Consider the following 115,343-nt stretch of genomic DNA (forward strand, 5'->3'; position numbering starts at 1 on the left):
AACTCGTGATCCACAAAAGCATCAGCTTCTGCCAGCAGTGTGGCCTTTTCTGTCCAACGGATAAGTTGGATGGTTCCGTCGTGCTGTTCGAGCAGAGCGGTGCAGTTTTCAATCCAGTCTCCGTCGTTGAAATAAAAGGTACCTTCCAACTGCTTGATGTCTGGGTGATGAATATGTCCACATACAATGGCGTCTGCGCCACGGCGTCTTGCGAATTGCACGGCTGCATTTTCAAATCGCTGAATTGCCACGTTGGCGGAGTTCACTTTTGATTTGATGTAAGACGCGAGAGACCAATACTGGAATCCGGCCTTACGGCGAAGCCTTGCCCACCATCTGTTAAGGAACAACAGAAAGTCATAACCAACGTAACCCGCGATTTCCGTCAGTTTGCTGTGGCAAACTGCGTTATCGAATTCATCTCCATGCACAGCCACAATGCGTTTTCCTGTGACAGTCTCATGTTCGAATCTTGCGCGTACTTCGATGCGTCCAAAATCAAACTTGAGGTAATCACGTACAGCAGCATCATGGTTTCCGGGGATGTATATAAGGCGGGTACCATCGTGGGCACGCTTGAGCAGAAGTGATAAGACCTGACTGTGTGATTCAGGCCAATGGTGACTCGATTTCATTGAATAGAAGTCGACAATGTCACCAACAAGAACGATGGTTTCGGCGGTGTGTCGGTTTAAAAAATCGAGCAGGTATTGCGCTTTACAATCCTTGTTTCCCAGATGCAGATCTGAAATCCACACGGTACGCACTGAGATTTTGTTCATAGGCATCCATCTGATGATCAAAACAAATCAACCTTCGACGTTAAATTTAATTCGCTTAGATGAAGGGGAGTTGTCAGATGGGTGACATAGTGGTGTCAGACTGTTTTCAAACTGATGACAAAGTAAGCAGCATTCTTTCCAATTCGTTGATCGTATTGAATTTCATTTAATTACTGTTGCCGCATGCGAACAAGGATCTCTAAAGGAACGGTTCTCGTTAAAATGAGAACGCGGGCATGTTATGCTTTCGCTGATTTTTGCATTTATACGGATTTTCTTATGGCTTTGAAGTACGAAATCGTTCCTGTTACGGGGTTTCAGCAAAACTGTTCCATCATCTGGTGTGATAAAACCAACGAAGCGGCGCTGGTTGACCCAGGTGGTGACGTGTCCAAACTGGTGGCAAAGGTTAACGAGCTCGGTGTGAACGTAGTTAAAGTGCTTCTGACCCATGGCCATCTGGATCATGTTGGTGGAACTGAACAGGTCCGTGCTGCTTACAATGTACCTGTGATTGGCCCAGAAAAGCAGGACGCGTTCTGGCTGCAGGCGTTACCTGCTCAAAGCGAAATGTTTGGCTTTGCCCGTACCGAGGCGTTTGACCCAGACCAATGGCTGGAAGACGGCGATGAAGTCACACTGGGTGAAAGTGTTCTGAAAGTGATTCATACACCGGGGCATACGCCAGGTCACGTTGTGCTTTTTAGTGAAGAAGATCGTATGGCTTGGGTGGGGGATGTATTGTTCAACGGCAGTATTGGTCGTACAGACTTCCCGAAAGGTGACCATGCAACCCTGATTAGCTCAATCAAAGAGAAACTGTTCCCATTGGGCAATGACATCACTTTCGTGCCGGGTCATGGACCGACGTCGACTTTCGGCATTGAGCGTCAGCAAAACCCATATGTGGCGGACAATATGCCGATCTGGTAAGAAATTACTCTTCTGCGGGTGTTCTGCCCGCAGAAGCTAAATACTGCCGTGTTAACCCAACAAAATCCTCTAATGGCCTATCCAAGAGATCTTCACTGACAAACACGTCATAACCCAGCAACTCCCGAGTGTACTTCATTCTGTTCGCAAGCATGGCGACTAGTCCTTTGTAGACTTTGCCACTTTCTGATGTATAGGGTGTGTCGTCGAACATCATGTCCTCAAGTTTGCTATTCATTGGCTCTTCTGCGCGTCGGTAAGCGCTAAGCAAAAGCCCTCGCTGCTCCATGATGATTTGACCTGCTAGACGGTAACTGATGCCTTCCAGGAAAGGTTCGTAGTCTTTCAGCCTGACGCCAAACCAAGGTAGGGATTGATGCCAACCCTCCTGCGAAACGGAAGGAATGCCAATCTGATAGATGTTTCGCCACTTCAGGCTCCAGCCACCCTTCGGCGTGTGGTGCTGTATGTGCATGTCTGTGAGAGAAAAGGAGAGACGTTGTTGGTCAATAACAAAGCCAATATACACACCCAGTGAGCCCAGAAGGCATAAACCAATCAAGGCTGGGATAGGTTTGACCTGAGGGTTCAGCAAGATAAACGTCACCACCACCATCGCCAGGATCAACACAGCGACGCGGAAGTATTTACCTACTTGTTGGTGGGGAGGGTAAATCAGCAAACGTTTACTCACTTGGTGGTTGTTTCCTTATCTTACCTTTTTAAAGCTTAGTTCGATCACTAAAGCTTTGTTGCTTGACTGAATACTATCGGTCGAATTCCAAACAAAATAAAGTGTAGTTTCCGACACTTGGCTCAACTTTCATTCTCAGTCGTCGTTAGTGCTACAAAACGCGGGGGATTTTTGGTATAAAACGCGCTTTGTTTTTAACTCTGCTTGATACCGAAGTGGTGATAAAAGGCTGGTTTAGGGAAGTAAAACAACGCTTTTGCCTTCCCAAACGGGCTTTTGGAACGAGTATTCGCTTTCGAAGACTGTCGGTAATTTTCAATGCAGTACGTCGGAGTAGGACGATTTAATGAAGATCTCTCACAAACGTAAAGTTCAACTTAAGCTTCAGAAACACATTAAAGCAGCAAAATCTGCATCAGCAGTTGTTGCGAAGAAAGAAGCGCCAGTAAAAGCGGTTAAAGCGGAAAAACCGGCAGTTGAGCAAAAAGTGGAAGCACCAGCCAAAGTGGTTGCGGAAGTTTCGCTGACCCCTAAACAACAGCAAGTGTTGGATATCGTTCGCGAGAACGCGGAAGGTATCAACCCGAAAGGTATCGGTCTGGCAGCAGGTCAGGAAGATTCTAAAGCGGCATCTTGGGCGACAGGCGCGCTGAAGAAACTTGCTGAAGAAGGTGTTGTAGAGCGTATCCAATCTGGTAACAAAGTACTGTATAAAGCACTTTAATCGTACACAGATCTAAGCTTGAAGAACCAGCCTACGGGCTGGTTTTTTTGTAGCCTTTTATCGGCGCTCTTTAACTGTGTGTTAAAGCCCTGTAGAGAACATTGGTGGGTTTTCTGGACAGAGAAAGTTATTCGCTGATCAAGCCCAAACTTCTTGTTTATTTGCGAGATTAATCTCGAAAAACACATATAGTGGATGATAAGTTGAACATTAACCAAGCAGGCTTTCGATAACGTCTCAGGCTTCGACATTCTATTTTTTGCTTGCCAGTTTGGAGCTAAGAAACACTAAGAGCCGAAACAGAAAAAGCCGCTTGGAATATCTCTAGAATGATAAAAGCAACAGGATTTGCTATGACGGGATATTTAGACAGTACAGATAAGCAAAACCATCATGTCGTGAGCTTTGATTACACGCAGTTCCTGTGTGAATCCAGTCGCCAACACTGGACGTTTTTTGAAGCACTCACGGCTCAGCTCAGCCGATTCAAGCGTCGGCAGGTTGAAAGTTACGAAGGCTTCTTTCCTAGCGAAGCGTTTACGCTTTCGGTCTCACATTCTCTCTCATCACTTTATAGCGATGTGTCTAATGTTGTCACGCTGGTGGAAGAGGCCAAGAGGCAGCATATTGAAGCATTGAATGTATTTCTTCCCTACGCTCTGGATGCAGTAGAGCTGGATAAGATCCGACGGAAAACCGGTGCTTTGATTACCCAACATGAAGGAGACCGGGACTTCCTTCAGGTTAACCTATAACGAAAACACCGCCTGGTACGCGGTGTTTTCTTTTCTAGAGCTTCACCCCTTCAGCAACTAAGTAAACGCCATAGACACTGGCGAAGATAATCACACCCAATAGAATCTTATTTCTCATATTAAAACCGGGCTTTCCAGATTCCTGCATTGCATTAATGTAAAAAGCCAAGCCCGGCAGATAAAGCAGCGTCGCCAGCAAAAGATGGTGAATGCCGGATGCGTAAAGCAGCCAGATGCCGTAAACGGTCGCCAAAAATGCAATGGCTTTTACTTTGAATGTATCGAGTTCAGAGAAAGACAGCTTCATTAGATAAGCAGCCACGAGCAGGTAAGGCACCAGAATCATTTCCGACGCGATGGTCAGCAAGTCGTCATACCCGCCACCGATCATGAACATCAGAATAAGGCAAAGCTGCACTGCGCAGCTGGTTAGCCAGAGAGAATAAGTTGGTGTACCGTTTTGATTTGTTTCTGCAAATATTTTGGGAAACATGCCTATCTTTGCTGCAGTGTATGGGGTTTCTGTCGCCAGCAATGTCCAGCTTAAATACGCACCGGAAACTGAGATGATAAGACCTATGCCGATAATGGCTGCGCCGATTTCTCCTATCAGGGTTTCGAGGATCTTTGCCGCTGAAGGGTTTTGCAGTTTGGCAAGCTCAGGCGTTGAAACTACTCCCATAGAAAGTAAGGTGACGGACACGTACAGGAACAGGCAAATCAACAAGCCAAGAATGGTTGCGCGTCCGACATCTTTGGTGTTCTTTGCCCGGCTAGATACGACGACAGCTCCTTCTATACCAATAAACACCCATACAGTGATCAGCATAGTTTGTTTGATCTGGTCAAACAGACTTGGCTCGTTAGCGATGTTCACTCCGGTGAAATCAAAGGTGAACGTGTCCCATTTGAAGGCAATAAACGTAGCGATGATAAAGACGATAATCGGGATGAGCTTGGCGATGGTAGTAACGTAATTGACGATAGCGGCGGTTTGTACACCTCTCAAAACCAATGTGTGAACCAACCAAATAAGCACTGAAGACAATGCAACTGAGAGAAGAGTATTTCCATCTCCAAACAGTTTGAAAGTAGGGGTATCAAAGAAAAGCCCGAGTGTACTGAACACAATCACAAGATAGGAAACGTTCGCTACCGCAGCACTAAGCCAGTATCCCCATGATGAGAAGAATCCACACAAGTCGCCAAAACCAGCTTGCGCGTAGCCAAAGACTCCACCCTGAACTTCAGGTTTACTTAAAGTGAGTTCTTGAAAGGTCAGAGCCAGACATATCATGCCAAATCCGGTGATCAGCCAGCCAAGGGTCACCGCCGCAGGGCTCGCAACTGCCGCCATATTTTGAGGAAGGCTGAACACACCTGCACCGATCATGGATCCTATGACCAAGGCGGTCAGTGCTTTTAAATCCAATTTATTGCTCAAAACCAAGTATTCCTCGATCGCACTTCGTGAAGGCTGAGTATAGGCAACGACTTAGCGCGACAATCTGTTCAGAAATGGGAAATTATGGCTTGCTGATGCTGTTGAAACCGCAATATTTATCTAGCTTCTGAAAAGGTTTCGCGGCACTTAGATCGATAATGACTCCAAGCGCCGCGAGGCAGTGTTCGATATTGTTTTGAGGTGCAGATCAGTGAAGTTGCTCCGGGATACCAGAAATCACGAAACCCGGTGTGTGGATTTCCGATTCTGACACAGACTCTGCAAATTGACTGAGCTCACCGAAGCCAATGACAGCGGCTGAGGTGTCAGATGCCAGTGCTTTATTCATTAGCGCCTGTGCATCGTGGGTTGCAGTTGGGCGCGCAATACGGATTTGTGATTGTTGAATGCCAGCCTTTGTAAAAAGCGAAAGAGAAAAATTAGATGGTGGCGCAATCAGGGTGATCCACTTGTGGCTCTCTGCGAGGCTTTTCAACAATCTCAGCAGGTAAGCCAGCTCGCTCATATTGTTCTGATAGATATTCACAGAGACCAAATCACAGGAAACGGAATCACCAGATAGTAAGGCGTCATTGCTTTGAAAGCGATGAGCTTGGTGAAAGCTACGTGCACCAGCGGCTAGACGTGCGTAATGCTCGCGAACGGCAGAACGGGTCATATTGGTATGGTGAACGGATTGGTTGATCGCAAACGACTGTTTCATCATGTTTTCCTGTACGAATATCCAATACTGTATGTGTATACAGTAGTTATAAATTAATCAAAAAACAATAGAAAAGTGGAAAACATCGCGAAGTTGATCACGAATATGATCCTTTTCGCCTTGGATAAATGGTTTTTTCCGGCTGAGTGACACTGTTAAGATGTCGCCCTTATGTGGAAAGCAACAACGAGAAAAACAACATGGATCAGGAATTCTGGCACAGCCGATGGGCAGAAAATCGCATCGGTTTTCATCTCTCCGACACCAATCCGCTTCTGGTGAAGTACTGGCCTTTGCTCAATCCAAAACGTGAGGATGCGGTTTTCGTTCCCATGTGTGGAAAGTCGATCGACCTGAGCTGGTTGGCGACCAAGCACAACGAAGTCGTCGGTGTTGAACTGAGTGAAATTGCTGTTCGTGCGTTTTTTTCAGAGCATCTTTATACGCCGACGGTCACGTCGATGAGCCCGACGATGAAGCTGTATCAATTCGATGAGCTGTCTATCTATGCCGGTGATTATTTCACTGCGCCGTTAGAAACGTATCCTCTGATTTATGATCGCGCTGCGCTGATCGCCATGCCGGAATCCCTGCGCCAACAGTATGCTGAAAGGCTGTTGTCGCTTCTTAAACCGGGCGGACGCATCTTGTTGGTGACGCTTCATTATCCCCAAGAGCAAATGGATGGTCCTCCATTCAGTGTGGAGGGTGACGAAGTACGCCGATTGTTTAATGGCTATAAGATCACCCATCTAAACCGAGATGAGCAGGCGGATAGACCCCCTAAAGGTAAAACCGCGGATTTCTTTGCAGAAGAAGTCTGGTTGATAGAGTCGTAATAAATGTAATGGAAACAAAAACGCCACCTGGTAAGGTGGCGTTTTTTATGCGCGATTGTCGGGGTTTAGAAATCCACCTGAATAGATGAAGCGACGCTCACGGCTTTGCTGACGGCAGAATCGGTATTGCTATCAGTAGCCAGTGCAACGCCTAAACGACGACGGCCGTTAATGTCTGGCTTACCAAACAAGCGAACCTGGGTATCGCTGTAACGTAATGCTTCAGTGAGTCCCTGAAAACTCAGGTTGTCTGACTTACCTTCTGCAAGGATAACAGCAGAAGCTGACGGTCCAAACTGACGAACCGAGTTTACAGGCAGGCCAAGGAAGGCGCGAACATGGAGGGCGAATTCAGAGAGATCCTGAGAGATCAGTGTCACCATGCCAGTGTCATGTGGGCGAGGGGAGACTTCACTAAACATTACATCATCGCCTTTGATGAAAAGTTCCACACCAAACAGACCATAACCACCCAACGCAGTGACCACTTTGCGCGCAACATCTTCAGCAGCTTTGAGTGCTTTTTCACTCATTGCCTGTGGCTGCCATGATTCGCGGTAATCGCCGTCTTCCTGACGGTGGCCGATGGGTGCACAGAAATGAATGCCATCGATAGCGCTAACGGTCAGCAGAGTAATTTCATAATCGAACTCAACGAACCCTTCGACGATAACTTTACCTCGGCCAGCTCGACCGCCTTCTTGCGCGTAGTCCCAGGCGTATTGAATGTCAGAAGCAGATTTCACGACGCTCTGCCCCTTCCCAGAGGAGCTCATCACTGGTTTAACAACACATGGAAAACCGACTTGCTCAATGGCTTTTTCGAAGACTTCCTGAGTATCAGCAAACGCGTAAGGAGAAGTAGGAACCTGGAGTTCTTCGGCAGCAAGTCGGCGAATACCTTCACGGTTCATCGTGAGTTGTGTCGCTCGCGCGGTTGGAACCACGTTGAGTCCTGATTTTTCCAGCTCAACCAGACGATCGGTAGCAATGGCTTCAATCTCTGGCACAACATAGTCAGGTTGTTCCTCAGAAATTACGGCAGCAAGTGCATCACCATCCAACATGTCGATCACATGACTGCGATGGGCAACTTGCATCGCTGGCGCATCAGCGTAGCGATCGCAAGCGATGACTTCCAAGCCAAGTCGTTGGCATTCAATCGCCACTTCTTTACCAAGTTCACCAGAGCCTAAAAGGAGGACGCGGGTCGCGCCTGGACGGGTAGCAGTACCAATCATGATTTTCTTCCATTCATTCAAATGTCTGGCCGCAATTCTACCTTAAGCAAACGTTTGCGCAAACGTTTGTTTCTTCCTGGAGACACTTGAAAATCTTTTGTTCTGGAAAAGCTCAGAAGGGGTGAATAACAAAAGCCGCTCGATTTGAGCGGCTTAGGGGGTGTTTACGGTTAAAAGTCTTGGTGCTATCAGCGATTGGCCGGTTTTCGCGTTTCCCAATGGGTAATAAAGAACACCGCAGCAACAATGATCGCGGCGCCAAGCCAGAGTCTCCCCGGCGGTACCCAACCAAATACCAGAAAGCCGAATAGAACATTCAGTGGCAGTTTTGCATGGTCAAATGGTTGTACGAAAGAAGCATCCGCCACGGCGTAAGCCTTGGCAATTGCCCACTGAGCCAGTGCGGTCAACAAGCCAGCCCCCAAGAGCATCAACCAAACAGTTTGACCGCTTGGCATCGTCCAATCAGGCGCTGCCAACAGAATGTTGAATGGCGTAATCAGCAATAGAAGATAAACAACCATGGTGGTTGGTGAATCGTCGTGCGACAGCTTTTTCACCATCAGTGAATAAGTGGCCCAGAAGAAGGCTGCACCCACTGGCAGGAGTGTTGCCCAGTTAAAATCGTCAGCCCACGGCTCCAGTATGATCATGGCACCAACAAAACCGCTTAAGGTTGCAAACCAACGGGCAGGACCCACTTTCTCACCGAGGAAAAGACCTGAGCCAATGGTGGCAAACAGCGGTGAAGTCATCAGAAGCGCAATGCCTTGCCAGATTGGGACAGGATAAGCTAGTGCCCACAGCCAGAGTTGGATACCGATGACCGAGAAAAAGACACGCAGGCAATGCATGCCAAGGTGATCGGTTTTCAATGCCTGACGGATTCCCATGGTTTTCAGCCAAGGGAGCATGACAATCAGTGCGATGAAATACTGGACAAATGCCACTGTGGTAGAAGGCAGCTGCATTTTGAAGCTCACATACTGCGCGAGGCTGTTAACCATTGCGAAGCATAGTCCGGCGGTAAGCATCCATGTGGCGCCAAGAATAGGATTGTGTTGTTGGCTCATGTGCGTGTAGGAAATAGAAAAAGTGTTCCGATACTAGCGAAAAAAACGTGCTTGGGAAGGGGTAAACGTAAAAACGCCGGGATTATCCGGCGTTTTTTGATTTAAGTGCTTCGGCCGTACATTAAATCGCGAGGTAACCCAAAGGAATATCTGGGTTTAACGCTTCAAGCATTGCCTGAGTGTCTTGAAGGTGGCTGTTGTTGGCATTGGCTGTTTCAACCAGAACTACGTCCTGAATATCAGCCAGAGGCGTATTTGCCAGGTTCATTAAATTCAGTGCGACCTGAAGCGGAGGTAAACTCGGATTAAATGCGGCATTTTCCGCATACATGCCTGTGTAGACATTTCCTTTGGTATCGCGAATCGCAATACCACTCAGGTTGCGGGTGTACGGTGCATGGCTTCGGTTGGTCGCATCTACTGCAGCTTGGATGAGCTCATCGTCTTCCTGCGCTGTGAGGCCATGATTAACCGGAGCGAGCAACGGCTGATCAATACCAAGGTCTGACGGACCAAATGCTTCTGGCAGGTAGCTGTGCAGTAGTTTGGCGTCACGCTCAGGTAATTGAACTTCTAGCGACTCCGCTCCTTTCAATTCGTTCATGAACTGACGGCAGTGGCCGCAAGGGCTGTAGTTGATGGTAATGTCAGTGAGTTGAGTTTCGCCTTTCAGCCAAGCATGGCTGATAGCCGATTGCTCTGCATGAACAGATTGATTGAGCTGAACACCTTCGTATTCCATGTTAGCACCAAGATATAGGCGGCCAGTTTGGCCACGCACAATCGCGCCAACATAGAACTTTGAAATTGGGGCAACAGAATAAGCAGCGGCAATTGGCAACAATGCAACGCGCGCTTCGGCATCTGAAAGGCCAGTTTCTTCAAGCAGCGCTGCAAAGTCCTGAGCGCTGATTGTGGCATCAAATTCGGGTGCAGAGACAATCTTAGTCACTGCTTCTTTGAACGGAGTAGGTAAAGCTGCAATTGCTTCCTGAACGCTAGCTCGCATGTTCGCTCCAATGCTCGTGTTATGGGAGAGTATTCTAAAGCTAACTAGGGCTAAATTGATGTGATCATGATCACTTAAAAAGTGCAATGGATTCTGTCATTGCACAAATTAGGGTGAACTCACATGATTTCGATTTCATTTGAGATAGGTCAAAATCCCGTGTAATTAACAATATAAACAATAACCGGATAGATGAAGGGCGCGAGAATGGTCGTGATGATGCCGCAAATGACCAAGGCCAGAGAACTCATTGCGCCTTCCTGATAATTGCTCTCAGCGGCCTTCGCGGTCCCAATAGCATGCGAGACTGCGCCAATGGATAATCCTCTCGCCAGTGACGACTTAACTTTCAGCGCATTTAAAAGTGGATATCCAATCAATGCTCCGAAAAGTCCAGCAATCACAACCAGAGCTGCTGTAACGGCTGGTATACCGTCGATATGGTCAGCGGTGCTCAATGCAAAGGGTGTTGAAACCGACTTGGGTAAAACGGATGCCGCAATTTGCAGATCGCCACCTAACCAAACTGCAATCAACGAGCCCAAAACCATAGAAGCAATACTTGCAAGGGTGCAGGTAATCAAAATGGTTCGCCAGTGCCGATGGATGACATGCATCTGTTCATAAAGCGGGTATGCCAGTGCAATCACTGCGGGTCCCAGCATAAAGTTAATGACTTTGTTCTGGTCAAAGTAGATTTGATATGTGTCGCCGCTGTAAATCACCATTGGCATTAATACCATCAGGCTCAGTAGCAATGGATTAAATACTGGGTGACGCAGTTTCAGCGCGATCTGTCTGGCGATGGCGTAGACGATCAATGTTGCGATGATCCACATTGTTCAGTTTTCTTCCCTTTCTCTATCCAACCATTTTGCCATGACTACTAATACAACCAGTGAACTTAAAATCGTTGCGCCTAATAGGGGCAGCGAGTCAGATATCAGCAGCGTAAAATGATCCATTAGCCCCATGCTGGCTGGAATAAAGAACAATGGCATGACCATGATGAGCAAGGTACAGGCACCTTTGACCCATCGACCGGGAACGATACCTGTGGTCAGACTGACGAAGAGCAGCAGCATGCTGACGATACTGCTGGGAAAAGGCAGATGTAGAACTTCAGTGATGAGGCTGCCAATCGCGTAATAAAATGCTATCAGCGCGAATCCAATTAAGTAGTTCACGTTTTAGGCTCGACTGGTTAGAAATATCGACATTCTAATACGAGTCGGGATATGAAACCTTGTCCAATTCGAGGAAGATCACACTGAAAACAAAAAACGGTAGCTTAAGCCACCGTTTGTTTTTGATCAGTCAGTTCAGATGAAGTAAACGACGCTGGCCGCAACAGCCACCATCACTGCGACTGTGGCGATGAAAATATGGGCGTTTCTGGGATTTGGTTGTGGTTCGGCAATAGCTTCATCAATGTTGATGTCGAGTTCGTCTGGCTCGGAAGGGTCGGGTGGGAGCTCATCCTGTTTTTGATATGTTTTCTGAGGAAGAGCAATTCGATAACCATGGTCGCCGACAACATCCAACGGAAGCACTTTCTCACCTTGTCGGTAAGATTTAGCGAGCAAAGCGCAAATACTGTTTTGATGCTGAGAGAAGGATGAATCTGGCAGTGAAGTCGCTGTGTAGAGCACTCTTGCCGAAAGTACTTCGCCCGCATGGTAGCAGAGCATCTCTAGCAATCGACATTCTTCATAGGTCAGTGTCGTGACAGTCCTGTCACGCCAATACAGGGAACGGCTCTCGGGTTCGAAATCCACATCTGAAAATCGGTAGCAGCGACTGTTGACCTTTGTGACCATCTCATTTTCCACACGGCAATCTCTTATAAGAAAAGTGTGGACTCAAATCACAGAAATTCAAATGAAACGCACCTGAAAATACAGGTGCGTAAAACGAACGTCACACGGTAAACGCTTGATCTATCGCGAGAGCCTAGGAAACCAGCGATTCGACGTAGTGATAAACCGATTTAAGAATCTTAAATTTTTTATCATCACTTTGGTTTGCTTCAGCTAGCGCTTCGAGATTTGCCATATAAGCAGGCAGTTCTGCCTCAAAATAATCACGGCGATGCATGTGCCATTTTTTCTGTTCGCTGTCACTCAATGTGGATGGGTAATTACGCGCACGGAAGCGGAACAGAAGTGGTTTGATGCGATCATCAGAAACCTGAATATCTAATGCTGCCAGATTCTCTGGTTTGGTCTGGCGAATGATGTCCATTGTCGAACGATCGGACGGGGAGAAGAAGCCGTCATACAGAGCCGCATCAACATTGCCGGAAGACTGGTAATCCGGCTTTTCCGCATAAAGCGCGACAAGCTTTTCTCGCACTTCAGGGTTTGCCTGAAGCTTTTTCAGGTTATCCAGACACTGTTGGCGATCAATACCTAATCGCGCAGCGTCTTCAGGGCGAAGGGTTTTTGCTTCAGCCAATACCGGGCACTTGTTGATATGGATGAGTTTGATAGGCGCTGGCAATTCATCTGGTGCTAGGTCTGAGTGTTTGGTGTACAAACGTTCACGAAGCGCATCGGTGTCCAAATCAAACAATGGCGATGGGTCTCGCGCTAAGTCAACCGCAATCACGGCGTTCTTGTTCTCAGGGTGCCATGCGACTGGAACAATCCAGCTTGTGTTACCACGCTCAGTGCCAAACATACCTGAAACATGCACCAGCGGCTTCATGGAAACCACATCAATCAGAGGTGTCAGCTTGTTTTTGTTGCGATAGGTGTAGAGATAATCAAACAGACGTGGCTGGGCAGTTTTCAGTTTCTTTGCCATTTCTATGGTGGCGTGAACATCTGCCATCGCATCATGCGCATTGCTGTGTTCGATGCCATTCGCCACAGAAAGATGCTCCAACTTAAAACTGATACTGCCTTCACTGTTTTCCGGCCATTCAATCCCTTCAGGACGGAGCGCATAAGCTGCGCGCATGGTATCCAGTAAGTCCCAACGCGAGTTACCGTTCTGCCAGCTCCAGCCGTAAGGGTCAAAGAAGTTGCGGTATAGCGTGTAGCGCGTTACTTCATCATCAAAGCGGATGTTGTTATAACCCACAGCACATGTACCTGGCACTGAAAGCTGCGCGTGAATTTTGGCAATAAACTCAGGTTCTGGCAGACCTCGACTGATCGCGGTTTGGGGCGTAATGCCTGTAATCAGGCAAGCTTCTGGTTGTGGCAGATAATCATTTGGCGGCTGACAATAAATGACCAACGGTTCTCCAATGATGTTGAATTCTTTGTCTGTTCTGACGCCCGCAAATTGGCAAGGGCGATCGAGGGCAGGGCTGGTTCCAAAGGTTTCATAATCAAAGAAGAAAAAGGTGGGTTCGCTGGCTTGTGTCACGGTGTTATCCAAGGGTTTGATAGACGGGAGGATGTTACCGCAATTTGTCGGAGAAATCTTGTCTCTCTAACTTAGTTTGGTCTTGATGGTAGAAAGCATTACTTGGGCATAATGCTATCTCTACTTTTTCACCAGGATATAAAAGGCCTAAATTTTTGGTTCCGGAATTGTAAGAATTCCATTTTATGGGAAGAAAATACTGTAGATGAGCCTAAATTCAATCTCTTATTCCAGTAACTGAGATTGACAGTTGCATGTTATTAATCTTCTCCTTTGAGTCATATTTTTTCTGACTGTAATTTGGTGGTTTTTATATATATTCCCAGATGGTTTCATGATTAATACAATTGGATTTCGAATTATACCTATAACTTTAAATGGGATAATTCAGGAGTTCTATTCATGAAATCAGAAAAATTAGAATTGAAAATGATTTCACTTTCACGTCCTCTAGTTATGTTAGTCATAACTTTGTTTTTAAGTGCGTGTACAAGTGGAACAGTAACCCGCTCATTTGATGAAATTACCTCAGATTTTGATAATGAAGGCTTGTTTTCTCAAATGTTTGGTTGGCCATTTCAGAGCAAAGTTTTATCTGTTTCTGGGATGCTTCCGGTTCCAGATTTAGGAGAAACTTGCAATACATCAGGTCGACGAGGTGCGTTTACTATCTTTTGTTACAATCCGCACAAGCCTACTTATTCTGCGACCTTCAATTACTTGGGCTCTGATGTTGGTACTCAAGAGTCTCATCGTTATTTGAACAAACTGAAATCATTGGAAGCAGAAATCGGTGCTTATCAGAATCTTGTTGTGCAAAGAGCATTGATAGATGTTCAATCCGAAGACAAAAAATGTTCGAGAAAGCCAGAAGACGCAACGAAACAATCGGCTGACTGCACTCAACTGAATTCAAAGTACACAGACTTGGATGAGAAGATTGAAGCACTGGCCGAGAGTATCAATCAGATGCAAGTAGATAATGGTGTCATCGCTTATACGTGGGAGGCAAAAAGCAGTGGAGGAGGAAGTGCAACTGCTTCCGAAAATAATAAAGGAGTCGTGGATCTATCCAAAGGGATTTCAGGATACGCATTATTACATGGAATTAGGATTAAAACCCTTGTCATTGGGAATGATTTTAATGATATGTACTCAGAAATGTCTGGGGGTTGGTATCCGAAGCAATTGAAGATGCCAACAACCATTATTCAGGCGCGTCATATTGTCTATGGCAGTGTAGAAAATGTTAATGCAATAATTGAGGCTGCAGTTAAAGCATCAGATGTAAAAGGCGTGAAGATCAAGGATATTGAGGCGAAAGTTAACCTAGCATTACGTCGTGTTTTATCCAACCGAGGAGCACTTTCCCTAATTTCATATGAAAGGAAGCGATTAAATAGATATGGTGAGGGTGAACTCAATGGAACTAGTGGCCAGGAGTTACCTTTTCTCACTACCTATGCTGTTTTCACTAATTTGACAGATCTTTTTGATTCCGCACCATCGAAAATGTTTTAGACGATGTAAAACAGGCCTCGATAGAGGCCTGTGAGATAAGAGTTATACCGGCATTGGTTTATGCACCAGATAGCCCTGTAGATAGTCGATACCTAAACGTTTAAGGTAATCGGCTTCCTCTTCGGTCTCTACGCACTCCGCCACAATGGTGATTTTCAATGTGTCAGCAATCGAGCGCAGATCTTCAATGATCGTGCGCTTCACAGGATCGGTAATACAGTTGCGAACCAGAGAACCATCAATTTTTACGGTATCAACAGGCATGGTCAGCAGCTGATTATATGTCGCGTGACCAGCACCAAAGTCATCCAGAGCGAGCCTGAATCCTCTTTCTTTCAGTCTATTGAGGTTTTCCTGTAATAACTCAGGGTTGTCGATAGAGCCTGATTCAACCACCTCGATGTTGACCTTGTTAGGTTGAATAGGATGAGAATCTACCCATTCAATTAGCTCAGATACCGCCACACCATCACTTAAATATTCTGGAGTAAGATTCACAGAGCCGTATTCAAAACTGTCCTGATCCAACTGACTGAGGTAGACAAGCTGACGCATGACGATTTTGTGCTCTAACTGTTCGAGATAACCTAGCTTCTGGGCACAATGAAAAACAATACCCGTATTGAGCACTTTACCGTCGAAGAAGAAACGGCTGAGTAACTCGAAACACACTTTATCCGGGTTGGCAATGTTCAGGTAATTCTGGCGTAGGATCTGAACGTTGCTGACATCCAGCTCTTCAAGCATGGCAATGTAGTCATCCAAGCCTGTGTCATCGCAATCAACCACATGACCTGGCGTTCCTTTGTCGCCAAGACGCATGTTGACGTTGAGTCGATTAACAGCCTGTTTAATGCGGATCCCCTTACGGCAACGGCAGTAATGGATCTTTTCTGGATAGAAATTTATCTGACGTTGCTCAAGGTAGTCATCCAGTTTGGCTGGAATGGCTTCCAGTTCGGCAATAGCGTGCTCAGAGTTGCTGGTAAGTATGATTAGCGCTGATACGTCATAGAGCATATAGCACTGTTCATACAGGGCAGTGTGTCCCTCAAAGAAGCGGGAAACTTGACGCAATATGCTGTCACGCTTTTCAAGGGGGTACTTGAATACTGGCCGCAGGTCGAGTGCCGCCACAACAAAGTCTTCTTTCGCGGCTGAATCTGCATCTAAACGCTGGTAAGAGCCAAAATTACTCTGCTTATCGAAGTACAAACTTTTGAGGTTTCCTTCAATCTCTACGCGTAATGATCTTTTGTACTCAAGCATAATGTAAATGATCAGTGAAAACATGAAGAACAGGGATAAACGTGTATTCAGCGTGTGGATGTCATCGTAGGCTTCAGAATGAAAAATCATACCAAAACCAATGATCATCATTAATGTCTGAGCCAATTCGGAAAAGTTGAACACGGCGAGCGTCACCAGCGGCGCCAAGAGTAAATATGTCAGGTAAGGTGCTGTTGAATTCGTGTCGGTGTAGTTAAGCACCAGCAAAATGCCGACGATCAAGAAACCTTTGCACAACCAATCACTTTTGGAAATCTTGAGCATGGATGTGAAATAGTCTTTCACGGCATTTGGGTTTTTCACACCATATAATGCCAGCGCGATGATCGGGGCGGTGATCAAAATCGCGATAGAGTCGGTCAGGTAAAGGTTCAGAGCGGCATCAAGGCCGTATTTGTTTGGCGCTAACAGTGCCAGTATTAAAGCGCCAACACTGGGTGCGACAAATACGTAAAAGCAGAATGCAACGCGGACTGCATGAGGATGTCTACGCATGCGTTCGAACGCGACGACTGAAACGTACAGCGTAAACGTCATGAATAAGGTGTACATATAACCCACACCACTAGGGATAGGGTTAATGAAGGTGTAAAAAGTCATTAGAGCGAAAAACTGCCCCACAACACCGGCTTTGCCGTACATGTAACACACAGCCACCATAGCCCCTGTGGTCACTGAGAAGAGCTGTGCATTAACCCAGCCACCCATTGGGTACCAACCCAACTGGGTGCAAAGCAGGACCAATGCAAACGAAAATAGACCAAAGAACGCGTCGTTGTTCAAAGAGCTTTTCGGAAAAGAGAGAGAGTATTTCACGCCAGGGTTACCTTATTGCGACCGCGATGTTTTGACTGATACAAAGCAGCGTCAGCCGCCTTATATGCTTCCGAAAATGTTGTGTTTTTCGCTATGTAACCACCGATAGAAACTGTGACGGATAAACCGAGAATTTCTTTGCTGGCAATAGCTTGTCTTATTTGTTCTGCTTTATCGAAAAGAGCACTGTGTTGGATGCCTTTGAACATCACAACAAATTCCTCTCCACCCCAACGAACGGCGATGTCTTCAGCGCGTATTTGCGTTGCGAGGATTCTGGCGCAGGTTTTAATGACTTCATCGCCTTTCTGGTGGCCATATTCATCGTTGATCTGTTTGAAGTGGTCTATATCCATCACCAACATGGCAAAGCTGTTCATGCGGTTGAACTTGGGCTCGTAGTAATCACGCCTGAATAAGCCAGTCATTTCGTCACGCTTGATAGAACGGTCGCGGCGACGGAATGAGTGGAAAGCCAGATGGAAAAGAGCAGCGAGCAATATCGATGGCCCAAAAGTCGTTCTCAAAATATCCAGATAGTGGAATCCGGCTTGATACGGACCATCATTTGCGCAAGGCAGTTCTCCACTCTCAGAGTAAATATTGTTCGGCCCATTAATGTTGAGCACGGTGTGATGGTCAGCATTGTATTGGTTGATAATGTCCTGAGTCCGACTTTCCTTGATGTCCACTGCGATGATGGCGTTTAAAGCCTGATCGTTGTGTATCGGGAAATAAATGGTACGAATACGTTCCTGAGTTTCACTTTCTATGTAGGCCTCAGTCATACGCGTGATGCAACCATAGAACTCGCGATAGGTATTACTCAGGCGTTCGCGCTCAACCATTGCGTTGACGCGTTCGCTGGGAATATAGGTAGAAAATGATTCAAGATAACCTGGGCGCAATGGATAGAACACACCGTAGCGGCTTGGGACTTCAAGCACGACGATAGACCACACTGATTCTGGAGCGCATTGCTCTAACTTGTTGTTAAGCATGTCCAAACCATCGGACAAGTTTTTAACTGGGGTCTCGTCTTCGCGCACCACTACGCTGATGTCGCCAAAATTGTGCACGCCATTGTGCATGGTGACAGACTGCGAGTTGTTATAAAAAGGTCCAAAACGACGAATAGTCGTGTACAAGCGACGATAATCATCGTCGATCTTCTCGATGAGCTGCTTTGTGTGTGCCATGTTGTAAAGCTGATAGCTGGTGGAAATCACCAACAACATCAGTAAGCACAGCTTTAGAAATGACAGGAGATGTAACTGTTTAACAGAACAGTCAATTTTCTTTGCCATTACATGTCTTGTCATCTCGAATTAGGCCGCTTGTAAATGTGATCTGAGTTGGGTTTTTGCGGCGAGTGTAAACTTTTTATCCGTTTGATCAACGAGGAAATTTTATCGTTATCATGAGTGAATTTGATTGTTGTGCTTGTGTAAATTGAAATGGTTTCTGATCGATATAATTTGGTATGAAATCAAAAGGGTGTAGAAAAGGTCATACTACTGGCTAGACCTAAATACATGAGATGCTGTTAGGTAAGCCATGACAGCTTTGTTGCGGCATACTGTCAGGAAAATTAGCGCTCGCTTAAGAACAAAGGATGGTAAAACAGTGGAAGTAATACCTTGTAATACAACGATTGGTGCCGTGATTTCCGGCGTTGACCTTGCTCGTTGTGACGCCCAAACTTTTGAGGGCGTTTACCAAGCTTTTTTAAAGCACAAAGTGGTTTTCTTCCGCGACCAGTTTCTTTCCCCCGAATCCCAACTTAGACTTGCCGCCAGATTTGGGGAGCTGGAAGCCCCACATCCATTTTTCCCACACGTCTTTGCTTACCCGCAAGTCAGCGAGATAGAAACTACACTCGGTAACCCGCCAGGGAAAAGCTATTGGCACACTGATATGACCTGGCAATCAGCACCGCCAAAATGTTCGGTACTTTGCGCCCAACACCTTCCAGATGAAGGAGGGGATACCATTTGGGTGAATATGGAAGCGGTATACGCTTCGCTTTCGGAAAAACTGAAACAAAGGTTGGACGGGAAAACCGCGATGCATGCCGTTCACGGCTTTGCAGGTAGCCGGTTTGATGACGTGGGCAGTGGAGGGGAAAGCCTTGTGGACAACATTTCAAAAGATATGAAAGCGGTTCATCATCCGATTGTTGTCAAACATCCCGAAACCGGGAATCCAACCCTATACCTGAATGAGCAATTCACGCGATCGCTTGATGATAAATATTTGGAAGATGAAGGCGTAACGCTCACAGATCTTTTTGCCAGAAGTCACGCGGCTGATTTTCAAGTGCGCTTCCAATGGCAAGAGGGCAGTGTAGCTATTTGGGACAACCGCTGTACCCAGCATTTCGCAGTGACTGACTATGGTGACAAGCCAAGAAAGTTGCATAGAGTGGTTGTAAAAGGAACAGAGCCGAAAGCCTACCTGCTCAATCACGTCTGAAAGACAGAATCATAAACTGTGATAGATGGATTCCTCATATATGTTTGTCTGAGTGGTTCCATTAACAATTCACTCAATACAACTGACTGTCTAATGTAGATTAGGTAGTCAGATATTTCATATTGAATCCCATTCAAAGAACTTGATCAGAAAGCAAGAACCTCCCTTATTCCCTCAAATAAAGCTTAACTATTCCTCTGCCCAACGGCCCGGAAATGGCGGTCAAGACAGGTCGATACTGCATTAAAACTGGGTGTTTAAATGCTTATAACCAAGCTTTAATCACATCAAAACCACAGTCTCATGAATGAGAATGAATTTGTGGGCAGAATGTCTGGGTAAATATTCATAATTGTTTCCAATCTCGTCCCAGTAACTGTCTGATTTGAATAATTTAAAAATGTTAAAAATAGTGAATTGCGACCTACATTCATATTTATGTCAGTGACAGGTTCCTTTTGGATGAATTGTAGGCAGTATGGTGTCGACATCATATGAAACATATGTTTAACATTACGGGAATATGCGCCATTTTTCTCTGCATCTTGTTTATTTGGGGCTGACAACACCAACTGGTTTGCGCATAAGTTGTCGCGTAATGGATTTGCCCCGTTTGGTTACAAAGGAACTGATAATATGAAAAAAACGATCCTCGCTATGGCGATGGCAGCGCCACTGGCACTTTCTGCAGCATCTGCAAACGCCGAAACTCTGAAGATAGGCATGTCTCAGTACCCTGAAGGCCTGCACCCAACCTTGGTTTCAAATGTTGCCGCTTCTTATATCTTGAGCACGTCCTACCGCAACAGTGTTATCTACGGAAAAGACTGGTTACTGCAGTGTAATACCTGTGTTGAAGTCCCAACTTTTGAAAACGGTCTTGCCGAGCGCATCGCACTGGACGATGGTCGTGAAGGCATCAAGATGACTGTGGCTATCAAAGATGACCTGTTCTGGGGCGATGGTACGCCTGTGACAACCAAAGATATCCTCCTTGGTTACAACATTTCTGTCGATGAAAGAGTAGGTAACCCTGGACTGCAAGAAGCCAAGACAGTCGAGAAAGTCGTGGCTTTGGATGATAAAAATTTTGAAGTTTACTTGAACAAAGTGACGTTCAAGTACAACACTTTTGTGCCAGACGCATTACCGGCGCATATCGACGGTCCTTTGTATGAAAAAGACCCTGCCAGCTATCAAAAAACGACCAAGTACTCTACAGACCCAACTAACCCGGGTTTATACTTTGGCCCTTATGTCTTGTCGAAAGTAAACGCCGGTAGTTTTATTACTGCAACGCCGAATCCTCACTGGAAAGGTAAAGCTCCTTCGTTTGATGAACTGATTTTCAAAACGGTTGGAAATACAGCGGCACTAGAAGCACACCTGATGTCAGGTTCGGTTGATTACTTGCCAGGTGAACTGGGACTTTCACTTGATCAGGTTCAGCAACTCGAAAAACGCCATGGTGGCAAATTCAATGTTCATTACGAACCAGGTCTTCTGTATGAACATTTAGATACCACCATGGATAACCCACACCTTGCCAAGAAAGAAGTCCGTCAGGCACTGCTTTATGGAGCGAACCGTCAACAGTTGGTTGACAAGTTGTTCGGTGGTAAGCAACCGGTGGCAAACACCAACGTCAGCCCAAGAGACAAAACGTACTACGCAGATGTTAAGAGCTACGAATACAACCCAGAGAAAGCGAAAGAGCTTCTGAAGCAAGCAGGTTACACACTGAAGAAAGGTGTGATGGTTGATGGTGAAGGAAACGAGCTTCATCTGGAACTGATGACTACCGCGGGAAATAAAACCCGTGAACTGGTTCAGCAGGTGCTGCAGTCTCAGTGGAAACAAATCGGCGTGAAAGTGTCTATCGTAAACCAGCCTGCGCGTGTTTATTTCGGTGAAACACTGAACCAACGTAAGCACAAAGGCCTCGCGATGTTTGCATGGTACTCATCACCAGAGAGCCCACCACGTACCACACTGCTGTCTACCAACATTCCTACTGAAGAAAATGGTTGGTCTGGCCAAAACTACATCGGCTACAAAAACCCAGCGATGGATGAACTGCTGAACAAAGTAGAGAAAGAGCTCGATACCGAGAAACGTAATAAGATTTTCCATGAAATCCAGAAAATCTATGCCGAAGATCTCCCAGCTCTTCCGCTGTACTTCCGTTCAGACAGCTTTGTTAAGCCAAAATGGCTGGAAGGCGTGACGCCAACAGGTCACATGTTCCCTTCTAGTAACTGGGTTGAAGAGTGGTACAGCACCAAGAAGTAGGAGCTTTTATGGATCAGACGATACTGGATGTTCGTCAACTGCGGGTAGCCTTTAAAGGCTACCCAGCTGTGAACGATATCAGCTTCCACATTAAGAAAGGCGAGATACTTGGTGTCGTCGGTGAATCAGGGTGCGGCAAGAGTCTTGCCGCCCTTACTCTGATGGGCCTGCAACCGAAGGTGATGAAAGCCAGTGGCCAGGTGGTATTTAATGGCGAAAACTTACTAGCAAACAAAGAAGCAGATTGGCAGCAGGTCCGTGGTGAAGGTATTGCCATGATTTTCCAGGAGCCAATGACTGCATTGAACCCGGTTGTGACTGTCGGTGATCAGATCGCTGAAATGTTCGAGTTGCACCGTGGTAGTAACAAGGTTGAAGCGCAAGAGCGCGCAATTGAAATGCTGGAAAAGGTACATATTCCTGATCCGGTTCGACGTGCAAAAGCCTACCCACATGAACTCTCCGGTGGGATGCGACAGCGCGTAATGATTGCCATGGCACTAGCATGTGAGCCGGAACTGATTATTGCTGACGAGCCAACAACCGCGCTCGACGTAACAGTTCAGGCTCAGGTTCTGGATTTGCTTGAAGAGCTTCGTGATACCACGGGGACTGCGGTTCAATTTATCAGTCACAACTTGGGTGTGGTTTCGCAACTGGCTGAACGCGTTATCGTGATGTACGCCGGGCGTATTGTAGAGCAGGCAACGGCAGAAGAGCTCTTTGCTAACCCTCAACACCCTTACACTCAGGGACTTTTGGCAACGCTGCCAAGAATCGGCGGCGCACGTGACGTTCTACCTGCCATTCCAGGCGCTGTACCACCACTTGATCAACGTGGACAGGGTTGTCCTTTCGCAGACCGTTGCGGAAAAGCAACGCCAACCTGTGTAGCAACCATGCCGGAAGAGGTGGAGCTGAACGCAGTACATACTGTGGCCTGCCACCATATCTAAGGACGGACCTATGACATTATTAAAACTAGACAACGTCTGTCAGCGCTATCCCATTGGCAAGAAAGGCTGGCTTGGGAAACCTGCGCAAGAATTGCGAGCGGTAAACAAAATTTCACTTTCCCTGAATAAAGGGGAGACGCTCGCCATTGTAGGTGAATCAGGGTGCGGCAAATCAACACTCGGCAGAATGGTCGCTCTGCTGGAATCACCGGTTGAAGGTGGCGTTGAAATTGATGGCATCCAAACGGCCGGATTAAAAGGGCAAGCGCTTAAAGACCTTCGAAGAAAACTGGGACTGGTTTTCCAGGACCCATATTCCGCACTTAACCCAAGATTGCCTATCTCTGAGCTGGTAGGCGAACCACTTGACGTCTACAACGTAGGCGACAAAGCATCGCGCAAAGCCAAAGTGATTGAGGCTTTGAAAGCCGTTGGCCTGAGCGAAGATGCACTTGATCGTTACCCACATGAATTCTCAGGTGGTCAGCGTCAACGTATCTGTATCGCCCGTGCTCTGGTGCTCGATCCCAAACTGATCATTGCGGATGAACCTCTGTCTGCGCTCGATGTGTCTGTGCAAAGTCAGGTATTGAACCTGTTTGCCGAGCTTCAGCGCGAACGTAACCTTTCTTTCTTTTTCATCAGTCATGACATGGCGGTGGTTGATTATCTTGCCGACACCATTGTGGTGATGTACCTCGGTCAGGTGGTTGAACAAGCGCCACGTGATGCATTCTTCTCTAAACCGGCTCATCCATACAGCCAGGCTCTACTTGCAGCAGTTCCTGAAGTAGGCAAGGGCAAACGTAAACGTGGTCTGGCGCTTCAGGGTGATGTGCCGAGTCCTATCGATCCTCCAAATGGTTGTACTTTCCATCCTCGTTGCGCAAAAGCAACAGAGAAGTGTAAGACGGAAATTCCGGTTGCTTCAGCCTATCAAGACGACAGCAAACACATTGTTGCCTGTCACTATCCGGGAGAAGTGATCGACGTAAAAAAGATGGAGTCTGAGGAGGCCACGGTATGACGCAATTTTTGATAAGCCGGGTGCTGCAGAGTCTGTTTGTTCTGCTCCTCGTTTCGTTCGTTTCTTATGCCTTGATTGGCCTGATGCCAGGTGACCCGATCGATTTGATGGCGACATCCGATCCAAACATGACTGCAGAAGACATTGCGCGTCTGAAAGCGCTACAGGGTTTAGATAAACCGCTGATCGAACGTTATGGCAACTGGCTGATAGCGGCGTTACAGGGCGACTTCGGTTATTCACGCTTGTACTACAAGCCTGCGGAAGATGTGTTGATTCCTGCGGTTTGGAACACCGTCAAGCTGGTGGGAATAGCAACCCTGTTGTCATTGCTGATTGCTATTCCTGTTGGTGTGATTGCTGCGTTGAAACACCGTTCTTGGGCTGACTATGTGATTAGCTTTGGTGCTTTTGTGGGCTTCTCTACGCCAGCGTTCTGGTTGGCGCTGATGCTGATTCTGGTGTTCTCCGTGACATTGGGTTGGTTACCTGCTGGTGGTACGGGTGAAGCGGAAGGCGGTGGTTTTTGGATTCAAGCCAAACACCTGATTCTGCCAGTGATTTCACTAACGGTACTGAATGTCGCGAGCCATTCCCGTTATGTGCGCGGCACCATGCTGGAAGTGATGCGTCAGGATTATATTCGTACAGCGATTGCCAAAGGCGCATCGAAAACCCGCGTTATCTGGAAGCACGCTTTGCGTAACGCCATGATCCCGTTGGTGACCATTATTGCTTTGGATATCGGCTTCCTGCTTTCAGGTGCACTGATCACGGAAACCGTGTTTGCATGGCCAGGCATGGGTAAATTGATTTTCGACGCCATCATGGGTAACGACTACAACCTGGCACTGCTCGGTTTGATGGTGATTACCTTCACAGCGCTGCTTGGCAACCTGTTGGCAGATATTGCCTACGCCAAGCTTGACCCACGCATCAGTCTGACCAAAGGAGCATAAGCATGACACAACAAGTGACTAACGCTGCTCCTGCAGCACCAAAGCGTAAGGCATCATCGCCATGGGTATTGGTATGGCAACGATTCTGTAAGCACAAAGCAGGATTGGTGAGCGCGGTATTCATCGTTCTGCTGACTATCTTGTGTTTCAGTGCGCCATTACTGGCGGCATGGTTTGGGCATGACCCGTTCGAAGTGGACTTCTTTGCCCGCTTTGAACCTGCCAGCAGCACGCACTGGTTAGGGGCTGACGAACTGGGTCGTGACGTATTCCTGCGCTTACTGTATGGCGGTCAGGTTTCGTTGGCAGTCGGTGCAGTCGCTGCGCTGGCGACAGCGATACTTGGCACCTTGATTGGGGTATTTGCTGGCTACTTCGGCGGAAAATTGGACTCGATACTGATGCGTATTGCAGACTTCACGCTGTCTTTGCCAACACTGCCACTGATGATCGTTTTGGCAGCGGTAGACCTGAGTAAACTGGGACTGCCTGATAGTTGGGCTCAAGGTGAAAATGCCAGCTTTATTCGCATTATCATTATCGTGGCGTTGTTTGGTTGGCCTACCACTGCACGTCTGGTGCGTTCGGGTACCTTATCTGTGCGTGAGCGTGACTACGTAAAAGCTGCGATTGGCTACGGAGCATCACCTTGGCGCATCATTCGCCGCCACGTACTGCCGAATGTGTTATCACCAGTAATCATCGCCACCACAATGGCACTGGGTGGGGTTATCTTGCTGGAAAGTGCGCTGTCATTCCTAGGCTTGGGTATTCAACCGCCAATGCCTTCATGGGGTAACATGCTGCAGAATGCGCAGGAAGTGATTTGGCAGTCGCCAGGTCTGGCTATCTATCCTGGTGTTGCCATCTTGATTACCGTTATGGCGTTTAACTTCCTCGGGGATGCATTGCAAGATGCGTTGGATCCGAAATCGGGAAGCTAATTTAGCCCGAACACCTATTCAAAGCCGGCAATCGCCGGCTTTTTCTTTTCCTTAAAGTACTGATATTCGGATACTAAACAGGTTGACTTTCCTACATTCCTTTAAGGTGTATAATAAATGCAACTTAAAGGGTTCGGAGAGATGATTCCATGATGATTAACATTGTCGACAAGGCAAAGGAAGACCGCATTCCTCCCATTTTACGACTGGGCTTTAGGCCGTTTTTCCTGTTGGCATCCATTTATGCTGTGTTTACTGTGAGCGTCTGGAGTTGGATGTTCTCCACTGGCTCATCGACGTCACTCAGTGTCCCACCTCTCTGGTGGCATGCTCATGAAATGTTATTTGGATTTGCTATAGCAGTGGTGGCAGGTTTTCTTCTAACTGCGGTTCAGACATGGACAGGCGTGAAGGGAACATCCGGGTGGAAACTTGCAATCATTGTGATGCTTTGGTTGTTACCGCGGGTTCTATTTTGGACCGACACACCACTGGCGGTAATTGCAGTGATTGATGGTGCATTTTTATTGGCGGTTGGCTGGGAAGTAGGAATGAGGGTGGTGAAAACAAAACGTTGGCGGAATTTGTTTTTCATTCCAATGCTTACCGTTGCACTTATCGCTAACTTCGCCAGCTATGCCACGGTGAAGGGAATGCCGCCGTTTTCCTCCAATGTACTGTGGCAGGCGATGATTTGGTGGTTCATGCTGCTTATATCCATCATGGGCGGCAGAGTGATCCCATTCTTCACCGCAAAACGTTTTCAGTTTGAAGCACCAAAAGCCTTACTGTGGCTTGATGTCGCGGCGAATCTCCCGCTGGTCTTATTGGCGATTCTGAGTTTCTTTCCTTTGGTGAGCTCGACAGTAACCCTTGCTTTGCTGCTGGTGGCGGGCAGTGCACAACTGATTCGTCTCTTTCGCTGGGGCGGCTTTAAGTCAATGAGTGAGCCTCTGGTATGGTCATTGCACGTGTTTTACTTTGCTTTGCCGTTGGGACTGTTTGCCAAAGCATTGGCCATCAGCAGCCCTTGGGTATCTCATACTTTGATCCACCTACTGGCAATGGGTACCTTAGCCGGCGTCATTCTAGCGATGATTACCAGAGTAACGATGGGACATACGGGCCGAGCAATCTATCAAGGTCCGAAGTTTGCCTTTGCCTTTCTTTCCCTAGTAATCGCTAGCTTTATCCGTGTAATGGGACCTACGATTTGGCCTGAATATTTGAGTACATGGGTAGTAGCTGCAGCGGTGGGATGGGTAATATCATTTGTTGCCTTTGCTGTTATTTTCGGCCCTATGTTGATGAAAGCGAGGGTAGACGGTCACCCTGGTTGATTTAACCGCCCAACATAAAAATGAGCTGTCTGGCACGGCAATTTCCCATGACTCATTCATACTTAAAAAGTCTGAAGTAATAGGAGGTTGCTGTGTGTAGGTGGTTAGCGTATCAGGGAAAGCCGTGTTATCTGGATGAAATGCTGCATCAACCAAATCATTCGTTGGTGTCGCAGAGTATGGATGCAACCAAAGCGGTGACTGCCGTCAATGCGGATGGTTTTGGCATCGCGTGGTATGGTGAAAAGCCAACGCCAGCGCTTTATCGTGAAGTCCTACCTGCATGGTCTGATGCCAATCTAAAATCGCTTGCAGAACACACGCGATCACATCGTTTTATGGCGCATGTCCGTGCGTCGACTGGTACAAATACCTCCCGAGAAAACTGTCATCCATTCAATGTCGATAGCTGGCTGTTCATGCATAACGGGCAAATCCCTGAGTTTGAACAGACGCGCTACAGCCTTGAGCGACATTTGGAGGAGTCTTTCTACCTCAAGCGAAAAGGTTCGACAGACAGTGAGCTCATATTCCTTCTTCTGTTGCAGTACAACATGGAGGCGTCGCCCAAAGAAGCGCTTAAAAAGGTCATCGCTAGGGTAGAAGCTGAGATGCGCGCCAAAGAGGTAGAAGATCCGTTCAAAGCATCAATTTGTGTCAGTAACGGTAAACAATTTTGGGGATTAAGATATGCCACTCATGGTGTACCACCGACGTTGTTCTACAAGCATCTAGACAGTGGTGTGGTGTTGGCGTCAGAGCCATATGATACAGACAGAGAAGGATGGAAGAGTGTGCCAGCACAGAGCTTCATTGCACTGGAAGGCGAGCAAGTAGAGATTACGCAATTCGAGATGAGATAGGGCGGAGAACCGCCCTACAATTTTGCTGGGTTATACCGCCATGCTGTATGGCTGATATTGCGCCCAGGCCATTTGGTACATCTTTCGGGATTGTTGGTGAAGCTGAGCAATCTTGGTGACTTCAAACACCGTTAAGTCACGATTCACTGCATCACGTTCAATGCGCTGAATTTGCTCGTAGATACCATGCTCAGGGCCATTTTTGATTTTAGAGATGGCATTAAGGTGCAGTTGTACTTCTGCCACCAATTGGCTTTCTGGCAGTATCACCAGTACTTTCAAATCACGATAGCCTGAGGGGCGAGGCGCCTGAAAGCGGTTAATCACCTCGAGTGTCTGTGTACTTGCGGCAAGCTTTTCATATGCTTGGTTTAAAGAGTCAATCGAGTCAGATTCAATGGTGATTCTCACGATATCAGTGAGCCTAGACACATCACCATTCAGTTCTTTATCCACTTTTACAGCCGCGCGATCCTGTCCCTTCATGCCAGCACTCAATACCTTAGCGTTTACAGAATCGGCAATGCCTGTTGCTAGTGTTTCCAACTCCTGTTGTGCGGCTGGGGCGCGCTTATAAAGAGTATCTAAATCGTTGACGGGTTGATTCACTTGATGAGCTCGAAACGAAGGAATAGCGAGTAAATCAGACAGCGCTTGTTGAGGCTGAATTTGCTCATATGCTGGGCTAGGGTGTTCAGGGAGGGGCTTAATGTCAGGTTGATTGGCATATGCTGGAACACGAATCACCAGAATTGGTACGATAATCAGCGCCTTAATCATTCTTCCCATTTACTTACCTCTTGGTTGTCCTTGGGCATCCACAAATCTATTTTATCCATGGAGTATGAATGTTAGCTGAATGAAAGAGTTAGGTTCGCGTTCAACCTCTCAAAGTGGATTTGAGCAATTTGGTACAGATCAAATATTGCAAAATATTCCTCTGCTTATTTTGTCTTATGTAAATTATCTGTGCGTATTTGACATTTAACATGATTTTATAATCTATAAAAGTTTGTCAAACTTGCTGCATTGTCGTTAACTTTATGTGATGACTGTGGTCAGGAAACTCTTACCCAGAGTGCCTGATTGAGGACCAATATGGAGGACGTAACATGTACCATCCAGATTACCTTATGCAGCTTTGTCATATCAGCGACCAGGCTGTCAAAGAACTTGAACCTATGTTTGATGATCTGCCCACTACCCCTTATGCAGATGGTCAGTATCGGTTAAGACGCTATTCTATTGTGCACTGCCACGATGGCGCGCTCCGGCAAATGGAGCATCACACCTTTGTACAATCTCAAGCTATCAACCAGCACCAAGGCGGTGTAGTGAGGAACTTTGAAGAACTCACTCCTGCAGTGCTTCACTCTGAGGGTTTGTTTGAACTTTGTCGCTTGTTTAAAGACAACAATGAGTTGGATGACGAGCAAGATATCGAAATTCACCAAATGAGGGTGATCACCCTTAATGACATCACACCAGTATCTCCTGAGGGGATTCACCAAGACGGTTTTGACCATATCGCGATTGCTGCAATAGACAGAAAGAATGTGCAAGGTGGCGAAATTCTGGTTTACAAAGATAGGAGTGATCAGCCGTTCTTTTCTCTGGCAATGAATAATGGAGACGTTGCTTTGCTGGATGATCACGCGGTCTGGCATAACGCGAACCCAATCAGGCCGCTTAACCCTTCAGAGCATGGTCATATGGATCTCTTTGTTTTGACAGCAAGAGAGCATTAACACCAAAAGCAAAGCGCTAAAACCATAGACACTGGTGGCCAAATTGGCCGCCAGTCCTTTTTCATACGATCTTAACTGACTGATTTCATGCATTAATCCGAAACACTTTCCATTGAATACGTTACACTTACTTCACTTGAATTAATGCATAGAAGATGAATGAAAAATCAGTTTCCCTTAATGCTGGCTGCTGCGTCCCTTTGTTTTACTGGAGTATCACACGCGACCAGCGAGCCTGAACCTGCGGAAAAATCAGAGTCTGTAGAGACGTTGCGTTTAAAGCGGAGTGAGAACTGGGGCTTGGCGGCGACAATTCGTTCTGCCGGTATTCCTTTTTCTGACAGCGGAAGTGATATTGTCTCCAGCTTTGTGCCGATGATGTTCTATGAAGACGAAGCATTTTTCATCGACGGTACCGAAGGCGGTCTGAGACTTTGGGAAGAAGATGAGTGGCGATTGAATACCATTCTTCGTATGCGTTTTATCGACCTTCCAACAGCAGTACAAAATGACATTGGTGGAGACACCGGTGATTTTGGTTTCCAGTTGAAGCGCCAACTGGGTGATGGCTGGTATGCGGATTTAGACCTACTTTCTGACAAAAGCAGCCGCTTCCATGGCATCGCGACCTTAGGTAAAAAGCTTGAAGGTGAAAGCTTTGACCTAAACGCGACAGTCTCTGTGCGGTACAAAGATGCAGACTTCAACAGCTTCTATTACGGCCTTTCTGAATACAGAAATGACGGAGTGGAACTGGGCGCAGGAATGGACTTTAAAGCGGGCGTAAAAGGACGCTACCACGTTTATTCTAATCTTTACTTGGTTGGCGCGGCCTACGCGACCTACTTTGATGAGAATGTGCGTAATGCGCCAACCATCAGCAACGACTGGCAAGGTGAAGTTTACGCCGGCTTTGGATTCTTTAACGATAATCGCCGCCATGGCGAGCGGGAAATTTCTACCCGTCCTTACTGGCGTTTAGCGCACGGTTGGGCCACACCTTCCAATATCGGTGATATCCTTGCCGGTGACACTGAAAAAGACCCGTTCAACAACCAACTGACTTCCGTCTTTTATGGTCATCCACTCAGTGATGAGTTGTTTGGTATTCCGATGGATTTGTACCTGACACCAGGTATTGTTTGGCACTGGAACTCAGACGTTCAGGCTTCTTCAGCCGAAATTGTGATGGCAATTAAAGCCTATTACACCATCGATTGGCCAACAAAATGGCGACTTGGTGTGGCAGAAGGCCTTTCGTACGTGAACAACATTACTTACATAGAACAGACAGAAATGGATGAGAAAGGCTATGAGCCTAGTAATTTGCTCAACTTCATCGACCTATCTCTTGATGTGAATCTGGGGGATCTGTTTGGTAAGTCAGAATGGAACCGTGCCTGGCTGGGCTATTCTATTCATCATCGCTCAGCCATCTTTGAGAAAGCCAGTCAGTTCGGCCGAATTAAAGGTGGCAGTAACTACAACACGATTTACTTACAGATCGAGTTCTAGGTGGTTTTAGGGCAGAGAGAATTGTAGAGCGGGATAAGGCGAGCGCCGGGACATTTGGGAGAGAAAGGATATGATGCTTTCAATTTCCCGACGCTCTAATTCTTAGGTTTTATTTTGTGTAAGGCAGGTAGCCGGTGAAACCGACAATCTTCCAACCCGCAGGTGTTTTCTTCAGATAGTAAAGTGTTTGCCAGTTCAGCACTTCTGGCTCTTTGCCTACAACTTGAATCGTGCCATCAAACTGCTTTCTCGCAATCGCCTTACCGTCTTTCACTTCAATTTGTTCCAGTGTTGTCAGCTTGTGAACAGCGTCTTCCAGAGGCTCTGCATATTCGGTATTCAAACTTGCGCGAGCAGCTTCCAGCCATGAATCGCGGTAGCTTTCAAAGCGCGAGAAGGCGAGATTCCATTTACCTGGGTCGCTGTCGAAACCCGCATTGACGGCAAAGAACTCGTCCTCAAGGAAATCATCTTCTACCAACGACCAATCTGCTTGGGTATAAGCGCGAATATCTTTTGCGACCAACATGTCCCAAATTTCAGCACGTTCTTCGTCATTTCCTAAAAATGGATTTGCTTTAATCACTTAGGGCTCCAGCAGGGCAAACCAAAGGCCACATAAGAACGGATTATTTACCAAATGAAAATGCCGAAAAGGCGATGCTGAGAGAAAGATCCAACAAAAAAAGGGTGTCTACACAGACACCCAAAATGAAAAAGGAAATTTAAGTTAGCAGTAAACGGAAATCTGAATTAGGAAACCAGAGCCAAGAGATCTTTGGCAGCCAGTTCCATAGAAGCCTGTGCCGGGTCATCACCCATTGCCAATGCCTCTGCGTATACAAACTGCACTTCGGTAATACCGATAAAGCCCAGCACAGTTTTCAGGTAACCCGTGATGTGTTCACTTGGTTGGCCCAAATGCCTTCCACCGCGGGTGGTGACCACAATGGCTTTCTTACCAGTGAGCAATCCCTTTGGACCATTCTCGGTGTAAGAGAACGTCACGCCAGCGCGGGCGATAAAATCAATCCAGTTCTTCAACTGGGTTGGAATGTTAAAGTTGTACATTGGCGCTGCGATAACCAAGGTGTCGCTTGCTTTGATCTCGTCAATCAGTTGGTCAGATTGAATCAGTGCTTCTTGCTGACGTGGCGTAGGGTTATCTGCGCCACGTAATCCCATTGCCAGCTCACCATCCAATACCGGAATTGGGTGAGCTGCTAAGTCACGTTCAATGACAAAAGTGTCTTCACCAAACTGTGAAACCAACTGGTCAATCAATTTTGTTGAAGAAGAGTATTCGCCCAGAATGCTTGACTTTAAAACCAGTACATTAGCCATTATTCGCTCCAATTAAGTGTCTTTTTCACGTGTTTTGTCGTGTTGAGACTAACTATAGGTGGCTGGCATCAGGGGAAAAAGCGGAAAAATTTGGATTGGTTGTTCGAATTAATTGAACATGGTTAAAAGAGTGCAATGAGATAGAAAAAAGGCTTCCCGAGGGAAGCCCTTTAAATGTGGGTATTTAGTGCATTAACCGCACTTAGAGTCGCCACAGTTCAGACAGGTCTGACAACCGTCTTTCACAATAACGGCTTTGTTGTGGCACTTGTAGCAAAGGGTTGCGCTAGGCGGAAAACCCGTGCTTACCGGTTCTTCCTCTTTCACTTCTTCTTTTGACGCATTCTCAGCACGTTTGGCTTCCAGAAATGCCTTCTGGTGTTCGTCCATCTCTGGGTTTTTCAGCATGCCGATTTCCATCAGGTGCTGTTCAATCACATTGCCGATTTCAGCAATCAGAGAAGGCACGTATTTGCCTTTGTTCCAGTAACCGCCTTTAGGATCGAATACGGAACGCAGTTCTTCCACCAGGAAAGTCACGTCGCCACCTTTGCGGAATACCGCAGAGATGATGCGAGTCAACGCCACGATCCACTGGTAGTGCTCCAGGCTCTTGCTGTTAATGAAGATTTCAAAAGGACGACGCACTTCGTGGTCAGTTCCTTCGTTCAGCACAACATCGTTGATGGTAATAAACAGAGAATGCTCAGAAACGTGTTCTGGCGTCTTCAGCTTATACGTCGAACCCAGCAGTTTTTCTGGACGTGGCATTTCTTCATGCATGGTTTCAAATGTCGGTACTTCGACAACAGGAGCAACAGGCGCTTCCTGAGCGGCGTCTTTGCTTTTTACTTTGTACGCAACAATTTTGCTTTCAATTTTACGTGTCATAACGAATTACTTCTTTCTCACAAAGGGCAGCGAAATCGCCACCCCTTTATTTATCTGTCTGCGGTTAGAACTTACCGTAGTAGCCTTCTTTCAGGGCGTCGTAGAGGTTAGCAGCGGTGTGTTCTTCACCGTCATACTCAATCTTCTCGTTGCCCTTGGCTTCAAAGGTAGTGCCGTCTTCCAGCGTGAATACGTAAGTGGTGTTTTCCAGATCTTCTTCTTTCACCAGAACACCCTGGAACACTTCTGGGTTGAAGCGGAAGGTGGTGCAACCTTTCAGACCTTTGTCATACGCATCCATATAGATGTCTTTAAAGCTCTCAAACGGAAAGTCAGTCGGTACGTTTGCTGTCTTCGAAATTGAAGAGTCAATCCAACGCTGAGCAGCCGCTTGTACTTCTACGTGCTGGCTTGGCGTGATGTCATCGGCAGTGATGAAGTACTCTGGCAGTTGCTCGTCTTCCTTCGTGCTGTATGGCATTGCTTTCTGGTTAATCAGTTCGCGGTAAGCCAACAGCTCAAAGCTGAACACATCGACGCTTTCTTTCGACTTCTTACCTGGCTTGATCACGTTACGGGTGTAGTGGTGAGCAAAGCTTGGTTCGATACCGTTACTTGCGTTGTTTGCCAGTGACAGAGAGATGGTACCGGTTGGCGCGATAGAACTGTGGTGCGTAAAGCGGCCACCGTTCGCTGCCAGTTTCTCAATCAGATCTGGACGAACTTCGCCAATTTGCTGCATATACCGGCTGTATTTCGCGTGCAGGACCTTACCTTTTACCTTGTCACCGACTTTGATACCGTCTTTCGCCATTTCAGGGCGCAGACGCATCATTTTAGGGGTAACGTCGAATTCTTTGTCCATCACTGGTGCTGCGCCTTTCTCTGCAGCAAGCTCGATCGCTTGTTCCCAACCAGTGATTGCCATTTCCTGAGAAACTTGCTCTGTGAAAGCGATAGATGCTGCGCTGCCGTATTTGTGGCGAAGCATCGTCAGGGTAGAGCCCAGACCCAAGAAGCCCATGCCATGACGGCGTTTGGTTTCGATTTCTTCACGTTGTTTCTCAAGCGGCAGCTGGTTGATTTCAACCACGTTGTCCAGCATGCGGGTGAAGATCGCCACGACCTTGCGGTACATGTCCCAGTCGAAGTAGGCATTTTCAGTGAATGGATCGCGAACGAACTTGGTCAGATTCACTGAACCCAGCAGACATGCGCCGTAAGGAGGCAGCGGTTGTTCACCACATGGGTTGGTTGCACGAATGTCTTCGCAGAACCAGTTGTTGTTCATTTGGTTAACTTTGTCGATCAGGATAAAGCCCGGTTCTGCGTAATCGTAAGTCGACGACATGATCACGTTCCACAAGTTACGCGCTGGCATGGTGCGGTAGATTTTGCACGCCACACGGCCTTTATCATCTTCAACCAGACCATCTTTGCTCGGCCAGTCTGCCCATACGATGGTTTCATCATTCTGCAGATCGGTGCCGTCTTGACGTGCTTCTTTCGCGGTCACAGGGAAGATCAACTGCCATTCGCCATCGTTCTTAACGGCTTCGATAAACTCTTCGGTGATCAACAGAGACAGGTTGAACTGACGCAGACGGCCATCTTCACGTTTCGCACGGATGAACTCCATCACGTCTGGATGACGGATATCCATGGTGCCCATTTGCGCACCGCGACGACCACCTGCTGAAGAAACGGTGAAGCACATCTTGTCGTAGATATCCATGAACGACAGTGGGCCAGAGGTGTATGCACCTGCGCCGGAAACAAACGCACCGCGTGGACGCAGGGTAGAGAAGTCGTAGCCGATACCACAGCCCGCTTTCAGGGTCAGACCAGCTTCATGGACTTTACCAAGAATGTCGTCCATTGAATCTTCAATGGTGCCACTCACCGTACAGTTGATGGTTGAGGTAGCAGGCTTGTGTTCGAAAGCGCCAGCATTAGACGTAATGCGGCCTGCTGGGATAGCACCGTGACGAAGTGCCCACAGAAATTCGTTGTACCACTTTTCGCGTACTGATTTTTCTTCGAGATCGGCAAGTGCACGAGCTACGCGCTTGAAAGTGTCATCCAGTGTCGCGTCGATTGCGTCACCGTGTTTGCTTTTCAGGCGGTATTTGCTGTCCCAAATTTCCATCGACGTATCTTGGTAAGGAATAGCGAGTACGCCAGTGGATTCGATATCAGAAGCTGACTTGGTTTTAGCCATTATGAATTGCACCTCGAAAGTAATGCCGTCTTGTTGAGCGAAGCTTGGCCAGAAACACTATATTGTGCCCCTGATCGACAAGGGCGCAGATCAAACCACTATATCCTGTGATCTTCAAGTCTTGACAAACACTCTTTTCGGAAGAAATTTTACTTCTTCTTACAGGATAGTGTGTTGTGCCTCTAAAGCCTCTCACGTTGAGAGTAATGAATGTTGCCAAGCTGAATTTTTACTCGAAGTGATCAAATCAGAAACACACAGATGGAAAGGTGAAAAAAACCGTTGCGTTGCGCGTTGGGGACTCTATAATTCCGTCCCGTAGCCAGAGACACTCTCTGATACTGAAAGGCGCGTTGGCAGAGTGGCTATGCAGCGGATTGCAAATCCGTGGACCTCGGTTCGACTCCGGGACGCGCCTCCATTCTTTCCCTTTTGTTTTTCTCTTATCCACACCCCACCATTGTGTAAAACTGCGCGTTTTGATCGCAGCGGCTTTTCTGTGCGTAACTCTCTTAAATCACAATAAGAGGGAATACCGATGTCTAACGCAGAAGCAATCATTGTAAGCTGTGGCGATACCAGCAAATACCTCATTGGCACCAGTGCTGGCAAAGGAACCGTGACGTATCAGCGGAGCAGAGACGGGGATTTGATGTTCTTCGAATGCCTCAACACAGCAAAAGAAGCGCTCACACAGCAGGGTTTTACATCAGCGACATTGGTGATGGACAACCCTTACGACGAAATGATTGGTGAAGAAGCCAGCGAAACCAGCAGTCACGTTATTTCGCTTTAACATCGGGTAGATGTCGGCGTCGCTCCACATCACATATTCCTTGAAAGTGATGGTTACAAATTGTTAGTAGCCATCACTTTGTCACATTTCTTTTCTAGCGTATGCGCCAACCTTGATGTGCGTCTACTATCTGTAATTATCAGTAAAGATTGTTGCTCAGACGTTGCATTTGTAAATACAATGTTCGGCTTGCGCGGAATGGGGTAACGGCCACGCGCAAATTCAAATCAGCCTTGAGGGTTGTTTCTGTATCCTAGATTTGAGGAAAGGCGTTAATGAACCTGTTTATGTTGGATGTCGATGGGACGTTGATCGACAGCTACGATTTTGATTCTGATTGCTTTCGTTCTGCAGTAGAAGAAGTGGTTGGTATCGAACTCACCGATGATTGGGGGGCGTTTACCAACGTGACCGATGTCGGCATTTTGGAAGAACTGATTGAACAGCAGGGAATGCGTCAGGAAAGAATGCGTATTTTGCGTGAAGTGAAAGCGCTTTTTCTACAAAAACTGCGAGAGTATATTTCTTCGAACAAAAACGATTTGACTGCGACGCCAGGTGCTATTGAGTTCGTGAATGACATGAAAGCACACCCCAATGTGGTGTTGGCTATCGCGACTGGTGGTTGGGAAGAATCTGCCAAAATGAAGCTGAGTGCTGCAGGTTTTGATGTCACCGGTGTGAGCTTTGCGTCTTGCTCTGATGCAATGACACGCAGCGAAATCATGGCGCTGGCTGCTTTTCGCGCCAAGCAAGACACAGGTGCAGTATTTACGCGCCGTGTTTACTTTGGCGATGGAGAGTGGGACAAAATGGCAACCAGCACACTCGGGTATGAGTTTGTTGCCGTTGGTACTAAAGTCCAGCATCACACCCGAATCCCGAACTTCGTCCATTATGATGCTATTTTCGGTAAATTGGGTTTGAGTAACATGTTAAATGCGAAAACCGCATAGCCTTTTCGGTAAACAAAAACAGCGCCAATTGGCGCTGTTTTTGTTTCTATCGAGTCAGCAACTCAGGCTTTAGCGGCTTTAGAATCAGACGATGAGCTAACCGCATTTTTCAATGCTTCAAAGTAGACACGGGTTTCTTCCGCGACCACATGGCGCAGGAGAATGAGGCCAATCAAGTTTGGCACTGCCATCAGACCGTTCACAATGTCAGCAATCAGCCAAATCATATCCAGCTTGATGAAAGCACCAGACAGGATGAGTGCGACAAACACGAGCTTGTACATTAGCACTGCGCGTTGACCAAACAGGTACACCACACAACGCTCGCCATAGTAGTTCCAGCCCAGGATTGTCGTGAAGGCAAAGAACATCAGACCAATAGCAACAATCATTGGGCCAAAACCTTCGTTCAGGCCCAGTGAGAATGCCTCCGTCGTCATACGTGCACCTTCAATATCCATCGACCAAACGCCTGTTAGCACCAGTGCAAGACCAGTCATTGAGCAGATGACGATGGTGTCCAGGAAAGTACCGACCATGGAAATCAAACCTTGTCGTACACAAGAGTTGGTCTGTGCTGAAGCCGCTGCCATTGGGGCGCTTCCCAAACCTGATTCGTTTGAGAAAACGCCACGGGCAACACCCGCTTGAATGGCAATCATGATAGAGGCACCTACAAAACCGCCAGTTGCTGCTTGACCGGTAAAGGCAGACTCCACAATCAGGCTAATCGCAGAAGGAATCGCACCTGCATTGTTCACCAGAATGCCGACACAAGCGGTGACGTAAACCACTGTCATTGTCGGAATGATCTTGCTCGCCAGGCCTGCAATGGATTTGATACCACCAATAGTCACTGCGGCAACCAGCACGGTCAGCACAATCGCAGTGATTTCATGTGGGATATTGAACGCGATATGGCTGGCATCCACGATCGCATTCACCTGCGGAAAAGTACCAATACCAAAGCAAGCTACGCCAATGGTAAAGAAAGCAAACAGGCGCGCGAGCCACTTTTTGCCTGCACCTTTCTCCAGGTAAAGCATAGGTCCACCCAACATGTTGCCTTGGGCATCTTTTTCACGGTATTTCACCGCAAGTAGACACTCAGCATATTTGGTTGCCATGCCGAAAAGTGCTGCCATCCACATCCAGAACAGAGCGCCCGGGCCACCCAGTTTCAAGGCGGTAGCAACACCAACGATGTTACCGGTTCCTATCGTGGCAGAAAGGGCAGTACAAAGCGCAGCGAAGCTTGAAACATCGCCTTTGCCAGTAACACCTTCTTCTTTTTTGAAAACGTAAGATAGCGCTAAAGGCAATTTAAAAAACTGGATCGCGCCAAGTCGGAAAGTGAAATAGATACCAGTGCCGACAAGCAGCAGCAGAAGTGGTGGGCCCCATACGAGGTTGTCTATGATTTGTAGAAAGTCGTAAAGCGAATGGTTCATTTATCCCCCTTTAGATTAAAAGGAGGAGAGTAGCCGCAGAAAAATAGCAGTATATATACCCAAATGGTCAGAATATGCTCGCTGAATCGTGTATCTTCAGGTCATTTGGGTATAACGCAAGTTAATGCGGTTATCTCCTCTGTCCTTTTGCCTGAGAGTTTCACTCGAATCCATCAATTAAGTTGGGCGAGCTTGCTCCTTCGGCGGGTAAGTCTGGCTTACCTCTCTCCAGAGTTCCCTCCCGCTACTGTCCTTACTCAAACTCCAAATTCAGTGTTAATGAGTGCCTGAAAGATTTACTTCTTCGGCGGATGGCCAATGCCATCTCTCTCCAGCAGCGTTCACCGGGTCTTCAAATTTTCGTGAGTATCATAGATCACAAAAATGTGAATGCAATTGAAAATAGTGTGTTTGGTATAAAATTGAACGCAAAGGCTTAAAAAGATAATTCTATGTTAATGAAACGTTTCCTTTGTTGGTTGGGAAAAGGAGAGATTGCACAAACCTTAAGCAATTGCTCTCTCAGTTTGTCGGGCTTTGAGCTATCTTAATTTTGAGACGCTCTCTGGCTCAAGAAAATCCCTGCGAGGCCGATACAACTTCATCTGAACTGTAATTAAATCTGTCAATGACCACGTTTAACGAAATCCTTGGTACCAAATCGGGTGATCCTGAATCCACTGTTAAGCAGCGTTACAAATTGCTGTCTGTTCGCGTGCACCCAGACAAAGGTGGTTCCAAGGCATTGATGCACCTTGTCCGCCATTCCTACGACAACATCATCAAAGGGAAAGGCGAACATCCCCTCGCGATTCCATCTGTTTCTTCTGGCGGCAATACCACGGCGCTGGCACGTGAATTAGCTGCGGTGAAAAAGGAAAGGGATGAATTCTCCGCGCTTAATCAGCTGCTCAAGGTTCAACTTAACCAGTCCAGAAAGGGAAATACTGGCGGTAGTGGCATCGACTACTCGCGTAAGATCGCACAGCTAGAAGGTGAAATGGTACTTCTCAAAGAAGAACGCAATCGTCTTCAAAGCCAGAAAGATGCTGCCATTGTCGAACAGGGCAAATTAGCGGGTGAGTTGCGCCGAGCGCTGTCTGAAAACGAAATGTTGGAAACTGAGCTTGAGCGAAACTCAGGCGTGAAAATGCCGGGGGCTGTTCAGTGGGCACAGAAGTTTTGGTTACCTGCAATGGCGATGTCGTCATTGATTGTGGTTTTGTTCCTTGGGGCGAGCATGGTGAATTGGTCAGCAATGACAACCTGGTTTGATAGCGAAGAGCCAGAAGTGACTCCGCCAACTGTCCGAGTGGTTCATGCCGAACCGAAAAACCAAACCATCGCTGACAATGAACCCACCATTGAAGAAATAGTCCCGACGATGGAAGAAACTTTGCGGCTGCCATTTTTGAAGCTGACAAGCAAAACAGGGGTGTGGTCCTTGGCATCTTATACAGAGTCGAACAGGCCTTATATTTCTATCAGGAGCGCAAACGGGTCTTACATCGTGAATGACTGTAGTGGCGAGTTCAGGCTTTACCTGAATGAACCTCTTAAGCCTTTGCGAGTGGCTGCGAACTTGATCTATTTGCACCAAAACCAACATTTCCACGTATATAGAATTCCATATGGGCAAGGTTCAAGTGCGGATAGCTGGTTACAAAGCCGCAAGTTAGAGATCAACGACGAACTGTTTACGAGTGAATCATTCAGAGATAGTCGCGATGCACTGCTCAAAAAGTGTACTGGTGCTTAGGTCTGATTATGCAGTCTCACGTTTTTCGTTCTAAGTTTATGAATATGAAAATAAAACAATGGAAATGTGATGGTTGAAGATAACTTTCTCATTAGCAGTTTTAAGCCGGAACGACAGGATATCGCGACTGGCGTATTAAAACGCCAGACGCTTGTAGTGAGTGATTGTGTCGGTGTCAGGGGCGTTGTAACAGGGATTGGCGTGCCTGAATGGAGCGATAATCACGAACCCGCTAAAAATGACGCGCATGTCGTTTCTACGCTGATGCACTCTGGTTGTACACTGATTGGCAAAGCTCAGATAGATGACTTTGGCACCAGTATTAGCGGACAAAACCCTTTCCGGGCCAAATTATCTAACCCAGTATCTCCTGATGTTCGCATTGGCGGGTCATCTTCTGGTATCGCAGTGGCCGTGGCTCGGGGGCGAGCGTCTATTGGTATCGGCAATGACTGCTGTGGTGGCGTGTTGATACCTGCTTCGTTCTGCAACCTTATTGGGTACAGGCCCTCTCAAGGGATGATCGATCTTCGTGGTGTCACTTCTTTTTCGCCATCATTTGATGCCGTTGGAATTGTGACCAAGCAATTGCCAATAATGTATCAAATCGCGGAGAAGTGTTGGACAAAAGCGCCAAGAACTGTCCGCCTCAAATCCATTAAATACGCGAAATCCCTTTTCCATGAGTTGTTGCCTATTGAAGCAATGCTTGAGTGGGAAGTGACTCTCTCTGAATCAAACTGGCGGTTGAATGAAGTTCCTAGTCTTAGCAAACTCACTCTCACCCAAGCGCATAACATCCACACTGTGATGCTTGGCCGAGAAATAGATTTACAGTACGGGCAATGGTTAGATGCTGCTAGTCCGAAGATGACTGATGAAACGCTGGATTATCTGAAGCTCATTCGTGGAAAAAGCTTCAAAGAGTTTGTCGAAACGAAAAAGAAACGAGAGTTTTTCAGCGACAGCCTACAGGGATTTTTTGGTAGCGGCGAAGTGATGATGATCCCCACGTCACCAGGACAAGCCCCAAACGAGATGTTTGTCGACGACACCTTTCTGATTAATCAACGCAGGCTCTATGCCATTGCAGAGGTGGCAGGATTAGCACAAATTACGCTACCAATGCTAACCGTTGAAGGAGTACCGATGGGTGTTTCTCTGCTTGCGCACCCCGGAGAAGACAGACTTCTTTTTGAAGCGGCTGGTCGCTTACTCAAATAAACTGGATTACGGCTGCAAGGTTAAACAAGCACTTTCATTTCATTACCATTTTCGCACTCCAGCCTAGTTGTCAACAGGCTGTCTCATTTTGTCTCACTGTTTCGACCCACATGTAACATGGTGATGTGCAAACGGTTTGTTCGTCATCTAACGAACTATTTTTACCGAACTCCGACCACTCATATCGACCTCATCTTTAGACATTAGGTCAAGAAAAATTTATTTTTTCTTTAATTTCATGGTAACCATCAGATATTAAAGGAAAAAAAGGCCATTGGCTCATGGTGAACCTATCAACAGAATCTGTGGATAACTAGGTGAATTAGTTGGGCGATGAAAAATCTAACTGGATGAAATATAATATGAAAAAATTAACTTTAGGTCGATTTCATTTTCGCTATTCAGCTGTGAATGAGGTTTGTTACAGTCTTATTAACCCCTGAGGTTAAAATTGTTTTAAAACTAACCGAAATTTTCTTCTGTTCACCTTTGTCGGACGGACAGATTTCTTGCTAGAAAATCCAAGCCAGACTGATGTGTCTCAGTCTGGCTTGGTGGTATTACAGCGCTTCAATCAGGTCATCAACGCCGTTGCCGTTCGCATCTAACCCGCCAAACTCATCAAACTCGCTCAGCTTTCCGTCGCCGTTGGTGTCGAAGTTGCTGAAGCTGGTTTCGGCAATATCATAGTCGGTGCCGTTGTTGCCGGGGTTATTGCTTTCCAAGTCAATAAAGTCCGGAATGCCGTCGTTGTCTGAATCGGGAAGGGTTGCGACAGACGCACCGATATTGACGTCATCCACCATGAAGTTGTTATCTATATCTTCAAAGCCAGCTTCGATAATGTCTGGCTTGGCATCGTTATCACTGTCCAAGTCCAAATCATTAGGAATGCCATCACCATCCGAGTCAGCAACAAACTGAGTGCCCGGCAGAGGAGAAAGCAAGAAACGGCTGATTTCAATGGCGCCACTGTAGAAGCTGGAGTCGATATAGAAATCTGGTGTTTCACCCTCATAGAGAGAAGTACGCAGCAGTTCGTTATTGCGGAAATAGGCAATCACACGGTCAGCAACTTGAATGGAGAGCGTATCACCAATCGCAATGCTACCGAACGAGCCTTTTGAAGACCCACTTTCATAGATGTATAGCGTGCTCCCTACAACATAGAAGGCGTAGTCGATGTCGCCATAGCTGGCGGAGGTTTCTTCCTTGCCTAAGCCAATCATGTTGTAGGTGCCAAGGCTATTAAGGATGAAACTCAACTGATAATGGGACCGGAAACCGTATTCAGAGAAACGCTCAGAGTTTGCCTGGGACTGCCAGTAACCACCGTTCCCGGTGAGAGAGCCATTATTGAAACTTGCATTGCCAGTGAGAACTAGCCAGTCGGACACACTGGCATTGATATTGGATTCGAGTTCGTTGGAAATGCCATCGTTGTCTCTGTCCATATCACTGTTATCACCTAAGCCATCACCGTCGGTATCTTTGGTTTCTGATGCATCTGTCGGGAAGGCATCAGCATTGTCACCTACACCGTCACCATCCGAATCTGTATTCTCGTTAGGATCGAAGGGGAATGCATCGTAGATGTCCAAGGTACCATCGTTATCGTCATCTTCGTCGTTAGGATTAGCGAGCCCATCGCCGTCGGAATCTTCAGCGCGGTCATCTACGCCGTTGCCGTTTTGGTCAGTACCGCCTTCACCGTCCTGAGCATCCAGCATGCCGTCGCTATTGGTATCAAAGGCTGCAAACTGATATCCATGCATATCGAAGGCGGTGCCATCGTTTACTGGATTGTGGCTCTCCAGGTCGAGGTAATCGGGAATACCGTCACCGTCTGAGTCTGGAGCAGGATCCACTGAACCCTGAAGGTTAGTGGTATCGACTTTGAGATTACCATCAGCGTCAGTTAGCCCGGCCTCAACAACGTCTGGGATAGTGTCGTTGTCGGAATCGAGGTCAATATCGTTGTTGATGCCATCACCGTCTTTATCGATAGCAAAGCCAGCGCCGGAAAGCGGTGAGAGCTCAATACCTGACAGGCGGATAGCGCCACTGTAGAAGCTGGTATCAAGGTAGAAATCAGGCGTATCGCCACTGTAGTTGACTGAACGGACAAGTTCGCCGTTACGGTAGTAAACAATGGTGCCGTCATTCACCTCCAGCGTTAGGTCATCACCGACGGCGACAGAGCCAAAGCTTCCTCGGTAGGCACCGCTTTCGTAGATATAAAGCGTGGTGCCAGCGATGTAGAAGGCGTAATCGATATCGGTATAGCTTGCTGAACCCTCAACCTTGCCTAAGCCGAACATGTTGTAAGTGCCAAGGGCATCGACATGGAAGCTCAGTTTGTATTGGTCTGTGAAACCATAGCTGGAGAAGCGGTTTGAGTTGGCTTGATAACCCCAGCTTCCTCCGTTGGCGGTGAGTACTCCGTCAGTGAAAGCGGCATTGCCAGTGAGAACAGGCCAATCAACGACAGGTGCGCTGGTGCGGGCTTCCAGCCCATCGGAAAGGCCATCATTGTCTTTGTCGATATCACTGTTATCGCCTACACCATCGCCATCAGAATCTGTGGTTTCAGAGGCATCGTTAGGGAAGGCATCGGCATTATCGCCCACGCCATCGCCGTCGGTGTCTGTGGTCTCAGATGCATCTTGTGGGAAGGCATCCGAATTATCGCCGACGCCATCTCCATCCGTATCTTTGGTTTCAGTGGCATCTGTTGGGAAGGCATCGGCATTATCGCCCACGCCATCACCATCAGAATCGGTGTCTTCGTTTGGATCGAATGGGAAGGCGTCGTTAACGTCTAAGGTGCCGTCGTTATCGTCGTCATCGTCATTCGGGTTGGAAATCCCATCCCCGTCTGCATCTTCGGCACGATCATCGACACCATTGCCGTTCACATCGTTGCCGCCGAGCTCATCATTGCCATCAAGTTTACCGTCGCCATTAGAATCGAATGCAGCAAAGTCATAGCCGTGCATGTCGAAGGCGGTGCCATCGTTTTCTGGGTTCTGGCTTTCCAAATCGAGGTAATCAGGAATACCGTCACCGTCTGAATCCGGAGCAGGGTCGACAGTGCCTTGCAGATTGACTGAGTCAACTTTCAGGTTGCCGTCAGCATCGGCTAATCCGGCTTCAATGACATCTGGGATGGTGTCGTTGTCGGAATCGAGGTCAACATCGTTGTTGACGCCATCCTGATCGGCGTCAGCGGATACACCGCTACCGGACATTGGCGTGAGGCTAATATTGCTCAGGCGAATTGCGCCATTGTAGAAGCTTGAATCAACGTAGAAGTCCGGTGTTTCTCCGCTGTAGCTTACTGCGCGGATTTCCTCGCCGTTACGGAGATAACGGATAGTGCCGTTGTTCACTTCCAGCGAGAGGGTATCGCCGGTAGCGACACTGTTCGCGCCAAAGTTGCCGCGATATGAACCACTCTCGTAGACATAGAGCGTGGTGTTCACAATATAGAAGGCGTAATCAATATCAGGGTAATTTGCGCTGCTTTCAGCATTACCCAATCCAAACATATTGTTACTGCCCAGCGATTCAACCGTGAAATTCAGACGATAGTTATCGCGGTAGCCGTACTCTGAGAAACGTACTGAGTTCGCCTGATAGCGCCATGTGCCGCCATTGGCAGAGAGTTCACCATTGGAGAAGCTCGCTCCATAAAGCACGGGCCAGTCAACAATGTCAGCTTTGGTGCGTAGTTCCAGCTCGTCCGCAAGACCGTCGTTGTCACGATCGATATCCGAATTATCACCTACACCATCGCCATCAGAATCTGTGGTTTCAGACGCATCGTTGGGGAAGGCATCGGCATTATCGCCCACGCCATCACCGTCAGTATCTGTGGTCTCAGACGCGTCGTCAGGGAAGGCATCCGCGTTATCGCCCACGCCGTCGCCATCAGTGTCTTTGGTTTCGGTGGCATCTGTTGGGAAGGCATCTGCGTTATCGCCGATACCATCACCATCAGAATCGGTGTCTTCGTTTGGATCGAATGGGAAGGCGTCGTTAACGTCTAAGGTGCCGTCGTTATCGTCGTCATCGTCATTCGGGTTGGAAATCCCATCCCCGTCTGCGTCTTCCGCACGATCATCGACACCATTGCCATTTACATCGTTACCGCCGAGCTCATCATTGCCATCAAGTTTACCGTCGCCATTAGAATCAAACGCAGCAAAGTCGTAGCCATGCATGTCGAAGGCCGTGCCATCGTTTTCTGCGTTTTGGCTTTCCAAATCGAGGTAATCAGGAATGCCATCGCCGTCTGAATCTGGGGCAGGGTCGACAGTGCCTTGCAGATTGACTGAGTCAACTTTCAGGTTGCCGTCAGCATCGGCTAATCCGGCTTCAATGACGTCTGGGATGGTGTCGTTGTCGGAATCGAGGTCAACATCGTTGTTGACGCCATCCTGATCGGCGTCAGCGGATACACCGCTACCGGACATTGGCGTGAGGCTAATGTCGCCCAGGCGAATCGCGCCATTGTAGAAGCTTGAATCAACGTAGAAGTCCGGTGTTTCTCCGCTGTAGCTTACTGTGCGGATTTCCTCGCCGTTACGGAGATAACGGAGAGTGCCGTTGTTCACTTCCAGCGAGAGGGTATCGCCGGTAGCAACACTGTTCGCGCCAAAGTTGCCGCGGTATGAGCCGCTCTCGTAGATATAGAGCGTGGTGTTCACGATGTAGAAGGCGTAATCAATGTCGGGGTAATTTGCGCTGCTTTCAGCATTACCCAAGCCAAACATATTGTTGGTGCCCAGTGACTCAACCGTGAAATTCAGGCGGTAGTTATCGCGGTAGCCGTACTCAGAGAAACGCACCGAGTTGGCCTGATAGCGCCAAGTACCGCCATTGGCAGAGAGTTCACCATTGGAAAAGCTCGCCCCATAAAGCACGGGCCAATCAACAATGTCAGCTTTAGTGCGCAGCTCTAACTCGTCCGCAAGACCGTCGTTGTCACGATCGATATCCGAATTATCACCCACACCATCGCCGTCAGAGTCTGTGGTTTCAGAGGCATCGTTGGGGAAGGCATCGGCATTGTCGCCGACGCCATCACCGTCAGTGTCTGTGGTCTCAGACGCGTCGTCAGGGAAGGCATCCGCGTTATCGCCCACGCCGTCGCCATCAGTGTCTTTGGTTTCGGTGGCATCTGTTGGGAAGGCATCTGCGTTATCGCCGACACCATCACCATCAGAATCGGTGTCTTCGTTTGGATCGAATGGGAAGGCGTCGTTAACGTCTAAGGTGCCGTCGTTATCGTCGTCATCGTCATTCGGGTTGGAAATTCCATCACCGTCTGCATCTTCCGCACGATCATCGACACCGTTGCCGTTCACATCGTTGCCGCCGAGCTCATCATTGCCATCAAGTTTACCGTCGCCATTAGAATCGAATGCAGCAAAGTCATAGCCATGCATGTCGTAGGCCGTACCATCATTGGCGGCATTCTGGCTCTCCAGGTCGAGGTAATCAGGAATACCGTCACCGTCTGAATCCGGAGCAGGGTCGATGGAGCCTTGGAGATCGACTGAATCGACTTTCAGGTCGCCATCAGTGTCGGTCAATCCGGCTTCAATCACATCTGGAATCGTGTCGTTGTCGGAATCGAGGTCAATATCGTTATTGATGCCATCACCGTCTTTATCGATATCAAAGCCAGCGCCGGAAAGCGGTGAGAGCTCAATACCTGACAGGCGGATAGCGCCACTGTAGAAGCTGGTATCAAGGTAGAAATCAGGCGTATCGCCACTGTAGTTGACTGAACGGACAAGTTCGCCGTTACGGTAGTAAACAATGGTGCCGTCATTCACCTCCAGCGTTAGGTCATCACCGACGGCGACAGAGCCAAAGCTTCCTCGGTAGGCACCGCTTTCGTAGATATAAAGCGTGGTGCCAGCGATGTAGAAGGCGTAATCGATATCGGTATAGCTTGCTGAACCCTCAACCTTGCCTAAGCCGAACATGTTGTAAGTGCCAAGGGCATCGACATGGAAGCTCAGTTTGTATTGGTCTGTGAAACCATAGCTGGAGAAGCGGTTTGAGTTGGCTTGATAACCCCAGCTTCCTCCGTTGGCGGTGAGTACTCCGTCAGTGAAAGCGGCATTGCCAGTCAGAACAGGCCAATCAACGACAGGCGCGCTGGTGCGGGCTTCTAGCTCATCGGAAAGGCCATCATTGTCTTTGTCGATATCACTGTTATCGCCCACGCCGTCGCCATCAGAGTCTGTGGTTTCAGAGGCATCGTTAGGGAAGGCATCGGCGTTATCACCCACACCGTCGCCATCAGAGTCGCTGGTTTCAGACGCGTCGTCAGGGAAGGCATCCGAATTATCGCCGACGCCATCACCATCCGTATCTTTGGTTTCAGTGGCATCTGTTGGGAAGGCATCACTGTTGTCACCCACACCATCACCATCAGAATCGGTGTCTTCGTTCGGGTCGAATGGGAAGGCGTCGTTAACGTCTAAGGTGCCGTCGTTATCGTCGTCATCGTCATTCGGGTTGGAAATCCCATCCCCGTCTGCGTCTTCCGCACGATCATCGACACCGTTGCCGTTCACATCGTTACCGCCGAGCTCATCGTTAGCATCGAGTTTACCGTCACCGTTAGAATCGAATGCCGCAAAGTCATAGCCGTGCATATCGAAGGCGGTGCCATCGTTTTCTGGGTTCTGGCTTTCCAAATCGAGAAAGTCTGGAATGCCATCATTATCAGTGTCTGGGGCAGGGTCGACTGAGCCTTGTAGATTGATAGCATCTACGGTGAGGTTGCCGTCCGCATCGGCAAGTCCAGCTTCAATGACATCTGGAATCGTGTCGTTGTCAGAGTCGAGATCAACATCGTTGTTAATGCCATCATTGTCGGCATCGACAGAGAACCCGGAACCAGAAAGTGGCGACAACGAGATGTTTGAAAGCTGAATCGCGCCGCTGTAGAAACTTGAATCGACATAGAAATCCGGTGTATCACCGTTGTAGCTGGTGGAGCGGACGAGAGTGTCATTTCGATAGTAGGCGATAGCGCCTTCGTTAACCTGAATTGAGAGAGTATCTCCAACAGCAACGGAACCAAAGGTACCACGCGAACTGCCGCTTTCGTAAATGTATAGCGTGCTGCCAACAACGTAGAAGGCGTAATCAATGTCGGTGTAGCTTGCTGAACTTTCGACATTGCCCAAGCCAAACATATTGTATGTGCCTAGTGAGTCTACGGTGAAGTTCAGTGCGTAGCGGTCGTTGAAACCATAGCTAGAGAAACGGTTAGAGTTCGCCTGACTATTCCAGTAGCCGCCGTTTCCAGAGAGCACACCGTCGCTAAACCCTGCGTTTCCGGTGAGTACGGGCCAATTGGTGATGTCGGCTGAGGTGCGTGACTCTAAGTCGTCAGATAAACCATCATTATCTCGGTCTATGTCGCCATTGTCGCCAACGCCATCACCATCGGAATCTGACCACTCATTCTGGTCATTAGGGAATACGTCACTGTTGTCACCAACGCCATCGCCATCTGTATCTGTGGTTTCATTAGCGTCGAGTGGGAAGGCATCATTTACATCTAGAACGCCGTCATTGTCGTCATCGTCGTCCTGACTGTTGCCTATGCCATCGCCATCGGTATCGTATTGCTCATTGGGGTCGAGTGGACGCCAATCTTCGTCGTCATTAACACCGTCGCCATCGTCATCGTTGTCAGCGTTATTGCCGATACCGTCACCGTCAGTATCGACGGTTTCTGTGGCATCTTTCGGGAAAGCATCCTCTTCGTCTGGAACACCATCGTTGTCGTCATCGGGATCCTCATCGTCAAGAATGCCATCGCCGTCGGTATCAACAATGACAGACTCTACGAGGGTTTTCATATCCAGAATACCTTCGGATACCGTAAGGCCGCGCCAAGCTCCCACAGGACGCGCAGTGTTCATCACCAGCGCCTTTATTTCGCGAAAGGTCATGCTTGGATCCATTGCCCAAGCTAATGCAACGGCACCAGTGACGACAGGCGTCGCTTGTGAGGTACCGCTGAAGCCTGAATAACCGCCAGAGGAATTTGCTGTAGTGAACTCTGTCGGTGCGGCGATATCCACGCTGACTGCGCCATAGTTGGAATAGCTGATACGACCTTCGCCCTGGTTGGAGGCTGCAATACTCAGAATGTTGTCGTTATCGTAGGAGGCGGGGTAGACGGGACTGTTATCAATGTTGCTGTTAAAGTTGTGCGAAGCAATCACCATCAGGTGATCATCGCTTTCAATATCAGTAATCAAGTCTTTGAAAGCCTGACTGTAGTCGCCGCTTATGCCCCAACTGTGGTTTGAAATGCGAGAACCTTTGTCCGTGGCATAGCGAAGAGAAGCCATCGCGTCAGATACGGCAGCAGAAAAGCTCAGTGGACCACCTGTATCCATCAATTGACACTTCCAGGCACTACCGACATAACCAATGCCGTTGTTGCCTTCACCACAAATGGTGCCGGCTACTGGGGTGCCATGACCACCGAAGACTTGATTGGTGCGACCGTTGATATCATCAACGATACCGTTACCGTCATCATCGACGCCATTGCCGGCAATTTCGTCCGGGTTAACCCAGAAGTTATTACGAAGATCTTCGTGGCTGCGCAAAACCCCCTGATCGTAAACGGCAACAGGACCAATAGCAGAGGCGTCGGTCGTGGTTTCCCACGCTTCATAAGCGCGCAGTTGATTGAGCCACCAGGCAGTACCATTGCTGATCCCTGCATTTGATTCGTTGGGTGCCAGAGCCCACTCAATCAGGTAATCAGGCTCGGCAAAAGCCACGTTAGCGTGAGCATTCGATGCTTCGAGTGCTTGGGCAAACGTCAGCTCTTTAGGGATCTCGTATACATGAACCGCCGTGGATGGGTTAGCTGGATCAATACTGCGTAGATGGGAAAAACCTATATCTTCCAGCGCGGTTAAAGGCTCCGCACTCTCAGTAATTCGAACGGTCAGCACATCGGGTACATGCCTTGACTCAGCCATTCGCGCAAAAGTCGGCAACAAAATGGGGTTACGCCCCTGGCTGACATGATAGCTTTCAAATTTTACCCAACCTGGCGTTCTGGGTTGTGCTAGGTGAATCGCAATCTGATTGCGCCAATATTCACTGTCTGGGTAGTTTCGTAGTGCTTCCTGAAACCAAGGTCTTTCAGCATCAATCGGATACTCTACACCGTTCCCAGCCAGACTCTGTTCAAACGGAATTCTGGGTGTTTGATGCTCGGCATTGGCAGCTGAAATAGGCGAAACAGAAGGTCGTACGATTGCATGTTTTCCGCCTTCCAGATACACCTCACCATTATAAGTCGGTGTTCGAAGATCGTTGACGGCAATTGCAGTGAGCGTACAAAAAGCGATAGCTGCTACGGAGACAATGGTTTTTCTTAAAGCAGTACTGACAGGCGAGCGAGCTTTCTGGTCAGCATCTGTATGGTTTTTATTTTTTGCCACGATAAATACCTTTGCGATTGCAAGCTAATAGATAGGTGCGGTTCACATTTATTTTTATGGCCTGTTCTTCTGCTTTTTAATTGCTTGGAAAGCACGAAGGAAAGTAGGCGCTGAAATTATCGTAGTGCGGCAAGTGATGTTTATTGTGTAACAGTTTTACGACGAAACATGTTTCGCATTTAAATTAGAAAACACTTGTTTGCTAATGATAACGATTAACAGCTTTTTGAAAGCAAATAATGATGTCGATTCGTCTGGTTGGCATCGCTACCATCAGGTCTCCGGGTCTTTGCATAGCATAGATACATTAGCGAGATTAATAGCGTACGGAGTTCGGAAAAGTAGATTGCATTGTCCATCCAAATCGAAAATTCGGTGTATTACCACCTTCACACTCATCTCGTTGTTTCTCAGAATGTAGCGGTTTGTGCCAGTTTTTTTGAATAGGTACCTAAATTGCTGACTGTCATAGTTGAATTTAACATCGTCCACATCATAGTAAGTTACTAAAATATTTAGCTCTTTTCCGAATTGATTGAGAGTGACAGTTTTGCTGTTATCTGGCGTTTTGACATGACCATAGTAATGGTTTCTCTGCATTTGTGTGGCGATAAAAATACACACATTAAATGTGAATAGCGTACACAACAGTATTGTTTTTTTATGGGCAATATAGAGTCTGCGTGCCTTTTTCATAACTGCACTCCACACCATCAATAGTTACAATAAGCTCGTTTGTAAAATCACCCTCACGAACCTCGGAATAACGCTCCGCATTAAACATTGAATCAAACTCTTTCCTGGTCGAAAACGAATCGTAAAAGGTAAATAGATTTATGAATGTCATTGCGATTAACAGGGATAAAGCCACATCAACGAACGACCATTCGAAACTCTTCTCTGATGTGGGGTTATAAAATTCGGACTCGAAAATATCATGCTGTTTTTCTTTTTTCTCTATTTCCGTGTCAGTTGATAGTTCCTGAATGACGACGTTAAGGGAATAACCGATACCAGGATGGTTCTCTATGATGCGTTTTTCTTCATCGCCCAGAATGGCTCTCGTACGATTGATAAGTTGGGGGAGGCTTTCTGGTGAAATATGTTGATTTCCCCATACCGTTGAAATGATCTTTTCTCTGGATAACGGCTTCGCCTCTTCATTGAGTAGGCATAGCAAGAGAGCTTGTTGCTTTTTGGTGAGCCTCTTTCCTTCATCAATAAGGTCTTCGCCATCACCTGACTGTGGAAAGAGGAATTGGGTCGCCACATCCCATCGGAACTCTCCCAGGATGAAGCGGGCATTTTTTGATTTGATGTCTTCGTATTGCAAAGAATTTATCCTTCATCCAGGAATGTAAATGATGAAGAATTTTAGTCACTGGACGGAATGAGCGTTGTCTGCCAAATAGGAAAATTCAGTCTTCGAGCAAACGAGTTCTGCTGCATATCGAGCTTGAAAAGATACCAGTCACGAACGTCGTCTCATTCTGTTCAGTAAACGCAAGACAAAGACATGCTGGAGAGCGTCAACTTGTCCGGGTTAAAAAAAACTAACGTGCAGCGTTCATCAAGCGCATAAAAGCGATGAAGACGGGTTTTAACTGGCGAAGCTTCACTAAAAAGTAGGTTTGCATTAGGTGGTTGAAGCTCAAATTTGTAGTCAAAACAACGGCCATTACAGGCCTCTATCTCGAAATCTTGAAGATAGTCGGTCGTTCTAATTTGTACTGTATTCTGCGACTGCAAAAAGCGTGTTAAACGCGATTTGTCCTCCATCACTATCGTTCCAACCCATCGAGAAACCTGCATTTCAGCACCGATAAAGATGAGCGTATTGGCAACAACAATTCCAGCAACAAACAGTGCAAACTTATGGGCAGTTAATGATTTCAACGTCTTTTTCATAAATACACTTTTTACCTTCGACCGTCACTATCAGCTTGTTTTCGTCTTCTGTCTTCTCGATATGAGGGTACGGAACGGCAAGACGTGTTTCGATAAATCCCTTTTTGAATTGATAGGCTTCTACAAAATGCTTGATATTGATGGCGCTGATGACGGCTAACACTGCCACTATGGCCAACCTAACCCAAGCGGTGTTATTTGTTGTTTGGTCTTCGACTGCGGGAGTTTCATCAATGACTCCAGCTAACTCACGCATTTGTTGATGTGTTTCTTCTGCTTGAACAGCAAATGTTTCGCAGGCTAGTGAGTAACCCATCCCGGGCACATTGCTAATCAAGGTCTTGTCCGAGTCTTCCAGAACCTGTCTGGTACGGTTGATTAATTGTGGGAGGCTTTCCTGAGAAATATGTTCAGATCCCCACACATAGCGTGTGATGTCGTCTCGGGTCACTTTTTTTGGCGCAGCATTATAAAGACACTCAATGAGGGCCTGTTGCTTGTTAGTCAGTCTTTTAGCTTCATCAATGACATCATTACCATCCTGGTCTTGCGAATAGAGATACTGGGTTTTTCGATCCCAGCGGAATCGACCAAGAATGATGCGTTCTGATTCGTTCATGACATGCGCCAAGGAAAAAGGGGAGCGAATTATAGAGCTGTATTTTTAAGCAGGCAAGCGTCAGATATATCGAAAATATGGTTTGTTGCCTATATGGATCTCAATGGTTATCAATGGGATTTGGCTGTTAATATTTGGGGGCGAAACATGGCAAAGTTTTATTTTATATACATTTTATTATCTTGGGCGGTATTAACCATTTAAGACTGTAAAGCTTTAGACAACAAATGAATGCGGATTAAACGTTGATGATTAAAAGTACTACTGCGATGGAATGAGAGAAGGATGAGAGCACTTGGATAGGTACTAAGTCTGCCCGCCTTTGGTTAAAAGTATGAAACATAGATGAATTTATTGTTTTATGGTTAGGGTGGATTGTAAAAATGGTAATAACCATCTGGATTGTAAATGAGATTTTAAATGAAGATGATGGGAAAAATCATAAATTTTTAATATGGATTATCAGTCGAAACATAGCCACACTAATTTCACAACTAAATAATAAGTTCAGTAACTGGCTGGACAATAAAGAAAAGTGGTAAGAAATGAGTGCAGAATATTCAGCATTGAGTGGGTTTCTCATCCCGATCATTATGTCGATGAAGAAGTTTGAATTTGACGTTGAACCTACTCTGTCCCGATTCGGTATTTTGGAAAGCGAGGCAAACAACCCGGAGGGGCGAGTGTCCGTTGATCGCTTGGGTGATCTTTTCGCTTTCTGCAACAAGGAAGTCGGAGGAAGAGCATTCGGGCTTGATGTTGCCCAAAACTTTCGACTCTCCACGTTACATATCTTTGGTTATGCGATTCAATCGTCTTACAGCTTGAAAGACGCCCTTGAGCAATTCGCGAAGTATCGCCGGATGCTATCAAACAGCGTACAAATCCACACCCGGGTAGAAAATGCCAAACTCTTCGTTGAGTTTGACGTAGAGCGCTACAAAGACAGTGGCCGCCTCGCGTTAACCCCTCAGATCATCGAAGCATTGAGCATTGGTGTGATAAGCCAGTCTCGCGAGATGATGAGCGGGTATATTGGTCCGATTGATATAAAGTTCTCGTTCGATCCTTTTTCTGAACCATGCCCAGAAGTAGCAAGCTATCTCTTAGAAAAAGATTGTACGGTTGAATATCAATGCGAGAAAAATGCAATTGTGTTTGATCTTCAACTTGCCAGCCTGCAATCGCCAGGCAGCAATCCATTGATGAACATGGTGCATACTAAACTGCTAAACACCTTTATGGAGCGCTTTGATCGTTCCAACATCACCTACCTTGTCGAAAATAAAATCGCGGAAGAGTTACGTTATGGCAATCCTTCGCAATCTAAAATTGCGGAAGAACTCGGCTACAGCCTTCGTAATTTGCAGCGACGTTTGAGAGAGCAGGGCACCAGCTTTAAAGACATTCTTGAGGAAACAAGAAAAAATCTTGCGACAACGTATATCAGGCAGCCTCAGTACACGATCAGCGAAGTCGGGCATATGGTAGGCTTTTCCAATGTCGCTAATTTCAACCGCGCTTTCCGAAGATGGGAAGACTGCTCGCCAGGTGAATACCGCGAGCGTTATCTGTCTAAGGGACGTTTAACCGCCTGATATTAAAAAATTAGCGTTATATGTTTTCGCTGGTATAGACAAAAAACGGGAGTACAGTCATTTTCTTTTGCTGTGCTTCCTGTTGTTTAAGGCTAACGAACATCTCCACGGCTTTTTCTGCCACTTGGTCAAAATCGGCCGACAGCACCATATCTACACCACCTTGAAGCAACTCAGTTTTCGCTTGAGCGGTGAGCTCGGTTGAAACGAAAAACGGGCGTCTGTCTCCGCCGTATTCAATGATGGCGCGTCGAATACCACTTGCGCCACCACCTGCACTGAAAATTCCTACTAAATCAGGCGTTTCGCAGACCAACTTTTTAGCTGCTTCATAGGCTTGGCTATCGTCGTCAGAGCTGACAACGGATTCCAGTATTCTGAATGCGGGGGCTTTTTCACGGAAATAGCTGCGAAAGCTGATTTCGCGGTCTTGCTGACTCAGGTATCGGTGGCTACCAATGATGACACCAACAGTTCCACGGTCGCGGCAGAATCTGTCCATCGCCCATGCCGCGGTTCTCCCACGCATCCGGTTATTGGTACCGACAAACCCAGCCAGATTTGTGGCTGAGAGATCAGAGAGAATAGCCACCACAGGGACATCTCTTTCTGCGAGCTTATCGATCGCTTCAGCGACAAAAGGATGATCGATAGCGGTGATGGCCAGAACGTCCACTTTCTTTCCGAGCTTCATCATTCTCTCAGCGATTTTCTCTGGCTCCAGACTATCGAAAGTCTCGATACTCAGCGTCGAAAGTGCGTTTTCAAGCTTCGCTGCCTGTGCTTCAAAGGCTTCCCGCAGAAGATGAGAAATATTGCTTTGCAACAGAATACCGCAGCGAATAGATGGGGATTGAGCCGGACTGTTAACATCACTGAATGCCGCCGGTGGACGCCAGCCCAATTCTTTAGCGGCAGTAATAATACGGTTTGCCGTTGCACTTTTGACAGGCGCGCGTTGGTTGATAACACGATCAACCGTGGCAACACTGACTTTCGCATACTCGGCGATTTGCTTTATCGTGACTCGCTTTGCCAATCGCGCCCCCTTGTGATGGGCGGGATTACCCCGCCACAGTTTTCATTATTGGCAATTTACCCAAGTACCGCCTGAAGTATTTGATTCAACAGACGCTTCAATGAATCTTACACCCTTTGCACCGTCTTCCACTGTCGGATAACTGAGCCAACTTTCAGGAACGGACACGCCATCTTTTTTTGCTGCTACTGCCATCGCAAACTCGGTGTAGAGGTTTGCCCAGGCTTCTATCAAGCCTTCTGGGAAACCACGGCCCGTGCGGACGAAGCGTTCAACAGCAGGGTAGATACCATGTCCCTGACCACGGCTTAACACGCGATCAGGCTCGCCATATTTGTTGTATTTGAGCTGCTCGGCATTCTCCATATCCCATTCGATGCCGCCTTCACTGCCAAAAACACGCAGACGTAAGCCGCCGCGGTTACCCGAAGCGATACGCGTTGCCATCAAGGTTCCCGGTACATTGCCTTCGTAGCGGGTCATCATAAAGACAGTGTCTTCCAAGGGCTTTGGAGCGCCGCAGACATGCATTTCAGCGCGGAGGTCAGTCATATCCAGCCCTGACACGAAAGTGGCAAGTTGGGCTGCGTGAGTGCCAATATCGCCGGTACAGCTGGTGGAGCCGGACTTCTTAGGGTCTAAGCGCCATTTAACGTGCGCCGCCTCGCCAACATCATCAGGGATCATCCAATCTTGCATAAACTCAACGTGGATTTGCACTACCTTACCAATCGAGCCGTCTTTCACCATTTCTCGTGCCTGACGAATCATGGGGAAGCAGGACATGGCATAACACACACCAAACACTTGTCCCGTAGATTCTGTAAGTTTGACGAGATCTGCAGCTTCTGAATACACATTGGTGAGTGGTTTATCGCAGAGCACATCAATGCCGACGTTCAGGAAGGCTTCTGCTGCTTCAAAGTGAACATGGTTCGGTGTGGTGATCATTACTGCATCAATACCATCCTCGCGCTGGGATTCTTTTTCTGCCATCTCCTGATACGACGAATAACACCTGTCTTCCGGCAAGAACCATTGTGCACCTCGCGCTTTGGCTTGCTCAGGGTTGGAAGAAAGTGCGCCCGCTGCAATTTCCCATCGATCGCTCAGTCTAGCCGCCATCGCCTGTGTGACGGCGATACGGCCTCCGCCCACAATACCAATTCTCAAACGACGGGAAAGGATGGGGAAAGCACCCTCAAAATCAATGTTTTCTGGTAGTAATCGTGTTGCCATTTCGAATCCTTTTTCTGGGCTTAACGTCGGGTTTATCTTGGGATGGGGTTGCCAGACGTTAGAATTTCAATCGCCATAAAAATCCCTGGCGTAATGGTTTCATACTGGTGCCACGGGTAGTTCAGTTCCGCATCAAACATGGGCTTGTGCGTGCAACCCGGCGCCATGGTTTCTTCGAGAAATAGGGTTGATATGTCTTTCTCGCGGCATTGCTGCATCTTGCCGAATCCAACGATTTGCGTGTGCACCTCCTGAGGCTCTTCACCGCCCAAGTGCACATGGTTTTTATGAAGCCCCACATTCAAAGGCACTGTAGACGCGTGATACATACTGAACTGGATATTGCCGACAGCGCTTTTAGGCGACATATAGTGCTCAACGCCTTTCAATCGTTCTTCTCGGCGAATCTCATAGGCCAGCGGCCAGGTGCCGCGAACTTTTTCCAGCAGCATGTTTTCATCTTCGAAATCATCAAAACGCTCCACGAGAACACACTTGTCGACATTGAATAATGTGATATCTGTGGCGATGATCGACTGAAAAGGTGCAAGCCACATACCTGCTGCATAAAGCGGGGATTCAGCGAGATTCAGAACGATGGTTTTATCGGTAATGACGATCTCAGGTTCATCAACGATGTACTTCACGGTGAAAAACGGTTCTGCAAAATCCAATGTTTCTAGGCTCATGATTATCAGGCTCCGTTTGGGAAATTTTCGGGCAAGGCTTCAGGCAACTCGCAACGGCTCTTTATCTCGACAAACTGTCGGGTTTTGGCCGACTCAAGAATGCCAAACATCACTTCACAAACATGCTGTGCAAGCTCACCATTGGCGCGGGCTGGGCGCTGATTTTTCACCGCATAAGCCAGGTCAAGCAGGCCAAGGCCACGGGCTTCTTGGTTAAAACCGTGTGTGTTTTCAGCCACTGACCAAAATTCAAGGTTAGGCGTGCGAGGACGGTAAACCCAACGGGCTGTTTCACGTGTTTTATAGAGCACCTGACCGCCAAAGATGTTGAAGCCGTCGGTAGGGTCAGGGTCATTGATGCAAATCGTGCCGTTTTCGCCGTATATTTCCATGCGCGGCGTTTGGGAATCCCACACATCAAAACTGGCCATTAATGACCCCTGAACGCCGGATTCAAACTCAAGTAAGGCATTGATATGCGTATCAACATTCACAGGGATTTTCTCACCGGCGCGGGGCTGTGATTCAATCAAACGCTCATCCAGCGTCTTTTTAGCCAACCCGCAAACGCGGGTGATAGGACCAAGAAGAGCAACCATGGCTGTCAGATAATAAGGCCCCAGATCCAGTAGAGGACCCCCACCATTTTGGTAATAAAAGTCCGGGTTAGGGTGGTGGCGCTCGACACCTCGGGTCGGTACGAATGCCATTACTCCAGTCGGTAAACCAATCACACCTTGGTCCATCAGTTTCTTACAAGTCTGGAGTCTTCCACCAAGGAAGGTGTCTGGTGCATTGCCCACATAAAGGCCTTTTGCCTTAGCAAGGGCGAGAATTTCTTCTCCATCTGCTAGATCAGTCACGAACGGCTTTTCAGAATAAACGTGTTTTCCAGCGTTCAATGCTGCAATAGAGATCTGTGCATGAGCGGCGGGAATCGTAAGATTCAATACACAGTCAATAGAAGGGTCATTAATGATTTCATCGGGCGTGCATACACGCGGGATGTTATAGATTTCGGCTTTTTGTTTTGATTCTTCGATGTTCAGGCTTGCACAAGCGACAATGTCGATAAAGTCAAATGCTTGGCATGTTGTCAGGTACTTATCGCTGATGACACCACATCCGATTAAGCCGATTCGAAACTTTTCCATCTTCGTTCTCGTTGCTGTCTTAGGATTTAGTTTTATGCTCTTCACCATCCTCAGGATGCACGAACCCAAAGCGCACAAATGGCACTTGTTTCATTGCTCTAAGAGGGGGGAGAAAAGGCACCGCAGCAATACTGCTACCACGATGCCCGGTTTACACTTTCAGGCTGTTAGAATTACAGCGCGTTGATCTTCTCCAGCAGACCTTCTGGCCACTGTTCTGAGTAATCAGAGTTCAGGTATGCGCCTTGAACGGTATCCTGGAACGCTTTCAGGTTTGGTTCGTAAACTTTCAGGCCTTGATCTTTGAAGAACTGAACCAGTTCTGCTTCAAGTGCAAGTTGTTTTTCGCGAGCAGATTCTGCCGCATCATCAGATGCTTTTTGCAGAGTTGCTTGTTGCTCAGGCGTGAACTTGTCCCACACTTTCTTAGAGATAGCGATGTAGTTCAGGTCAACGAGGTGACCGGTCAGAACGATTTGCTTGGTCACTTCGTAGAACTTCGCATCTTTGTCGGTTGGCAGTGGGTTGTCTTGACCGTCAACCGCGCCGGTTTGCAGTGCGGTATAGACTTCAGCAAAAGCCATTGGTGTTGGGTTTGCGCCCAGCGCTTTGCCTAGGAACTGCCATGCGTCAGTGCCTGGCATGCGCAGTTTCACGCCTTTTAGATCGGCTGGTGTTTTGACTTCAAAATCTTCGCGAAGGTTAACGTGGCGACGGCCGAGGTACATCACGCTCAGCAGTTTCACGTTGAGCAGGTCTTCAGCTTCTTCTTTCAGATCATCCATAAAGTCAGCGGCGAATACGCGCTTCTGGTGCTCTGCGTCACGGTGAACGTAACCTGCCGAGAAAATGGAGAATGCAGGAATGAACTCGGCAAGCTCCTGTGCGGAAGTGATGGTCATATCCAGATTGCCACGCGCAATAGCCTCCAGATCAGTACCTTGTTTGAACAGTGAGCTGTTCCAGTGCCCTTCGAACTCAGCAAAGTCGGAAACGGCTGGACCGAACACTTCGGTCATCGCAACTGCGCGTTGGTCAGTCGCTGACGCTGATGCAGACATTCTCAGTTTGGTGTCTGCTGCGTGAGCGAAAGATGTTGCGCCCATTGCAACGACCATCGCTGCTGCTGTAAATACTTGCTTCAGTTTTGGTCGTGCCAATAGTGCTGTCGATTTCATGCTTAATACCCCTGCATTTATGTTGTTGGTTTGCATTCCATTCCGTTTCATTATTGGTCTTGTTAAATTTGGTTAGCAAGATGTTAACAGTATTTTAAATGAGACAAATCAAGCATTATGGATGATAGAAAACTATCATTTAGAGGGAGGGGAATGTCAGGTTAGTTAGCGTTGATAGAGGTTTAATATGTTGATTTGTAGGAATATTGTGGCAAATGTTGTCATGTCTTAACTGTATGAAAAAATAGCAAATTAAGTCGTGAAAGTTTGATGGATTTTTCTCTTAGTATCATTCCAACCCATTAATTTTGACTCTGCTTTTCTATCACACGGGTTTTAAACTGCTTTGGCGCCTGTCCGGTATGTCGTTGAAAGAAACGAGAGAAATAACCGGGATCTTTAAACCCAAGCTGATAACCAATCTCCTTTGCTGACAGCTGTGTAAAAATGAGCAACCGTTTCGCTTCATCCAAAAGATGTTGGTGCACGATCGCTAATGCCTGCTGTCCGGCAACGCGCTGACAAACGCGGTTCAACTGCCCTTGGCTGAGGCCTAATGCTTCTGAATATTGGCTAACTTGCCAATGCTCGGTCGCATGGACATCAATCAAATTGATAAATCTTTCGAATACGGCCGTTTTTCCTTCTGATGTTTCCTGATGTTCATTGTGCTGCTGGTTGCGCGCTAATAGCACAAAGATGATTTTCAAAAACGCACCAATGATAGAAGCTTGACCACTTTGCGGGTTGTGGAACTCGGTGAGAAGATTTTCGCCCATACGGGTGATTTCACCTTTGTCCCGCTCCTCACTGAGCGGAATGACGAGAGGTTCTCTAAAAAGCTGCGCAAGTCCTTGGCGTTCGGCATCGTTGAACAAACTCATCATAAACGGGTGGGAGACTGAGAGAATAAAACCTGTCACACCGGGCTGGTGAGCAAAGCCATGCACCTCTTTGGCGGGAATAGAGAGTACACAGCGACCGGAAAATTCCGCGCTTTTTTCCCTGATTTGTGCATGCATCGACCCAGATTCAAGGATCATTAACTGGTGAAGGTTGTCGTGACGATGTGGGTGAATTTCCCAATTATGCTTGGGCAGAGATTGCTCCAAGCGCGCAATGTGCATGTAGTCGGGGGCGGTATCTGGGAGCTCTTCACCATACAGAAAGTAATGAGGTATTTCGGACATCAAGGAAAGTCTCTCGAAACATAGATGTTAAAAATGTACAACAAAATGTAAAAAAGTTGAATTTATTGCGATCGACATCATCTCTATGCTGTTTCTTATCGAACATAAGGAAGGTGAGAGATGCTGGCAGTTCCCTACATGCAAATGCGAGGAGGAAGCTCAAAAGGGCTTTATTTCCTTGCTTCTGATTTGCCAAGAAACGAAGCGCTGCGCGATCAGGTCATTCTCGACGCGGTTGGCCGCGATGCTCGTCAGATAGACGGGTTGGGGGGAGGAAATCCTCTAACCAGTAAGGTCGCTGTCGTTTCCAAGTCTTCTCTACCCGAATGCGATATCGACTATCTCTTTGTGCAGGTGGTGGTGGGAGAGAATCGTGTCGATACCTCACCGAACTGCGGCAATATTCTCGCCGGTGTTGGTGCTTTTGCTATCGAAAACGGACTGGTAGATGCGCAAGACGGAATCACTATTGTCCGAGTGAATATGGTAAACAGCGGAAACCGCTGTGACCTCGACGTGCAGACCCCCAATCAAAAAGTGCAATACGAAGGTGACGCTGCGATAGATGGCGTGCCTGGCACTGCAGCGCCCGTTATCTGCAACTACAAAGACATCGCAGGCTCGATTACTGGGATCCTACTTCCTACTGGAAATATCAAAGATACCTTCGATGGCGTAGAGGTCACCTGTATCGACAACGGTATGCCCGTTGTCTTGATGCGCGCTTCAGACCTCGGCGTGTCGGGCTATGAATCGGCTGACGAACTTAACGCCAACGAAACATTAAAAGCCAAAATTGAATCAATTCGCTTACAGGCGGGTGAGGCAATGAATCTGGGTGATGTGACTGACAAAGTTGTCCCCAAGATGAGCCTAATTGCACGACCTGTAGACGGTGGGCATATCTGCTCACGCACCTTTATCCCAAGAGTCTGCCACACCGCAATAGGTGTTCTCGGTGCTGTGTCAGTAGCAACGGCTGCTGCCATGCCTGGAAACGTGGCTGAAGGCATTGCTGAAGTCCCGGAAGGAGATGTGAAGACAATTTCTGTCGAGCACCCATCCGGGGAGTTCTCAATGACACTAACGTTTGATCAGCAAAATAATGTCACAAAGGCTGGGCTGCTGAGAACGGCAAGATTACTCGCCAGAGGCGAGCTCTTTGTCCCCATTAATAAATAAGAATCAGGAGTCATGGAATGACTAAGCCAAGCTGTATGCCGCCAGATAACAACACGCGAACACCGCGCTTTGTAGCGCCGCCAAACTCGTGTGATGCCCACTGCCATGTGTTCGGCCCGCACGCTCAGTTTCCTTATGCGGAAACAGCGACCTACTGGCCGCCTGATGCAGGTAAAGATGCGCTGAAACGCGTTCACGACAAATTAGGTATCGAGCGTGCAGTGCTGGTTCAGGCTAGCTGCCATGGCCGCGACAACCGCGCCATGATGGATGCGATTGCATCAAGCAACGGCGCTTACCGCGGCGTTTGTATGGCGGATGACACCTTCACCGACAACGATTTTCAGGATCTGCATGAAGGCGGTGTTCGCGGCATTCGGTGTAACTTTGTGACTCATTTGGGCGGTGCGCCAAACCTGGAAATGATGGCGCGGGTGCTGGAACGCGTTAAGCAATACGGCTGGCACCTCGTCATTCACGTAAACGCGGAAGACATCATCAAGTATGAAGACTTTTTCAACCGTATCGACATGACCATTGTGGTTGACCATATGGGACGCGTACCGACTTCCGAAGGTGTAGGCCAGCAGGCGTATCAAATCCTGCTTGAGTTTATGCGCCGCAAAAGCTGGTGGGTAAAAGTGTGTGGTTCTGAACGAATTGCAATGGCTCCGCCGTTTTATGACGCCGTGCCATATGCGCAAGGCTTGGTTGAATTGGCGCCAGACCGCGTGCTTTGGGGTACAGACTATCCGCACCCTAACATCAAAAAACACATGCCTAACGATGCGGATTTGCTGGATCTCGTGCCTTTGATTGCGCGCGATGAAGCGACCCAGAAAAAGATTCTGGTGGATAACCCAGCAAGACTTTACGGATTCGACGACTGATTGGCTTTGCCAGTCAAGCATGCAAGGAAGGACAGAAGTATGTCTATGAGAACCATTCAAGGCGTAGCGGTTAAACACATAGAGCGCGCCGATGCCAACGTCATTGAAGGCTTGGCGGCTTGTGGCAGTGCGACTGCACATGAAGCGCAGCAACGCACAGGTAACTTAAACCATGAACTGCGTCCGATTTACAAAGGCGCGCAAATTGCGGGTAGTGCAGTCACCGTGCTGGCGCAACCGGGTGATAACTGGATGGTGCATGTTGCTATCGAGCTTTGTCAGCCAGGAGATGTCCTGGTGATCGCTACCACGTCACCATGCACCGATGGCTATTTTGGTGACTTACTGGCGACCTCAGCGCAAGCCAGAGGCGTGCAGGGGCTGATCATTGATGCAGGCGTGCGTGATACCAAAGACCTGACGGAAATGAACTTCCCAGTGTGGTCAAAAGCGGTCTCCATTAAAGGTACAGTGAAAGCCACATTAGGCTCGGTCAATGTCCCTGTGATTTGCGGTGATCAACCGATTTACGCCGGAGATGTCATCGTTGCTGATGACGATGGCGTTTGTGTTGTGCCACGCGCAACAGCAGAAGCAGTATTGGAATCCGCGCAGGCGCGGATGGAAAACGAAGAAACAAAAAGAGGCATGCTGGCACAAGGCATTCTTGGTCTGGACATGTACAACATGCGCCCAAAATTAGAACAGGCGGGATTTCGCTACGTGGATAAGCTGGAGGATTTGGAATGAGCAAGGCACCGTTAATCATTGATTGTCACGGTCACTACACCACCGCACCGGATGAATTGGGCGAGTACCGTGAACAGCAAAAGAAAGAGCTCGCAATTGATCCTCTGTTTGACCACGTTAAAGGGATTGTGAACATCTCTGATGACCAGATCCGTGACAGTCTCGAAGGGGCTCAGCTGAAACTGCAAAACGATCGCGGCACGGATGTCACCATCTTCTCTCCGCGTGCAAGCTGGATGGGGCACCACATTGGTAACCAAACCACCAGTAAGTATTGGACGGAACATTGTAACGAGCTTATCTATCGTATTACGGAGCTTTATCCGCAAAACTTCATTGGTGCTGCACAATTGCCTCAGTCACCAAACGCGGACATGACAGCCAGTGCTGCGGAGCTGGAACGCACCGTCAAAGAGTTTGGCTTTGTCGGCTGTAACTTGAGCCCTGACCCTTCCGGTGGCTACTGGACTGCACCGCCATTGGACGACAAGTTTTATTACCCAATCTACGAAAAAATGTGTGAGTTGGAAGTACCAGCGATGATCCACGTGAGTGGCTGTTGTCACCGCTGTTTCCACACCACCGGCTCACATTATCTGGGTGCAGATACCACGGCGTTCCAGCAGCTGATGATGTCGAAAACCCTGTTTAAAGACTTCCCGGATCTGAAGTTCATCATTCCACATGGTGGTGGTGCAGTGCCTTACCACTGGGGTCGATTCCGAGGTCTGTGTGACATGATGAATCTGCCTTCACTGACAGAAATCATCGAGAACAACATTTACTTTGACACCTGTGTTTACCATCAGGAAGGCATTGATTTGCTGTTGGAAGTGGTGCCAATCGAAAACATTCTGTTTGCATCAGAAATGATAGGTGCGGTGCGTGGTATTGACCCGATGACTGGGCATTACTTCGACGATACCAAACGTTACATCGATGGTTCTAAGCTTAACGATGAAGACAAAGCGAAAGTCTTCAATGGCAACACTCGTGATGTGTTTGCCCGCATGGACGCCAGATTAAAAGAAGTTGGATTGATCTGAGAAGGAAGCAGTAATGCGTGAACACAGAGACTACGACGACATTCCAGGTACCTATGTTTTTGACGGTGAGAAATCGAGAGCAGGGTATCACCTCAACATGTTTTGCATGTCGCTGAACAAAGGTGAAAACCGCGACCAGTTCCGCGAGAGCGAAGAAGCGTATATCGATAAGTTTCCGATGACTGGTGAGCAGCGTGAAGCTGTATTAAAGCGCGATTGGCTGGGCATGCTGCGTCTTGGCGGCAACATTTACTACACCTTCAAAATTGCGATTTTTGATGGCATGACCATGCAACATGCCGGCGCGGCGATGTCCGGCAATGGCATGACCTTCGAAGACTTCAAGCAGATGATGCTGAATGGCGGTCGTCCGATTGAAGGCAACCGCAGCAAAGCGGAATGGGCGGAGTATTACGCCAAGCCTGAGAACAAGGAGCAGTACGATGGGTAAGATTGTTGGCGGCATAGGGACTTCGCATATCCCATCGATAGGCGCAGCCATGGATAACGGCACTATGGTCGGCGAATACTGGCAGCGTTTCGTGAACGGCATTCAGCCAGTGCGTGATTGGATGGAAGAGGTAAAGCCAGACGTCTGCCTGATTGTTTACAACGATCACGCGTCAGCATTTTCGCTGGAATCTATTGCGACTTTCTCCATCGGCGTTGCACCACAGTTTAACCCTGCGGATGAAGGCTATGGTCCGCGTCAGGTACCGGTGTGTGAAGGTAACAGCGAGTTGGCTTGGCACATTGCCGAATCACTGATTTTGGATGAGTTCGACATGACCATTGTGAATGAAATGGATGTCGATCACGGCCTCACTGTTCCACTTTCTGTGGTTTACGGACGACCAAAAGCCTGGCCTTGTCAGGTGATTCCGCTGGCAGTCAACGTGGTTCAATATCCACAGCCAACAGGAAACCGTTGTTACAACCTCGGCAAAGCTATTCGCAAAGCGGTGGAAAGCTTCCCGGCAGAGACCAAAGTCGCCATCTTCGGCACAGGTGGATTGTCTCACCAATTACAGGGCGAGCGTGCTGGTTTGATCAACGTCGAATACGACTGTAACTGGCTTGATCTGATGGTGAATGAACCGGAAGCAGCGAAGAAAGTTTCCCACACTGAATACCTGCGCGAAACAGGCTCAGAAGGCATTGAAGCAATTATGTGGCTGGTAATGCGTGGCGCGCTCGATGACAAGGTGGATGAAGTTTACCGATTCACCCATGCCCCAGTGTCAAACTCGCATTATGGTTTGACGATTTTAGAGAATGCGAGTGACAGGGTCACGGAAGGCGCTATGTCAAAAGAGCCAAACATTTAAGGAATAGACAATGAAAATCATTATGGTGGGTGAAGGTGCTTTCGGTCACAAGCATCTGGATGCGCTAAAGAACATTGACGATGTGGAGGTCGTGTCGATTGCCGGTGGTGTAGAAGAAAGCACCAAGGCAACGGCCGACAAATATGGGATCGCGCACTGGACACTCGACTTACAGGAAGCGCTGGCTCAACCGGGCGTTGAAGCGGCAATTATTACGTCGCCGACACCTATTCACGCCAGACAAGCCATCGAAGTGATGAAAGCGGGCAAACACGTCATGGTAGAAATCCCGATGGCGGATTCTCTGGCTGATGCCCAAGCCGTGTGCGATGTTCAGAAAGAAACTGGATTGGTTGCTATGGCAGGTCACACGCGCCGTTTCAACCCAAGCCACCAATACCTGAACAAGAAGTTCCGTGCGGGTGAACTGAACATTCAACAAATGGATGTGCAGACCTACTTCTTCCGTCGTAAGAACCTGAATGCTTTGGGTCAGCCGCGCAGCTGGACCGATCATCTGCTCTGGCACCACGCTTGTCACACGGTTGACTTGTTCGCTTATCAAACGGGCGAAGAGATTGTGGATGTGATGGCCATGCAAGGACCAAAACACCCAGAACTCGGTATCGCCATGGACATGAGCATCGGCATGAAAACCACCTCTGGCGCGATTTGTACTCTGTCGCTGTCGTTTAATAACGATGGCCCATTGGGTACTTTCTTCCGCTATATCTGTGACAACGGCACTTATATTGCTCGATATGATGACCTGGTAGACGGTAAAGAGAACCCGATTGATGTCAGCAAAGTGGATGTATCCATGAACGGCATCGAATTACAGGATCGCGAGTTTATCGCTGCTATCCGCGAAGGCCGTGAGCCTAATGCCAGTGTGAGTCAGGCATTGATTGCCATGAAGGTGCTGGATCGCATCGAAAAAGCATTGGGTGAGTAACTCAAGCGATTACGCAAAGAATAAAAAGAATAAGAAGTAGAAGGAATGACACCTATGGAAAAGCGCAACATTGGCTCACTGGCGGTATCGCCGGTTGGACTTGGCTGTATGAGCATGTCTCACGGCTATGGCCCAAGCGACGAGCCGACCTCCATCCAGTTACTCAATGAAGCGCTCGACGCAGGTTATGATTTCCTCGATACCGCCACCATGTACGGCGGCGGCAAAAATGAAGAACTGATCGCTAAGGCAGTGAAACATCGTCGCAGCGAATACGTTCTTGCTAGCAAATGCGCGCTTTTTAAGAAAGACGGAAAACCCACCATTGATGGCAGACCGGAAACCATTCGCTCTCAGTGTGAGTCCAGCCTAAAGCGATTGGAAACCGATGTTATTGACCTGTACTACCTGCATCGACTCGATCCGAAAGTGCCCATAGAAGAGAGTGTCGGTGCCTTGGCAGAGCTGGTCAGGGAAGGGAAGATCCGCGAAATCGGGCTGTCTGAAGTATCCAGCGATACATTACGACGCGCACATTCGATCCACCCCATTGCGGCCGTGCAGTCGGAATATTCGCTTTGGACAAGATTGCCTGAACTTAAAATGCTCGATGTTTGTGAAAAACTCGGCACCACTTTTGTGCCATTCTCGCCGCTCGGTCGTCAATTCCTGACGGGGAAAGCCCAAGAAGCCTCGTTACTGACCGAGGGCGATATTCGTACTAATAATGCAAGGCCAAGGTTTGATGCTGAGGCCTTTGCGAAAAACAGCGAACTGTTGAAACCGCTGGCAGAGATCGCCAAAGAACTTAACTGTTCTTTAGCTCAGCTTGCACTGGCGTGGGTGATTCATCAGTCTGACAGCCAAGGTAAGAAAACGTTAGTCCCGATTCCTGGTACCAAACACATCGAATACATGCAGGAGAATATTGGCGCCCTCAACGTCAATATGACACCTGATGTTGTCTCGCATCTCTCGACCTTGATCCACGATGACCTTGTCATTGGGGAGCGTTATAGCGAAGGTCAGATGAAGGTGATGGATTCGGAGCGGGATCGCGTTTAACTATTTTGGCTGCGTTATGGTTGGTAGCGCATGATGCAGCCAGTTTTTAATCTCTTGTTTCATAGATGCTATGTTGCTCTCCCACAACTTCATTTCAGTCGCATAAGCCTTTGCGGTTAATGCGCGAATTTCACTTTCAGATTCCTTGTTTAGTGCAGTCAAGGTGTAAGTGATCGCGACCTGCGAGCCCTGTCCGTCACCAGTAATGATGAGATCAATCGTTCCCACCGTTTTTTGTGGTTCCAAGCGGGTATAAGAAATCTGGCCTTGTTCAACATCAAACTGCGTAACGACAAAAACAGTGTTGTTTGAAGCGGCATTGATGAAAACATCATTGGGCTGGAATCCGTTACCTTTGATAAAGGTGGGATGCCAGTTGGGTGTCCAAAGCACTTCCCCTAGACCAGTAAATAGAAATGCCGATTGTTCAGGAGGGAAAGGAACAGACACAGTGTGACTGTGAGAGACGTTTGCAAATAGTGCCATTTTGAATGTGTTTTTCTTAAACAGGGACTCGTCTGGAAGCGAGCCTAGTAGCGAAGCGGTTTGATTGGCGAGGAAGTTATTCATGTTATCTCTCCGGTAGGGTTGAATAGCTACCGTAAAGACTGATCCTGTAGTCGGGTCAATACAGTTAGAGATAGAATGTATTATTTGCGCTACGCTAATTGTTAAACATAACAACAAGGAAAAGCCGTTTATGGGAAGCGCAGCCACAGTGCCAGAAGAGATGAAGTTGAACGTGATTTGCCGTTTGGAACCTGGCTGCTTAGGGCCACAAGGTGCGAGCAAAATCGACGATTTCTGCCAATACATTCTGGATGAGATGAATGCTTTGAATACAGGATTTATCTCCCTTGCCGTGGTACCAAGAAACGACAAGTCCTTACCGGAAATGCAGTTCAATATGTCAGGAAGAAAACTGACCCGCGATCAGGCTGGTAAGTATCTGCAAAAGTTCGACAAGAGCCTGGATGATTTCGAAGGCGAACTCGAAGGGAAGTTGGAGGTTTTGATTGATAAGTTTATGGGCTATTAAAGCGCATCAACAAACAAACTGGCGTTGAACGGAAGGCCGCTGATGCGGCCTGTTTTATTTTCTTTCTAATTCGGCCTGATAGCACTGAGCACTGTCGTCGTAAACAAAAGTCAGTGTGTTTTTGATGCTTTCCAGCTCATCATCCTGATAGTGCGAAACGTACAAAAGTTGACTTAGATTCTCTCGCGCTATCAACTCCAACGTATTCTTCATTAAGCGTCGTCCTAAATATTCTAAGCCTTGATAGGGCTCATCCAGAATCAGCAGAGTGGGTTGCTTCACAATTGCGCGAGCAATCAGCAACAGGCGTTGTTGTCCGTATTCCAGTTTTCGGAAAGGTGTTTTGGCATATTGGCTCATGTGCAGAATGTCGAGCCACTCACGGGCGATGATGCGCTCCTGAATGTTAGGTTGGGAATACAAGCCAATGGAGTCATAAAAGCCGGAAAGAATAACATCCAATGCCGAGCAGCTAACGCGATATTGTAGGTGAAGGGCAGAAGAAACCATGCCGATATGCTTTTTAATTTCCCACACCGTTTCGCCTGAGCCACGCTTTTTGCCGAAGATGTGAATGTCGTTGCTGTAGCATTGCGGATGATCGCCAAAGATCATACCCAGAATGGTGCTTTTTCCGCAGCCATTTGGGCCTTTAACTTGCCAATGCTCACCTTTATCAATACGCCAGTTCACGCCGGTGAAAATGGTTTTCTCTGTGTATTCGACCGTGCCATCTATTAATTCGAAAATCGGGTTTTCAAATTGAGTGGCGTGCTGATAACGACGGATAAGCGTCATCATCTCTTCACTTTGTTGTTCAGACTGTGCGGTGATTTGCTGGATGATGGGGTGGTTATCCCATCCTGCTTTGTCTATCAGTTCAACCAACTTTCCACGCTCAAACATGGCGACATGGTCAACCCAATCGGGCAGGTCTTCTTCCCGCGCAAATATCACCATCATCTGAACTGATTCAGAGAGCTTCTCTAAATAGTCAGCAAGTGATTGACGGTGAGCAATGTCCAAGCCTGCAAAAGGGTTGTCCAGCACCACAAAGTCAGGCTTTTCTGCCAATGCGCGCGCCAACATCACCCGACGGGTTTCGCCAGTGGAAAGCACACGAAAGCCACTCTCTTTGAGATGAACGAGATCGAGATCTTCAATCAATTGATGGGTCAGGGTCACGTCTTCGCACTGTTCGAAAATCAGGTCATAGACGCTGGTGCCATTATCTATGCGGTCAAGAAAGTCAGTGTCATCTTTGGCGCGTTCTTCCTCTAGCAGTTTTTGCTGTTCAACTAACGAGACCTGCGCAATTTTCCCATCTCCGATTTTCAGCTCGCCATCGAATTCGATGGTGTCGCACAACACGCCACCCAGAAGAGAGCCAATGTCACCTTCCGTGCTGAAAACCGCCCAAGATTCGTTGTTGGCAATCGTCCAGTTCTCGATTTGAAGCGCAGATGTTGAGCTTTGTGAGATGAGCTGCTTGAAGTTGATATCCATATCGTTTTGTTTGTGGTTGTTTTGTCAGCAAGTAGGGGAGTTATAGCAAGTTTATAAATCACTGTAAGTATTTAATGTTTTGAATGTAATAAATTAGTTCTTCGTGTTTCCTCTAAATGGGGCACTGGTGAGGCACGAGCTAAATTTCATATTCAACTATTCAACCTGATTTTAGGAAGTTTAGGGCGTGAACTTGCCGTAGACTTCCAGCACCATGTTCAGCGTAAATGGCGTAAGGTTCAGCTACTCAGACTTGATAGTTACACCTGCCTTTAATAACACCGCATCACACGGTGGGCCAATCAGAGAGGGTAAATACGTACGAATATCCTACATTGGCAATGACATTATAAAGCTGGAGCTAAGGCAGTAACTTAGCGGGCAGGGCAGCAATTGAAAACGTTCTTTAAGTACCTATTATCCGTCTTCTTTTTCCTCATGGCGGTTGTCGTCAGTGTCATGGTTGATAGTCACCTAAGAAAGAACCCAGATGCCACCTACGAGCTGAGAGGTCGGTACATATCATCGCCCGATGGAAAGACATATCTTGTGATAGAAGATGACAACGGAGGCATGTGTGGTCCTCTAATCGTCAACGGGAAGGAATGGCCCCACGGACCTTATCAAAAAGCGGAAGTTATACCTGGTGACGTGACCATTGAATGTGGTTCTTGGATTGCCGTTAACGTTCAAAAGGGAACGACGTATTACTTTGACTACTGGGGTCCTTGAAAAAAGAGCAGCACTATATGGTTCCTAAATTCGGTCAATCCTCTTATCCTGCAACTACCTAATTTCTTTGAACAAAATCTCCCCACTTAACGCCTCGTGCGATCAAAATCAAGTCTCGATTTATGCACTTTGTGGTACATTCCCGCCAATAGTTTTAGACAGTGATGGCGTGTGCGTGCCGAGAAGCGGAGGGTGGTAGCGTAAGTAGCTTTTGCCCCATTTCGTGCTAGCGAAAGCTTACGGAACCCATCTTATCCCGAGAATTTTCTATAGATTTTCTAATGCTAATCGTGAGCTGAATAGAAATACCCCATTTTGTCGTATTTTCTCGTTCGTGATTTTGGGATGCATGATGATACTTTATTAAAAACATGCGTTTATGCTAAGTCTAAGTGTCCGGTGGATGCGCAAAGAATCCTAAAGTGAGGTGTTTAAATACCCACTTTGGGATCTAATAAATTGTTAGAGTAACTAGGAGATATCGTGGAACTATCTGAGTTAGTACCATTAGCAAACACAGTGATTTTAGTGTTTATATTTTTCTACCAGAAATTTAAAAATGCCGTTCTTCTTGACCGGATTGGTCAGCAAGAGAGATTGCTATCCGAAACAAGAGGACTGGTTGAAAAGCAAGCGACAGCAATCGATGGTCAAGCCAAAGTAGTTGATACAGCATTGAAATATACTGAGTCATTTTCTGCTGACAAGCTTGAAACAATCATAAAAAGAGAAGTTGAGTCAGAATTTAAGCAGAAGATTAGCGATATAGAGCAAAACCATCAACAAGAAAAAGAAGAGCTATTGCTAAAAAGCTCCGCTTTTTCTGAGCTGGCAGAGGAGTCGATTACCTATTCAAATGAGATGTTAGAACGACATTATAAACCTTTAATGAACTCGGTGATTTGGTATCTTTTATCCTTAGAAATAGATGCGAGAAACCACTTTATTGAGACAATGAAAGACTCGGAAGCAAAGAAAATTATCATTGCTGTTATTGAGGAAGTCGATGAAAAGTATGCAGGTCAAAAAGTTACTCTAACAAAAGCATGAATGGGACGATTACTCGTGGCGCATCTTTCATAGAAACAATGTGATTTAGGTGTTTCAATCATTTCGGGCCAGCAAACGCCCATTTTGCTATACGTTAGTTGCTATCGGATTAAATTAGACTTGAGGGATTATGGAACACATTACTAATCAACTTCGTGATCCATTAAATGAAACAACGAGAAAAGTAAGGCGTAACCTTTTAGCTGCTAGCCTTGTTGGTCTCGTTACAACTAAAGTAGGGCTTATTCCGACCCAAATAACAGCATTTGGTATAGCGTTTTCAACCTCAAATTTGGAAGAGTTAATGCTGTTAATTACGGCTATTACTGTCTTTTACTTGGTCAGTTTTTCCATCTACATTGCATCTGAGCTTCAGGGATGGTCTCTTTTGACTAAATCAAAGCATTTGGATTTGGTGTTCGAGCGCGCGACGCAAGCTGCACCGAGCGTGAAAAAGCTATATGGAGAACAGGTTGCTGGCATACAGTTAGATTTAATGAAAAGGAATAAACTCACAAAACCAATCTTTATCTGTCGGTTGGTTGTTGAAGTTCTACTGCCCATTTTAATTTCTGCTTATTCAATAACTCAAACTTTAAGTATTGATATAGTAGCGTTGTATATGCCTTGAGTATGCAACTAACACATATGAGCCCTTCTCCGGTCAATAGGCAATAGCATTCTTTCGGCTGCATTAGCAGATAATGCTCTCGAACATTTTTTTTCCAACCTGAAGTTATCCGAATTGACTGCTTTAGAGCATAAGGTCCAACTGATTCTTGTCCATACTTATGTCAAAGTATAGTGCTGGCTCGTTTATGTCCCTACTCGTGTCAAGTCAAGCAGTGCTGGTATGTTTATGCCCTATTGTGAGTTGTTTTTTTAAATTTTTAAATTTAAAAAGTTAGCGATGAAATATAGTCACATAGAGAATCAAGTCATTTAAATTTAAAAAATGAATAACTTGATTCTAATGGCTATTTTATTGATTTATAGTGATCTATCGCCAATACGATTCTATTTAAAATTACATCAAATCCAGAGAAGTCGATGCTTCTCTTATTTGCGTGAATTATATGATTCGCAAATGAATCTTTACTTAAGTCAGTGTCAGGATTACGTTTAGTCACGGTATTGAAACATTTTCCTTGGTATTGCCTTAGCCGGTCAGGGTCTTTAAAGAAATACTCTATATCTGTATCTTGTCCATTACTTCCCTTTGGTGTCATAACTAAATACAGGTTATGGAAAATATGTACAAAATCAGTATTTCTTATATCTTTAGATGATGTTGGAGATACATGTTTATCTTTAATCCCATTAACATAATTAATTAAGTCTTTAGGACCTGTATCATTGTCAACAAGAATAATCACTGGGTTATCAGATTTAGGTGCTTTATAGTATTTATAGTGTTGTCTATAGTGCATCACAAAAGTTTTTAGGTAATCAGCCCCACCAAACAACTCTAATAGGTACCTAGTACGTTCGCTATACTCAACAAACTTCGTCAATAGTTTATATGGTGTGCTGCTGTTACTTTCTTGAGCTAATTGTGGGTAAGAGCTTGCAAGCATATGAATAGCCGCTTTCATATAAACGTTGTCTGTTTTTCCCTCAGTTAATACTGTAGGTGTTTCATTAGCATAAAATAAGCGATAAAAGATAAATCTACTGAACGTCTTTTCTCTGCCATTATGTAAATGACGTCTCAATTTTGCCATATTTCGCAGATATAACGCTTCTTTCTTAGGTTGGTATTTAGCCTCAAGTGCCGGATGCTGTCTTAGCCTATTATAATGATCAACTTGGTCTATAAAATTTAATCTTCCTTCTAATACATTTATATTCCCTTTAACTATTTCGCCGTTTGAAACGTCACTAAAAGCCCCCGTTTTAAAAAGCATGTCACATTGAGCTCTAACAGTTCGCCAATATTCTTTTTTTGTATTCGGTTTTTTGTTTACTACTAAACCTGTTACATCTTGTCTAGAATCTTTGTATTGATCTCTGGTTTTACTATCTTTTATACTAAAACCTGATCTTCTTATTTCAGATCGAAGTTTTTTACCAACAGTTAATTCTCCATCAACGCTTCTTGCTATATCTTTTGGTATATTGCGCTCATTAGTAGAGAATGTAATATCATCAGCATATCTTGAGTACATACATGAATTATCAAGTGCTAGTTTTGATAGTTTTATATCAAGTGAGTGGGTGATTAAATTAGTAATTACTGGAGAGCAAGGACTGCCTTGAGGTAGTTCGTTATTATAGCATGCTATTTTTGCAATTGCTGTTGCTATTTCAGGTTCAAGAAGGAAATCCTTATTCTTTATAAAAAAACCTCTTACTCGACCAAAGTTAAAACTACCAAAGAAATCTTCAAGGTCAATATTGAATACATGTCTTCTACCTACATGCATCATTGAATTTGTTATGATAGAACGGTTTCGTTCAAATCCATGAGAGAGCGAAGGTTGTTTTATTTTCGAATTAGAACACTTTACTTTAAGGTGCTTTGAATTTTTAGCCCTGGGGCGAGAAATTTCCGATTCAGGGAATTTAAGCTTATTGATTTCATCTAAACAATCTAATAGTAAATTAGATAGTGATTTTTGGATTGTTTTCAACTTATCGCTAGGTGAATTAATAATTCTTTCACCGCCACTTTTTTTTGGAATTTTAAACTGAGTATATTGATTTTTAGTATCTAAAATATATATGCAATGTGTAAATATAGAGGGTTTTATATTTAATAACTTGGCGAGTTCTGGTTTGGTTTTTACGTTTTTTAAAGCTTGTAGTTGGGTCATTCTGAGTACCTCAAAAAATGGTTTATGGGCACTCCTACGCAAACTTGACATTACGTTCAAAAGGCATCAGGAAATATGAAACCTTAAAAGGCAATCCTATCGGACATTTTTTTCACTGATCGCGAAGCGCGATCCAAAATCTGCCCATAAACCTCTGACATGATATCAACGAGCTCTTCAAAATCAATAAGTTGCTAAGCTCATGCGATTGATATCTCAAATATTTAGATGTGACTAAAAACTGAGGTGATATCAGAAAAATGAAGGGAGCAAGTCTCGCTTTTTGCTTGTCAGAATTTTCCGTGCTTCACTAATCAATATTCGCTAATTTAGCAAAGTGGCTAATACGCTTTTGTCCAATTTCAATTTACAGCGCCTCCAAAGAGGCGCTTCTTCAAAGTTAAGCTGACTCTCCGTTAGCGCCGCATCGCATCATCATAAACCGCCCAGCTATCCACGCCAGCCGCTTCCAAAGCCGACAATGTCCCATTCCGTTTTAGTAGGTAGTCGTAGTCGCATTTGGAGATGCTTATCATCCCGTTATCGAGCTGTTTCTTTATGCTGATTTGAATCTGGCTTGTTTGCATCCTCTCCGGCACATTCGCTGTGTCTTTCACAGTCTTTTCCTTGTGTTCCGCGATACGTGATTTTACCAGCGCGGTAAAGTCATCTTTCGGCTTGATGGCCACATCTCGCCAATCGCTGAATAGCTTGAAGAGATACAGGTGCTCGGCGGCGTAATTGCCAGTGTCGGATAGTCACATGTCTATAGATAACTTGGTTGCCTTATGAGTGATATGTTATAACATAACAATTGTGTTTATATTTCGAGCGGAGAAATCGCGGAAGGCTCACCATGACTGACTTAGACGCACTGATAGAAAAAGTCGCGCAGAAATGCAAAGCGAAGGGAAAGCAACTCACTGCCAAGCGCAAGTTGGTTCTAAAAGCGCTCGTTCATTCTGAAAAATCCCTCTCTGCTTATGAATTGGTTGATTATTGCAAATCGGAATTCGGGCAGAGCGTTCAGCCTATGTCGGTATATCGCAGCCTAGACTTTCTGGAAGGCGAACATCTCGCGCACAAACTAAAAGTATCTAACAAGTTCATTGCTTGTTCTCACATCTCCTGCGATCACGAGCATGGCGTCCCTCAGTTCCTCATCTGCGCGAAATGCGACAAGATCATAGAACAGGCCATCGACCCCAAACTCGCTTCCAGCCTGCAATTAGGTGCCCGAAAAGAAGGGTTCACAGTGGTTAGCCCCCAACTCGAAATCACCTGTGTATGTGATGACTGCGTCAAGTGAGTCTGAGCCACTGAACCTCTATTGACGAGAAATCGTGTTTTCCACCCGTTCCCAACATAGCACCATCTTTTCCATGCGTTAGTTTTAAGGAGAAATCTAAACGCCATGTCTGCAACACTGATTAAAAACGCCCGTGTCGTCAACGAAGGGCGGGTCCAAGAGAGAGATTTGAGAATTGTCGGCCAGCGGATTGAGAAGATCGAATCCCATATCATCGCCGCTTCGACTGACCAGATTGTAGAGGCCAGAGGCCGTTTCATTTTGCCCGGAATGATTGATGACCAGGTGCACTTCAGGGAGCCAGGTTTAACGCATAAAGGCTCCATTGCTTCTGAATCCCGCGCAGCAGTCGCTGGTGGCATTACCAGCTATATGGAAATGCCCAATGTCAGCCCGGCCACTACCACGATTGAAGCGTTAGAACGCAAGTTTGATATTGCGGCCAACAACTCCTTGGCGAATTACTCGTTTTACCTTGGTGCAACGGAAGACAATCTAGAGCAAATTAAGCGACTGAATCCAGAAACACACTGCGGTGTTAAGGTGTTTATGGGCGCGTCCACTGGCGATTTGCTGGTGGAAAACCCGACGGCATTGGAAGGGATCTTCCGCGAGTCGCCCGTGCTCATTGTCACGCATTGTGAAAGCGGGGCAGTTATCGCAAAAAACCGGGAAGCGCTTCTTCGTAAAAAGTCCGCTTTCACGATCCATGATCATCCTGTGCTGAGGGATGATGAAGCCTGCTATGCCTCTTCTTCTTATGCCGTAGACTTAGCGAAACGTCATGGTAGCCATCTTCATGTTCTGCACATCACAACTGAAAAAGAGCTTTCTCTTTTCCAAACAGGACCGATTGAGCTTAAACGCATTACCGCTGAAGCCTGTGTGCATCACCTTTGGTTCAGTGAAGAAGACTATGCGGTGCTGGGAAACCTGATTAAGTGTAACCCTGCCATTAAGAAAGCCAGCGATCGTGAAGCGCTGATCCGGGCACTTCACACCAACCAAATTGACATCATCGCGACTGACCATGCACCTCATACTTTTGAAGAAAAGCAGGTGGGCTTTGAGCAGGCTCCGGCAGGTTTACCTTTGGTACAGCATGCGCTGCTGACGCTGCTTGACCATGTCAGTCACGGTCGACTCGATATCACTCAAGTGGTTGAGAAAACTGCACACAATCCCGCTATTCGTTACGGAATTAAAGAGCGTGGTTTTGTTCGTGAAGGCTACTTTGCCGATTTGGTGCTGGTGGATGATAAACAGACCACTGAGGTTAGCCATGATAATGCGTTGTATCACTGTGGATGGACGCCTTTTGCAGGTCATCGCTTTTCGTCGCAGATAGTCTGTACCTGGGTGAATGGCGGGTTGGTTTATCACAATAACAAGGTGCTGGAAGACGAGTCACGCGCGATGAGACTGTTGTTCTCTCGTTAGTGCCCTTTGGATTCAAACAAATACTGGAGCAAGTTGAGACCCCCTATGTTAAGAAAAAATCCAAATGGCGACATGCCAGTCGTATCGGAAAATGCTTTTGTTGATCCGACCGCAATCATCTGCGGCAAAGTGATTATTGAAGACAACGTATTTATTGGTCCGTATGCCGTGATTCGTGCGGATGAGGTGAACGAAGCGGGTGAAATGGAACCCATCCTCATCAAATGTGACACCAATATTCAGGATGGTGTGGTGATTCACTCTAAAGCAGGCGCTGCGGTAACCATTGGAGAGCGCACATCGATTGCGCATCGCTCAATCATCCACGGCCCGTGCGAAGTGTGTGATGACGTTTTCATTGGTTTTAATTCTGTGGTGTTCAATGCTGTTGTGGGTAAGCACTGTGTCATTCGCCACAACTGTGTTGTAGACGGAATGGATCTCCCTGAGAGCTTCCATGTACCGCCAATGACCAATATCGGTGTGGGTTTCGATCTAAACAGTATTTCTAAAGTGCCACCAGAGTATTCAGCGTTTTCTGAGTCTGTGGTTTCCGCAAACCACACCTTGGTACAGGGTTACAGGAGGATCGCCAATGAGCTCTGATAATTCGGCGATTCTGAGTGTGCCAACCAACATCATTACCGGTTTCCTCGGCGTCGGTAAAACCTCCGCCATCTTGCATCTGATGAAGAACAAACCGGAGAACGAGCGTTGGGCCGTATTGGTCAACGAGTTTGGAGAGATCGGTGTCGATGGCAGTCTTTTTCAAGGGCAGCATAGCGAAGGAGAGAAAGTGTTCATTCAGGAAGTGCCGGGTGGCTGCATGTGCTGCGCTGCGGGTCTTCCTATGCAAATCGCGCTAAATCAATTACTGATCGAAGCCAAACCTGATCGGCTGCTGATTGAACCGACTGGCCTTGGGCATCCCAAAGAAGTCTTGGAAGTCTTGTCCTCTGAACACTATCGCGATGTCCTATCACTTCAAAAAACGCTGACTTTGGTTGATGCGAGAAAACTTTCAGAAACCCGCTACACCAATCACGATACTTTTAATCAGCAGATTGCAATTGCTGACACTGTGGTGGGTAACAAGCTTGATCTCTATGCAGAAGGGGACAAAGCCGTACTGGAAGCATATGTGAAAAAGCATGGTCATCGAGATGTGAAAGTGCTGTTCACGCGTCACGGACAAATCGACTTCAAGGAATTTGAAGGAGAGACCTTCATGACGCAGCCACATGCGCATGATCAACACCACCATCATCATCACCACCATGGAAGTAAACCTCTTGCCTCAGAAGTGCCGATGCCAGAAAACGGGGTGTTGATGGCGAAGAACGAAGGTGAAGGTTTTGAAAGTGTTGGCTGGCGATTTTCACCAGACAAGGTCTTTGATAGAGAGCAACTTTCCTTACTACTGCATGATCTTGACGTCGAGCGAATGAAAGCCGTTTTCATCACTGATGATGGGGTGTTTGGTTACAACCTTTCCGAATCAAGCATGTTGGAAATGGAGTTGGATGATTGTGTCGAAAGCCGGATTGAGCTTATTGCACAAGTCGTCGATGTTAGTTTCGAAGATAAACTCATGGGGTGCTTGAGTTCTTGAGATTAAGCGAAGCCGTCGAAAGACGGCTTTTTTCACGACGTGTTAGCGGCCTAGCTTTTTACAAAGCGAGATCATGGTGTTCGCTTCTTCAGCGCTGAGTCCGGTCATGCAGAATATTTTGTCGGTAATGTCTGCGCTGTTTCGGGACAGTTCAATGCCTTCTTGGGTTAATACAACAGACTTCTGCCTGTCGTTGTCTGGAAGGGCGGCACGTTGGATAAGTCCTTTTTGTTCCAATCGTTTTAACAGCGGCGTCATCGTTGCTTTGCTGAGCTCTGCTCTTGAAGCCAACTCAGTGATAGATAGCTTGTCTTCTTTCCAAAGCACCATCATCACCACAAACTGTGTATAGGTCAGTCCCAATGGGTCCAGCAATTGTCTATACAAAGACGTCACGCGGTTAGACGCTGAATAAAGGGCGAAACAAAGCTGTTTATCGATATCTGCAACGGCCAAGGTGATCTCCAATAACTTGTAACTTGTCTCATTATCTACGACTTGCCTTGATTGTCACATCATTTCGTTGACATATAGTTTGTGTACGAACAGTATGTGTACGATCATTTAAGAATAAGGAAAGTAATATGAGTGATGCATGGTTGCCGACGTTAATCACAGACAGCCCAGAAGCTGGCTATCAACTTGCCATTAAAATGTCCCGAATGGGCGTGAAATATACTCAACCTTCAGCGGAAGCGAGAGAGAAGCTACGTCCTGAATATGCGGAAAGTGCAGACAGCTTGATCGCGGTTTCCCACGTTATTGCCGTGAATTTTCAGACGGTCGCGGCGGCGAATAATTATTGGAAGGCTTGACTGTATGTTAACCACTCAAAGCCATCTTGGTGATGGCTTTGAGTGGTTAGCTTAGCTGCTCAGCTCCCTTGCCTGCATGGTCAATCTCATCTGACTGTTTGCAGCGCCAAATCCCTGATACCCGTTTCTCTGAACGATTTCGAAACAGAATCTGCCTGCAAACAATCACGTAACATATTGATTTAAGATGTGAAGAAACGCTAAGAAGTACAGATTTATGTCTGGTTATTTATTAGAAGACATCAAGTAGATATCTCTCCAACGTAGAACTCTATCGTATCCTTTCAGCCAAAATCTTCTTTTTAACCATAAAAAACTTTTTTACAGATTCTCGCTATACATAATGGACCAGATGATATGAAACCATATTAGTCCTGAGATATTGAAAATATAACCGTATTAAAGTAAAGCTACCCTTTTACAAAGGAAAAATGTCAGTTCTTGAAAGTTGGAAGTTTTCTTTTTCGCATTTAATTTCTCATAAATGTTATTTTAATTACATTTAAAGACACTGTATATGAACCTAAGGATTTTTTATTTTTATTTGTCTAGTTATTTGGACGGTTAATCTGTTGACGCATAAGGTTTACGTGTTTAAGGTTCGGGATGAATTCCCTATTTTTAGGGATTTTAGATAAATATGGCTAGGTAGGCAGATTCAAGCCTTCAATGAAAAACTCTGTCTAAAAATCATTAGACATAAAGAAAAACAAACCAAATGCGGGATATAAATGATATGAGTAATTCGATACTTAATTTTTCTATAAGACCTCATGCTTTAAGGTGGTTGGATCTTTGTACATTCGGACCAAAGAAAAACGAAAGTGTGCAGCTATTAAATGAAAGTACTATTAAATGGTTTACTGAACAAATAGATATGGAAACATCATGGCATAGACTACAAACAGAATCTCAAAGTGGTGGCGTCGTACAATCCTCTGCTAGAGTTCGTTCATGGTTGGATATCGCATTTTTCAAACCCGACCAATTGAGGCAGAAAGTAGCCTATGCATTAAGCCAAGTTTTTGTCGTCTCGGATAAAGATAAAGAACTTAATGGCAGGCCTTCGGCACTTGCGAATTACTATGACATACTTGTAAAAAATGCGTTTGGTACATACAAGGATTTGCTTAGAGACGTGACTCGTTCTCCTGTAATGGGTCATTATCTTACGATGGTCAATAACTCTAAAGACAATCCTGATGAAAACTATGCTAGAGAAATCCTACAGTTATTTTCTTGCGGATTATATGAGAGAGAAATCGACCATACTTTAGATGGGTTAGAAGCAACATATAAGCTAGATTCACAGGGTAAATATATTCCTTGCTACACAGAAGATGATATTCGTGAACTAGCTAGAGTATTTACTGGTTGGGTTAGAGATGATGAAAGTTGGTATGAACCAATGATCCAAATAGAGAACGAAGATGTTCGAGATGTTGGATCTAAGACTCTTTTCAATGGTACGGTAGTATTCGACGAGAATAATAATAGATTTGACGAGAGCGAGAATGCAGAAAATAGTCAAACTGATTTAGAAATACTTCTGACAACACTTGAGAATCACCCTTCTACGGCCATCAATATTTGTTTTAAGCTCATACAACTCTTAGTGACATCTAACCCTAGTAGCGGGTATTTGCAACGTGTAGTGGATGTGTTCAATGATGGTACCGATAAGCTAATTGAATTGGGTTATGAGGCTCCTGCACCTGGAGAAGAAAAAGGCCAATTGAAAGCGGTTATATGGGCTATTGTATCTGATAATGAGGTGTATACTGCTCCTCCCAAGTACATGAGCAAGATCCGTGAGCCATGGCTGTCACTTGTTTACATATATCGTGCTCTAAATGTAGACGTGTTGCCAAATGTTGGGGCTGGAGACGACCAATCAAATAAAAAAATTGAGCATGACTTACTTTACTTAAGAACTTGCAACCAATACCCCTTAGGTTCTCCATCAGTCTTTAATTTTTACTTACCTGATTATCAACCTACTGAATTACTACCCAGTGAATATAGTGACGATGGACTAGTTTCTCCAGAACTACAGATAATAGATTGGTCACACATCATTTCAGTACAAAATCATATTTTTGGTATGTTCAATAAAAATGTAACTTATGGGGAGGGAGTTGTAAATCCCAACACTTGTCTCATACCAAGTAATGGTGCAATCTACGACACGTATAGGAAATTACTATTTGTGGATATTGGTCCTTTCTATAATAGCGTAAAAGTCTCAGACAAAATTAGTTTTGTTAATGCTGTTTCTACACGATTTTTTAACTCCTTTATGCCAAAAGATTTGGAAAAACAACTTATAGATGCTTTCCCTCGAGGGGATTTATCGATACAGGCACACAATTGGACCCAAAGATTACTGGCGCTAGCTTTGTCTTCTCCTTATTTTCATGTGCAACAGAATTTAAATTCTTTCTCTTATAGAACAACTGTTCCTGAGGCTCCTGGCGGCAGTTATGTAGTCTGTGACTCATAAGAGCCGAAGAAGGAAATCTTAAACAGTCTTATGATAAAATTTGGAGAGAAATAATGAAAGTGACAAGACGAAGTTTTGTTCGAGGTGTTACTGCTACTGGATTGGCAGCAATGGTTCCGAATATTAGTTTTAAGGTGAATGCATCAACGATCAATAGAAGTGACAGTGGTCATAAAGCGCTGGTTTGTATTTTTCTTAAAGGCGGTAATGACTTTTTTCATCAAGTTGTTCCTGCTAGGATTGATGGTGAAAATAATATATATACTAAATATACCTACAAAAGGAGTGCTTTTCTCCCAAAAGAGGAAGGTACAGATACCCCTACAATTGATGGATTATATTGGGATGCCAAGCTAAAAGATGGGAATGGGGAAGCTATATCTATTCATAATGATATGAGCGAGTTGGAAGAATTATTCCAAAGTGGGAATGCTAATGTTGTGCTAAATGTTGGCACTTTACTGCAAAAAACTGATAAAGAGAACTTAAGTGGCGCCAAACTGCCCAATAATTTGTTTGCGCATAACAAGCAGCAAGAGGCATGGCAAAGAAGCTTTCAAAACAAAGAAGGTGATCAAAGTAAGTTAGGTTGGCTTGGTAGTGCTCTTGATGCAATTCAAGATTCATCTGAAGGTTTTATCTCTAATAACTTCTATGCGGGTCCACATGAATTGATGGACTCCAATAAAACAGAAGCACTTTACTTAAGTAAAACAGGTTTTAATCCTCTCCGTCTTTCATTTGGAAGAATGGGTACCTATTACCAGAATATTTACAGTATCGACTATACCAGAAACTCATCGATGATTCCTGTATCACGTCCTTCACCGTTAACGTCAGCTTACGCAAATGCAATGAAGAAAGCGCATTTCTACTCGGGTGAGTTACAGCCTATTTTTTCTCCAGACGGCACTCCAGCTGATACTTCGATCTCCTATAAATCAGGAAATACTGAATCAAACTTTGCACTTCAGCTAAGGGCAGTTAGGCAAATGATTGAGGCTAAAGATGATCTTGGAGGGAATCATGGAACCCGTCAGGTATTTTTTGTTGAATTGGGTGGGTTTGATACTCACGCTGATCAGGAAATAAGACAGAGTGAGCTTATGAAGGAGTTTTCAACAGTCATTAAACTCTTCTATGAGTCTCTAGGAAGTGATCATCAAGATGTTATGACATGCACTCTGTCAGAGTTCGGCAGAACTATGCATACAAATGATAGGGACGGTACGGATCATGGTTGGGGAGGAGGCCAATTTATCTTCGGACCAAACGTAGCTGAAACGATTAGTGATGACTCTGACTTTAGGCGGTGTTTCGGTAATTATCCGGATTATGAAGACAATAGTGATGATGACAACGGAGAGGGAAGGTTAATTCCTCAGATCTCTCACGAAGAATATGCGGCATATATGCTGGATTGGCTTGGTCTTGAAGCAGACCAAATTGAGGATGTATTCCCGTTGTTGGCTAACAACCCTGATGATAATAGTGAGCCGGAATTTGGAGTGATGACTATTTAGCGTATCAGAGGGAAAATATACGTTAGTAGCCGGGGTACAATCCCGGCTATTTTCTTTGAATAATCAAAAAACTATTGGCTATTAACCCCTTAACTCCCTTGCCTGCATGGTTAATCTCATCTGACTGTTTGCAGCGCCAAATCCTTGATACCCATTTCTCTGGACGATTTCGAAACAGAACCTGCCTGCAAACATGGAGGTGTAGAGCTGGTAGAAGCTGCCATTCTCGTCTTCATCGTAAAGAATGTTGTAGCGTTTGAGCTTTTCAATCACTTCATCAGAAAGGGTAAACCGGGCGGCCAAGTCATCATAATAATTGGCGGTGACGGGCATCATCTCTGTCTGCTGTTTGGCCATAAATTCGGCGGTGGCAAAAATATCCTTGGTTGAAAGAGCGATATGATTGACGCCAGTACCCGCGTATTGATCGAGAATTCGGCTAGATACGGTGCGCGACGCTTGGGTGCTGTTAAGCGTGAAACTCACCCCTTTATCAGGCGTTTGCAGGGCCTGACTTTTCACCAAGCCACCAGGGTCTGAAACGCTGACGGTAGGCATGGTTTTCATACTGAACATTGCGCGATAGAGCAGCACTGAGTGAAGCATTTCTTCGTAACTCATGGTGGTAGCTACGTGGTCAACTTTGTTAAGGAAAGCGTGTTGAGTAGCGTCTTCATACCACTTAAACTCGCGCTCCCAATGCGGAGGCTGGTCAGCGTCATCCACCATGTAAAGGAGGCTTTGACCAGGGCCATAGATGGCAGGAATGCCATGCGTGTCATTTTCAGGGTTTCCGTAAACTGGCGAGAATTCGAGCTTCTTAGCTCTCTCCACCATATCGTCGACATGGGTACAGGTTAACCCGACAGCACAAACGGAGACACCATGCTGCTGGTGGAAATTCTGGGCGAAGCTATCTGGCTCCATATTCATCACCAGATGAATATTCCCCTGTTTCCACAATTCCACATCTTTACGTTTGTGGGTGGCAGCGTGACAAAAGCCAAGCTGAGACAGCAGCTTGGTCAGGGCGAGCTTTTCATTGTCGCTGACGGCGAATTCAATAAACTGCACTTCGCTGGGCGGGTTGACACTTGGAATTTCAAGCGCTTCTGTATCAGCGGATTTTTCTGCCGCGCGGTTGGCATAAACCAGTGAACGGTAGCCGTCTCGGGCGGTTTTTTCCGTCGAGCCTGCACGAAATTGATCGTTGAAAATCTCAAGAGAGAAAGGCCCGTCGTAACCCGTCGCGTGAAGATTAGACACAAACTGTCCAATGGGAAGATCGCCCTGCCCAGGGAAGCAGCGATAGTGTCGGCTCCAACTGAGATGATCCATCGAAAGGCTAGGGGCATCCGCAACCTGTACGAGGAAAATTCTGTCGCCGGGAATGTTGAGCATGGTATCCAGCTCGGTCTGGCGAGAAAAAATGTGGAATGTGTCGAGACACAGCCCGACATTTTTGTGATTGGCGCGACGCACAATTTCCCATGAGTCGCGATAATCATAAACGTATTTACCCCATCCCAAGGCTTCATATGCAACCCGCATATTGCGTTTAGCTGCACGCTCGCCAAGCTCATGGAAATCATCTGCTGCGCGTTGGATACCGCCCAAAGCTTGGGGCGATACACTGCTGCAGACCATCAACAAATCGGTGCCAAGTTCTTCCATCAGGTCAAACTTCCTTTCCGCGCGATCAAACGCTTTTTCCCGGTAAGGGGAAGGGAGGCCTTCGAAATCGCGGAAGGGTTGATAGGTAACAACCTCAAGACCGTGATCGTCTAACATGCTTCGGATTTCGTGAACTGATCCGTTGTGAGTGATCAGATCATTCTCGAAGATTTCAATGCCACGAAAACCTGCTTTGGCGATGGCTTCGATTTTTTGTCTCAGGGTGCCTGAAAGACAAACCGTTGCGATGGAGTAAATCATGCGTTATTTGCTCCCCAGCTTTGCGACTAGCCCGTCGATAGCCAGGGCGTAGCCTTCAATTCCAAACCCAACAATCACACCGACTGCGACAGGTGAAAGGTAGGAGTGATGGCGAAACGATTCACGAGCATGCACATTGGAAATATGAAGCTCAATCACAGGGACTTCTGCCGCTTTAATCGCGTCATAAAGGGCGATAGAGGTATGCGTGTAAGCGCCTGCGTTGAACACAACGCCAATCATTTTTCCTGCTTTCACTGCGCGGCCAGCATTGTGCAGAGCTTCAATCAGTTCACCTTCATGGTTACTTTGGAAGCACTCAACGACAACACCGTGCTTTTCACCGGCATCTCGGCAAAGCTGTTCGACATCAGCCAAGGTGCTGTGTCCGTAAAGTCCGGGCTCGCGTTGACCCAGCATGTTCAGGTTTGGGCCGTTCATTACCAGAATAGATTTCATGTCACGCCCTCCTATGCGATGTCGTCAATGTATACTGTGCGACCGGTCTTCACTGCCTCAACCACGGCTTCCGTCACGCGAAGGTTTTGCAGGCCGTCTCTTACTGTGACCAATGGTTTTTCTTCTTTACGGATCACGCGGCAGAAGTGGTTGAGCTGCTCAACCAATGGGTCTTTACGATGAAGAGACACGTCTTCACATTCGAACGGTTTCCACCATGAGCGCTCTTGTTCACTCTTGTAGTATTTGAGACGCATGGTTGGCACTGAAATCGAACCATTGGTGCCTGCGATGTGGTAACAATCTTCATCGGGATAGCTCGCGTAGGCTTTATTTTCCTGCGAGGTTTGTTCCCAGCTTTGACCAGAGCCAGCGGTGTCTGAAAGCAGGAATGTACCGAGTGCACCGTTGGCAAAGCTGAGATTGATCGAAACAGTGTCTTCGACTTCGAACTGACGACGGCGATTAGACGCCATGGACTGCACAGCAACGATTTCGCCACATAGGTAACGTAAGTTGCCGATATCATGAATAAGGTTTATCAGAATGGGGCCGCCACCTTCTTTGGTACGCCATGGTGCCGCGACAAAGTAATCGTCAGGTTTGTAGAACATGGCGCTACCATGAGCAGCGACCACCTGACCAATCGCACCCGTTTCAATGATTTCCCGGGTACGTTTGATGATTGGGCTGTGCATGCGGTGGTGACCGACCAGTAAGGTGTCCCAGATGCCGGGCTCTTTGGTGGCGATGTCGAGTAATGAGTTGGCTTCTTCAACAGTGTGAGACACTGGCTTCTCAATCAGTGCTGGCATGCGATATTCAATACAGAGCTTGGCTTGCGGGACATGCAGGTTATTCGGGGTGGCGAGAATAACGCCATCCGCCAAACCTGAATCAAGCAATTCCACGAGGGTTTCAAAGTGGGGCACGCCATATTCTTTGGCGAGGTCGATGCTCGCTTCAAACGGATCAACAATCGCGGCTAAGTCGCACGCTTTGCTCTCCGAGACGAGTCGAATATGATTTTTGCCGATCAATCCTGCTCCGACGACGGCGATTCTTGGCTTCTCCATTTACTACTTACTTCCTTGTTATGATTATGATGCGACAGGCTTTACTGTCGATTTTGGGTACTTGTTTCTTTCATTCTGGTAAGGAAACCGCCTAGGTGGGTTTCCAATGCTTTCACACAGGCATCGAGGTCGCGTTTCAATGCCGCCTCCAACACGCTTTGGTGTTCATCAACCACGTATTTGCCACGAAATCCTTCTGTGCGAAGTTCCATGACGACGAACTGCCTAAATTGATCGTAGACCTGTCTGTGGTAGTGCATGTGTAATTCTGACTGGCATGCGCCAATCAAAGCTGCATGAAATTCGTAATCGCACCGGTGCCACATCATGAAATACTCATCGATGTTTTCGCGCATTTTGCTCTCGACGTGTTCGAGTTTATGGTGGGCAGCAACCAGGTTGCTTTCCCATTCCATATCGCCGTTTGCAAAGGACGCGCGGGCGCCATCTGTTTCAAGAAGAATGCGAAGTCGGGTGAGTTCTTCCATCTTCTGGATTGAAAAGCTTGCGACATGAAAGCCTTTCTGGCCTTCTGCAATCACCAAGCCTTCAGAGGAGAGTCTTGTCAGGCTTTCGCGCAAAAGATTCACACCACTGCCATAGCGTTCTTTCAGCGATTCCATTCTGAGTCGGCTTCCCGGCTCAAACTCACCTTTCAACAAATCCGTGCGAAGTGTTTCGTACAGCGTCATTTATCCGTGCCTCAAAGAAACTGAGTCTTAAGAAATCTGCATCGACTTCATCACGATGCCTTTTCAGTTTTACTCCCTAAATTTCTTCGCATCTGTCTCGTTTTTGTGAATGGGCTATAAATCTAAAAATATCCCCTAATTTGAAAAATAGGTGACGTTTTAACAAATGAGACACAATCGGGTAACAAATCAACAATCACTTCGTCTAGGCTAGTAACAGGTCAATAAGGGCGAATCCCATGAGGCTTCGTCTTACAACAAAGAGGCAGTAAGTCTCTGACAACAAGGAGTGAAGTATGGAAGGACTCTGGGACAGGGAAGGCTGTCGCCATGGATTAGGGCGGGGAAATACCAAGGTCGATTTGGTGTTTTCTGAACTGAGCATCCAACGCTTTAGTTTGATTGCCGATAAGCACAACAACTAGGGAGTCATGTTGTGAAAACGATTCTGCACTGGTTACAGCGAATAGCAGATGGCGTTGCAGTCACCATGTTGGCGGTAATGTTCCTTCTCTTTTGCGCGCAAATATTTTCCCGCTACGTCTTGAATGATCCGATTGGCTGGTCGTCAGAAGTGCTTCTGACTTTATGGCTTTGGGTTATTTTCTGGGCGGGCGCGTTTTGTCTGCGTCATAAAGATCACATTCGCTTTGATCTTCTCTTTTTAAGTGTGCCTGGGAAAGTGCAACGTATCTTTCTGATCTTGTCTGCACTGGGCATCATCATCGGTTTCGGGATGAGCTTTTTGCCGACGTGGGACTACATCACGTTCTACAAAATCAAGAAAAGCGCAATTCTGAAATGGCGCCTTGATTATGTATTCAGCATTTACGGGATTTTCCTTGGTGCGATTATTCTCCGCTACGGCCTTGCACTGATTCAATTCCTGAATCCGAATTACAAAGTGCAAGAAGACAAGGATGAGCAGGTGGAAGAATGAGTTTAGCTTTAACACTATGTCTGGTGACAGTGCTGTTGCTGGCGGCTTTCGGTACGCCGGTATCTTTCTCCATGATTATTGGTGCCATTGTTTACTTGGCAGTCAGTGGTCAGGACTTGGCGCTGGCAGGCGAACAAATTATTCAGGGGTTCTACAACAGCTTTATTCTGCTGGCTGTGCCTCTTTTCATTGCTGCAGCGAACATTATGAACGCAGGCAGTATTACGGACAGACTACTCCAGTTTTGTGTCGCAATGGTTGGCCATTTCCGTGGCGGCTTAGGACACGTTAACATCGTTTCCAGTCTGATCTTCTCTGGTATGTCGGGTTCTGCGGTTGCTGACGCCGCGGGTGTGGGCCGCGTTATCATTAACATGATGACCAAAGATGGCCGCTATCCGCCGTCCTATGCAGCAGCGATTACTGCCGCATCGGCGACAATTGGTCCGATCATTCCGCCTTCGATTCCGATGGTGATTTACGCCTTGGTGTCTGATACCTCTGTCGGTTACCTCTTTATCGCAGGTTTGGTACCGGGTCTTCTGATGGGTGTGGTTCTGATGGGCCTGAACGCCTATATGGCCACCAAGATGGATATCCCGAAAGAACCACGCACGCCGATGAAGGATATCCCGCGTATTACCTTCCGCGCTTTGCCAACACTGATGATGCCAGCGATTCTGCTGTTTGGTATCTATGGCGGTATTACTACGCCGACAGAAGCGGCGGCAGTGGCAGCGGCGTATGCGTTGATTCTGGCAGTAGCGTACCGTTCAATCAGCTTCAAGCAACTGTACATGGCGTTGAAAGAAAGTGCGTACTCGTCGGCATCTGTCGGTCTGGTTATCGGTTCTGCACTGATCTTCAACTACATCGTAGCGACAGAGAATGTTCCGACTGCGATTGCAGAAATGATTACGGCGGCAGACTTGTCACCGCTGCAGTTCTTGCTGATCGTCAACCTGATTTATCTCGGTCTTGGCTTCCTGCTGGATGCGACGACCGTGATTCTGGTTATCGTTCCGCTGTTTGTACCGGCTTGTCGTGAATTAGGTATCGACCTCGTGCACTTCGGTGTCGTGACCATCGTGAACTTGATGATTGGCCTGATTACGCCACCTTACGGGGTCTTGCTGTTCGTGATAAACGGCACCACCAAGATTCCGTTGGCGGGCATTATCAAGCAAGTGATTCCGTTCATCTTCGTTCTGCTGGCAGCACTGTTCATTATGATCTTGTTCCCAGACTTGATCCTAAGTATGCCAAGGTTGATGGGCTATCAGGGATAGCGATTTCACTTGGTACATAAAAAGAAAAGGCCTTTATGGCCTTTTCTTCTTTCTGCATTTCACGCTTCGTTTTTAATGCTTGGTATCCGGTTCATTCTGCATCGATTTGGATGATACAAAGCTATCAACCAACCATTTGGTGAGTGTCTTAAGAAGCTGCTGTTTGGTAATCGGTTTAACCAAGTGATCCTGCATGATTTCACGAATCGCCAGAGTCACTTCTTCACTGTATTCCCCCGAGAGAGCAATAACAGGAATTGGGCCAACCAAACGACGGATTTCATGGGTGGTGTCGATACCATTTCTACCTGGCATATGGATATCCATCAAAATGAGATCGAAGTTCTCATTCGCCACTTTTTGAATCGCTTCATCGCCTGATGAGGCTTCATCAACTGTAATGCCCTCGCTGGTGAGATACGCTTTAACCAACATGCGGTTGACCTGCATGTCGTCAACTACCAATACGCGCTTACCAATCAGACTGCCAAGCTTTGCGAGTTTGCCTTCATCAATGAGGTTATCGAATGAGCGTAGGAAGGTCAGTTTGTCGAACACGCCTTCAATTTCACCCTGAACCAAATGCTCTGAAAATTCGGTTGGCTCACTGTCTTTTGCGTCAAACACCAGAACTGGCGTGACTTGCGCATGGTGGCCTAAGTCACCGGCCCGCAGTGCTTTCACGAGCCCAATGTCTCTATTCAGCTCAGATTGTTCCAGCACGATGAAATCGACAGGATGATTGAGCTCATGAGTAAAGCCGGTTTCGACATCGTTGGTAAAACAAACCTTAATGTCGAGTGCGCCCAGTTCCTTAGAAAGCCAACTTCCTGACTCAGGCTGCGCAACAACGAGGCAAGATTTACCTGCGACATATTGCTTGATGCGTCCCTGTGTTTCTTCATCTTGCTCTTCTTGATCGACTGAAGGGAAGGTGAGGACGAACTCGGTAAATTCTCCTTCAACAGAATGGCATCGGATACTACCGCCAAAAGACTCCATCACACGTTTGCAGTAAGATAGACCAAGGCCATTACCTTGCTTCTTACCACTGGTATAGAACTCATCAAAAATATGAGTGACCTGAGTTGCTGGGATTCCCGGGCCAGTATCTATCAAGTGGACCGCATTTCCCTCTGCGGCTTGTGTAAAGTGAATCCTGACCCGGCTTTCTGGGTACCTATCGAAATAGTAGACCGCATTCTTGAGCAGGTTTAACAACACGAAACTGTATAGCGTGTCGCTGCCGTGGAAGAAAAAATCCTCCTCAAGATTCAGGTCGATTCTGTTTCTATGGTCTTCGCTATAGAAGCTGAAATCTTTGAGTGCCTGGGATGTCAGATCACCCACGGAGTAGTAAGAGAACAAGCTGGTACTGATGCCATCCCCACGAAGCTCGTCAAGAATGGCGTCAATAAAGCGGGTGCCGAGTTGCACCGCTTTTTTACCTTCAGACAGCTCCTGGTAAAGCTTCTTCATATCCTGAGATGCAAAAGGTGCGAGCGACCCGTTTTCCACGCCGAACATATCGGCATCGATACGTTCGAAGTGATATTTAATTTTCGTCAGTGGATTGCGGATCTCATGGGCGATGGAGCCAGCAAGTACCTGAGATTTACGCACCTTGTCTTCTGTGACAATGAATCGGTTTGCTTCATCAAATAGTCGCTGTAGACCCATGATTTCTTCACTGGAAAAGAGATCGTTCTCTTTCTCTTTCGACACCATATACAGATGCGTGACTTCGTTCTTCTCGTTCGTAATGGGGAGAACCAAAGAGGTGCCAGCGTTGACCATCGCGCGGGTGACATCACGAAGCTCTTCCTGAACTTCCGGGTCCTCGTGCTTAATCTCGTACTCCAGTTCCTCTTTGACCAGCACTGAACGGTCGCCATGGAAGCAGGAAAGGAAAAGGTTATTCTCTTCTGAATTGTTCCCCACTTTCTGAATGCGGCCAAACTTGGCTTTCAGCACCTCGTTAAGCTGTACCACCGCATCATCTGTTGAGTAGCGAAACTCACCAATCAAGTTACAGATGTTTTCAACCGGGTTACCTTTCTCTTTATAGAAAAGTCGGTTGACCTGTGCGCGGATGAACTTATGAGAACGGTTCCAGTACATACCCGTAACGACAGTCCAAACCACAAACAGCATGCTTTCCATTTGGAAGTGGCGTGTCGTTAGTAAGGATATAGGTACGATATACAAGGCGGCATTCAGCATGAAGCTGACAGAAATCATCGCGATATAACGACTGCTGTAGAAGCGGTTATGCAGTAGGGCATAACCGACCAACAACGCTTCAATGATAGACAGCGCAGGCGGAACCCAGACAACGGAGAAGTCATTGAACACTACCGGGATAAGGAAGTGCGCCATAAAGGTGGAGACAATAAAAGCCACCATGCCTAATACCATGTACTTGGCTTTAATCTGCTGCAGCTTGAGCTTGCTTCGGCTGGAGAGCACGAAGTTGGTCAAAGTCATGATGATCAGCAAGATCAAAATGCCAAAGAACAATCCGCTGGTGGGGCCGAATCTGATAACAAAGTTGCCAATGTCATAGACATCAACGGATACCACATTCAGTCCGGGTATCAGGTTGGTTACCAATGTAATGAGGCAGGTAGCCTGGAAGAACAGCCAATACCAGCGTTTGATCTGAAAACCTTCCCGCTCGGAAACCAAGCGGCAAGAGAACAGGTAAGCAAACGCAAATGCCAGACCAGAGAACATGTTCGCGGCCAGTGCCATGATGGTGGCAGCGGGCTCGCCAAGGTAGACGAGCAAACCAGATTGGAAATAGGCGTTAGACAATATCCACGCCGAAATGAACATGGTGTAAAGCGTGTATGGGCGATATAAAGGTCGGGTTATCCCCGACCTGTTTTTAGCCAAAGCACGTGCGAAGTTGGTCGCCCAAATCGCAACAATACCGGCAATCGCGACCAAGAAAATCGCTATATAGTTATTGGAAATTGCCTGTATAAATTCATGCATTGGCCGAAGCTCTCGCGAGTTTTCGCATCGAAATGATTCTCTTGTTGTAATCTCTGAAGCTGTTTTCTTCGAATGCCTGACTCATCGGCCCTGTGAAGACAATTCCCTGATAGGTGGTCAAGGCTGTGCCCGCTACGTGCTGTTTGCAGACTGCAACGTAGGGGAGGATGTTGTTACTGTCGTTATTCACAGATTGATAGAACCCGAGGATAGAAGGTTGTTCGACGATGGTATAAGCCACTTCAAGGCCAATATCGGCGAGTTTCAATGTCAGATATTTGAGTGTCAGGTAAAGGACATGGTTCAACTTTTCGCGTGGGCCACTAATTGCCATTCTGATGATTTCACAGACAGCTTGCTTTTGTGTAACAGCGCGCAAAAGAGAATAATCAAATTTCTCAACAGATTCAGTGTTTACTTTATTTTTCAACTGGTTAGAAAAAATACCAGATCTTTCTAATGTACGGATTTTCTCATTTGATAAGGTCAGAGTCCAACTATCTGTTTGGAAAAATGGGTCAAAAGTTAGCCAGTTGTCATGTTGTGCATAGCGTTGGATAAGTGCTGAAGAAAGCAGCAATGGAGCGTTACCACCCACATCCTGATACAGAATGAAGTGTTCACCTGAGGCAGAGATATCCAGGTAGTAAAGCATTTCGTACCAATGTTGCTGCTTAACGAAGGTTTCAAGGTTGATAAGCACATTGGCAAGAGACAGTACCATTGGGTAAGGCGAGTGACTGGTCAGGAAAAGCCGCTCGTCATTTCGAATGTCTTCCACTACTTCATAGCGATACATCTCACTCACGTTTTCCATTTCTGCCGACACGGGCTGCTCTTCATAGTGTGCCTGAAGGTTTTGTCTTGCTTGCTCGTTAATTTGAAACGCTTTGAATTCCGCCCAACACATCAGAATGTCGCCATAGAACGTCATTGCAATGCGTTCAATGTAAAGGAAAAGAGATGGAAGGTTTTTAATCGGGCGGATACCGTTTATCGACTCAGCAAGTGTAGATGTCAACGTGGTGTAGAGATTACCTCTTGGTGCTTCAGGATCCTGTGCTTGATGAATCTCGCTAACACGGTAAGAAACAATTTTTTCGAACAAGTCAAAGTAATGATTTTCATACATATATTGGTTCACATACTGCATGAAAGCACGCTTATTGTTTTCTGTTGGCTGCGCTGCACTGAGAGAGATGATCTTCTGTTGCAGAGTGATTTGAGTGTAAGAAGGGGTGATATTGATGTCGTACATACTTAATTCCTCGACGTGGTTCAATAAAGTCCAGTTAAGTGTACGATCACTTTGATACAGCTATTAGACGAGACTCGCAATTGTCTACTTATTGAAACAGTTACGACGGTTTACATAAAAGAGAGCGATTGCTTGTCCATAAGTCGTTGACGAGGGTGATAGATCAGCGAATTCGGTTCCTACCGTGTTTTATGTCAATCGTGTTGCCAAATTTTACAGACATAAGAATTACTGCAGTCAGTCAGTTTTTTGATACAACTTTCGTGGGGATCTCTCACTACGTTATTGGGGTGTTTCCTGTGCCCGAGAGGAGCCGCCATGAGTGAGAAGGATGCCTTTGCTGAAGTGGTCGACATGCACCACGGAGGTATGAATAAGTTGGAAATTGCGAATGAGCTGTCGCAGAAAGGGTGGGGTTTCTATGATGCCTTAGAATTTACAGAGAGTGTGTATGAGAATGAATCGCTCTCAGACCCCATCAGAATGGGAAGTTCTTTGGAGGAAATGCGAAAACAGCCGCCATTAGATATCTGATATGTTCCTGATGAAAGCCAGCTTACGACTGCTGGCTTTCGTTTTTGAGGACCGCTCGCTTACATAAAATGTGCAACTAATCCCTATGTTTTAAAGATAAGAATCATGTTTCATATCGTGGATGAACACGTGTTTAAAGCGTTAAATCTATCAAAACTTGAATGTGATCATTTATAACTTTGCCAGTAACACTATCGTTATGTGATGCAGCATCTTCGCAACATCGATGGAATGTTTACCGAATTGTTCGGATGAGTTCATGTTGTAGGTTATTTCCAGGAAGAGACTTGTATGAACGCATATTATTCAACACTAAGTGGATGGCTGATCCCCATTACTCGGGCAATGAAAACCCTAGACATTGAGCCGATCGAGACGTTGGAAAGGTTTGGTATTTCTCCTTCAATAGTCAATGATCCTGAGGGGAGGGTTTGCGTTCAGAGCCTCGGTAATTTGTTCGCGTACTGTAACAACAAAGTTGGCGGTCGCGCTTTTAATATAGAGGTAGCTTGTAGCTTCCATCCATCAGTGCTTCATGCGCTTGGGTATGCGGTGCAATCGGCATACAGCCTTCAAGAAGCATTGGAACGTGTTGCGCAATACAAACGTGTCGTCTCTAATTGCTGCAACATGTACGCCTTTGAGGAAGGTGAAGACGATTTTGTCGCTGACCTTGAGGTCTATCAATATGCAGATAGCGGTCGCGGGGTACTCACTCCCCACATGATTGAAGCATTTTTGGCCACGTTAGTTCAGTTGTCTCGCGATATTGTTGGCCGTGATTTTAATCCAGTCAAAATACAATATAATTTTGAGCCGATTGGTGCGGATTGCGACGTGGCTTCGGCGTTCTTCGATTGCCCAATTGAGTATGGTTGCGATCGAAACGCTGTTGTGATGGATGCGGAAGTCGTCAGAGCCCAGTCTATTAGTAGTAATCCCGCAATCAATGAAATGCACCTCGAAATGCTTAACAAGTTCATGTGTAGGGTAGATAAAACCAACCTGTCATTTCAGATCGAGAACCGTATTGTTGAAGAACTGCCTCTCGGAGCGCCTTCACAGGCGGATGTGGCCAAACAACTGGGATTAAGCCTTCGAAACCTTCAGCGTAAACTCAACGATCAGGGCACCTGCTATAAAGACATCCTCGACAATACACGTAAACGTTTGACGATGAATTATATTAGGCAGCCTCATATGAGTATCAGTGAAATTGGCTATTTGGTGGGATTTTCCAATGTCGCGAACTTTAACCGAGCATTTAGGCGTTGGGAAGGTTGTGCGCCTGGTGAGTATCGTCATCGTTATCTCTCTTCGAATACCCTCGCCGAAGCCTGTCGGCATTGACCCAAACTGATAACGAGAAAGGGCACCGAAAGGTGCCCTTTCTTTCATCTAGCTCTCAAGCAGTTCAGAAGATAATCCTTTGGCATAAATTAACAAAGCGTTCTGACAGGGTTAGCGCATATTGAAAATTCAGTATCGCAATAGAAATGAGTCCTCTCCATTCTGCTGTTCTTGTTGGACTTGGCTGAATTAAGGAGGAAGACATTAGGGAGACCCAAATGAGCAACGCTGAACAACTCTCTGCTCCGATGGTTGCTGAACAGCATTCGATGAATGGCGTCATTCCAGTGACCACTACGTTTAGTATTCAAAAACATGCGTTCAACAAAGAAAGATACCCTACCTATGAAAACCGGGTAGAGGATCTGGAGGCGCTTAAGTCGGCAATTCACCGCGAAAAAGAAAACCTGCTCAATGCGCTCGTAAAGGATTTTGGCTACAGAAGTCACGAGGAAAGCATACTCGGCGACATATTCTCTTCTCTTTCCACGATTGATTATACAATCAAACACTTACGCCAATGGATGAAGCCACAAAGGCGAAAAGTCGGGATTGTCTTTCAGCCAGCGAAAGCCGAAATTCACTACCAGCCTTTGGGTGTCGTTGGGATTATTGCTCCTTGGAATTACCCCGTCTTTCTCACCATTGGCCCACTGGTGGCTGCGGTCGCTGCGGGAAACCGGGCCATGATTAAAGTGTCTGAATTCACGCCTGCGACGAATGCAGTGTTGGAAGAGATGCTCAGCAGTGTCTTTGCAAACGACAAGGTTTGTGTTGTGCAAGGTGACGCGAACATCGCGAAGTCATTTTCAGAATTGCCGTTTGACCACCTGCTCTTTACTGGCTCCACACAAGTTGGCCGTCATGTGATGCTTGCGGCGGCAGATAACCTTGTGCCAGTGACACTGGAACTTGGCGGCAAATCGCCAGTGATCATCGATAGCGACATACCGTTGGGTGAAGCCGTAAAACGCTTTATCTACGGCAAAACCATGAATGCAGGCCAAACCTGTGTCGCGCCAGATTACATTTACTGTCCGCATGATCGCGTAGACAGTTTGGTGAAGGAAATCGATCATCGCTATGAATCTATGTATCCCTCTGAGCTTGGTGACGATAAACGCACCCGGGTGATCAATGCGAAACAGTTCGACCGTTTGATGGGATATCTGGAAGAAGCTAAAGCGCAAGGAGCGCAGGTTATTCATCTTGGAAATTTGGATGTAAAGCCAGAAGGCGGCTTTATACCCCTGACGCTGATATTGGGTGCCAAGCCTTCAATGAAAGTCATGCAGGAAGAAATTTTTGGACCCATCCTTCCCATTGTTGGTTATCAGAGTGTGCAGGATGTTATTGATTCTATTAACAACAACCCAAGACCTTTGGGTTTGTATATACAAAGCTTCGACAAAAATTTCCAACGCCGATTTTTAAAGGAAACACATGCTGGTGGTGTTTGCATTAACGATGCGGCATTCCATGTCGTTGTCGACGATTTGCCATTTGGTGGAGTGGGCGACTCCGGAATAGGCAGTTATCACGGGGTAGAGGGATTCAGAACATTTTCACACTGCAAGTCAGTGTTGGTACGAGGGAAACTCTTTTTCAGCGACATGCTGTTCCCGCCTTACGGCAAGAAAATGCATCACTTGTTCAACAAGTTCTTTGTTGGTGGGTGACAGTGTCACATGGCGTTGGCGTTAAGACCAAAGCCTATTAGGGCAAGAACAAGCATGATAAACAGAAGGATAATGAACGTGACACAAGGTGAGCGAAACAACCGCGCCACAATGGCGACGTTTATCGAAAGCGCCTGCGACAAATACGCAGACAAAATTGCATTCTATTGCGGACCACAAAGCCTGACTTATCGTGAAGTGGAGGAAAAGTCCCGACAACTGGCAGGCTGGATTCAAAACAACACAAACTTACAACCCGGTGATCGGATTGCTATCCAGCTTCCGAATATTCTGGATTTTCCAATTGCTGCGTTTGCAGCCTTGCGCGCCGGATTGGTTCTTGTGAATACCAATCCTCTTTACACCCCCAGAGAAATGCAGCATCAGTTTACGGATTCTGGTGCAAAAGCCTTGGTTATCTTCGCGCCGCTTTCCGCGCCTTTGGCATCAGTCATCGACCATACCGATATTGAGCTGGTGATTTATGCCAAAGGGGGCGGTTCGGCTTCTGTACCCAGTGAGCGTGATATCCAGCAGGTAGATTTGGACAACATTCTCGCCTTTGATGCCGCGCCGTTTTGTCCGCCGAACATTGATGCCGAAGCGATTAGCATGCTTCAGTACACAGGCGGCACGACGGGAAGGGCAAAGGGGGCATGTCTCACTCATGCATCCGTGCTGACGAACATGGAGCAGCTTGAAGAACGCTTGAGCAATGTTGTTACTCCGGGTGAAGAACTCTTTGTTTGCCCATTGCCGCTCTACCACATCTATGCGTTTGCAGTGAACCTTATCCTTTTCTTCTCTCAGGGGAATACCAATATTCTGATCCCGAACCCAAGAGATCTGGATGCCTTTGTTACGCAATTGAAGCCGCACAAATTTTCTGGCTTTGCCGGTATTAACACTCTATTTGTCGGACTTTGCCAGCACCCAGAATTCCGTGAACTGGATTTCTCTCACCTCAAAATCACGATTTCTGGCGGGACTGCTTTGATTGATGCAGCGCGTCTTGGTTGGGAAGAGGTGACAGGTTGCACTATCACCGAAGGGTATGGCATGTCTGAGACCTCCCCTGTTATCAGCCTGAATCATCCTGGAAGCGAGCACTATGGCACCGTGGGGGCGCCACTTATCAACACCAATGTAGAAATCTGGGATTTGAATGACCAGCCATTGCCAGATGGCGAGGTGGGCCAAATCGTGTTGAAAGGCAAACAGGTGATGAAAGGTTATTGGAATAACCCAGAAGAAACCGCTCAGGTGTTGACGTCAGCTGGCTATTTTAAAACTGGTGACATGGGTGTCGTTCTTGAAAACGGATGTATTCAGATTGTCGACCGCCTAAAAGACATGGTGCTGGTTTCGGGCTTTAATGTTTATCCAAGCGAGGTAGAGCAAGTGCTTTGCGCTTACCCCGATGTGTTGGAAGCTGCTGTAGTCGGTGTGTCTGATGACACAACAGGTGAGGCAGTAAAAGCCTTCATTACAGCAAAAGAGACCTTGGAACTGACCGACCTTGAAACCTTCTGCCGCCAGAATCTCACTGCCTACAAAGTGCCTAAACAGGTAGTTGTGGTCTCTGAGTTGCCGAAGACGGCTGTTGGTAAGATCCTTCGAAAAGATCTTCGCGCTAACGCCTAGGGTCTGTTGACTCGTGAATCATTAGACCCTAACCGTCTTTCTGTCCTTTACTTTTACTCGTCTTTTCCGGTGCAAATGCGCCGGCTTTTTTTTCCTGTTTTTTCATTGTTACCTGTTGGTCTGAAGACACAAAAAAAGCCCGCGAGGCGGGCTGTATTAAGGACGGTTATGTTCTGTTTTCAGAAGCGGTAGTTTGCTTGTGCACCTACAATCAGTAAATAGCCTTTTGCCGTGTAGTCATGGTTTGCCGTGAATAAGCTGGTTTCAGTAAAAGACTCATCTGAGCGGTCCATGTAAGCCAATCCAAAATCAAACGACCAGTTGTCATCAAGTTGGTAATTCATACCTGTCGAATACCAATAGGCGTCTTGGTCTGGGATGCTCACGGTTGTATCACCTGCTTTTTCATCGAGTGCAAAGCCAGCGCGAAGTTTGATGGCCGGGTTGAGTTGATACGTTGCACCAATTGCCCATCGCCAGCTGTCGTCATACTTCTCCGGCTTTAGAAAACAAATGCCACCGTTGATACTGCAATCGCTGCTTGATGCGCTGAATTCTTTGTACTCACTCCATTGGGTCCAAAGGGCGCTGTAGTGAATGGCGAACTTATTATTGAGCTGGTGGAAGCCAGAGAACTCTGCAATCGCGGGGAGTGGCACATTCGAAACAGCCGTTGTTGAACCTCCACCAGGAATGGCAACGCCGGGACTGAAATCCGTGAAAGTACCTTCAAGTTTCAGGTCAACGCCAGCGCGATAGGAGAGGCCGAGCCGGTTACTTTCATCCAGTTCAAACAGTGCGCCTACATTCCACCCAAAGGCCCAGTCATCACCGTCCCAGCTGAGAATCTTGCCTGAAGCCTGTGTGCCGAAGTTGCCTGCACCTCCACCGTAATGCCTATTCACTTCGCCATTTGCGTAAACCAGGCTAATACCTGCGCCAAGACTCAGCATAGGGTTCACTTGATAAGCAACGGCCGGGTTGATGTTTACTGTGAAAAGCTCGGTATCACCGCCTATGTCGCCGGCGAGGAAATCATTCTTCAGGTCAGTGCCCAGCCCGTAGTTGGCATATAGTCCCAAGCCCACAGCCATTTGGTCATTCAGAGGATGAACGTAGTAACTTGCTGGCACAAATTGGGAAGGAATAATGTCTGACGAGGACTGCGCTGCTGAGTTGCCCGTCACGTCGATTTCTGCGTCAAAGTAAATCATTGAACCGGAGAACGCCGGACGTTCAAAGAGCGTCATGGTGGCGGGGTTCCGCCCCATCGACGTTGCGCTGTCACCGACAGCAGCTTCACCAGCATAGGCGCGCCCAAGCCCGCCGACTGAATCAAATGCGATTTGGTAGCCCGCAGCGTTTGCCTGACTGGCAGCGAGTGCAGACAAGACAAGCGTCGCTGTTGTGGAAAGGGTTAATACTCTTGCTTTCTTTGCCGCCATAACGACCTCCATGGCTGAAGTTAATCCTGTGATTTTTATAGGAATCCTTCAGATGGTAGGCATGACCGTACATTGGCATGTAGTCTCCACATGCCATTGAACTATCTTCAATGGTCAGTGAGACAAAAGCGTTTAAGAATGACTAGTTTTGGCTTAAACGTGGATGTACTGAATAAATTGATCCATGACCTGCATTTGCTGTTCAATGCCTTTCAATGAATGATAGATATCTGTTTCTTCATCACAGTGAAGGACGACGTGTTTGGCAAAGGCAGAGATTTGTCCATCTTTGACTTTTTTTGAATGAACGAGATTGCGCTTAATCACGACAAACAGATCTTGTTCCTGAAGACTGAGCGACAACTTCTTCGCTATTGCACGGATTTCAGTTTCGTCAACAGGTGCACCTTGGCGAACAGAAGATTGTAATACATATGTTTTTCTTGGGTTTCCGCCATTACTCGCCTTTGCAATGACGGCACAGGTGCGATTGACGATCATGCTTTTTCGCATTTCATCAACGCGGGTTAAGTTGATATCGACGTGTTGTTCCACTGACACTTCCCTTTTGGAGTAACCATTCGATGCCGTCGCGCAGAAAGCGCTTCGATGAATATTCGGGAATCTTATAAAAGGGCAAGTCGGTAAGCTTGTCATAACGTGCCATACCACTATCCGAGCGAACCGGTGCTGAGATTTGGGTGATTCAGGAAGGGAATTCGACTGAATGAAGTGCCGGTTAAAAAAAGCCGGGTTGTCGCTGCAACAACCCGGGAAGGCTATCTCGATAGAGAGATAGAAATCGGGCACTTATACCCAAACAACTTGAAGACCTCCCTACGGGCGAGTTGACTGATGCTGTGCTCTTTGTTGTCCCTTTTTGATGGAGGTGACTACACCTACAAAGGAACGCCGCGATCACAACACCAGTCAATCTCGCTAAATCTTGCATCTTCAGGTTGCTTGGGTATAAACCATTACCCAGTAGCGTCTACAATGTGCTACTCCGGAGAAGAGAGATAAGCGCTATATATTGATATACCTGATAAAGCAATCCATTAACTCCATCTTTATATCTATACTCTCTGCTTCAATGTCTTGATTTTCCTTCAGTTGACACTTTTCTCCTATTTCCTTTGTAAACATATAAATTTGTTGATCCTTTATTCTTTTAGAGTTTCTTAAGTTATTTTTTATGGCTGTAAAAACCAATGCTTCTCTATGGGATAACTTATGTTTTTTGGATATTTCGGCGAGATTTTTTCTTTTTTTTAATGGTATATCAAGATACTCAACCTGCTTAACTTTTCTAAGTACACTACAGGCTCTTGAAATTATTTCATCCTTTTTTATGTCTCCCATCTTACTAATGTCAATTCTTTTTCTTCTAGCCAATGCTCTTTCCCGTCTGATTTTTTTAGATGACAAAATGAAAATCTTGGATGATGCCGTTATTATGGTGTTTTAATGACTTTTTTCTTTGTCTCTCCATGACATTTCTTTATCATTAGCATGTGTTTTGAAAAAAAAGCCAGCACTTATGTGCCGGCTCTTATATGTTTGATGCGAGATTAAGCATGAATGTATTTTATGAAAAGTGACATCAGCTGCATTTGAGATTGAAAATTACCAAATGCACCTTCAAACATCTTCTCATCATTAACCTCAGACACGAAGCTCCTAGTGAAACTCAAAATGTCATCTTCTTTTACTTTTTTAGAATAAATCGAATTTTCTTTAATGACGATATAAACGGTTTTCTCTGGTTGGCTTAGCTGATTCAGCACTTTATCATCGACGAGTGACTTCTTCCCTGAATAGTACTTAGCCATATTTTCACTGTTAACACTCTGCGTTCCCACGTGAGCCATGACCAAACATGCACCACTAGCAATGAGCATTTTTCTCATGGAATCTCTGCGTGATTGATTAAACTCTCTCATCATAATATCTCCCATTAGTTCCAAGGACTGACAGTCATTGTTGAAGGCATGCGAAGGTCATAGCTCCAGCGTCTTTCGCGATTTTTAGCTCGAATCTTTTCATCCAAATCTTTGAGTTGTGACTGGAAGTTATCCAGATATGGATAAACATTGGGATCATGGGAAAACTGGCCTTTTGGATATTTCCCAAGCGAGCGGAACCAATCTTCAGGTAAGTCGGTGAAGATCTTAGAAAACATGAACAGCCCAGCGCCGACATTCATGGGTGGACAAATATTCAGCCAATCTCTTTCTGAATACTCATGATAAGGATCGATAGGGTGGTCTCGATAAAACCCTAAAGCGCCAAGTTTCATGAAGGAGACAAAGCTACTGAAACCATGGTTTACTGACATCCAATAGATAATCCTTGAAACGGTATCCACTAGTTCTTCAATTGTTTTAGCATCATCGGGGAAGCCACGTACCATTCCATAATGGTTGGTTTCGTAGAGGAAAGCTTGTAATTCAGAATCGTCAACGACATCTTGGTCAGAGTGGTAATAAAGTCTGATATAACCATCCACCCACTCACTGATGATAGGGGCGAGTTCGTTATCATCATGTTGCGGAAAATCTTTTAACTGCGCCAAAGACGGGTCAGCGTGACGATCAATCGGCGAACTATGTGTTTTAAAGTGGTACTGACTTTTACGCCGTAGAACGGAGGTTAAAAAGGTTTGGCTGCTGAAGCCAGACAAATGCTGGATTGCGCCCGTTAACAGTCCATTGAAGGGATCGCCATAAGGGTCAACGTTATCAGATGTGGGAAAGCCGACTTCTGTAAAAATCCCGGTATGGTTGTTGGTCAGCAATCCCATCAGGTGCGTATCTAGTAATGGTCGAAGAGGGTGGTGCTCTGTGATATTTCTAAAGTACGCAACCGGGATGGAACCAAGGTAGACATGACTGGATAAGTGGTCAACAACACCAGCCATAGATGCCATCGTGGTTACCGTATTTTTGGCCATTTGCCAAGCCCAGTAGTTGTCACCTGCGGTGATGATTTTTGAGCGTGGGTGTTTGTTTGTGCCATAACCGAAAATATTCACAAAGAACCAATCTATGTCTTCCCAAAAACCTGAGCCTTGTGGTGTTTGAGTGGGTTGTATGGCAATGGTTTTTAGTGCGTTAGATTCTTTAGATATGCCAAACAGCGAGATACTTGCGTGCAACCTCGCACCATAGTTATCCCAGTTTCGTTCTGCCACTGTTTCTTCGTGAAAGTCCTTGAAGTCAACAATAAAAAGACGACCCTCAGCCATGGCTTGATCGATGTCGTCATTCTCAAAACCAGGCACTTTTTTGAGATGTTCATTAGTGATAGGAAAGTTCTGTTGGTGCTCGGTATAAGGTTTGAAATAGTCAAAAACGGGACTTGGCGCTGCTGTCATCAACCAACCAATAAGATCATCTGAGCGGAAGTCCTGGTCGTAGTCGGGTTTAGGCCATTGCTTTATACGGTCTTCATAGTGTGGATGCGTAGGGCAAAAAGTAGGGTAAAAATCGAGTTCCTCTACGCTATTACACTTTCTCGACGGAAACAAAGCTAGAATAGGATCCATAATTTCAAAGTGAGCGGCATCGGGTTTGTTATCAGTCAGCGCACCAATGATTCTTCTAAAAACGTCCAACACTCGAAGCGCAATATCAGGCGTTTTAACAATGTCGTCAAAATGCTTACAAAGATAGGCGATGGCACCTTCCATCAACTGAATGCCGTCAAATGTGAGACTGGCGTCATCAACGCCAAAATTGTATTCGTATGAATCAAGATCACCACGATATTTCCACGTGCCGGAATCAGCCACTTCTGGTGAAACAATATTTCCATGCACAACTGCACCGGGAAGCTTAAAGTATTCGAAAACGTGTTCCTTACGTGCTTTTTCTAAAAGCGCCTTTCTCACTGCCTGATGGGTTGTATCGTATTGGGGTAATGACACATTGGGGTAAGGGGTCTTCAGTTTTTCAGTGCCTCCTAGGCCTTGGAAAATTTTGTGGAATTCTCCGGCTAGCGGGTGGTCCTCTGTTTGACACCGCGCATTTCCAAACGAGCGCGTCCTAGTGGTTTTAAGCGTGGAGTACTCGTCAATATTCAGTAGCTCTCTCAACTCTTGAATCTGGTCGTTGCTCATAAAACTCAATCCCTTTTGGTTGGTACTATAGGACTAGTCATTCCAACTATCCCGCGTGATGACCGGCGTTCAAATATCACTGATAACAGATATTGTTATCTAACTCTGTATTTCAAACACCGGAGCTACCAGCCAACTTTAGCGACTCCAAACTATTTCGACTTGTCATTTTATGTATAAGATCTGTCCTTACTTTCCTTCACTCGGCATATGACTAAGATATTGGATATAAGAGTGTTTTCCTTTTCTAAAATTCACTGTTTAGTGTGATTATATATATGAAACAGGTATCTTAAGATTGAATAAAGTATGTAAAGGTAATGAATTTTAAATTAATTTGATTAGAATAAAAGGCACGCTGTTTAATTACACGTGCATCTACTTCGGGTGCATTGCCTTTTATCAGGCTGCTCTCACTTGAGCGTGACTGAACGTTAACCTCTATTAGCTTCTACGAATCTAATAAGGCGTGAAATCACTACCGGATTGTGCCTAGAGGGTGCATTGTTGACCTCGAACATAGGATCCAGATGATTGAAACCATCTAGTAAAATTCGTTCTTTTTTTGAAGGAACAACACCGAGTTCAATAAGCGGTTGAATGACGCCATCGGAACCGATGAACTCTAGCTTCGGCACGTAATCCAATTTATCTTGATGTATGACGTTCAATCCACTGTTTACTGCGTGTCCAAATGGCAATGCTAGCGCCGCGTCAATGACAATCCGCGTAGGAAAGTACCATTCAGTGAAATTGAGGCCCGTTTTGTCGTCATAGAGGGCACTGAGAAAGTCGTCCATATCTACCATTTCGTCTCGACCGGTTGTGAATGCTTGAGAACCATTGAGGCTGAGGTATTCGTCTTCGGCAGTGTAAGCAACTTCATCAAAATCAGCCCATGTATACAGAGGCCCGGTGAATCCCTGATAATCCTTCGGAAATACGGCGATATATTGTTTATCATCGGTATAGGCGGCACTTATAAAGTTACCAATAACAGGTAGCGATGAGATTGCGTTGAGGATATGAAATTTTTGCTCGATTGGACCACCATTTAGGTGTCCCAAACTGGTTCCAAGGAATCCTATTGTGGAGAAGTCATCGTCAAACACTAAACCAATAATTGCCTCATAGGTATAGCGAAAATCAGTCATGTCAGGCTTGAGGATGAAATCTGGGAGATCCTTGGAATGTAAAACTCTCATCATGTTTTGAAGTGAGAAGGGAAGCTTAACTTGGTCGATGATACCGATTTCGGCACTTGGCGCTTTTTCGGCAATCGCGCCCAAAATAACTGGAAATGCAAGCTCGGAAGGTGTGAAAAGGCCTGGTATTGAAACAATCCTAGGGATAATCCCTTTTTCTAGTTTGCTGGTGGCTTTGGCGTAAATATCCGGGGTGATGTTTTGAGCGACATCCACGCCAAACGCGCCGAGATGAAATGGAACCACTGAAGAAAGTAATTCAGGTATGTCTGACAGATTCGAGAGAATAGAGTCGAAAGCGAATGCTCCGGCTACATTGTTGAATCCTGCGTCTTCCAAGGTATTTGAGTCACCATCCAAGTCCCAAGAAAGAAATGCTGAAGTATGGATACCGCCCAAGGAGTGGCCTCCTACAAAGAGCTTTTTTTGGCGGTCTTCAAGGTTAGGCATTAACGTCATAGCAACCTTGAACATATCTTCCGTTGCTAGTGAGAGACCAAACTCGGAGAGGAAATCAACGTCTTCGCTTTTGTAAAATCCTGGAAATATGCTTCCATTGATGTCTCCGCTGTTGTAATAGAAATCAAGCGCTTCCAGAGCAACTTCATCAATACTGCGGTCAGCAAGCGGAAGAATATTGTCAATCATTGAGGTGTCCTCTAGGCAATTTGCTCGTCTGTCCATTGCCCACACTTCGAAGTTCAGGCCATGCTCTTTTTTGGCAATATAAACTAGTTCTCTGCCGATATGTTGGAAACCCGTTGCGCCTTCTAAAACGCCGGGCATCATCATCAATACCGCGTCCGCTTCATTGGAAGTAGAGCCATTTAGGGAGGAATATTTTATTAGGCTAATATTATTACATTGCTCCGGGGCTTTACTACGAATGTTTTCTGGAAGTGGAGATGGAATCTTAACCAATTCAGTTCTTACAATGCTGCTGACATCATTTTTATTCCATAGTCGTTCCACTCTTGGCTTTTTATTTTCTGGTGTGTTGCTTTCAAGGTCATAGTTACAGCCAAATAAAGCTGTAGATAGGGCTAAAATAGAGAGTGTATGTAGCAGTTTCCAAGTCCATGAACATTCCATGTTGTACTCCATGATTAAATGAAAGTAGAGAGCTCAGTCCCTGTTGAAAAATATCTAAAGCGTCTCAGTAATTAAGTGGAACACTTAAAAAGATGAGGACAAGGCGCCTTAAAGAGCGCCTTGACCTCATAGTTTAAGGGTTACAAGATATTGCTGTAGTAATCCTCACACTCTGGATTTGCTTCAATTTCAGCAGCGATAGACTCTTCATTGGTAAAGTCGCTGTTTTGACATTTGAGCAGTCTTACGCGATCCCAATCCACTTCAAACTCAGCCCCGAATGTGGCAGCTGATACGTGTTCATCCTTGTAAGCAACGGTTTGCACAGGAAGGACACCAAGCCAATTGCTGTGTGTTGCCAACAGTGACATGACACCGACAGAGCTATCTACATGAAACGTTGATGTGCCCGTTTTATCTGCTTCACTACGGAATGTTGCTACAAAGCCAGGTACAAAGTTTCGGTGAGAGATGGCGCTAAAGGCTCTGTAATCGAATGCGGGGTTTAAGTCCCAGGCAGGTTTATCTCGATGACAAGCCGTTTGTTCTGGGCCTGTTGCGTAGAGCCAATTACATCTTTTTTCAAGATAGTTTCTATCGTAGACCCAACCTGCTTGATCAAGACTTTCAGAACCTGAAGCATTTTCCAGCGTATACTCTGCTGTCTCGTACGAGACGGTTTTTGAATAGCTAGTGTTGTAACTATAAGTAGCCGATAAACCTGCGTTACCTGTACCGCCAGATTGGTTTCCCTCGGCACCAACACTTGCTGTGATTGATATTCCCACATCAACGGTAGCAGTTTCTGAGATCTGATTTGTAGGATTTTCTTGAGCGGGAATATGGCCATGCAACCTGACATCTGGATCATCCGAGTAGACACTGAAGCGGTAGTTATCCGCAAAAGGTTTCATCTCGGTCATCCAAGGATGAAAAAAAGAAAGAGCGAATTGATTTTGAACTAGCTGATCGGACAGAAATATACCTGTGCCACCACCATCATCAGGTGCAATGGAAACACGGACAAAGTTAATATCCTCATTTAAGCCATCATCGGTTGCTTCAGAGCGAATTTTTTCAACGGTGTAGGTAAGTGAAGCGCGACTGTTGTTTTCAATGCAAGGGTCTTCCATATTTTCTTCATCAACATATTCATACCCACCTAATCCTAAAAAGCCAACTTTGGCTAGGCCAGGTGTAGGGCATGATAATCGTTCTTGCCGTGCCTCAACGAGAATGACTTCCCTATTTGTTGTTTTTAGTAACTCCAAAGGGGGACGTTCTGTTTCTGTATTGGATTCATTATTTGCTAAAGATCGGGTCGATGGTGAAAGTGATCTTAAGTCCGATGCAGAAACCATGGTTGAATACTGCAACTTGGTTGAGAGTTCAGACTTGGCATCCTCCAAGGAATCGATTAGTTCATCTGAAGCATTGGGATCTATGTAAAAATCACTATAGCTTTCCTCGGTATCTCCGTAGACAGAGATCGATTTTAGGTTAAGTTGACCCTCAATCATTGCTGCCGCAACAACGGGGGCTTTAACACCAAAACCCAATACCTTTGATACCAGTGTTTTTGAGCTTTCTGCGGTGCCTGCATGCGTGTTATCTAAAATGACAATATCACCCTGACGCAGCTTTCTTTTGATGTCTTCTAGGTCACTGTCTGTCACCTCAGTTGTATTTACATACACCTCATTCGCCCCAATTTCATAGGACTCAAAGACACTACTTCTTGTACCAAACTCCGTTTGCGCATTGGCTGTGGTCGCAGCAATGCTTAGTGCTAATAAAGACCATTTAATATTCACTTTCCTTAACTCCTTTAAGTTATGACGAGCTACTGCGAAGCCAAACTTTCTATCAGCTAGGCAGGGATGGCGACCCAAACCGAATGAAATAGCATCGTAGCTGCTATCTGATCTATGCATTTTTAACAATCTATAGATCCCAAGGTGTATTAATTTAAATTGGTATTCCAAACGAAATATTAATTATTTAACTTGGCGCATTTAATATTATTATCGCCAGAGAGGATTAATTGTTCTGGGTGTAATACAAGATGCTATGAGCCATAACATCATGATAACAATGTAAAAAATATATTTGGAAGAAGCTTGTGGTACTAAAGTAGTATGATAATGAGTATTAGTTAGGTGTTAATTTCTATGAGTTTTATTGTTTGTTTTAAATTGTGTTTGAATAGTATTGAAATACATTTAAATGAAGTGTATTGACCGAGTTTATAAAGCGCTTTCTTTTTGGTGGTTTATACTTTAAATATTTTAAAATATACTTTCTTGACATGAAAACTTAACATTGGTAACTATGAAATGCCTTAATACAGGTTCTGCATTATTTTAGCTAATTCTTAAATGGATGTGATTGCAGCGTTCGCGATTATTGTGATTAAAACTACACACAGGAAAGACCTCCAAAACGGAAACTCTGTCTTTTTATGCAGTTAATATCTTTGGGTGAGCAGCCAATCAGAATCGGTTAACATGATGAAAATTGTTTGCAAAAACTAGTTGCATAGAAGTGGTATGACAGAACATCAAGCAAGGCTGGAAAACCTGAAAGCTCACATTCTAGAAGAGCTGGATTTGTTGAAAGACCAGGCGGATCCTGTCGCTCTTGACCAACCTTGTATTGGTCGGGTTGCGCGAATCGATGCGATTCAACAAAACGAAATGGCCAAATCCAATCTTAGGTATTTTCAAAGCCAGTTAAATGAGGTGAATGCCGCACTTCAGCGTTTGGAAGACGAAGAGTACGGCTTTTGCGAAGAGTGTGGTGTGGATATCCCCGATGCCCGTTTAGCCATTAAGCCGGAAGTTAGGTTTTGTGTTGGTTGCCAGGAAGGGCATGAATCCCTTTAGCTAACCTGAGCAATACTCGCTGGGTTGAAAAGGCGTCCAATAGCGCAAGCAATCCGCAGGTGGCGTAAACACTTCTATGGTGAGTGGGTAGCACTGTGCTTCATCACTGGAGTGAGTGTCACTGCAATCACCTCCCGGACAAGCTGACAATGCTCCCAACAGATCGGTTTCAGCAAAAAACTCAATGTAGTCTCCCTGTCGCGCAGGGCTTGCCTTCATAAAGTACTGATGGGTATCTCGGGTGAATCCGGTGCACATGAATACGTTAAGTACATCATGCATGTAGGGTTCTGCTTCTTTCTGACTTACACCGAGCTTATCCGCAAGCGCCCGCATAAGGTTGGAATGGCAGCAATGATGATAATGTTCGTCATGAAGCCGATGGTGAGTATAGGGGTCGCAACGGGTGCCAATGACATCATGCACACCTGCACCATCGTCGTCCCAGCCATACCAAGACAATGAGTCATCGGTAATCGTTGCGATAGGGCGCAAGTAGGGCATGTTGCTCCACAATCTGTCGCCGGTAGATAAATGAGTGGCATGGAGTTGTCTGGTTTTTCCGCTGAAAAAGCGCTCAGTCAAATTATCGCGCTGCCAAAGATTTAAATCTCCGACCTGAGAGCCATGTAAGCAGGAAATGCGAAAGAAGCTGCCAGCAGGAACTGTAAAGCAGCGCGCTTCTCTGGGCGGGATTTCCAGCTTCACGGTTCTTACCGCTTCTTGCCGTACGGCCTGATAAAAAGGCGCATCAAAGGGTGGCAGGTTTTCAACGTCATAACACACGACAGGTTTTGCTGCACGGCGCGCTTCAGCATCAGATGGTTCTGGGTGCTTGGTGCCCCAATCAGCCTCGCCATCGGGTATCTGCTTTGCACTGTCACTCATACCATTACCTCCATGTAATCGTTGTCATTGGAGTATAGGCATTCCTGATTGAGCGACTATTCGCACTCTTTAGAACATGACTGCGTTCGCAATTGTGGGCTCAGAAATCTGCAGCGATCTCGCTTGTCTTGAACCACGAACAGATAACCCAAAGAGCAGTGTAATCCTTTTGTTTTATAAACCCGTACTGAATTCACTCATGAAACAAAGGAGTGAGCCGTGTTTTCATTTTTCAAAGATAGAACCGCAAAGAAACTTAAGAAGAAACACTCGATGTTGCTGGAACAAGCGATGCAAGCCCAAAGAAGGGGTGACATCAGAATGTATTCAAAACTGACCGCAGAAGCAGAGGACGTGTTTAACGAGTTCAAACAGGCAAGTGAGCAACAATCCTGATGCTCGACGGGCGACTCATCTATTGCGGGGTGGAATATGATGAACTTTAGCGACGAAGACCTTTCTAGAATCATAGAAATGGCGTGGGAGGACCGAACGCCATTTGAAGCGATCAATCATCAATTTGGTTTAGGAGAGCCTCAACTTATTGGTTTGATGCGTCGTTCTCTAAAACCGGGCAGTTTTAAAAGCTGGCGTAAACGCGTGTCTGCAAGAAAAACCAAGCATCAAAAGTTGCGTCCTGTCGAGGTTAGTCGCTGTTACTGCCCAACACAGTATAAACAGCGATGAAAGCGACAGCGAGTTATCGAGGTAACAAAGCGCACTTGCCAACCAAAATCTGCGTTGTTTGTGAAAGGCCGTTTTCCTGGAGGAAAAAATGGGCTACTTGTTGGGACGAGGTCAGATATTGCTCTGAAAGGTGCAGGAAGGAAAAGAAAAAGGCAGGGTGATCCTGCCTTTGAGCTAAACAGTGACTGCACTTTGCGACTAATGCTAGTTATTTAGATAACGCGCCATCAGATGCAGCTTAAAGTGCTCAGCATTGAGTGGTTCACCCGTCGCTTGAGTCACTAATTCGTCTGTTGAAAGCGTTGAGCCCTTCGACCAAACGTTCTCTTTCAGCCATTCGCTAATCGGTGCGATCTCCAGTTGTTTCAGGCAGGTATCAACATCAATTGTCTTGCGCATTGCCGCCATAAACTGTGCCGCATACATAGCGCCTAGCGTGTAGCTCGGGAAATAGCCAAATGAGCCGTCGGTCCAATGGATATCTTGCATACAACCATCAGTGAAATTACCTTCGGTAGAGATACCAAGATATTCCTGCATCTTCTTATTCCAGATGCCAGGGATGTCATCTACCTCAATGACTCCTTCAATCAGATCGCGTTCGATTTCATAGCGCAGAATAACGTGTGCAGGGTAGGTGACTTCGTCTGCGTCGACGCGAATGTAACCGGGTTGAACGCGTTTATACAAAGCGTTGATATTGGCAATCTCAAAGGTCTTATCAGACTCGCGGCCAAATGTATCTTTTGCGAATTCGGCAATGTGCTGAACAAACTCTGGGCTTCGCGCTAACTGCATTTCAAAGAACAGGCTTTGGCTCTCGTGAATGCCCATTGATCGTGCCTCACCTGCTGGGAAGCCGTGTAATGAAGGCGGTAATCCTTGCTCATAGCGCGCGTGACCGGTTTCATGGATGACACCCATGATGGCTTGAGTAAAGTCGTCTTCATTGTAGCGAGTGGTGATTCGAACATCTTGAGGCACACCGCCACAGAAAGGGTGCATCGATACATCCAGTCGACCATGATTGAAATCAAAGCCCAAAATACCCATGAGCTTTTTGCCAAGCTCTGCTTGTTGCTCAGTAGGGAATGGTCCAGCGGGGTCTTCTACAGCGACTGTCGACTGCTTTTCAATGATTTGCTGCGTGAGTTCTGGTAACCAGGACTTGAGATCGCCAAAAATAATGTCCAGCTTCTCTGTTGTCATGCCTGGTTCGTAAAGATCAAGCATTGCGTTGTATCGACTGAGGCCAGTTTGTTCCGCGCGAATCGCTGCTTCTTCACGCGCGAGTTTAACCACTTTTTTGAGATTGACGGCAAAGTTATCCCAATCATTTTCTTTACGTTGGGTGCGCCATTCATGTTCGCATTTTGAACCTGCGATAGATTTCGCTTCCACTAAATCGGACGGCAGCACAGTGGCTTGTTGCCAAACACGCTTCATCTCTTTCAAGCTGATCTGTTGTTCAGCGGAAAGGGATGCGACGTTGGCCTCTGC

At 46.4% G+C, this 115,343-nt stretch carries 98 protein-coding genes, 1 tRNA gene and 1 riboswitch (2 of these 100 cut by a window edge); of the genes, 50 read left to right on the plus strand and 49 right to left on the minus strand.

All coding sequences use genetic code 11. The features are described 5' to 3' along the window. Positions 1-782, minus strand: partial view of a UDP-2,3-diacylglucosamine diphosphatase gene (locus tag GCE9029_RS04415; RefSeq protein WP_062661206.1) — the 5' portion only. It extends 43 nt beyond the left edge of the window; only the first 782 of its 825 coding nucleotides appear in the window; it begins with the start codon at positions 780-782; the stop codon falls past the left edge of the window. 279 nt (positions 783-1,061) lie between these two features. Between GCE9029_RS04415 and GCE9029_RS04420 the strand changes: the two genes are divergently transcribed. Next, positions 1,062-1,715: an MBL fold metallo-hydrolase gene (locus tag GCE9029_RS04420; protein WP_062661207.1), complete on the plus strand. Its 654-nt coding sequence runs from the start codon at positions 1,062-1,064 to the stop codon at positions 1,713-1,715. 4 nt (positions 1,716-1,719) lie between these two features. Here the strand turns inward: GCE9029_RS04420 and GCE9029_RS04425 are convergent, their stop codons facing one another. Next, entirely contained in the window at positions 1,720-2,409 is a 690-nt protein-coding gene (locus GCE9029_RS04425) for a DUF2982 domain-containing protein (RefSeq protein ID WP_062661208.1), read from the minus strand. A gap of 346 nt (positions 2,410-2,755) precedes the next feature. Between GCE9029_RS04425 and GCE9029_RS04430 the strand changes: the two genes are divergently transcribed. Both GCE9029_RS04430 and GCE9029_RS04440 read left to right on the plus strand, forming a co-directional pair. Beyond that, on the plus strand, positions 2,756-3,133 hold the full coding sequence (locus GCE9029_RS04430; protein WP_062661209.1) for a MarR family transcriptional regulator: 378 nt from the start codon (positions 2,756-2,758) through the stop codon (positions 3,131-3,133). A gap of 353 nt (positions 3,134-3,486) precedes the next feature. Continuing rightward, positions 3,487-3,888 carry a hypothetical protein gene (locus GCE9029_RS04440; protein WP_062663120.1) on the plus strand — a complete coding sequence of 134 codons (402 nt, stop codon included), beginning with the start codon at positions 3,487-3,489 and terminating at the stop codon, positions 3,886-3,888. A gap of 34 nt (positions 3,889-3,922) precedes the next feature. Here the strand turns inward: GCE9029_RS04440 and GCE9029_RS04445 are convergent, their stop codons facing one another. Together GCE9029_RS04445 and GCE9029_RS04450 are read right to left on the minus strand one after the other, a co-directional pair. Beyond that, positions 3,923-5,332 (minus strand): basic amino acid/polyamine antiporter, encoded by a 1,410-nt coding sequence (locus GCE9029_RS04445; RefSeq protein ID WP_062661211.1) that lies wholly within the window; start codon positions 5,330-5,332, stop codon positions 3,923-3,925. A gap of 208 nt (positions 5,333-5,540) precedes the next feature. Further along, the gene (locus GCE9029_RS04450) at positions 5,541-6,059 is read right to left on the minus strand and encodes a hypothetical protein (RefSeq protein ID WP_231870037.1); all 519 of its coding nucleotides are present in this window, start codon (positions 6,057-6,059) and stop codon (positions 5,541-5,543) included. Between the two features lie 197 nt (positions 6,060-6,256). On the opposite strand from GCE9029_RS04450, the gene GCE9029_RS04455 reads away from it, so the two are divergent. Continuing rightward, positions 6,257-6,895 carry a thiopurine S-methyltransferase gene (locus GCE9029_RS04455; RefSeq protein ID WP_062661213.1) on the plus strand — a complete coding sequence of 213 codons (639 nt, stop codon included), beginning with the start codon at positions 6,257-6,259 and terminating at the stop codon, positions 6,893-6,895. 65 nt (positions 6,896-6,960) lie between these two features. Here the strand turns inward: GCE9029_RS04455 and purT are convergent, their stop codons facing one another. The 7 genes from purT to sbcB form a co-directional block, all read right to left on the minus strand. Beyond that, positions 6,961-8,136 carry a formate-dependent phosphoribosylglycinamide formyltransferase gene (gene purT, locus GCE9029_RS04460; RefSeq protein WP_062661214.1) on the minus strand — a complete coding sequence of 392 codons (1,176 nt, stop codon included), beginning with the start codon at positions 8,134-8,136 and terminating at the stop codon, positions 6,961-6,963. A 188-nt stretch (positions 8,137-8,324) separates the two neighbouring features. Continuing rightward, positions 8,325-9,209, minus strand: a complete 885-nt coding sequence (locus tag GCE9029_RS04465) for a DMT family transporter (protein WP_082804274.1) — start codon at positions 9,207-9,209, stop codon at positions 8,325-8,327. 121 nt (positions 9,210-9,330) lie between these two features. Next, on the minus strand, positions 9,331-10,218 hold the full coding sequence (cdd, locus tag GCE9029_RS04470; RefSeq protein WP_062661215.1) for a cytidine deaminase: 888 nt from the start codon (positions 10,216-10,218) through the stop codon (positions 9,331-9,333). A 149-nt stretch (positions 10,219-10,367) separates the two neighbouring features. Continuing rightward, positions 10,368-11,057 carry an LrgB family protein gene (locus GCE9029_RS04475; RefSeq protein ID WP_062661216.1) on the minus strand — a complete coding sequence of 230 codons (690 nt, stop codon included), beginning with the start codon at positions 11,055-11,057 and terminating at the stop codon, positions 10,368-10,370. Positions 11,058-11,060: 3 nt separating this feature from the next. Continuing rightward, positions 11,061-11,405, minus strand: a complete 345-nt coding sequence (locus tag GCE9029_RS04480; RefSeq protein WP_062661217.1) for a CidA/LrgA family protein — start codon at positions 11,403-11,405, stop codon at positions 11,061-11,063. 135 nt (positions 11,406-11,540) lie between these two features. Continuing rightward, positions 11,541-12,050: a winged helix-turn-helix domain-containing protein gene (locus GCE9029_RS04485; RefSeq protein ID WP_062661218.1), complete on the minus strand. Its 510-nt coding sequence runs from the start codon at positions 12,048-12,050 to the stop codon at positions 11,541-11,543. Between the two features lie 121 nt (positions 12,051-12,171). After that, positions 12,172-13,596, minus strand: coding sequence for an exodeoxyribonuclease I (sbcB, locus tag GCE9029_RS04490; RefSeq protein WP_062661219.1), 1,425 nt, complete (start codon positions 13,594-13,596; stop codon positions 12,172-12,174). 402 nt (positions 13,597-13,998) lie between these two features. On the opposite strand from sbcB, the gene GCE9029_RS04495 reads away from it, so the two are divergent. After that, on the plus strand, positions 13,999-15,117 hold the full coding sequence (locus GCE9029_RS04495) for a hypothetical protein (RefSeq protein WP_062661220.1): 1,119 nt from the start codon (positions 13,999-14,001) through the stop codon (positions 15,115-15,117). Positions 15,118-15,159: 42 nt separating this feature from the next. Here GCE9029_RS04495 and GCE9029_RS04500 read toward each other — a convergent pair whose 3' ends face one another. Both GCE9029_RS04500 and GCE9029_RS04505 read right to left on the minus strand, forming a co-directional pair. Continuing rightward, positions 15,160-17,223: an EAL domain-containing protein gene (locus tag GCE9029_RS04500; RefSeq protein ID WP_062661221.1), complete on the minus strand. Its 2,064-nt coding sequence runs from the start codon at positions 17,221-17,223 to the stop codon at positions 15,160-15,162. Beyond that, entirely contained in the window at positions 17,220-18,530 is a 1,311-nt protein-coding gene (locus tag GCE9029_RS04505; RefSeq protein ID WP_063856843.1) for a GGDEF domain-containing protein, read from the minus strand. The genes GCE9029_RS04500 and GCE9029_RS04505 overlap by 4 nt, the downstream gene beginning before the upstream one ends. Before the next feature lie 319 nt (positions 18,531-18,849). On the opposite strand from GCE9029_RS04505, the gene GCE9029_RS04510 reads away from it, so the two are divergent. The 8 genes from GCE9029_RS04510 (at position 18,850) to GCE9029_RS04545 (ending at position 28,079) form a co-directional block, all read left to right on the plus strand. Continuing rightward, entirely contained in the window at positions 18,850-19,698 is an 849-nt protein-coding gene (locus tag GCE9029_RS04510; protein ID WP_062661222.1) for a TauD/TfdA dioxygenase family protein, read from the plus strand. A gap of 636 nt (positions 19,699-20,334) precedes the next feature. After that, on the plus strand, positions 20,335-21,990 hold the full coding sequence (locus GCE9029_RS04515; RefSeq protein ID WP_062661223.1) for a peptide ABC transporter substrate-binding protein: 1,656 nt from the start codon (positions 20,335-20,337) through the stop codon (positions 21,988-21,990). 8 nt (positions 21,991-21,998) lie between these two features. Continuing rightward, positions 21,999-22,946, plus strand: coding sequence for an ABC transporter ATP-binding protein (locus tag GCE9029_RS04520; RefSeq protein ID WP_046303313.1), 948 nt, complete (start codon positions 21,999-22,001; stop codon positions 22,944-22,946). Between the two features lie 10 nt (positions 22,947-22,956). Next, complete coding sequence (locus GCE9029_RS04525) at positions 22,957-23,973, plus strand: ABC transporter ATP-binding protein (RefSeq protein WP_062661224.1); 1,017 nt, start codon at positions 22,957-22,959, stop codon at positions 23,971-23,973. Further along, positions 23,970-24,932: an ABC transporter permease gene (locus GCE9029_RS04530; protein WP_046303311.1), complete on the plus strand. Its 963-nt coding sequence runs from the start codon at positions 23,970-23,972 to the stop codon at positions 24,930-24,932. Before GCE9029_RS04525 ends, GCE9029_RS04530 begins: the two co-directional genes overlap by 4 nt. Positions 24,933-24,934: 2 nt before the next feature. Beyond that, positions 24,935-25,876 carry an ABC transporter permease gene (locus GCE9029_RS04535; RefSeq protein ID WP_062661225.1) on the plus strand — a complete coding sequence of 314 codons (942 nt, stop codon included), beginning with the start codon at positions 24,935-24,937 and terminating at the stop codon, positions 25,874-25,876. 152 nt (positions 25,877-26,028) lie between these two features. Next, positions 26,029-27,216, plus strand: a complete 1,188-nt coding sequence (locus GCE9029_RS04540) for an NnrS family protein (protein ID WP_062663123.1) — start codon at positions 26,029-26,031, stop codon at positions 27,214-27,216. Positions 27,217-27,308: 92 nt separating this feature from the next. Further along, positions 27,309-28,079: a class II glutamine amidotransferase gene (locus GCE9029_RS04545; protein WP_062661226.1), complete on the plus strand. Its 771-nt coding sequence runs from the start codon at positions 27,309-27,311 to the stop codon at positions 28,077-28,079. A gap of 30 nt (positions 28,080-28,109) precedes the next feature. On the opposite strand, the gene GCE9029_RS04550 is transcribed toward GCE9029_RS04545, so the two are convergent. Continuing rightward, a complete protein-coding gene (locus tag GCE9029_RS04550) occupies positions 28,110-28,868 on the minus strand; it encodes a nucleotidyltransferase family protein (protein WP_062661227.1) in 759 nt (252 codons plus the stop codon). 323 nt (positions 28,869-29,191) lie between these two features. On the opposite strand from GCE9029_RS04550, the gene GCE9029_RS04555 reads away from it, so the two are divergent. Continuing rightward, a complete protein-coding gene (locus GCE9029_RS04555; RefSeq protein WP_062661228.1) occupies positions 29,192-29,827 on the plus strand; it encodes a 2OG-Fe dioxygenase family protein in 636 nt (211 codons plus the stop codon). Between the two features lie 159 nt (positions 29,828-29,986). After that, on the plus strand, positions 29,987-31,342 hold the full coding sequence (locus tag GCE9029_RS04560; protein ID WP_062661229.1) for a MipA/OmpV family protein: 1,356 nt from the start codon (positions 29,987-29,989) through the stop codon (positions 31,340-31,342). A 109-nt stretch (positions 31,343-31,451) separates the two neighbouring features. Here GCE9029_RS04560 and GCE9029_RS04565 read toward each other — a convergent pair whose 3' ends face one another. From GCE9029_RS04565 to GCE9029_RS04580, 4 genes are all read right to left on the minus strand, one after another. Beyond that, positions 31,452-31,928 carry a hypothetical protein gene (locus GCE9029_RS04565; protein ID WP_062661230.1) on the minus strand — a complete coding sequence of 159 codons (477 nt, stop codon included), beginning with the start codon at positions 31,926-31,928 and terminating at the stop codon, positions 31,452-31,454. 167 nt (positions 31,929-32,095) lie between these two features. Next, positions 32,096-32,686, minus strand: coding sequence for an FMN-dependent NADH-azoreductase (locus GCE9029_RS04570; RefSeq protein ID WP_062661231.1), 591 nt, complete (start codon positions 32,684-32,686; stop codon positions 32,096-32,098). Positions 32,687-32,878: 192 nt separating this feature from the next. Beyond that, entirely contained in the window at positions 32,879-33,577 is a 699-nt protein-coding gene (locus GCE9029_RS04575; protein ID WP_062661232.1) for a TSCPD domain-containing protein, read from the minus strand. Positions 33,578-33,641: 64 nt separating this feature from the next. Then, on the minus strand, positions 33,642-35,798 hold the full coding sequence (locus GCE9029_RS04580; RefSeq protein WP_062661233.1) for an adenosylcobalamin-dependent ribonucleoside-diphosphate reductase: 2,157 nt from the start codon (positions 35,796-35,798) through the stop codon (positions 33,642-33,644). Positions 35,799-36,145: 347 nt separating this feature from the next. Here GCE9029_RS04580 and GCE9029_RS04585 point away from each other — a divergent pair. The 3 genes from GCE9029_RS04585 (at position 36,146) to GCE9029_RS04595 (ending at position 37,550) form a co-directional block, all read left to right on the plus strand. Continuing rightward, positions 36,146-36,219, plus strand: a tRNA-Cys gene (locus GCE9029_RS04585). Positions 36,220-36,336: 117 nt separating this feature from the next. Further along, the gene (locus tag GCE9029_RS04590) at positions 36,337-36,594 is read left to right on the plus strand and encodes a DUF6482 family protein (RefSeq protein ID WP_062661234.1); all 258 of its coding nucleotides are present in this window, start codon (positions 36,337-36,339) and stop codon (positions 36,592-36,594) included. Between the two features lie 275 nt (positions 36,595-36,869). Then, positions 36,870-37,550: an HAD family hydrolase gene (locus GCE9029_RS04595; protein ID WP_062661235.1), complete on the plus strand. Its 681-nt coding sequence runs from the start codon at positions 36,870-36,872 to the stop codon at positions 37,548-37,550. A gap of 62 nt (positions 37,551-37,612) precedes the next feature. Here GCE9029_RS04595 and GCE9029_RS04600 read toward each other — a convergent pair whose 3' ends face one another. Beyond that, positions 37,613-39,001, minus strand: coding sequence for an alanine/glycine:cation symporter family protein (locus GCE9029_RS04600; protein WP_062661236.1), 1,389 nt, complete (start codon positions 38,999-39,001; stop codon positions 37,613-37,615). 129 nt (positions 39,002-39,130) lie between these two features. Then, positions 39,131-39,243, minus strand: a riboswitch (glycine riboswitch). A gap of 386 nt (positions 39,244-39,629) precedes the next feature. On the opposite strand from GCE9029_RS04600, the gene GCE9029_RS04605 reads away from it, so the two are divergent. Together GCE9029_RS04605 and GCE9029_RS04610 are read left to right on the plus strand one after the other, a co-directional pair. Continuing rightward, positions 39,630-40,760: a hypothetical protein gene (locus GCE9029_RS04605; protein ID WP_062661237.1), complete on the plus strand. Its 1,131-nt coding sequence runs from the start codon at positions 39,630-39,632 to the stop codon at positions 40,758-40,760. A gap of 69 nt (positions 40,761-40,829) precedes the next feature. Beyond that, positions 40,830-41,984, plus strand: coding sequence for an amidase family protein (locus GCE9029_RS04610; protein WP_062661238.1), 1,155 nt, complete (start codon positions 40,830-40,832; stop codon positions 41,982-41,984). Positions 41,985-42,544: 560 nt separating this feature from the next. Here the strand turns inward: GCE9029_RS04610 and GCE9029_RS04615 are convergent. The 4 genes from GCE9029_RS04615 to GCE9029_RS04635 form a co-directional block, all read right to left on the minus strand. Then, complete coding sequence (locus tag GCE9029_RS04615) at positions 42,545-51,490, minus strand: S8 family serine peptidase (protein WP_062661239.1); 8,946 nt, start codon at positions 51,488-51,490, stop codon at positions 42,545-42,547. A 661-nt stretch (positions 51,491-52,151) separates the two neighbouring features. Next, on the minus strand, positions 52,152-52,823 hold the full coding sequence (locus GCE9029_RS04625; RefSeq protein WP_062661241.1) for a winged helix-turn-helix domain-containing protein: 672 nt from the start codon (positions 52,821-52,823) through the stop codon (positions 52,152-52,154). 161 nt (positions 52,824-52,984) lie between these two features. After that, positions 52,985-53,398: a hypothetical protein gene (locus GCE9029_RS04630; protein WP_062661242.1), complete on the minus strand. Its 414-nt coding sequence runs from the start codon at positions 53,396-53,398 to the stop codon at positions 52,985-52,987. Beyond that, positions 53,364-54,017, minus strand: a complete 654-nt coding sequence (locus GCE9029_RS04635; RefSeq protein WP_062661243.1) for a winged helix-turn-helix domain-containing protein — start codon at positions 54,015-54,017, stop codon at positions 53,364-53,366. Before GCE9029_RS04635 ends, GCE9029_RS04630 begins: the two co-directional genes overlap by 35 nt. A 545-nt stretch (positions 54,018-54,562) precedes the next feature. Here GCE9029_RS04635 and GCE9029_RS04640 point away from each other — a divergent pair. Then, a complete protein-coding gene (locus GCE9029_RS04640) occupies positions 54,563-55,615 on the plus strand; it encodes an AraC family transcriptional regulator (RefSeq protein WP_062661244.1) in 1,053 nt (350 codons plus the stop codon). Positions 55,616-55,631: 16 nt separating this feature from the next. Here GCE9029_RS04640 and GCE9029_RS04645 read toward each other — a convergent pair whose 3' ends face one another. The 6 genes from GCE9029_RS04645 to GCE9029_RS04670 all read right to left on the minus strand — a co-directional run bounded on the left by GCE9029_RS04645 (position 55,632) and on the right by GCE9029_RS04670 (position 61,936). Further along, a complete protein-coding gene (locus tag GCE9029_RS04645) occupies positions 55,632-56,654 on the minus strand; it encodes a LacI family DNA-binding transcriptional regulator (protein WP_062661245.1) in 1,023 nt (340 codons plus the stop codon). 45 nt (positions 56,655-56,699) lie between these two features. After that, on the minus strand, positions 56,700-57,893 hold the full coding sequence (locus tag GCE9029_RS04650; RefSeq protein ID WP_062661246.1) for a Gfo/Idh/MocA family protein: 1,194 nt from the start codon (positions 57,891-57,893) through the stop codon (positions 56,700-56,702). Positions 57,894-57,925: 32 nt separating this feature from the next. Next, on the minus strand, positions 57,926-58,582 hold the full coding sequence (locus GCE9029_RS04655; RefSeq protein ID WP_062661247.1) for a hypothetical protein: 657 nt from the start codon (positions 58,580-58,582) through the stop codon (positions 57,926-57,928). A 5-nt stretch (positions 58,583-58,587) separates the two neighbouring features. Next, entirely contained in the window at positions 58,588-59,736 is a 1,149-nt protein-coding gene (locus GCE9029_RS04660) for a Gfo/Idh/MocA family protein (RefSeq protein ID WP_062661248.1), read from the minus strand. Between the two features lie 173 nt (positions 59,737-59,909). Further along, positions 59,910-60,854, minus strand: coding sequence for a sialic acid TRAP transporter substrate-binding protein SiaP (locus GCE9029_RS04665; protein WP_438356860.1), 945 nt, complete (start codon positions 60,852-60,854; stop codon positions 59,910-59,912). 362 nt (positions 60,855-61,216) lie between these two features. Further along, a complete protein-coding gene (locus tag GCE9029_RS04670) occupies positions 61,217-61,936 on the minus strand; it encodes a helix-turn-helix domain-containing protein (RefSeq protein WP_231870039.1) in 720 nt (239 codons plus the stop codon). Between the two features lie 288 nt (positions 61,937-62,224). Between GCE9029_RS04670 and GCE9029_RS04675 the strand changes: the two genes are divergently transcribed. The 8 genes from GCE9029_RS04675 to GCE9029_RS04710 are packed head-to-tail and all read left to right on the plus strand — an operon-like array spanning position 62,225 to position 69,320. Continuing rightward, positions 62,225-63,286 carry a 4-oxalomesaconate tautomerase gene (locus GCE9029_RS04675; protein ID WP_062661250.1) on the plus strand — a complete coding sequence of 354 codons (1,062 nt, stop codon included), beginning with the start codon at positions 62,225-62,227 and terminating at the stop codon, positions 63,284-63,286. Between the two features lie 17 nt (positions 63,287-63,303). Continuing rightward, positions 63,304-64,176, plus strand: a complete 873-nt coding sequence (locus tag GCE9029_RS04680; protein WP_062661251.1) for an amidohydrolase family protein — start codon at positions 63,304-63,306, stop codon at positions 64,174-64,176. Between the two features lie 39 nt (positions 64,177-64,215). Next, positions 64,216-64,926 (plus strand): 4-carboxy-4-hydroxy-2-oxoadipate aldolase/oxaloacetate decarboxylase, encoded by a 711-nt coding sequence (locus GCE9029_RS04685; protein ID WP_062661252.1) that lies wholly within the window; start codon positions 64,216-64,218, stop codon positions 64,924-64,926. Continuing rightward, entirely contained in the window at positions 64,923-65,972 is a 1,050-nt protein-coding gene (locus GCE9029_RS04690) for an amidohydrolase family protein (protein ID WP_062661253.1), read from the plus strand. Before GCE9029_RS04685 ends, GCE9029_RS04690 begins: the two co-directional genes overlap by 4 nt. Before the next feature lie 13 nt (positions 65,973-65,985). After that, on the plus strand, positions 65,986-66,423 hold the full coding sequence (gene ligA / locus GCE9029_RS04695) for a protocatechuate 4,5-dioxygenase subunit alpha (protein ID WP_062661254.1): 438 nt from the start codon (positions 65,986-65,988) through the stop codon (positions 66,421-66,423). After that, positions 66,416-67,300: a class III extradiol dioxygenase subunit beta gene (locus tag GCE9029_RS04700; RefSeq protein WP_062661255.1), complete on the plus strand. Its 885-nt coding sequence runs from the start codon at positions 66,416-66,418 to the stop codon at positions 67,298-67,300. The genes ligA and GCE9029_RS04700 overlap by 8 nt, the downstream gene beginning before the upstream one ends. A 10-nt stretch (positions 67,301-67,310) precedes the next feature. Next, the gene (locus GCE9029_RS04705) at positions 67,311-68,255 is read left to right on the plus strand and encodes a Gfo/Idh/MocA family oxidoreductase (protein ID WP_062661256.1); all 945 of its coding nucleotides are present in this window, start codon (positions 67,311-67,313) and stop codon (positions 68,253-68,255) included. Positions 68,256-68,309: 54 nt separating this feature from the next. Beyond that, the gene (locus GCE9029_RS04710; protein WP_062661258.1) at positions 68,310-69,320 is read left to right on the plus strand and encodes an aldo/keto reductase; all 1,011 of its coding nucleotides are present in this window, start codon (positions 68,310-68,312) and stop codon (positions 69,318-69,320) included. Here GCE9029_RS04710 and GCE9029_RS04715 read toward each other — a convergent pair whose 3' ends face one another. Then, on the minus strand, positions 69,321-69,890 hold the full coding sequence (locus GCE9029_RS04715; RefSeq protein ID WP_062661260.1) for a hypothetical protein: 570 nt from the start codon (positions 69,888-69,890) through the stop codon (positions 69,321-69,323). It lies immediately after the preceding gene. A gap of 130 nt (positions 69,891-70,020) precedes the next feature. Here GCE9029_RS04715 and GCE9029_RS04720 point away from each other — a divergent pair, with 130 nt between their 5' ends. After that, positions 70,021-70,359, plus strand: a complete 339-nt coding sequence (locus GCE9029_RS04720; RefSeq protein ID WP_062661262.1) for a hypothetical protein — start codon at positions 70,021-70,023, stop codon at positions 70,357-70,359. Between the two features lie 54 nt (positions 70,360-70,413). On the opposite strand, the gene modF is transcribed toward GCE9029_RS04720, so the two are convergent. Further along, positions 70,414-71,865 (minus strand): molybdate ABC transporter ATP-binding protein ModF, encoded by a 1,452-nt coding sequence (modF, locus tag GCE9029_RS04725; RefSeq protein ID WP_062661264.1) that lies wholly within the window; start codon positions 71,863-71,865, stop codon positions 70,414-70,416. 1,215 nt (positions 71,866-73,080) lie between these two features. Here modF and GCE9029_RS04735 point away from each other — a divergent pair. Together GCE9029_RS04735 and GCE9029_RS04740 are read left to right on the plus strand one after the other, a co-directional pair. Further along, positions 73,081-73,647 carry a hypothetical protein gene (locus GCE9029_RS04735; protein ID WP_062661268.1) on the plus strand — a complete coding sequence of 189 codons (567 nt, stop codon included), beginning with the start codon at positions 73,081-73,083 and terminating at the stop codon, positions 73,645-73,647. 130 nt (positions 73,648-73,777) lie between these two features. After that, positions 73,778-74,278 carry a hypothetical protein gene (locus GCE9029_RS04740; protein ID WP_062661270.1) on the plus strand — a complete coding sequence of 167 codons (501 nt, stop codon included), beginning with the start codon at positions 73,778-73,780 and terminating at the stop codon, positions 74,276-74,278. Positions 74,279-74,624: 346 nt separating this feature from the next. On the opposite strand, the gene GCE9029_RS04745 is transcribed toward GCE9029_RS04740, so the two are convergent. Both GCE9029_RS04745 and GCE9029_RS04750 read right to left on the minus strand, forming a co-directional pair. Further along, positions 74,625-76,463, minus strand: coding sequence for a retron Ec67 family RNA-directed DNA polymerase/endonuclease (locus GCE9029_RS04745; protein WP_062661272.1), 1,839 nt, complete (start codon positions 76,461-76,463; stop codon positions 74,625-74,627). A gap of 416 nt (positions 76,464-76,879) precedes the next feature. Further along, a complete protein-coding gene (locus GCE9029_RS04750; RefSeq protein WP_062661274.1) occupies positions 76,880-77,152 on the minus strand; it encodes a hypothetical protein in 273 nt (90 codons plus the stop codon). Between the two features lie 167 nt (positions 77,153-77,319). Here GCE9029_RS04750 and GCE9029_RS04755 point away from each other — a divergent pair, with 167 nt between their 5' ends. The 4 genes from GCE9029_RS04755 to GCE9029_RS04770 all read left to right on the plus strand — a co-directional run bounded on the left by GCE9029_RS04755 (position 77,320) and on the right by GCE9029_RS04770 (position 80,824). After that, positions 77,320-77,772 carry a Fur family transcriptional regulator gene (locus GCE9029_RS04755; RefSeq protein ID WP_062661276.1) on the plus strand — a complete coding sequence of 151 codons (453 nt, stop codon included), beginning with the start codon at positions 77,320-77,322 and terminating at the stop codon, positions 77,770-77,772. 105 nt (positions 77,773-77,877) lie between these two features. Continuing rightward, positions 77,878-79,212, plus strand: a complete 1,335-nt coding sequence (locus tag GCE9029_RS04760) for a dihydroorotase (RefSeq protein WP_062661278.1) — start codon at positions 77,878-77,880, stop codon at positions 79,210-79,212. 45 nt (positions 79,213-79,257) lie between these two features. Beyond that, a complete protein-coding gene (locus GCE9029_RS04765; RefSeq protein WP_062661279.1) occupies positions 79,258-79,818 on the plus strand; it encodes an LbetaH domain-containing protein in 561 nt (186 codons plus the stop codon). Beyond that, a complete protein-coding gene (locus tag GCE9029_RS04770) occupies positions 79,808-80,824 on the plus strand; it encodes a CobW family GTP-binding protein (protein ID WP_062661281.1) in 1,017 nt (338 codons plus the stop codon). Before GCE9029_RS04765 ends, GCE9029_RS04770 begins: the two co-directional genes overlap by 11 nt. Positions 80,825-80,866: 42 nt before the next feature. Here GCE9029_RS04770 and GCE9029_RS04775 read toward each other — a convergent pair whose 3' ends face one another. Continuing rightward, a complete protein-coding gene (locus tag GCE9029_RS04775; RefSeq protein ID WP_039850553.1) occupies positions 80,867-81,280 on the minus strand; it encodes a MarR family winged helix-turn-helix transcriptional regulator in 414 nt (137 codons plus the stop codon). A gap of 128 nt (positions 81,281-81,408) precedes the next feature. On the opposite strand from GCE9029_RS04775, the gene GCE9029_RS04780 reads away from it, so the two are divergent. The 3 genes from GCE9029_RS04780 (at position 81,409) to GCE9029_RS04790 (ending at position 85,665) form a co-directional block, all read left to right on the plus strand. After that, on the plus strand, positions 81,409-81,639 hold the full coding sequence (locus GCE9029_RS04780; protein ID WP_046303275.1) for a hexameric tyrosine-coordinated heme protein: 231 nt from the start codon (positions 81,409-81,411) through the stop codon (positions 81,637-81,639). 736 nt (positions 81,640-82,375) lie between these two features. After that, positions 82,376-84,142, plus strand: coding sequence for a DUF1800 family protein (locus tag GCE9029_RS04785; RefSeq protein ID WP_082804319.1), 1,767 nt, complete (start codon positions 82,376-82,378; stop codon positions 84,140-84,142). Positions 84,143-84,195: 53 nt separating this feature from the next. Next, positions 84,196-85,665, plus strand: a complete 1,470-nt coding sequence (locus GCE9029_RS04790) for a DUF1501 domain-containing protein (RefSeq protein ID WP_062661285.1) — start codon at positions 84,196-84,198, stop codon at positions 85,663-85,665. Positions 85,666-85,746: 81 nt separating this feature from the next. Here GCE9029_RS04790 and GCE9029_RS04795 read toward each other — a convergent pair whose 3' ends face one another. Genes GCE9029_RS04795 through GCE9029_RS04810 form a run of 4 tightly spaced genes read right to left on the minus strand, consistent with a single transcriptional unit; the run spans position 85,747 to position 89,827 of the window. Further along, the gene (locus tag GCE9029_RS04795) at positions 85,747-87,600 is read right to left on the minus strand and encodes a bifunctional sugar phosphate isomerase/epimerase/4-hydroxyphenylpyruvate dioxygenase family protein (RefSeq protein ID WP_062661287.1); all 1,854 of its coding nucleotides are present in this window, start codon (positions 87,598-87,600) and stop codon (positions 85,747-85,749) included. Positions 87,601-87,603: 3 nt separating this feature from the next. After that, positions 87,604-88,059, minus strand: coding sequence for a type II 3-dehydroquinate dehydratase (aroQ, locus tag GCE9029_RS04800; protein ID WP_062661289.1), 456 nt, complete (start codon positions 88,057-88,059; stop codon positions 87,604-87,606). 11 nt (positions 88,060-88,070) lie between these two features. Further along, the gene (locus GCE9029_RS04805; RefSeq protein WP_062661291.1) at positions 88,071-89,135 is read right to left on the minus strand and encodes a Gfo/Idh/MocA family protein; all 1,065 of its coding nucleotides are present in this window, start codon (positions 89,133-89,135) and stop codon (positions 88,071-88,073) included. A 41-nt stretch (positions 89,136-89,176) separates the two neighbouring features. Beyond that, a complete protein-coding gene (locus GCE9029_RS04810; RefSeq protein WP_002541911.1) occupies positions 89,177-89,827 on the minus strand; it encodes a GntR family transcriptional regulator in 651 nt (216 codons plus the stop codon). A 296-nt stretch (positions 89,828-90,123) separates the two neighbouring features. On the opposite strand from GCE9029_RS04810, the gene GCE9029_RS26910 reads away from it, so the two are divergent. From GCE9029_RS26910 to GCE9029_RS04820, 3 genes are read left to right on the plus strand one after another with little or no spacing between them, the layout of a single operon-like run. Beyond that, positions 90,124-90,252 carry a hypothetical protein gene (locus GCE9029_RS26910; RefSeq protein ID WP_269449268.1) on the plus strand — a complete coding sequence of 43 codons (129 nt, stop codon included), beginning with the start codon at positions 90,124-90,126 and terminating at the stop codon, positions 90,250-90,252. 11 nt (positions 90,253-90,263) lie between these two features. Next, positions 90,264-90,767 carry a TRAP transporter small permease gene (locus GCE9029_RS04815; RefSeq protein ID WP_046306845.1) on the plus strand — a complete coding sequence of 168 codons (504 nt, stop codon included), beginning with the start codon at positions 90,264-90,266 and terminating at the stop codon, positions 90,765-90,767. After that, positions 90,764-92,056 (plus strand): TRAP transporter large permease, encoded by a 1,293-nt coding sequence (locus tag GCE9029_RS04820; protein WP_062661292.1) that lies wholly within the window; start codon positions 90,764-90,766, stop codon positions 92,054-92,056. The genes GCE9029_RS04815 and GCE9029_RS04820 overlap by 4 nt, the downstream gene beginning before the upstream one ends. Before the next feature lie 72 nt (positions 92,057-92,128). Here GCE9029_RS04820 and GCE9029_RS04825 read toward each other — a convergent pair whose 3' ends face one another. Both GCE9029_RS04825 and GCE9029_RS04830 read right to left on the minus strand, forming a co-directional pair. Then, positions 92,129-95,056 carry an ATP-binding response regulator gene (locus tag GCE9029_RS04825; RefSeq protein ID WP_062661294.1) on the minus strand — a complete coding sequence of 976 codons (2,928 nt, stop codon included), beginning with the start codon at positions 95,054-95,056 and terminating at the stop codon, positions 92,129-92,131. Further along, the gene (locus tag GCE9029_RS04830; RefSeq protein ID WP_062661297.1) at positions 95,049-96,314 is read right to left on the minus strand and encodes an acyl-homoserine-lactone synthase; all 1,266 of its coding nucleotides are present in this window, start codon (positions 96,312-96,314) and stop codon (positions 95,049-95,051) included. Before GCE9029_RS04830 ends, GCE9029_RS04825 begins: the two co-directional genes overlap by 8 nt. A 318-nt stretch (positions 96,315-96,632) precedes the next feature. On the opposite strand from GCE9029_RS04830, the gene GCE9029_RS04835 reads away from it, so the two are divergent. The 4 genes from GCE9029_RS04835 to GCE9029_RS04850 all read left to right on the plus strand — a co-directional run bounded on the left by GCE9029_RS04835 (position 96,633) and on the right by GCE9029_RS04850 (position 101,521). Beyond that, positions 96,633-96,848, plus strand: coding sequence for a hypothetical protein (locus GCE9029_RS04835; RefSeq protein WP_062661299.1), 216 nt, complete (start codon positions 96,633-96,635; stop codon positions 96,846-96,848). Between the two features lie 291 nt (positions 96,849-97,139). Next, positions 97,140-98,198, plus strand: a complete 1,059-nt coding sequence (locus GCE9029_RS04840; RefSeq protein WP_062661301.1) for an AraC family transcriptional regulator — start codon at positions 97,140-97,142, stop codon at positions 98,196-98,198. A 218-nt stretch (positions 98,199-98,416) separates the two neighbouring features. After that, a complete protein-coding gene (locus tag GCE9029_RS04845) occupies positions 98,417-99,877 on the plus strand; it encodes a coniferyl aldehyde dehydrogenase (protein WP_082804277.1) in 1,461 nt (486 codons plus the stop codon). A 72-nt stretch (positions 99,878-99,949) separates the two neighbouring features. Further along, positions 99,950-101,521 (plus strand): AMP-binding protein, encoded by a 1,572-nt coding sequence (locus tag GCE9029_RS04850; RefSeq protein ID WP_062661303.1) that lies wholly within the window; start codon positions 99,950-99,952, stop codon positions 101,519-101,521. Between the two features lie 179 nt (positions 101,522-101,700). Here GCE9029_RS04850 and GCE9029_RS04855 read toward each other — a convergent pair whose 3' ends face one another. The 7 genes from GCE9029_RS04855 to GCE9029_RS04885 all read right to left on the minus strand — a co-directional run bounded on the left by GCE9029_RS04855 (position 101,701) and on the right by GCE9029_RS04885 (position 111,197). After that, entirely contained in the window at positions 101,701-102,966 is a 1,266-nt protein-coding gene (locus GCE9029_RS04855; RefSeq protein WP_062661305.1) for an outer membrane protein transport protein, read from the minus strand. 153 nt (positions 102,967-103,119) lie between these two features. Next, positions 103,120-103,521 carry a hypothetical protein gene (locus GCE9029_RS04860; RefSeq protein ID WP_062661307.1) on the minus strand — a complete coding sequence of 134 codons (402 nt, stop codon included), beginning with the start codon at positions 103,519-103,521 and terminating at the stop codon, positions 103,120-103,122. Between the two features lie 471 nt (positions 103,522-103,992). After that, positions 103,993-104,361, minus strand: a complete 369-nt coding sequence (locus GCE9029_RS04865) for a hypothetical protein (protein WP_157487769.1) — start codon at positions 104,359-104,361, stop codon at positions 103,993-103,995. 176 nt (positions 104,362-104,537) lie between these two features. After that, positions 104,538-104,912: a hypothetical protein gene (locus GCE9029_RS04870; protein ID WP_157487770.1), complete on the minus strand. Its 375-nt coding sequence runs from the start codon at positions 104,910-104,912 to the stop codon at positions 104,538-104,540. An 11-nt stretch (positions 104,913-104,923) separates the two neighbouring features. Continuing rightward, positions 104,924-107,086 (minus strand): lipoxygenase family protein, encoded by a 2,163-nt coding sequence (locus GCE9029_RS04875; protein WP_062661312.1) that lies wholly within the window; start codon positions 107,084-107,086, stop codon positions 104,924-104,926. A gap of 434 nt (positions 107,087-107,520) precedes the next feature. Beyond that, a complete protein-coding gene (locus GCE9029_RS04880) occupies positions 107,521-109,383 on the minus strand; it encodes a hypothetical protein (RefSeq protein WP_062661314.1) in 1,863 nt (620 codons plus the stop codon). A 140-nt stretch (positions 109,384-109,523) separates the two neighbouring features. Further along, a complete protein-coding gene (locus GCE9029_RS04885; RefSeq protein ID WP_062661316.1) occupies positions 109,524-111,197 on the minus strand; it encodes a leukocidin family pore-forming toxin in 1,674 nt (557 codons plus the stop codon). A 735-nt stretch (positions 111,198-111,932) separates the two neighbouring features. Between GCE9029_RS04885 and GCE9029_RS04890 the strand changes: the two genes are divergently transcribed. Beyond that, entirely contained in the window at positions 111,933-112,268 is a 336-nt protein-coding gene (locus GCE9029_RS04890) for a TraR/DksA family transcriptional regulator (RefSeq protein ID WP_062661318.1), read from the plus strand. On the opposite strand, the gene GCE9029_RS04895 is transcribed toward GCE9029_RS04890, so the two are convergent. Further along, a complete protein-coding gene (locus tag GCE9029_RS04895; protein ID WP_062661320.1) occupies positions 112,269-113,156 on the minus strand; it encodes an urea carboxylase-associated family protein in 888 nt (295 codons plus the stop codon). A 219-nt stretch (positions 113,157-113,375) separates the two neighbouring features. Here GCE9029_RS04895 and GCE9029_RS26285 point away from each other — a divergent pair, with 219 nt between their 5' ends. From GCE9029_RS26285 to GCE9029_RS25785, 3 genes are read left to right on the plus strand one after another with little or no spacing between them, the layout of a single operon-like run. Continuing rightward, the gene (locus GCE9029_RS26285; protein WP_156168248.1) at positions 113,376-113,552 is read left to right on the plus strand and encodes a DUF6435 family protein; all 177 of its coding nucleotides are present in this window, start codon (positions 113,376-113,378) and stop codon (positions 113,550-113,552) included. A 39-nt stretch (positions 113,553-113,591) separates the two neighbouring features. Next, positions 113,592-113,843, plus strand: coding sequence for a TIGR03643 family protein (locus tag GCE9029_RS25780; RefSeq protein WP_082804279.1), 252 nt, complete (start codon positions 113,592-113,594; stop codon positions 113,841-113,843). Beyond that, positions 113,840-114,004, plus strand: a complete 165-nt coding sequence (locus GCE9029_RS25785; RefSeq protein ID WP_082804280.1) for a DUF2256 domain-containing protein — start codon at positions 113,840-113,842, stop codon at positions 114,002-114,004. Before GCE9029_RS25780 ends, GCE9029_RS25785 begins: the two co-directional genes overlap by 4 nt. A gap of 43 nt (positions 114,005-114,047) precedes the next feature. Here GCE9029_RS25785 and GCE9029_RS04900 read toward each other — a convergent pair whose 3' ends face one another. Further along, positions 114,048-115,343, minus strand: partial view of a carboxypeptidase M32 gene (locus tag GCE9029_RS04900; protein WP_062661322.1) — the 3' portion only. It continues 198 nt past the right edge of the window; 1,296 of the gene's 1,494 nt are visible here — the last part of the coding sequence; its start codon lies off the right edge, out of view — the gene reads right to left on this strand; the stop codon is at positions 114,048-114,050.

This window comes from Grimontia celer (genome assembly GCF_900055185.1).
Taxonomy (GTDB): Bacteria; Pseudomonadota; Gammaproteobacteria; order Enterobacterales; family Vibrionaceae; genus Enterovibrio; species Enterovibrio celer.

What these genes read in the sequence shown, in the direction of transcription:
- GCE9029_RS04420 (WP_062661207.1), top strand. Translation starts at nt 1,062, where the DNA reads ATGGCTTTGAAGTACGAAATCGTTCCTGTTACGGGGTTTCAGCAAAAC.
- GCE9029_RS04430 (WP_062661209.1), top strand. Translation starts at nt 2,756, where the DNA reads ATGAAGATCTCTCACAAACGTAAAGTTCAACTTAAGCTTCAGAAACAC.
- GCE9029_RS04440 (WP_062663120.1), top strand. Translation starts at nt 3,487, where the DNA reads ATGACGGGATATTTAGACAGTACAGATAAGCAAAACCATCATGTCGTG.
- GCE9029_RS04450 (WP_231870037.1), bottom strand. Translation starts at nt 6,059, where the DNA reads ATGATGAAACAGTCGTTTGCGATCAACCAATCCGTTCACCATACCAAT.
- GCE9029_RS04455 (WP_062661213.1), top strand. Translation starts at nt 6,257, where the DNA reads ATGGATCAGGAATTCTGGCACAGCCGATGGGCAGAAAATCGCATCGGT.
- purT (WP_062661214.1), bottom strand. Translation starts at nt 8,136, where the DNA reads ATGATTGGTACTGCTACCCGTCCAGGCGCGACCCGCGTCCTCCTTTTA.
- GCE9029_RS04465 (WP_082804274.1), bottom strand. Translation starts at nt 9,209, where the DNA reads ATGAGCCAACAACACAATCCTATTCTTGGCGCCACATGGATGCTTACC.
- cdd (WP_062661215.1), bottom strand. Translation starts at nt 10,218, where the DNA reads ATGCGAGCTAGCGTTCAGGAAGCAATTGCAGCTTTACCTACTCCGTTC.
- GCE9029_RS04475 (WP_062661216.1), bottom strand. Translation starts at nt 11,057, where the DNA reads ATGTGGATCATCGCAACATTGATCGTCTACGCCATCGCCAGACAGATC.
- GCE9029_RS04495 (WP_062661220.1), top strand. Translation starts at nt 13,999, where the DNA reads ATGAAATCAGAAAAATTAGAATTGAAAATGATTTCACTTTCACGTCCT.
- GCE9029_RS04505 (WP_063856843.1), bottom strand. Translation starts at nt 18,530, where the DNA reads ATGGCAAAGAAAATTGACTGTTCTGTTAAACAGTTACATCTCCTGTCA.
- GCE9029_RS04515 (WP_062661223.1), top strand. Translation starts at nt 20,335, where the DNA reads ATGAAAAAAACGATCCTCGCTATGGCGATGGCAGCGCCACTGGCACTT.
- GCE9029_RS04520 (WP_046303313.1), top strand. Translation starts at nt 21,999, where the DNA reads ATGGATCAGACGATACTGGATGTTCGTCAACTGCGGGTAGCCTTTAAA.
- GCE9029_RS04525 (WP_062661224.1), top strand. Translation starts at nt 22,957, where the DNA reads ATGACATTATTAAAACTAGACAACGTCTGTCAGCGCTATCCCATTGGC.
- GCE9029_RS04530 (WP_046303311.1), top strand. Translation starts at nt 23,970, where the DNA reads ATGACGCAATTTTTGATAAGCCGGGTGCTGCAGAGTCTGTTTGTTCTG.
- GCE9029_RS04535 (WP_062661225.1), top strand. Translation starts at nt 24,935, where the DNA reads ATGACACAACAAGTGACTAACGCTGCTCCTGCAGCACCAAAGCGTAAG.
- GCE9029_RS04540 (WP_062663123.1), top strand. Translation starts at nt 26,029, where the DNA reads ATGATTAACATTGTCGACAAGGCAAAGGAAGACCGCATTCCTCCCATT.
- GCE9029_RS04550 (WP_062661227.1), bottom strand. Translation starts at nt 28,868, where the DNA reads ATGGGAAGAATGATTAAGGCGCTGATTATCGTACCAATTCTGGTGATT.
- GCE9029_RS04555 (WP_062661228.1), top strand. Translation starts at nt 29,192, where the DNA reads ATGTACCATCCAGATTACCTTATGCAGCTTTGTCATATCAGCGACCAG.
- GCE9029_RS04560 (WP_062661229.1), top strand. Translation starts at nt 29,987, where the DNA reads ATGAAAAATCAGTTTCCCTTAATGCTGGCTGCTGCGTCCCTTTGTTTT.
- GCE9029_RS04570 (WP_062661231.1), bottom strand. Translation starts at nt 32,686, where the DNA reads ATGGCTAATGTACTGGTTTTAAAGTCAAGCATTCTGGGCGAATACTCT.
- GCE9029_RS04575 (WP_062661232.1), bottom strand. Translation starts at nt 33,577, where the DNA reads ATGACACGTAAAATTGAAAGCAAAATTGTTGCGTACAAAGTAAAAAGC.
- GCE9029_RS04580 (WP_062661233.1), bottom strand. Translation starts at nt 35,798, where the DNA reads ATGGCTAAAACCAAGTCAGCTTCTGATATCGAATCCACTGGCGTACTC.
- GCE9029_RS04590 (WP_062661234.1), top strand. Translation starts at nt 36,337, where the DNA reads ATGTCTAACGCAGAAGCAATCATTGTAAGCTGTGGCGATACCAGCAAA.
- GCE9029_RS04595 (WP_062661235.1), top strand. Translation starts at nt 36,870, where the DNA reads ATGAACCTGTTTATGTTGGATGTCGATGGGACGTTGATCGACAGCTAC.
- GCE9029_RS04600 (WP_062661236.1), bottom strand. Translation starts at nt 39,001, where the DNA reads ATGAACCATTCGCTTTACGACTTTCTACAAATCATAGACAACCTCGTA.
- GCE9029_RS04605 (WP_062661237.1), top strand. Translation starts at nt 39,630, where the DNA reads ATGACCACGTTTAACGAAATCCTTGGTACCAAATCGGGTGATCCTGAA.
- GCE9029_RS04610 (WP_062661238.1), top strand. Translation starts at nt 40,830, where the DNA reads ATGGTTGAAGATAACTTTCTCATTAGCAGTTTTAAGCCGGAACGACAG.
- GCE9029_RS04630 (WP_062661242.1), bottom strand. Translation starts at nt 53,398, where the DNA reads ATGAAAAAGACGTTGAAATCATTAACTGCCCATAAGTTTGCACTGTTT.
- GCE9029_RS04635 (WP_062661243.1), bottom strand. Translation starts at nt 54,017, where the DNA reads ATGAACGAATCAGAACGCATCATTCTTGGTCGATTCCGCTGGGATCGA.
- GCE9029_RS04640 (WP_062661244.1), top strand. Translation starts at nt 54,563, where the DNA reads ATGAGTGCAGAATATTCAGCATTGAGTGGGTTTCTCATCCCGATCATT.
- GCE9029_RS04650 (WP_062661246.1), bottom strand. Translation starts at nt 57,893, where the DNA reads ATGGCAACACGATTACTACCAGAAAACATTGATTTTGAGGGTGCTTTC.
- GCE9029_RS04655 (WP_062661247.1), bottom strand. Translation starts at nt 58,582, where the DNA reads ATGAGCCTAGAAACATTGGATTTTGCAGAACCGTTTTTCACCGTGAAG.
- GCE9029_RS04660 (WP_062661248.1), bottom strand. Translation starts at nt 59,736, where the DNA reads ATGGAAAAGTTTCGAATCGGCTTAATCGGATGTGGTGTCATCAGCGAT.
- GCE9029_RS04665 (WP_438356860.1), bottom strand. Translation starts at nt 60,854, where the DNA reads ATGGTCGTTGCAATGGGCGCAACATCTTTCGCTCACGCAGCAGACACC.
- GCE9029_RS04670 (WP_231870039.1), bottom strand. Translation starts at nt 61,936, where the DNA reads ATGCATGCACAAATCAGGGAAAAAAGCGCGGAATTTTCCGGTCGCTGT.
- GCE9029_RS04675 (WP_062661250.1), top strand. Translation starts at nt 62,225, where the DNA reads ATGCTGGCAGTTCCCTACATGCAAATGCGAGGAGGAAGCTCAAAAGGG.
- GCE9029_RS04680 (WP_062661251.1), top strand. Translation starts at nt 63,304, where the DNA reads ATGACTAAGCCAAGCTGTATGCCGCCAGATAACAACACGCGAACACCG.
- GCE9029_RS04685 (WP_062661252.1), top strand. Translation starts at nt 64,216, where the DNA reads ATGTCTATGAGAACCATTCAAGGCGTAGCGGTTAAACACATAGAGCGC.
- GCE9029_RS04690 (WP_062661253.1), top strand. Translation starts at nt 64,923, where the DNA reads ATGAGCAAGGCACCGTTAATCATTGATTGTCACGGTCACTACACCACC.
- ligA (WP_062661254.1), top strand. Translation starts at nt 65,986, where the DNA reads ATGCGTGAACACAGAGACTACGACGACATTCCAGGTACCTATGTTTTT.
- GCE9029_RS04700 (WP_062661255.1), top strand. Translation starts at nt 66,416, where the DNA reads ATGGGTAAGATTGTTGGCGGCATAGGGACTTCGCATATCCCATCGATA.
- GCE9029_RS04705 (WP_062661256.1), top strand. Translation starts at nt 67,311, where the DNA reads ATGAAAATCATTATGGTGGGTGAAGGTGCTTTCGGTCACAAGCATCTG.
- GCE9029_RS04710 (WP_062661258.1), top strand. Translation starts at nt 68,310, where the DNA reads ATGGAAAAGCGCAACATTGGCTCACTGGCGGTATCGCCGGTTGGACTT.
- GCE9029_RS04715 (WP_062661260.1), bottom strand. Translation starts at nt 69,890, where the DNA reads ATGAATAACTTCCTCGCCAATCAAACCGCTTCGCTACTAGGCTCGCTT.
- GCE9029_RS04720 (WP_062661262.1), top strand. Translation starts at nt 70,021, where the DNA reads ATGGGAAGCGCAGCCACAGTGCCAGAAGAGATGAAGTTGAACGTGATT.
- modF (WP_062661264.1), bottom strand. Translation starts at nt 71,865, where the DNA reads ATGGATATCAACTTCAAGCAGCTCATCTCACAAAGCTCAACATCTGCG.
- GCE9029_RS04740 (WP_062661270.1), top strand. Translation starts at nt 73,778, where the DNA reads ATGGAACACATTACTAATCAACTTCGTGATCCATTAAATGAAACAACG.
- GCE9029_RS04745 (WP_062661272.1), bottom strand. Translation starts at nt 76,463, where the DNA reads ATGACCCAACTACAAGCTTTAAAAAACGTAAAAACCAAACCAGAACTC.
- GCE9029_RS04755 (WP_062661276.1), top strand. Translation starts at nt 77,320, where the DNA reads ATGACTGACTTAGACGCACTGATAGAAAAAGTCGCGCAGAAATGCAAA.
- GCE9029_RS04760 (WP_062661278.1), top strand. Translation starts at nt 77,878, where the DNA reads ATGTCTGCAACACTGATTAAAAACGCCCGTGTCGTCAACGAAGGGCGG.
- GCE9029_RS04765 (WP_062661279.1), top strand. Translation starts at nt 79,258, where the DNA reads ATGTTAAGAAAAAATCCAAATGGCGACATGCCAGTCGTATCGGAAAAT.
- GCE9029_RS04770 (WP_062661281.1), top strand. Translation starts at nt 79,808, where the DNA reads ATGAGCTCTGATAATTCGGCGATTCTGAGTGTGCCAACCAACATCATT.
- GCE9029_RS04780 (WP_046303275.1), top strand. Translation starts at nt 81,409, where the DNA reads ATGAGTGATGCATGGTTGCCGACGTTAATCACAGACAGCCCAGAAGCT.
- GCE9029_RS04785 (WP_082804319.1), top strand. Translation starts at nt 82,376, where the DNA reads ATGAGTAATTCGATACTTAATTTTTCTATAAGACCTCATGCTTTAAGG.
- GCE9029_RS04790 (WP_062661285.1), top strand. Translation starts at nt 84,196, where the DNA reads ATGAAAGTGACAAGACGAAGTTTTGTTCGAGGTGTTACTGCTACTGGA.
- GCE9029_RS04795 (WP_062661287.1), bottom strand. Translation starts at nt 87,600, where the DNA reads ATGATTTACTCCATCGCAACGGTTTGTCTTTCAGGCACCCTGAGACAA.
- aroQ (WP_062661289.1), bottom strand. Translation starts at nt 88,059, where the DNA reads ATGAAATCTATTCTGGTAATGAACGGCCCAAACCTGAACATGCTGGGT.
- GCE9029_RS04805 (WP_062661291.1), bottom strand. Translation starts at nt 89,135, where the DNA reads ATGGAGAAGCCAAGAATCGCCGTCGTCGGAGCAGGATTGATCGGCAAA.
- GCE9029_RS04810 (WP_002541911.1), bottom strand. Translation starts at nt 89,827, where the DNA reads ATGACGCTGTACGAAACACTTCGCACGGATTTGTTGAAAGGTGAGTTT.
- GCE9029_RS26910 (WP_269449268.1), top strand. Translation starts at nt 90,124, where the DNA reads ATGGAAGGACTCTGGGACAGGGAAGGCTGTCGCCATGGATTAGGGCGG.
- GCE9029_RS04820 (WP_062661292.1), top strand. Translation starts at nt 90,764, where the DNA reads ATGAGTTTAGCTTTAACACTATGTCTGGTGACAGTGCTGTTGCTGGCG.
- GCE9029_RS04825 (WP_062661294.1), bottom strand. Translation starts at nt 95,056, where the DNA reads ATGCATGAATTTATACAGGCAATTTCCAATAACTATATAGCGATTTTC.
- GCE9029_RS04830 (WP_062661297.1), bottom strand. Translation starts at nt 96,314, where the DNA reads ATGTACGACATCAATATCACCCCTTCTTACACTCAAATCACTCTGCAA.
- GCE9029_RS04835 (WP_062661299.1), top strand. Translation starts at nt 96,633, where the DNA reads ATGAGTGAGAAGGATGCCTTTGCTGAAGTGGTCGACATGCACCACGGA.
- GCE9029_RS04840 (WP_062661301.1), top strand. Translation starts at nt 97,140, where the DNA reads ATGAACGCATATTATTCAACACTAAGTGGATGGCTGATCCCCATTACT.
- GCE9029_RS04845 (WP_082804277.1), top strand. Translation starts at nt 98,417, where the DNA reads ATGAGCAACGCTGAACAACTCTCTGCTCCGATGGTTGCTGAACAGCAT.
- GCE9029_RS04850 (WP_062661303.1), top strand. Translation starts at nt 99,950, where the DNA reads ATGAACGTGACACAAGGTGAGCGAAACAACCGCGCCACAATGGCGACG.
- GCE9029_RS04855 (WP_062661305.1), bottom strand. Translation starts at nt 102,966, where the DNA reads ATGGCGGCAAAGAAAGCAAGAGTATTAACCCTTTCCACAACAGCGACG.
- GCE9029_RS04870 (WP_157487770.1), bottom strand. Translation starts at nt 104,912, where the DNA reads ATGATGAGAGAGTTTAATCAATCACGCAGAGATTCCATGAGAAAAATG.
- GCE9029_RS04875 (WP_062661312.1), bottom strand. Translation starts at nt 107,086, where the DNA reads ATGAGCAACGACCAGATTCAAGAGTTGAGAGAGCTACTGAATATTGAC.
- GCE9029_RS04880 (WP_062661314.1), bottom strand. Translation starts at nt 109,383, where the DNA reads ATGGAATGTTCATGGACTTGGAAACTGCTACATACACTCTCTATTTTA.
- GCE9029_RS04890 (WP_062661318.1), top strand. Translation starts at nt 111,933, where the DNA reads ATGACAGAACATCAAGCAAGGCTGGAAAACCTGAAAGCTCACATTCTA.
- GCE9029_RS04895 (WP_062661320.1), bottom strand. Translation starts at nt 113,156, where the DNA reads ATGAGTGACAGTGCAAAGCAGATACCCGATGGCGAGGCTGATTGGGGC.
- GCE9029_RS25780 (WP_082804279.1), top strand. Translation starts at nt 113,592, where the DNA reads ATGAACTTTAGCGACGAAGACCTTTCTAGAATCATAGAAATGGCGTGG.
- GCE9029_RS25785 (WP_082804280.1), top strand. Translation starts at nt 113,840, where the DNA reads ATGAAAGCGACAGCGAGTTATCGAGGTAACAAAGCGCACTTGCCAACC.